Below are 111303 nucleotides of genomic sequence, written 5' to 3' on the forward strand. Positions count from 1 at the left end.
ACGGAGCCCGAACCGGAAGCCGCCGACCCCACCAAGGGCCGCCTGGTCAAAATCCCCCCGGCCGACTTCAACCCGTTCGGCGCCCCCGCCCCGGCAGCCCCCGCCGCCGCCCCGGAACCCGCCACCCCGACCGCCGACCCCTTCGGCGCACCCGACCCCTTCGCAGCGGCCGACCCCTTCGCCGCACCCGACCCGTTCGGCGCCCCCGCCGCACCCCCCGCACCGGTACCCGAGCCCGAACCGGAAGCCGCCGACCCCACCAAGGGCCGCCTGGTCAAGATCCCCCCGGCGGACTTCAACCCCTTCGGCGCCCCGGCCCCGGCCGCGCAGAGTACCGACGCCGCCGAGGAACCGGAGGAGGCCGACCCCACCAAGGGCCGCCTGGTCAAGATCCCCCCGGCCGACTACAACCCCTTCGGCGCCCCCGCCCCGGCAGCCCCCGCCGCTCCGGCACCCGCCCCGGCCGCCGCACCTGCGCCCGCGCCTGCCCGCGCGGCCTCCGCCGACCCGTTCGGCACGGTCCTGTCCTCCGAGCCCTCCGACCCGTTCGGCACCGTCACCGGACCGCCGACCAACATCCCGCCCCGGCCCACCGCCCCGCCGGCGGTCCCCGCCCCGGCCGACCCGCCGGAGGAGGCCGACCCGACCAAGGGCCGCCTGGTCAAGATCCCCCCGGCGGACTTCAACCCCTTCGGGGCCCCGGCCCCGGCCGCACAGAACACCGACGCCGCCGAGGAGACGGAGGAGGCCGACCCCACCAAGGGCCGCCTCGTCAAGGTCCCCCCGGCCGACTACAACCCGTTCGGTGGCCTCTCCGCACCCCCGGCCCCGGCGGCGGCCCCGCAGTCCCCGCCGCCCCCGCCGGCCTACAGCCCTTTCGGCTGATCCGCACCTGACGAACGGCGAGCCCACCCCGGGCTCGCCGTTCCGCATTCCCGGCCGCCAGCCCCGCCGGGCCCGCCGCGCCACCAAGCCCGCCGACCTGCATCGCTGGCCTCGCCCCCTCCGGACGACCGGAACGGCCCCTCGCCACACACGAATCGGCGACCCGGTGCTCCAATGACCGCCGCCCGGACCCTCCTCCGCCCACCGCACCCAACCGTCAACCACGACCGAAGACTTGATGCCCACCTACGCCCGCACCGAACTGCTGCACATCCCCATCCCGGACGGCCACGCCGACGCCCTCGTCGCCATGCCCACGGAAGGCGGCCCACACCCGGCGGTACTGATGTACCCGGACGGCTTCAGCATCCGCCCCGTCCAGCGCGAACCGGCCCGCGAGCCGACCGATCACGGGTCCTACGTGCTCGTCCCCAACCTGTTGCGCCGGTGCTCGAACTCCCCCCGTACATCGGGGAGGACGCCCGCGCCGAGCTCTTCGGCCGACTGATGCCGCTGATCACGGCGCACCCGCGCCGGCACGCTCTGCGCGACGCCGCCGCCCACCTCCGATTCCTCCCCGCCCGCCCCGAGGTCGCCGCCGGACCGACCGCCTCGACGGGCTACTGCATCGGCGGCCTCCAGGCCCTCCGCACCGCCGCCGCCCACCCGGACCGATCGCCTGCCTCGCCGCGTTCCACGCCCCGGCGGCCGCCGACGGGCCCGAGCTCTTCGCCGAACTCACCGCCGAGATCTGACCCGGCGCCGTCCACGGCTCCACCATGTCCGACACCGGCGCCTTCGACCCAGCCGCTCTCCAACTCCACTGGCCCGCCTCCTCCCCATCCTCTCCCGCACCCTGACCACCACCTGACACCCGCCCAGTCAGTACACCCCCTCCCTCCCACACCCTGACACCCGACCTGTCAGTACACCCTGCAACGATCTCCGCATCCCGAACCGAAGGAGATCACCATGGGCGCCTGGGACATCGGACCGTTCGACAACGACACCGCCGCCGACTTCGCGGGCGACCTCGACGACGCCACCCCGGAGCAGCGCGAAGACCTGATCCGCGCCGTCCTCGGCGGCGGTGCCGGCGGCGGTGTCGGCGGCGGTGCCGGCGAGCTCGACGACCTGGACGCCGACAGCGGCAGCCAGATCGTGGCCGCGGCCGCCCTGGTCGCCGCCCAATGCCCGGGCGGCACCCCGATCACCACCGCATACGGCCCGGCCCACCCGCTGCCAAGCTTCGACCCCGCCATACGCCGGCTCGCCCTGGACGCGCTGGCCGGCGTCCTCGGCGAGGGCTCCGAACTCGCCGAACTCTGGGACGAATCGGACGAGGGCCCGGCCTGGCGCGCCGTGGTGGAGCAACTCCGGGCCGTTCTGTCCGGGGCCTGACGCCGTCTCAGGCCCCTCCTCGCTCGGTGTCGATCTCCTCGGCCAGCACCGCCATCCGGTACAGCGCGACGAAGTACCGCGAGGCGTAGCCGTCAGCGGCGAAGGTCGGCAGCAGCTGGTCGAGCAGAACTATTCGACTGCGCAGGTGCTCGCGGTGCCGGGCGCCGAGCGGCGGGCCGTCGAGGACGTTGGCGGCGAAGCCGGCGAGGACGGTGTCCAGGGTTACCAGGCAGGTGCCTTCGGGGTTCTGGTCGTACCAGCCGCTGGGGAACCGCATGGCGTTGAACTCGGCCCAGAGGCACGCCAGCAGGTCGGTCTTCTCGTCCGCCATGTGGTGATCATGCCGCACGCGAGCCCTGCTGTGAACGCGTCACGGGCACGACTTCCGTGGGCCGCCCGAAACCCTCAGCCGGCCCGGCGAGCCAGGTGCACCACGTCGGGAACCCCGCGCTCGACGGCGATCTCCTCGGTGCGGACATCGATGAACCCGGCGTCCCGCAGCGCCTGTTCGAAGGCGGCGGACGGCTGGGCGCTCCACACCGCGAGGACGCCGCCGGGCCGGAGCCGGGCCGCGGCATTGGCCAGGCCGACGGGGCCGTACAGCGCGTCGTTCTCCTCGCCGACCGTCCAGTCGGGCCCGTTGTCGATGTCGAGACAGAGCGCGTCGTAGCGTTCCACGGCCGAGCCGAGATACGCCACCAGATCGGCGTGCACCACCTCGACCCGGGGATCGTCCAGCGCGCCGGCGGAGAACGCACCGAGCGGACCGCCCCGGTGCCAGTCGATGATCGCCCCCTCGCGCTCGACCACGGCGATCCGCCCCCACCGGGGCTCGGCAGCGGCGTACGCCAGCGAGAAGCCGACCCCCAGCCCGCCGATCAGCACACTCGGCCCGGCGGCCGCCCCCAGCGAGTCCAGCGCCGCCTGGATCAGCAGCCGTTCGGAACGCCCGTCGGCGGTGTCCATCAGGAAGCACCCGTTCGCGATGATCTCGTAATGCCCGCCGCGCCGCCGCAGCACCACCTCGCCGTACGGCCCGTCCCGCCGGTCGATCACTTCGGCGTCGGGCAGGCCCCGCCGGCTGGGCAGCACGGACATCCGGCAACTCCTGGTGTGCGCTCGGTCACAGACCATCCGACCCTAGCCGATCGCACCGCCCGGACCCATCGCATTTCCTACCCCTGCCCGTCCAGCACCGGCCCGGCCACGGCGACCGGCGTCTCCCCCTCGCGCGGGCTGCGCCGGCCGCGCCGCTCCAGCCACTTGGCCAGCCAGGACAGCAGCAGACACATGCCGATGTAGATCGGGGTGATCACCATCACCACGGGGATGAACGGCAGGTCGTAGTCCAGGTTGGTGGCGATCAGCTTCCCGGCGTGCAGGAACTCCTCGTAGGTGATCAGGAAGCCCAGCGAGGTGTCCTTCAGCGCCACCACCAGCTGGCTGACGATGGTCGGCGCCATCGCCCGGGTGGCCTGCGGCACCAGCACGTACGTCATCACCTGGGTCTTCCGCAGGCCGAGCGCGAACGCGGCCTCCTGCTGCCCCTTGGGAACGGCGAGCACGCCGGCCCGGAACACCTCGGCCAGCACCGAGCCGTTGTACAGCGTGAGGCCGGCCACCAGGGCCCACAGCGGTTCGACCTTGAGGGCGACGAAGATGAAGAAGATCATCACCAGCAGCGGCATGGCCCGGAAGAACTCCACCACCACGGTGGATGCCAGGCGCACCGGCCGGTGGTCGGAGAGCCGTCCGGCGGCGAACAGCGCGCCGAACGGGAGCGCGAACAGCACCGTCCAGCCGAACGCCTTCAGGGTGTTGCCGAGGCCGCGCAGCAGCAGCTCCTGCACGCCCTTGTACTGGAAGGCCGTCCACTTCTGGTAGGTGAACTGGTCGGTGTGGAACAGCATCCAGATCACCCAGCCGACCACTGCGGCGATCACCAGCAGCGCCAGGAGGCCGTACAGCCGGTGCCGGGCCAGCGCCTTCGGCCCGGGCACGTCGTACAGCGCGGAGGACTCCATCGTCATCGGGACACCGCCACCCGTCGCTCCAGTAGGTTGAACAGGGCGCTGATCGCCAGCGTGATGATCAGATAGCCGACCGCGATCCAGATGAAGGTCCAGACGATGCTGTAGCCCAGCTCGTTGATCGTCCGGTAGGTACCGAGCAGTTCGACCACGCTGAACGAACCGGCGATCGCCGTGTTCTTCGCCAGCGCGATCATCACACTGCCCAGCGGGGCGACCACCGAGCGGTACGCCTGCGGCAGCACCACCAGGTTCAGCGTCTGACCGAACGTCATGCCCAGGCTGCGGGCCGCCTCGCCCTGCCCGACCGGCACCGTGTTCACCCCGGAACGCAGCGCCTCGCAGACGAACGCCGAGGTGTAGCAGCCCAGTGCCAGCACGGCGAAGGTGAAGAACGGCAGCGTGATGTGGAACCGGGGCAGGCCCAGCACCACGATGAAGAACAGCAGGGTCAGCGGGGTGTTCCGGAGCACCGTCACCCACCCGGTGCCGACGGCCCGCAGCGGCTTCACCGGCGAGACCCGGAAGCCCGCCATGACCACCCCGAGCACCAGCGCCAGCGCGGCACTGGCCAGGGTCAGCCACAGGGTGCCGAGGAAGCCGTGCCAGTAGGTGGACCAGTTGCTGGTCAGCACGTTCATCCGCGCCCCCTGCTCACTTGTACCGGTCGATGGCCGGGGGCTGCGGCGCGGGCACCCCGGAGAGGCCGAGCGTCGCGTCGTACGCCTTCTTCCAGTTGCCGTTGTCCATGTTCAGCTGCAGCGCGTCGTTGATCGCCATCCGCAGCACGGTGTCGTTCTTGGGAACGCCGATGCCGTACGGCTCGGTGGAGAACGGCTCCCCGACCATCTTCAGCTCGTCGGGGACCTTGGCCACATAGCCCTGCAGGATCGCGTTGTCGGTGGTGACGGCGTCGACCTGATTGCTGATCAGGTTGTCCACGCAGGCCGAGTAGGTGTCGTAGCCGACCAGCTTGGCCTGCGGATAGTCGGTCTGGATCCGCTGGTACGGGGTGGACCCGGCGGCCGAGCAGACCTTCCGGCCCGCCAGGTCCTGCGGGCCGTTGATCTTCGTCTCGCTCTTGCGGACCATCAGCGCCTGCCCGGCGATGAAGTACGGGCCGGCGAAGCCGACCAGCTTCTTGCGGTTGGCGTTGATGGTGTAGGTGCCCACGTAGTAATCGACCTGACCGTTCTGCAGCGCGGTCTCCCGGTTTGCGGAGGCGATGGTGCGGAACTCGATCTGGTTCGGCGCGAAGCCCAGGTCGGCGGCGACCATCTTGGCGATCTCGATGTCGAAGCCGGAGTACTCGCCGGTGGCCGGGTTCTTCTGGCCCAAATACGGCTGGTCCTCCTTGGCGCCGATCACCAGGTGGCCGCGCGCCCGGGCCGCGTCCAAGGTCGGCGAACCGGTGACGGGGTTGCTGCGCACCTGGTAGCTGGGCAGCGCGCTCGGCTGCGGGCCCTTCGGCGGCGGGGTGCCCTCCTTGCCGCAGCCGGACAGGACGGCCAGCCCGGCCAGGCCGGGCAGCGCGGCGAGCAGCACGAGCGCCCGCAGTCTGTACCGCTGGTTCACCGCGCCGCCTCAGTGCTTCAGGATCTTGGACAGGAAGTCCCGGGCACGCTCGCTGCGCGGGTTCGCGAAGAACTCCTCGGGGACGCGGTCCTCGACGATCCTCCCGTCCGCCATGAAGACCACCCGGTTGGCGGCGGAGCGCGCGAACCCCATCTCGTGGGTGACCACCACCATGGTCATCCCCTCGGCGGCCAGCGAGCGCATCACCTCCAGCACCTCGTTGATCATCTCGGGGTCGAGCGCCGAGGTCGGCTCGTCGAACAGCAGCGCCTTCGGGTCCATCGCCAGCGCCCGGGCGATCGCCACCCGCTGCTGCTGCCCGCCCGAGAGCTGCGACGGGTACTTGTCGGCCTGCGAGGCCAGCCCGACCCGCTCCAGCAGCGCCCGCCCCTTGGACTCGGCCTCCGGCTTTCCGCGCTTGCGCACCTTGATCTGGGCCAGCGTGATGTTCTGCAGCACCGTCCGGTGCGCGAACAGGTTGAAGGACTGGAACACCATCCCGACCTCGGCACGCAGCTTCGCCAGGCCCTTGCCCTCGGCGGGCAGCGGCTGACCTTCGATCAGGATGTCGCCGCTCTCCACCGGCTCCAGCCGGTTGATCGCCCGGCACAGCGTGGACTTCCCCGATCCGGACGGGCCGATCACCACCACGACCTCGCCGCGGCCCACCGTCAGGTCGATGTCCTGCAGCACGTGCAGTTGCCCGTAGTGCTTGTTCACCCGGCGCAGCTCGATCAGCGGCTCTCCGGCCGGCCGCCCCACGATCTCCTGCGGGGCCGTCACCTGGTGCGCCGGCCCTTCAGCAACCAGCCGAGCGCCGTCCCCGCGAGCAGTGTCGCCAGCAGCGCGATCCAGAGCGGGCAGGTGACGGTGAAGACCCAGAACTGGATCTTCACCTTGTCCAGGTTGGCGAACAGGAACCAGATCGCCAGCACCACAATGACGCCGATACCGATGTACCGGGTCGGGACACCACCGATCTCACTGCGCTGGCCGGACGGAGAACCACCTGAAGTCTTTGTCACCCCGGCAGTCTGCGCCCGGCCCACCCGCCGACCGCCGCACCACCACCGCCGGGCCCGCCCATTCACCCGTCCGGGCCACCCTCTCCGGGCCCGGCGGAATCACCTGTGATGCACGCCACACGCATTTTCGCGGATCCACCCGATCCGAATGCCACCCCCGAAGCGTTTCCCTCATTGAGGGGAACTCTCGCCCATCGGGAATACTCCGCTGTTCACCCCGGTTGCCGCCCTCTTGGAAACACCCCACAGACTCCGCACAACCGAAGGGCACCCCTTCTCGTGACCAGCACTCCCGCAGTACCTCCGATCCCCTCGATCACGCTGAACAACGGCGTGCGGATCCCGCAGCTCGGTTTCGGCGTCTGGCAGGTGCCGGACGCGGAGGCCGTCCCGGCGGTGCGCACCGCGATCGAATCGGGCTACCGCTCGATCGACACCGCCGCGATCTACGAGAACGAGGCGGGCACCGGCCAGGCGATCGCCGAGTCCGGCGTGGCCCGTGACGAGCTGTTCGTCACCACCAAGCTGTGGAACTCCGGCACCCTCGACTGGTCCGGCGAGCAGGGCCACGACCGGGTGCTGCGCGCCTTCGACGAGTCGATGGCCAAGCTCGGCCTGGAGCAGCTGGACCTGTACCTGATCCACTGGCCGCGGCCGATGCACGGCACCTCGTTCCTGAACATCTGGCGCGCCTTCGAGCAGCTGCTCGCCGACGGCCGGGTCCGCGCGATCGGCGTCTCCAACTTCCGCATCCCGGACTTGGAGCTGCTGCTCAAGGAGACCTCGGTGGTCCCGGCGCTGAACCAGGTCGAGCTGCACCCGTACTTCCCGCAGGCCGAGCTGCGCGCCTTCCACGCCGAGCACGGCATCGCCACCGAGGCGTGGAGCCCGCTGGGCCAGGGCGGCGACCTGCTGGCCGAGCCCGCGCTGCTGAAGACCGCCGAGAAGCACGGCCGTTCGACGGCCCAGGTGGTGCTGCGCTGGCACCTGCAGAACGGCGTGATCGCCATCCCGAAGTCGGTCACCCCGGCCCGCATCCGGGAGAACCTGGACGTGACGGGCTTCGAGCTGGACGCCGAGGACCTCGCGGCGATCGCCGCCGTCGCCACCGGCAAGCGGATCGGCCCCGACCCGGCCGGCTTCGACTGGAACTGACGCCCCGTCGTTCGCTCGTTGAGCTGACGTCGAATCAGCTTCGGCTGACGCTCCGTCAGCACGGAGAGTGACGACCGGAACAACCCGGAAGGGGCCGACACCTGACGTGGTGTCGGCCCCTTCCGGAGCGTCCCGAGCGGTGCCGCATGCCCGCCGGAGCGCGATCGCCGCCCAAAAATTGGACGACGCTTTGCAGAATCGTTACAGCCGAGCCGCCTTGGCGAGCAGCGCCAGCGCCGACGCGTGCTCGTGCGGCTCCAGCGGAGCGAGCAGCGCCTCCTGGACCTCGCGGACCCCGGCGGTGGAGCGGTGCAGCAGCTCCTGGCCGGTCGGGGAGAGCGAGAGCAGGTTGCGGCGACCGTCCGAGGGGTCGCGGCGGCGCAGCACCAGGCCGCGTCGCACCAGCCGGCTGACCATCTCGGCCATCGTCGCCTTGTCCAGCGAGGCGAGCTCGCCGACCGTGCGCTGGTCGGCGCCCGGTTCGGTCTCCAGGGCGTCCAGCACGGCGTACTGAGGAGCCGTCAGCTCGGTGCCGACCTTCTCCGACCAGAGCTTGGTGTGCACCTGCTGGGCGACCCGGATCAGGTAGCCGACGGCCCGCTGGGCGTCCAGCGTGGGCCGGGCGTCGGCCATCACGGCGACGGCGGCCGGCTCCAGCCGGGCGATCCGTGCCATGGTCCGGACGAGTTCCAGCTGCTCGTCCGGGCTGAGCGGCTCGAACAGGGTCCGCTGGACCCTGACCACGCCACCGGTCGCCTCGCGCACGGCCTGAGCGCCGCTCTGCGAGAGGGCCAGCAGCTTGCGACGGCCGTCGGCCGGGTCCCTGCGGCGGAGCACCAGGCCCCGCCGGACCAGCCGGGCGACCATTTCGGCCATCGTCGCCTTGTCGAGCGAGGCCCGTTCGCCGACCGTTCGCTGGTCGGCTCCGGGCTCCAGTGCCAGTACCAGCAGCACCGCGAACTGCGGAGCCGTCAGCTCGGTACCGACGTATTCGGACCACAAGCGGGTGTGCACCTGCTGGGCCACGCGGATGAGGTGACCGGGCGACTGCTGCAGTCGACCGGGCACGCGGGTTGTCGGGATCTCCCCCAGCACCATGAAATCCGTCCCGGTGTCACGCTCGCGGTGTGTGTGGGACACCCGAGCGGGGCAGTAACGGCGAGTGAGCATCCCGCTGTGAGTAAGGACGCGCCGGCCGTGCAGCCGGTGGCTGCTGGCGCACACTATACAAACGGTCGGCCTGGACCGGCAGGTAGGGGCGCAGAGTAGTCGCAGGTTCGGCAAAGTTGGCATATTTCCCCCCTATGTCGGGGTCACGACCAATCCGGTTCACCCACTCGGCCGCCGCGCACCCTCACCCTCCGTCACCTGCGGCGCTGCCCCTGGCCGGAATTCCTACTCGCCGGTAGGGTTGCCGCGCTGCGCGCTGCGCACCTCATTCAAATCTCATCCGCGGGTCACCGGCCCGGGCCGGTCCCGTCGTCCGACTTCGAGAGAGACGAGTACGAAGATGACCGAGCAGAGCACCTCCGTGACCGCCGAAGCTCCGGTGCGGGTGGCCGTGGTGACGGGCGCGGCCCGTGGGATCGGCGCGGCCACCGCGCTCCGCCTGGCCGCCGACGGTTACGCGGTCGCGGTGGTCGACCTGGAGGAGTCCAACGCGAAGGGCACCGCCGAGGCCATCGTCGCCGCGGGCGGCCGGGCGCTGGCCGTCGGCGCCGACGTCTCGAACGCCGAGCAGGTCGAGGCGGCGGTCGACCGGATCGCCGCCGAACTGGGCACTCCCGTGGTGCTGGTGAACAACGCGGGCGTGCTGCGCGACAACCTGCTGTTCAAGATGTCCGAGTCCGACTGGGACACCGTGATGAACGTGCACCTCAAGGGCGCCTTCCTGATGACCCGCGCGGTGCAGAAGCACATGGTCGCCGCCGGCTTCGGACGGATCGTCAACCTGTCCTCCTCCTCCGCGCAGGGCAACCGCGGCCAGGCCAACTACTCGGCGGCCAAGGCCGGCCTGCAGGGCTTCACCAAGACCCTGGCGATCGAGCTCGGCAAGTTCGGCATCACCGCCAACGCGGTCGCCCCCGGCTTCATCGCCACCGACATGACGGCGGCCACCGCGGCCCGGGTCGGCATGGAGTTCGAGGCGTTCAAGCAGGCCGCCGCCTCGGCGATCCCGGTGCAGCGGGTCGGCGTGCCGGACGACATCGCGCACACCATCTCCTTCCTCGCCTCCGAGGGCGCCGGCTTCGTCTCCGGCCAGGTCATCTACGTGGCGGGCGGCCCGCTCGACTAGTTCGGGTCTCGTGGTGCGCCGTCCCCGGCGCGGGTCCAGACTCGACGTGCAGACCTCCCGCCGCCCCTCCGCGCGGCGGGCGCACCCACGGAGGATCTTGATGACCGACACCACGGACAGCGACTCCAAGCCGACCCCGGACAATCAGCTGCACACCGGGGCGGAGAAGCCGGTCGACCCCGAGGACCTGGTGATGGCCTCGGGGCGCGACCTCACGGCGAAGCGGATCGCGAAGGCGAAGAAGGACCTGGAGGAACAGGGCGCGGCAGCGGTCGAACGGCTGCTGCCCTGAGTCGCACCGCCGCTCGACGAGGCGGCCGATTTCCCGGAAGTGACCTGCGTCACGGGAAATCGGCCGCTTCTTTCGTTCTCGCACTACCCGCCCGGCAATTGGAGAAACCCGGCGGAAACGGCACTGGGGAGCCGCGGGGAGGGTGATTTCGCACACTCCGCTCCGTTTTACCGCCCCACCCCGCGCGTACTGAACTGCCCGTATGGGGAAAGTGCGGACAACCGATCACCGGCGGGTGACAGATCGGTCGTACAGCCCAAAGCGCCCGGGGCCAGCCGGTAATGTCGAAGGGTGCCAGCCAAGCCCGAATCCCCCGTGCCGCGGATATCGACCGCACCGCGCACGTTTCCGGTCCAGTCCGAGCGCGATTCCGTCACCGAGCCGACCGAATCCGCACCTCCGTCGATCAGCCGGCGGCACCTTCTGCTCTTCGGCATCACCGCCGTGCTCTACCTGGCGGTGGTGCTGGCCATCGTGTGCGACTCGCCGCTGGTCGACCTGGACTGGTCGCTGCAGCAGCTGCGCCCGTACAAGCTGTGGCCGCAAGCACTGCCGTACCTGGACATCTGGGTGATCGCCGGCCAGCGCGGCCCGACCGCGATCGCGGCCTGTCTGTGGCTGGGCTGGCGCTGCTACCGCACACACTCGTCCCGGCCGCTGCTGGTGATGGGCATGGCGCTGCTGCTGCTGAACGCCACGGTGGGCGGGGTGAAGATCCTGACCGGCCGGCTGGGTCCGCACTACGCGCACTACGTGGGCTCGCCCGAGCTGTTCTCCGGCGGCACCATCTTCCCGTCCGGGCACACCGCCAACGCCGTGGTCACCTGGGGCGTGCTGGCCTACCTGGCGGCGCGCTGGCGGCGCACCGGCGCGGTGCTGGCCGCGCTCACCGCGGCCTCGATCGGCCTGACCACCGTCTACCTGGGCACCCACTGGATCTCCGACGTGTTCGCCGGCTGGGCGGCGGGGGCACTGGTGCTGCTGTCGCTGCCGCTGGCCGAGCCGGCCATCGCCGCGCTGGACGAGCGGGTGCTGGCGGTCTGGCACCGGGAGGGCCGGTTCGCCCGGCCGGCCCCGGTGCCCCGCCCGCAGCCGGCCACCGCGCACTGGGCGGGCCGCCCGCTGCCGGTGCGCCCTCAGCCCGCCCAGGCACGCTCCACCACGCCGTCCCGGACGGTCAGGTTGAGCCGCTCCGAGCGGTACTCCATGGTCAGCAGCGCCTCCGGCTCCAGCACTCGCACGGTGCGCCAGCCGCGCTCGGCGGCCAGCGCCCGCGCGGGCTCCACCGGCAGCCCCAGATAGTCGTCCAGCCGGTCGTCCATCGCCCCGCCTCCCCGCACCCGACAGTCCTACGCTGGAAGGGTACGAGGGAGGCGGTTGCGTATGCGGCGGGCGAAGACCCCGAAGGTCTGGCGCAGCGGGACGGAGCCGGCCACCGCACGCACCGATCTGAAGCTGCGCTTCCTGCTGTCGATGCTGTTCCTGCCGTTCTTCGCCCTGTGCACGGCGGGCTTCGCGGTCTGGGCGGCCTTCGCCTCGCCGCACGGCGCGCCCAGCAGCGGGACGCTGACCGTGTTCGCGGTGGGCTGCGGGCTGCTGACGCTGGTGGCGGCGGCGGACCTATGGGTCGTGGTGCGCCGCCGCCGCACCGAGCTCTAACGTGAGCCGACGGCCTGCTTGACCAGGGTGCGGCCGAAGTCCCACATCAGGCCGCTGCCGCGGTGGGCGTCGTCCATCACCTCGGTGAAGGCGTCCAGGAAGCGGTCGACGTCCTGCTCGGTGATGATCAGCGGCGGGATCAGCTTGATCACTTCCAGGTGGTCGCCGGAGACCTGGGTGAGGATCCGGTGCCGTTGCAGCAGCGGGACGACCACCATCTGCGCGAACAGGCCCTTGCGGGCGGCCTGCAGCGCCGTCCAGCCGGTGCGCAGCTTGAGCGACTTGGGCCGGCCGAACTCGATGCCGATCATCAGCCCGCGTCCGCGCACCTCGGCGAGCAGTTCGTAGCGTTCGACCAGCGCGGCCAGCCGGGCCCGCAGCAGCTCGCCGACCCGGGCGGCGTTCTCCACCACCTTTTCCTGCCACATCACGTGCAGGGTGGCCAGTCCGGCGGCCATCGCCTGGGCGTTGGAGCCGAAGCTGGCGGAGTGCACCAGGACGCGGTCCATCGAGGAGTACACCTTCTCGAAGATCCACGACTTGCCGAGGGTGGCCCCGATCGGCACGTAGCCGCCGGACAGTGCCTTGGCGGCGCACACCAGGTCGGGCCGGACGCCGTCCTCGGCCTGGTGGGCGAAGAAGGTGCCGGTGCGGCCGATGCCGGTCTGCACCTCGTCGCAGATCAGCAGCGCCTTGTGCTCGTGCAGCAGTTGCTGGGCGGCGGCCAGCCAGCCGGGCGGCGGGGCGAGCACGCCCTTGCCCTGGATCGGCTCCACGATCAGCGCGGCGACGTCGCCCTTCTTCAATTCCCGCCGCAGCGCGTCGAGGTCTCCGAGCGGGATCGCGGTGTCCGGCAGCAGCGGGTCGAAGCCCTTGCGGAAGCCGCCCTCGCCGTTGACGGACAGCGAGCCGGCGGTGAGGCCGTGGAAGGCGTGCTCGCAGTACAGGACGCGGCGCCTGCCGGTGGCGTACCGGGCGAACTTGAGCGCCGTCTCGACCGCCTCGGTGCCGCTGTTGCCGAAGAACACCCGGTCCAGGCCGGGTGCCCGGGCGATCAGCTGTTCGGCGAGCAGGCCGGGCAGCGGGGAGCAGTCGAAGCGGGTGAGGTCGGCGCTCTCCAGGTCCATCACCTGCTGGACGGCGGCCCGCACGGCGGGGTGGTGCCGGCCGAGCGCGAAGATGCCGAATCCGGCGAGCATGTCGAGATATTCGTTGCCCTCGGCGTCGTAGAAGTACGGGCCTTTCGCACGCTCGTAGTACCGGTCGAAGCCGATGGTGTGCAGCATCCGCGGCAGTTGCGGGTTGAGGTAGCGGGCGTGCAGCTCGTAGCGTTCGCCGCCGCGGGCGTCGAGCAGGGCGGCGAGGTCGAGCGGTTCGGCCTGGGTCACGCTGGTTCGCTCCAATCGGTCAGCGGCATCCGGTGCCGGTACTCCTGGGCGCCGGTGCGGGTCCCGGGCAGCACCCGGCGGGCGTGGGCGGCGGTCTGGGCGGCGACGCCGGTGCCGGTGAGCCCGATCTCCTCGAGGAGCTCACCGCGCGAGGCGTGCGCCAGGAACTCCTGCGGGACGCCGAGGTCGCGCAGCGGGATGTCGACCTCGGCGTCCCGCATGGCCTGGGCGAGGGCGGCGCCGACGCCGCCAGTGCGGCCGTTGTCCTCGACGGTCACCACCATCCGGTGCGCGGCGGCCATCGTGACCAGCGCGGGATCGACGGGTTTGACCCAGCGCGGGTCGACGACGGTGGCGGTGATGCCGTCGGCGGCGAGCAGCGCGGCGGCGTCCAGGCAGGCGGGGGCCATCGGGCCGACGGCGACCAGCAGCACGTCGGGCGTGGGACCGGTGCGGGCGAGCACGTCGATGCCGCCGGTGCGTTCGATCGCGGGCACCTCGGGGCCGAGTTCGCCCTTGGGGAAGCGCACCACGGTGGGCGCGTCCTCGACTGCGACGGCTTCGCGCAGCTGTTCGCGCAGCCGGGCGGCGTCGCGCGGGGCGGCGATCCGCAGCCCGGGGACGACCTGCAGCACCGACAGGTCCCACACCCCGTTGTGCGAGGCCCCGTCGTTGCCGGTGACCCCGGCCCGGTCGAGCACGAAGGTGACGCCGAGCCGGTGCAGCGCGACGTCCATCAGTACCTGGTCGAAGGCCCGGTTCAGGAAGGTCGCGTACACCGCCACCACGGGGTGCAGCCCGCCGGTGGCCAGCCCGGCGGCGGAGGCGACGGCGTGCTGTTCGGCGATGCCGACGTCGAAGGTGCGCCCGGGGTAGGCCTTGGCGAACGGGCCGAGTCCGACGGGGTGCAGCATGGCGGCGGTGACGGCCACCAGGTCGGGTCGCTCGGCGCCGAGCGCGAGCATCTCCGCCCCGAACACGGAGGTCCAGGAGGTGCCGGCGGTCGGCGAGATCGGCAGGCAGGTGTACGGGTCGATCGGGTTCACGGCGTGGAACCGGTCGGCCTCGTCCTGTTCGGCGGGCCGGTAGCCGCGGCCCTTGACGGTGAGGCAGTGCACGATGACGGGGCCGCCGAAGTTGCGGGCCTGACGCAGCGCCTGTTCGACGGCGGCGATGTCGTGGCCGTCGATCGGGCCGAGGTACTTCAGGCCGAGGTCCTCGAACATGCCCTGCGGGGCGAAGGCGTCCTTGAAGCCTTTCTTGGCGCCGTGCAGGGCGTCGAACAGCGGCGGCCCGACCACGGGGGTGCGCTGCAGGGCGTCCTTGCCCCAGGCGAGGAAGCGCTCGTAGCCCTTGGTGGTGCGCAGCGTGGCGAGGTGGTGGGCGAGGCCGCCGATGGTGGGCGCGTAGGAGCGTTCGTTGTCGTTGACGACGATGATCAGCGGGCGATCCTCGGCCTCGGCAATGTTGTTGAGGGCTTCCCAGGCCATGCCGCCGGTGAGCGCGCCGTCGCCGATCACGGCGACGGTGCAGCGGTCGACGCCCAGCAGTTGGTTGGCCTTGGCGATGCCGTCGGCGTGGCCGAGTGCGGTGGAGGCGTGCGAGTTCTCGATCAGGTCGTGCGGGGATTCGGCGCGCGAGGGGTAGCCGGACAGTCCGTCCTTGGCGCGCAGCCGGCTGAAGTCCTGCCGGCCGGTGAGCAGTTTGTGCACGTAGGCCTGGTGGCCGGTGTCCCACAGGATGCGGTCGTGCGGGGAGTCGAAGACGCGGTGCAGGGCGATGCTGAGTTCGACCACGCCGAGGTTGGGTCCGAGGTGGCCGCCGGTGCGGGTGACGGCGTCGATCAGGAAGTGGCGGATCTCGGCGGCGAGCGGCGTGAGCTGTTCGGGGTGCAGCCGGCGGAGGTCGGCGGGCCCGGTGATCCGGCTCAGCAGTGGCATGGCGTACCCCTCACGGCTGGTGCGGGTGGGTGGACGGTCGGTGTCCAGCCTGCGGCCCCGCTGTCGCGGTCGCCTGTCGGCGTGGGCCGCCCGCGCCGTTCGCGCGGGCGGCCCGTGTGACGGCCGCTCAGCCGGCCTTGGGCGCGGCAAGGGTCTCCCGGGCGGCGCGGATCGACTCCTTGAGCGAGCCCATGGTGGCGAGCACGGCGGTGGGCTCGTACCCGCAGTGGGCCATGCAGTTGTCGCAGCGCGGGTCGCGGCCGCGGCCGTACTTGTCCCAGTCGGTCTTCTCGATGAGTTCCCGGTAGGTGGGGACGTAGCCGTCGGCCATCAGGTAGCAGGGGCGCTGCCAGCCGAACAGCGAGTAGTTGGGGATGCCCCAGGCGGTGCACTCGAAGTCGACCTTGCCTTCGAGGAAGTCCAGAAACAGCGGGCTGTGGTTGAGTCGCCAGCGCCGCCGGTTGCCGTCGGCGAAGGCCCTGCGGAACAGTTCGCGGGTCTGTTCGACGCCGAGGAAGTGCTCCTGGTCGGGGGCCTTCTCGTACGCATAGGCCGGGGAGATCATCATCTCGTCGACCTTGAGTTCGTCGTTCAGGAAATCCAGCACCTCGACCACGGTCTGCGGGGTGTCGGTGTTGAAGAACGTCGAGTTGGTGGTGACCCGGAAGCCCCGCCGCTTGGCCTCCTTGATCGCCTCGACGGCCTCCGCGAAGGTGCCCTCCTTGGCCACCGAGGCGTCGTGCCGCTCCTGCAGGCCGTCGATGTGCACGGCGAAGGTGAAGTACGGGGACGGGGTGAACAGGTCGAGCTTCTTGCGCATCAGCAGCGCGTTGGTGCACAGGAAGACGTACTTGCGGCGGGCCACCAACTGCCGGACGATCTCGTCGATCTGTGGGTGCATCAGCGGTTCGCCGCCGGCGATGGAGACCATCGGGGCGCCGCATTCCAGGACCGCGCCGACCGCCTGCGCGACCGGCATCCGCTGCTTGAGCACCCCGGCCGGGTGCTGGATCTTGCCGCAGCCCTCGCACTTCAGGTTGCAGGCGAACAGCGGCTCCAGCTCCACGATCAGCGGGAACTTGTCCCGGCGCTTCAGCTTCTGCTGCATGAGGTAGGTGGACACGCGGAGGGTCTGACGCAGCGGCATGGCCATGGCTTAGCTCGCCTCCTGAGGGAGCGTCGAGGGCGGTGTCGAGGGCTCGGTGGTCGTCGGCGGACGGGGCGCGGCGGCCAGCTGCCGGTGCCACGCGGTGAGGGCGGGGACGGCGGCACGCAGCGCCCGCCAGGCGCGGAAGCCGGCGGGCAGGGTGCCGGGGCGGATGAGCTCCCGCTCGGGGGTGTCGACCACCACCCGCAGCACGGCGGCGGGCAGCTCGGAAGCATGCTCGGCACGGGCGGCGAGCACCGCGGCGGCCTCCATGTCGACGGCGAGCGCGCCCTCGGCGTGCAGCCGGGCCCGTTCGGCGCCGCGCACCACGTGGTCGGCGGTGCGGTGGGTGCCCAGGTGGGCGCGGAGCCCGGCCTCCTCCAGGGCGGTGGCCAGCGCGGGCGCGGTGGCCAGCGGATGGACGCGGCCCTCGGCGTCGGTGACCCGGTCGGCGACGATCACCTCGCCGGGGCGCACCCCGGGGCCGACCGCGGCGCCGAACCCGGCGACCAGCAGCGCCCCGTAGCCGCCGACGTCCAGCAGCGCGCCGGCCCGCCGCCCGGCCGTCCGGCGGCCCATGCCGGTGCGGGCCAGCACCGGGGGGCCGCCGACCGCGCCGGACCAGTCGCCGCCGCGCAGCGCCCAGGCCTCGGGGCGCAGCGCGCAGAGCACCAGCAAGGGCGCGCTCATGCCCCCACCTCGCCGGCGCTCGGCAGGCGCTTCGCGCACGCGCACCTCTTGATGACGGCCTCACTTCGTTCGCTCATCGTCGGCCGCCCCGGCCGAGCGAGGCGTCGTGCACGTACCGGCCGAGGGCGGTGACCGGGAAGACCAGGCGGTACAGGTGGTAGTTGATGGAGAAGTCCCAGGGGAACCCGGTGCCGGTGAACTGCGGTTCGTCCCAGCTGCCGTCGGGGCGCTGGGTGCGGGTCAGCCAGGCGATGCCGCGTTCGACCGTCTCCGAGTCGCGTTCGCCGGCGGCGAGCAGCGCCATCAGGGCCCAGGCGGTCTGCGAGGCGGTGGAGTCGCCGCGTCCGGCCCAGGTGGCCGGGTCCTCGTAGGAGCGCATGTCCTCGCCCCAGCCGCCGTCGGTGTTCTGCCGGCCGGTCAGCCAGCCGACGGCGCGGCGGACGGAGGGGTGGCCGGGGGTGAGTCCGGCGGCGATCAGGGCGGGCACCACGGAGCCGGTGCCGTAGATGTAGTTGGTGCCCCAGCGGCCGAACCAGGAGCCGTCGGCCTCCTGGTGGCTCAGCAGCCAGGCGACGCCGCGCCGGGTGCGAGGGTCCCGGGTGCGGCCGGTCTCGGCGAGCATCTCCACCACGTGCGCGGTGACGTCGGCGGAGGGCGGGTCGATGACTTCACCGAAGTCGCAGAACGGCAGTTTGTTGGGGAGTTTGCTGGTGTTGTCGGCGTCGAAGGCGCCCCAGGCGCCGTCCTTGGACTGCATGCCGAGGTTCCAGCCGACGGCGCGTTCGACGGCGCCGTCCAGCCGGGCCCGGTCGGGGTGGTCGATCCGGCGCAGCGCGAGCACCACTTCGGCGGTGTCGTCGACGTCGGGGTAGGTGTCGTTCTGAAATTCGAACGCCCAGCCGCCGGGGGCGAGCCGGGGGCGTTTGACGGCCCAGTCGCCGCGGGTGGTGACTTCCTCGCCGAGCATCCAGTCACCGGCCCGCACCAGGGCGGGGTGGTCGCCGGGCAGTCCGGCGTCGCGCAGCGCGATGGCGGCCAGGCAGGTGTCCCAGACCGGGGACTGGCAGGCCTCCAGCCAGCGCTTGCCGTCCGCGGTGTGCACGGTGAAGCTGTCGAAGGCGGCCAGGCCGGCCTTCATCACGGGGTGGTCGAGGCGGTAGCCGAGCAGCCGCAGGGCGATCAGCGAGTACACGGCGGGCGGCTGGATGCCGCCCCAGCAGCCGTCGGCCTCCTGCCGCTCGACGATCCAGGCGGCGGCCTGTCGCAGCGCCAGGCGGCGCACCGGTTTGATGGCGTGCCGGTGGTAGCGGTGCATCAGCTGGTCGAGGCGCTGGAAGAGGCCGTCCCAGGTGTGCGCGGGGGCCAGCGGCCGCTTCGGGTACGGGTTCGCCGGGTCGGTGTGCAGTTCGGTGAGGTCGAACGGGGCCGGGCGGACCGGGCGGTGGGCGGAGACCACGGTCAGCGGGACGATGGTCTGCCGGGCCCACTGGCCGAAGGAGTAGATGTTCAGCGGCGCCCAGCTGGGCAGGAACAGCACTTCGGGGGGCAGTTCGGGGAGCTTCGCCCAGGGCCACCAGCCGAACAGGGCGAGCCAGATCCGGGTGAACACCCGGGTGGCGGCGATGCCGCCGTTCTCCCGGACGAAGGCGGCGGCGGCCCGCAGGTGCGGGGCGTCCGGGGGGTCCCCGGCGAGTCGGAGGGCGACGTACGCCTCGACGGTGGTGGACAGTTCGGGCGGGCCGCCGTGGAAGGTGGCCCAGGTGCCGTCCTCCCGCTGCCTGGAACGGATCCAGGCCGCGGTGGCCCGGGTCTGCTCCTCGGTGCGGATGCCGAGGAACTGGCGGAGCAGCAGGTCTTCGGCGTCCATGGTGACGTTGGTCTCCAGGTCGCCCTTCCACCAGCCGTCGGCGTGCTGGAGTGACAGCAGGTGTGCGGTGGCTCGGCTGAGCGCCGCCGCGGGTGAGGAATCGTCAGATCGTGTTACTGCAACTGAGGTTTGGGGTCCGAGCCTTCCACCCGCGGTTGCTGTCACTCTTACGTCACCTCTCTCTGACCACCACGAATTCGGCGAGTGCGACGAAGTGCTCGCGCACCTCGTCGGCCATGGGCACCTCGCCGAGCGCGGCGAGGGCGGTGTCGTACTGGCGGCGGGCCTCTTCCTGCGTCCAGGCCCGGCCGCCGGCCTTCTCGATCAGCGCGGCGCGGGCGGCGAGCTGCTGCTCGCTCTCCTCGCCGCGGCCGGTCGGGTCGGCCAGCTGTGCGGCCAGCTCGCGGGAGGCGGCGCCCCCCTCGGCCAGCGCGGCGCACACCGGCAGCGACTTCTTGCGCGACTGGAGGTCGCTCCAGTGCGGCTTGCCCGTCACTTCGGTGGCACCCCAGATGCCCAGCAGGTCGTCCACCGCCTGGAACGCCAGGCCCAGGTGGTAGCCGTACCGCTGGAGCGCGTCGGAGATCCGGTCGTCGGCGCCGGCCAGTACCGCGCCGATCGCCGCGGAGGCCGCCAGCAGGGCGCCGGTCTTGCCGCCCTCCATGGTCAGGCACTCCTCGACCGTCACCACGTCCCGCTGTTCGAACGAGACGTCCAGCGCCTGACCGTCGATCAGCCGCCGGGTCGCGGTGGTGATCAGACGGACGGCGCGGGCGGCGTCGGTCGGGGTGGCCCCGCCGGTCACCGCGGCGTCCAGCAGGACCTCGGTGCCGAGGGTGGACAGCGCGTCGCCGACCAGCACGGCCTGCGCCGGGCCGAACACCGTCCAGGCGGTGGCCCGGTGCCGACGTGTCTCGTCACCGTCCATCAGATCATCATGAAGAAGGGAGAAATTGTGCACCAGCTCGACCGACACGCCGCCCGGTACGCCCACCTGCGCGTCCGCGTCGACCGCCTCGGCCGACAGCAGCGCCAGCGCCGGACGCACCGCCTTGCCGCCGTCGCCCGCGGCGGGCTTGCCCTCGCGGTCGATCCAGCCGAAGTGGTACGCCGCGACGGTGTCCATCGGCGCGGCCAGACGGGCGACGGCCTCGCGCATCGGCGGCGTGCAGAGCGTGCGCCCGCGCGCCAGCAGGTCCAGGACCGTCAGGGTGTCCCCGACCGTCGAGCCGGTGCGTGCCTCCACGTGCGTTCCCTCTCGGTACGTCTGGTCGGCCGCGAACAGCGGCCGGCCGGGTGCGATGTCAGTGGTCGCGGACTGCCGGGTCGGCGTCATCGGGGCCACCGCCCGTCCGCGCGATCGACCGGGATCCGGCCGGAGCCGGCCAGCGCGGCATCGGCCGCGGCGTGCCCGCTGCGCACCGCGCCCTCCATGGTCGCGGGCCAGCCGGTGGCCGTCCAGGCGCCGGCCAGCAGGATGCCCGGCAGTTCGGTGCGCGCGCCGGGGCGCAGCCGGGCGGTGCCGGGCGCCGGGTCGAAGGTGGCGGTGCGCTCCCGGGTGACGAAGAAGTCCAGCACCCGGGCGTCGCGGGCGGCGGGCAGCAGGCGGGCCAGCTCGGGCAGGTAGCGCTCGCGCAGCTCGGCGACCGGCAGGTCGATCTCGTCCTCGGCGGCGGACTGCGACACCGCCAGGTACTGGGCGCCGGGTACGGCCAGGCCGGAGTGCGGGGTGCGGTCGAAGACGAACTGCACCGGGGAGCCGATCGCGGCGAAGAACGGACGGCGGATCAGCGGCCGGTCGTAGATCACGTGCACGTTGAGGATCGGCGCGGTGCCGAACCCGGCCAGCCGCTCCTGCCCGGGGATCGCGCCCGGCGGCAGCAGCGCGGCCGCGGCGTCCTGGGCGCCGGCCAGCACCACGGTGTCGGCGGTGAGCAGTTCGCCGCTCTCCAGCCGGACGGCGTTCGGCTCGGCGGCCTTGACCTCGGCGGCCTTGCTGCGCAGCAGCACCCGGACGCCCGCGCGTTCGAGTTCGGCGCGGGCCCGGTCGTGGTGGATCTCGCCGAGCGGGACGCGGGCGATGCCGATGTCGGCGGCGCCCGGGTCGGACAGCAGGCCGGTCTGGAACACCTTGGCGGCCAGCGCCAGCGAGGTGCGGTCGGCGGTGGCGTTCAGGGTGGCGACGCCCACCAAGTCCCACACCGCCTCGACGGTGGCCGGGGTCTGGCCGTGACGGCGCAGCCACTCGCCGAAGGAGATCTCGTCGAGCGCCGGGTCGTCCAGGCGCAGCCCCTTGAGGGCGAGGGCGCCGCGCACCACCCGCAGCCGGTCGGCCGGGCCGAGGTGGCGGTAGGTGGCGAGACTGCCGGCCAGGTGCAGCGGGACGGGCAGGGCGGCGCGGCGCAGCCGGCCGAGGCTGCGGGTGCCGTCGGCGGCCAGGCCGAGCACCGGGACGTCCAGCCGGTCCTGGAGGTCGACCAGGGCGTCTGCGCCGAGGCGGTCGATCAGGCCGCGGTAGGCGGTGCAGCAGCGCAGGTAGACATGCTGGCCGTTGTCGACCGTCAGGTCTCCGCGCTTGAAGGAGAAGGCCAGGCCGCCGAGCCGGGGGCGGGCCTCGACCAGGGTGGTGCGCACGCCTGCGTCGGCCAGTCGGAGCGCGGCGGTGATGCCGGCCAGGCCGCCGCCGATCACCACGGCGGTGCGCTGCCGCTGCGGCGTCGGCGTGCTCATCGGTCCTCCCTGGCAGCAGTGGACTGAGGACACAACAACGTGCGCATGCGTCGTGATTCCCTGTTGACACAGCGTGACAGAACTGGCGTGAGAATCAAGAACGCCCTCCGGCGAGCCCGGACAGTGCCACGTACGCCTTCTCCCAGCCGGGCAGCGAGACGCGGCCGCGGAGCACCGAGTGCGGGTCGGCGGCGATCCGGCCGAGCAGGCGGTGGTAGATGCCGGCCATCGCGGCGGTGGCGGCGCGGCTGCGGCGGTCGAGCATCGGCAGCAGTTGCAGGCCCTCGGTGAAGGCCTGCTGGGCGCGGTCGGCCTCGAAGGCGACCAGCCCGGTGAAGTCGGCGCCGACCGGGAGCTTCGGCAGGGCGAAGCCCTGCTGGCAGCCGAACCTGGCGAGGTCCTCGGCGGGCAGGTAGGTGCGGCCGTTCAGGGCGTCCTCGCGCAGGTCGCGCAGGATGTTGGTGAGCTGCAGGGCCAGCCCCAATGTGTCGGCGTAGGCGGCGCCGCGCTCCCAGTCCTCGCAGCCGTACACGCCGAGCGAGAGCCGGCCGATCGAGCCGGCCACGCAACGGCAGTACACCTTGAGCTCGTCGAAGGTCTGGTACTCGACGCCCTTGAGGTCCATCTCGACGCCGTCGATCAGCTCGTCGAAGCCGCCGAGCGGGATCGGGAAGCGGCGGGCGGCGTCGGCCAGCGCGACCTTGATCGGGTCGGTGTCGTCCTCGCCGACCGCGCCCGCCCGGATCTCGTCCAGCAGGACGCGGGTGCGGGCCAGCGCCTCGGTCTTCTGCTCGACCGGCAGTTCGCCGTCGCCGATGTCGTCGACCCGGCGGGCCAGCGCGTACAGCGCGGACATCGCCAGCCGCTTGGCCTCGGGCAGCAGCCGGATGCCGTAGCTGAAGTTGCGGGCCTGCAGGGCGGTGACCGCCTCGCAGTACCGGTAGGCCGCCATGACCGGCGCGGACGCCAGTGGTGATGCCCCCACGCGGGCGCTCACCTTCCCTTCGCGAAAAGTGCCGCCGCCCGGCCGGCCAGGCGGCGCTTGTCCGGCTTCGCCCGGTGCGCGAGCACGTCGTACCCGGCCGCCGCGATGGCGTCCAGGGCCGCGTACCCGCCGGCGGTGAATCCCGCCAGCAGCAGTCGAAGCCTCCCGTGAACCGTACCTACCAGCGGCGCGCCGTGATCGAGCAGGGTCCGGGCCCGGCTCGCCTCCCAGGCGATCAGCTGCCGCACCTCGCGCGAGGCGGCGGGGGCGGCGAGGTCCTGTTCGGTGACGCCGAAGGTGGCGAGGTCCTCCTGCGGGAGGTAGATCCGGCCGCGGTCGAGGTCCTCGGCGACGTCCTGCAGGTGTTCGACGATCTGCAGCGCGGTGCAGATCGCGTCGGAGAGTTCGATCCGCTCGGGGGTGGCGCGGCCGGCCAGGGCGAGCACCAGGCGGCCGACCGGGTCGGCGGAGAGCGTGCAGTAGTGCCGCAGGTCGTCCCAGGCCGGGTAGCGGGTGACGGTCTGGTCGGCCCGGTTGGCCTCGATCAGCCGGCGGAAGGGCTCCGGGGTGACGGCGTGCTGTTCGATCAGCGGGACCAGGCGGCGGACCAGCGGGTGCCGGGGCTCGTCGGCGGCGGTGCCGAGCACGGTGCCGCCCTGCGCCCGGTCGTCGCCGAGGGCGGTGGCGAAGGCCCGGTCGAGGTCGCGCTCCAGGCCGTCCAGCAGGGCGAGCCGGAAGCCTTCGTCCCCGGGTGCGCCGGGGACGTCCAGCAGGTGGGCGACGGAGGCCGGGTCGGCGAGGTCGCCGTCGCCGGCGTCGTCGATCAGCCGGGCGAAGCCGTAGACCGCCATCAGGTCGTCGCGCCAGGCGGCGGGCAGGAAGGCGGGGGCGACCGGGAAGTTCTCCAGGTCCGCCTTGTCCAGCGTCACCGCCGCTGTCTGGTTATCAGATTTGATTGAAGCCGACACTGCCGTCACTCCCCCGTTCTACACCGGGCCCGGCCGCCATCGCGCCTCGGACACGCTTCCGTCGTCACGCCTTCACCCGCCGCACGGCACAGGGCCGGTGCCGGGGAATGCTCCCCGCGCACCGGCCCTGCGACCGTCGGCCGCGCCCCGGTCAGGGGCGCTCGCCCTTCTCGTACCGCCGGACCACCTCGTCGGTGTGCCCGTCCATGATCAGCTCGCCGTGCTCGATCCAGATGGTGCGCTCACAGGTCTCGCGGATCGCGTTGTTGTCGTGGCTGACCAGGAAGACCGTGCCGGCCTCCTTGCGCAGCTCGTTGATCCGGGCCTTGGAGCGCTGCTGGAAGCCCTGGTCGCCGGTGGCGAGGGCCTCGTCGATCAGCAGCACGTCGTGGGTCTTCGCCGCGGCGATGGAGAACCGCAGGCGGGCGCCCATGCCGGAGGAGTAGGTGCGCATCGGGAGCGAGATGAAGTCGCCCTTCTCGTTGATGCCCGAGAAGTCGACGATGCTCTGGTAGCGCTCGCGCACCTGGGCCGGGGACATGCCCATCGCCAGGCAGCCCAGCACCACGTTGCGCTCGCCGGTCAGGTCGTTCATCAGCGCCGCGTTCACGCCCAGCAGCGAGGGCTGGCCGTTGGTGTAGATGGCGCCCTTGGCGGTCGGCAGCAGACCGGCGATGGCCGCCAGCATGGTCGACTTGCCGGAGCCGTTCGAGCCGATCAGGCCGACCGCCTCGCCCTTGTACGCGGTGAAGCTGATGCCGCGCACCGCGTGCACCTCGCGGATCGCGGGCGACTTCTTGCGGGTGATCATCCGGCTCAGCGCCGAGGTGGCGCTGCCCTTGCCGGCACCCGCGCCGTGCACCTTGTAGATGATGTGCACGTCGTCCACCACCACGGTGGGGACCCGGGCCTGGTTGTCCACCGCGGTGGTCTCCTTCATGGTGTCGATCGCTGCGTCAGCCACGGCCGTACTCCTCCTCGGACTTCCAGAAGAACACGAAGCCGATGACGAAGGCGACGACCGCCCAGGTGCCGGCCATGATCCAGATGTGGTGCGGGAGGTTCAGCGCCTCGGGGAGCTTGTGGCCCGCCGCGTCGAAGCCGCCCGGGTACTTGGTCTTGTCGAAGCTGTCCGGCATGAACGCGTAGCGCATCAGGTCCATGTAGACCGTCGCCGGGTTCCAGGAGTAGACGGTCTGCCAGATCGTCGGCCAGCTCTTGATGTAGCCGGAGACGCTGTACATGACGCCGGAGACGTACATCCAGGTGCGCAGCAGGAAGGGCATCAGCTGCGAGATGTCCGAGGTCTTGGCACCGATCCGGGCCATCACCATGGCCAGGCCGGTGTTGAACAGCGACTGCAGCAGCAGGGCGGGGATGATCAGCAGCCAGGTCATGCCCGGCTTGATGCCGTTGGCCAGCACGATGGCGACCAGCACCACCATCGAGATCAGCAGCTGCTGGAGCTGGATCACGGTGAAGGCGATCGGCAGTGCGGCGCGCGGGAAGTGCAGCGCCCGGATCAGGCCGAGGTTGTCGGAAATCGACCGGGTGCCGGACTGGATCGCGCTCTGCGAGAACTGGAAGACGAAGACGCCGACGCACAGCCAGGCGATGTAGACCGGGACGCCGTCCCGGCTCTGCATGATCACACCGAAGACCAGGTAGAACACCGCGCAGTTGAGCAGCGGGGTGAGCACCTGCCAGAGCTGGCCGAGCTTCGCGGTGGTGTACTGCGCGACCAGGCGGGCGGTCGCGAACGCGCTGATGAAAGCGCGACGGGCCCACAGCTGGCGGATGTACTTCGGCAGACTCGGCCGCTTGCCGCTGACGGACAGCCCGTACTTGTCCGCCAGTTGCTTCGGGGTCAGACCCGCGTCGGCGCCCCTCGGTGCGGAGAGGTTGACCGGGTCACTCAGTGTCGACACATTCGTCCTTCAGGGGGTCGAAATTCCGCGGCCCCGGGGGGACGGGGCGCGGAACCGGGGCGTACCACGAGGAGCTCAGGTTTGCGTCCGGCCGGCGGGGGTAACGCCGACCGGTTGCGATCAGATGATTGGCGGTCTGCCGAGCCTGGTCAAGCGCCAGACGGTGGACCACTTCATCGGCCGACGCGGGCCGCAGGGCTCGCTCCAGCCGGCCCGGAACCCGCCGAGCCACGCCTTGAGCGCCGAGCCGGAGGGCCGCCGGGCGACCGTCAGCAGGAACCAGGTCCCCAGGTAGAGAGGCACCAGAAGGGCCGGGAGGTTCCGTCGGGCCAGCCACACCCGGTTGCGGGCGACGTTGTGGAAGTAGGCCGCGTGCCGGGCCGGGGAGGTCGCCGGGTGGTGGAGCACCACGTCCGGGAGGTAGTCGATCGACCAGCCGGCGTCCAGCGCCCGCCAGGCCAGGTCGGTCTCCTCGTGGGCGTAGAAGAACTCCGCCGGCAGCTGCCCGGCCTGCGGGAAGACGGCGCTGCGCACGGCGCTGGCGCCGCCCAGGAAGGTGGTGACCCGGGAGCCGCGCATCGGGTCGCTGGCGCGCAGCCGGGGCACGTGCCGGCGCTGGGTGGTGCCGGTCTCCGGGTCGGCGATCCGGAACGAGACGATGCCCAGCGAGGGGTCGGCGGTGAACGCCTTCCGGAGCAGTTCGGCGGAGTCGGTCCTCGGCAGCGAGCCGTCGTCGTCCAGGAACAGCACCGCGTCGACGTCCCGGCCGTCCGGGCCGAACAGTTCGATGCCGACGTTGCGGCCGCCGGGGATGCCCAGGTTCTCGGGCAGTTCGACGGTGCGCACGCCCGCCGGGAGCGGGGGCAGCGGGGCGCCGTTGCCGACCACGGCGAGTTCGACCGGCGGGCCCTGCTGGGCGCGCACCGACTCGATCAGCGCGTTCAGTTCGGCGGGCCGGTTGCCCATGGTGATGATGACCGCGCCGAGGCGGAAGTCGTCGCTCATCGCAGCCTGCTGGAGAGCACGATGGACAGCAGGTGCAGGACGGTCTGGAGCATCGCGATGGCGGCGAGCACCACCACGGCGAGGCGGGTGAAGTACAGGCCGCCGTGGACCTGGTCGGCGATGCCGGCGGCCAGGATGAACAGCGAGGCCTCGACGGCGCCGACCAGGCGGTGGAACTTCAGCAGCGCGGCGGCCCGGCGGGCCTTGGCGACGGCGCTGGAACGCGGCACCGAGGCCTCGTCCTCGACGGCGGTCATCCCGGAGCGGGCCCGGGCGACGTCGACCAGGTCGGTCTCGGACTTGATCAGGATCGCGCCGAGCGCGGCCAGCGTGCCGAGGAAGGCCCACTGCCAGGCGGCGTGCGAGCCCTCGCGGTGCAGCAGGTCGGTGGCCCGCAGGCCGAGGCCGGTGAGCAGCGCGGCCTCGGACATGTAGTGGCCCACCCGGTCCAGGTAGACACCGGTGAGCGAGGTCTGCCGGCGCCAGCGGGCGACCTCGCCGTCCACGCAGTCCAGCAGCAGGTAGATCTGGATCAGCAGGGCGCCGAGGATCGCGCCGCCCAGGCCGGGGACCACCAGGGCGATGCCCGCCAGGATGCCGGTGAGCATCATCAGGTAGGTCAGGCCGTTGGGCGTGATCACGGTGGCGGTCGACAGGATGCGGGTGATCCGCAGCGAGATCTTCCGCATGTAGAGGCGGCCGGCCCAGTGCTCGGCGCTGCGTCGCTGGAGCATGCCCTCCGGGTGGATGACCGCCCGGAGCTCCTCGATCGACGGGCGGCGGGTGAGGTCAACCGGCGGGCGTTCAGCTGTTGACGGCTTGGACATAGTCGGCGTACGCGTCCCTGATGTCTGTGGCGGAGAGGTCGAGGTGTTCGAGGATGGTGAAGCGCCCCGGTCTGGTGTTCGGAGCGTAGTGCACCGCTTCGGTGAACTCCGCCTCGGTGAAGCCGAGCTGATCGGCCGTCACCGGCAGGCCGTGGAAACGCAGGCGCTCCACGATCAGTCCGGACAGGTCCCGCTCGCCCCGCAGGAAGCAGGCGAAGGCCGCGCCGAGGCCGACCTGCTCGCCATGCTGGGCGGACCGCTTGGGGTACAGCACGTCCAGGGCGTGCGAGATCTCGTGGCAGGCGCCCGAGCTGGGTCGGGTGCTGCCGGCGATGTTCATCGCGATGCCGGACAGTACCAGGGCTTCCGCGAGCGTTGTCAGCAGGTCCGGGTCCTCCAGGGTGCCCGGGTGCCGCAGCAGGTTCTCACCGGCCGCCCGGGCCATCGCCACGGCGAGGCCGTCGACCGGCTCTCCGGTGACGGTGTGCGAGAGCTCCCAGTCCGCGCAGGCCGAGATGTTGGAGACCGCGTCGCCGATCCCGGCCGCCACGAAGCGTTTCGGCGCCTTGGTGATGACGTCCAGGTCGACCACGATGCCGATCGGGCTGGGCACCCCGTAGGAGCCGCGGCCGGCGTCGTTGTCGAGGGTGGAGACCGGGGAGCAGATGCCGTCGTGGGCGAGGTTGGTGGCGACCGCGACCACCGGCAGGCCGACCCGGGCCGCGGCGTACTTGGCCACGTCGATGATCTTGCCGCCGCCGAGGCCCACCAGGGCGTCGTAGTGGCCGCGGCGGATCTCGTCGGTCAGCCGGACCGCGCTGTCCAGGGTGCCGTCGTCGACCTGGTACCAGTCGGCGCCGGGCAGCGCCGGCTCCAGGCGCTCGCGCAGCAGGATGCCCGAGCCGCCGCTGATCGCCACCGCGATCCGGCCGGACGCGGACAGCCGCTGGTCGGCGAGGATGCCGCCGAGCGAATCCAGTGCGCCGGCCCGCACCTCGACGAAGACCGGCGACGGCACCAGTCGGGTCAGTACCGGCACGCGATCTCCCGAGCCTTGGCCAGGTCGTCGTGGTTGTCGACCTCGACCCAGGAGACCTCGCCGATCGGCTGGACGTCGACGATCAGGCCGCGGTCGACCATCTCCTGGTAGCCGTCCTCGTAGTACAGCTGCGGGTCGCGCTCGAAGACCGCCTTGAGGGCGTCGGCCAGGGCCGGGCCGGCCGACGGGTTGATCACCGTGACGCCGATGTACTCGCCGGTGGCGTCCAGCGGGTCCATCAGCTTGGTGATCCGGCGCATCCCGAGCTCCGGGTCGACGACGACCTTCATCTCCTCGTCGGCGAGCTTCTTCACGGTGTCCAGCGCCAGCAGGATCCCGGGGGCCTTGCCCTCCTTGATCCGCCGGTCGTTGCCGTCCAGCATGGTCCGCTGCACCGACGCCGGGTGGACGGTGTCGCCGTTGGCGAGCAGCAGGCCCTCGCCGAACAGGTCGCGGGCGCACCACAGCGAGTAGGCGTTGTTCCACTCCTCGGCCTTGTCGTTCTCGACCAGGGTGAGCTTCACGCCGTACTTCTGCTCCAGCGCCTGCTTGCGGTCGTAGACCGCCTCCTTGCGGTAGCCCACGACGATCGCGGCCTCCCGCAGGCCGACCTCGGCGAAGTTCCCCAGGGTCAGGTCGAGCACCGTCCGCTCCCCGTCGACCGGCACCAGCGCCTTGGGCAGGGTGTCGGTGTACGGACGAAGCCGGCGGCCTGCGCCGGCGGCCAGGACGAGGCCGATCATGCGGGACTCCAGGGTCTCGGGTGCCGTCCGGTGCACCGGTGCGGGCCGGGCGCCGGGGCGCGGCCGCGGCTGCGGCGCGCCGTACGGGCGCGCCTTGCGGTCCGCCCGGTCTCACTGATGGTAGGCGACCCCGACCACCTGCCAGAACGCGGCCCGGGCAGGTCAGGTGATCAGCTGAGGGTACGACGTGAACCTTCGATGACGGTCTGCGGTCGCGGATCGAACAGTTCTGCCGAACAACCGATCCACCGCCCCGGCGGTGTGCGTCGCGGCCCCGGGCCCGCCTGGGCATGCGGCAGACTTGGGCCCCGACGCCGTCGGCGGACCGGGCCGGTCCGGTCCAGTCCGCCGCGCGCGCAGCCGACCTCAAGAACCGGGGTGGGCGGCCCGGCGGCCGCCCCCGGTCCACGTGCCGAAAGGGGCATTGTGCCCATGAGCCCTGCTGTCAGCCCGACCGACGACCTCTCCCCCGAGCTCGCCGTCCCGTCCGCGGCCGCGCCCGGCGAGATCATGCTGGAGCTGGTCGACGACCACGGCGTGACCATCGGGACCGGGGAGAAGCTCTGGGCCCACCAGCAGCCGGGCCGGCTCCACCGCGCCTTCTCGGTGTTCCTGTTCGACCGGCAGGGCCGGATGCTGCTGCAGCGTCGCGCGCTCAGCAAGTACCACTCGCCGGGTGTCTGGTCGAACACCTGCTGCGGCCACCCGTACCCCGGCGAGCAGCCGTTCGTGGCGGCCGCCCGCCGCACCACCGAGGAGCTGGGCGCGGCCCCCGCGCTGCTCTGCGAGGCCGGCACCGTCCGCTACGACCTGCCGGACGAGGCGACCGGGCTGATCGAGCGGGAGTGGAACCACCTGTTCGTCGGGCTGATCACCGCCGAGCCGGACCCGGACCCGGAGGAGGTCGAGGACACCCGTTTCGTCACCGCCGGCGAGCTGCGCGCGCTGCGGGCCGAGAAGCCCTTCTCGGTGTGGTTCGAGACGGTCTTCGAGGCCGCGCTGCCCGGGATCCGCGAGATCGCCGGCAACGACTGGTGACAGCTCAGTAGTCCGGGTCCCCGTCGGGACCGTCCTCCGTCCCGGCGGGCCCCGGTACGGGCAGCGGCAGGCCGGCCCAGATCACCTTGCCGCCGTCCGCGGTGCGCTCCACGTCGCACTCGCCGCCCGCCTGCAGGGTGATGCTCTTGACCAGCAGCAAACCGCGTCCGCCCGGACGGGCCGGGTCGTTCTCCTGCGCCCTGGGGCGGTACGGGTGCCCGTCGACCACCGAGATCCGCACCCGGTCCGGGCCGATCACCAGTTCGCAGTGCACCTGCGGGGAGAGCGCCGCGGCGTGCGTGACCGCGTTCGACACCAGCTCCGAGACGATCAGCAGCAGGTCGTCCACCAGTTCCTGGTAGCGCTCCCCCGCCATGCCCTGGGCCAGCAGCCGGTCCCGCACCGCGTGTCTGGTGCGCGGCACCGAGGACTCGTGCGGGGCGGCGGTGAACCTCCACACGCCCGGCTGCGGCCCCGGCCGGGGCTCCCACCAGGTGGCCGCGTCCGCCGCCACCATCTCCGTCTCTTCCACTGCACGCCGCCCTTCACGCGGTGACGGGAGCTCGGCGGCAGCTGTCGGGCATCGGGCGTTCCGCTCAGGGCTCCCTGGTCACCCGAGGCTAGGAGAGCAGCCCCCGCCGACCCGCACCCGGACAGGAATCACGCGTGTCGTGAAGCTTCCCGACCGAATCCGCGCACGATGTGCCCTGTCCTGGCCGCCCGCACCACCGGGTCTGCCGCCAGAACACCCGCCCGAACCCCCACCACCAGCAGTTTCACCCCTTTCTTCGCCCACCTTGCCCCCCTCTGACCGATTTGCCCCGGCGCTTCGCCCCTGCGCCTCGAAAACGCAGGTGAGAAGCACTCCGGAAGCCTGGTAATGTTCTCTTTGTCGCCAGGGGGCAGCCGAAAGGAAGCCCGAAGGCGAGACACCCGGTCCGGGTGGCGGAATGGCAGACGCGCTAGCTTGAGGTGCTAGTGCCCTTTATCGGGCGTGGGGGTTCAAGTCCCCCCTCGGACACCAACGAAGAGGCTCCAGTTATCTGGGGCCTCTTCTGGTTTTTCGCGGCCTGCCGCGCGGGGTCGGCGGCAGCGCTTTGGCGGCCTCGGCCGGGTAGTCGGAGGCGGCCACGGGCTACTCGCCCGGCGCCCAGAAGCCTTCGGCGCGGCCCGTGGCGAGGCGGGTGCGGTAGGTGTGGACCTTGTGGTCGATGCGGGTCAGGTGGGACTGGAGCTCGGCCAACCGGGCGGCCACCTCGGCGCGGTGGGATTCGAGGAGGGCGAGGCGGTCGGGTTCGTTTCCGGGGCCCGCGGTGACGAGTTCGGCGTAGTGGCGGATGGTGCGGATCGGCATGCCGGTGGCGCGCAGGCGGGTGCAGAGGTCGATCCATTCGAGGTCGCGGCGATGGTAGCGGCGGCGGCCGCCGGGGGTGCGGTCGATGGGGGTGACGACCAGGCCGGCGCGCTCGTAGTAGCGCAGGGTGTGGACGCTGACGCCGGTCCGTTCGGCGGCTTCGGCGATCGTCAACCCCTGGGCGGGAAGCGCGGGTTGGGGCTTGATTTCGAGCACGCTCGAAATCGTAGCGTCGGCGCGACAGGCCGGGCTGGGCGTCAACTGCCGGTCCGGGAACGGGCGGAGGGGATCTGGTGTCCGAACTTGGCGGTCGGCGGAAGCAGTTGGTGCTCGCGGTGTGCTGCGTGAGCATGGTGATGGTGGTGCTGGACATCACCGTGGTGAACGTGGCATTGCCGTCCGTGCGAAGGGAGTTGGGGGCGTCGGTGTCGGCGCTGCAGTGGACGGTGGACGCGTACACGCTGGTGCTGGCGGCGTTTCTGCTGCCGGCGGGGGCCGCGGCGGACCGGTGGGGGCGGCGGCGGGTGTTCATGGTGGGGCTGGCGCTGTTCGGGCTGGGGTCGGCGCTGTGCGCGCTGGCGCCGGGGGCGGGTGCGCTGGTGGGGGCGCGGGCGGTGCAGGCGGCGGGCGGGACGATGCTGAACCCGGTGGCGATGGCGATCGTGGCGACGACGTTCCCGGGGCGGGAGGAGCGGGCCCGCGCGGTCGGGGTGTTCGGGTCGGTGTCGGGGTTGTCGTTGGCGCTGGGCCCGGTGCTGGGCGGGGCGCTGGTGGACGCGCTGGGCTGGCGGGCGGTGTTCTGGGTGAACCTGCCGGTGGTGGCGGCGGGCCTGGCGGGGGCGGCGCGCTGGGTGCCCGAGTCGCGGGCGGCGCGGGTGCGGCGCTTCGATCCGGTGGGCCAGTTGCTGGTGGTGGTGCTGCTGGGCGGGGTGGTGTTCGGGCTGATCGGGGCGGGCCGGGACGGCTGGTCGGCGCCGGTGGTGTGGGGGCCGCTCGCGGCGGCGGCGGTGGTGGTGCCGGTGCTCGGACGGTGGGAGTCGCGGCGGGCGGATCCGCTGCTGGAGCTGGGCCTGCTGCGCAGCGTCCCGGTGGTGTCGGCGCTGGTGATGGCGTTCGCGGCGCTGTGCGCGTTCGGGGCGTTCCTGTTCGCGGTGACGCTCTACCTGCAGGGGGTGCGCGGGATGCCGGCGCTGCGGGCGGGGTTGTGCCTGGCGCCGGTGGGGGTGCTGATCGTGCTGCTGTCGCCGTGGACGGGCCGGGTGGTGGGGCGGCGGGGGACGCGGCTGCCGCTGCTGGTGTCCGGGGCGGCGCTGGCGGCGGCGGGCGGCCTGTTGCTGCTGATCGGCCCGGGGACGCCGGTGCCGGTGCTGTTGGCGTCGTTCGCGCTGGTGGGGGTGTTCCAGGGGACGGTGAATCCGCCGGTCACCACGACGGCGGTGGCGGGGCTGCCGGTGTCGATGGCGGCGCTGGCATCCGCGTTGGCCTCGGCGGCCCGGCAGACGGGTTCGACGGTGGGGGTGGCGGTGGCGGGCACGATGCTCGCGGGCGGGGTGGCGGCGGGCGGCGCGGCGGCGGGCAGTGCGGCGGCGAGCGGCGCGGCGTTCACCTCGGCGGCGCACGGGGTGTGGTGGCTGCTGGTGGCGGCGGGTGTGCTGATCGCACTGCTCGGCGGGGCGGGGCCGGGCCGCCGGTCGAGTGGGCCCGGGGGCGGACGTCAGGCGGAGGCGCGGGCGCAGTCGGCGCAGAGTCCGCGGTAGGTGACCTCGGCGGTGGTGATGGTGAAGCCGAAGCGCTCGGCGGCGGGGAGGGCGGCCAGCGGGTCGCCGGTGGGGTGGACGTCGCGGATGGTGCCGCAGGCGAAGCAGACCAGGTGCTGGTGCGGCTGGTGCGCGTTGGGGTCGTAGCGCTTGGCCCGGCCGTCGGTGGCGACTTCGAGGATCTCGCCGAGGGTGACGAGTTCGCCGAGGGTGTTGTACACGGTGGCGCGGGAGATCTCGGGGAGGCGTTCGGCGGCGCGCGCGTGGACCTCGTCCGCGGTCAGGTGGACGTGGTCGCCGTCGAGGACCTCGGCCACCACCCGGCGCTGGGAGGTCAGCCGCCAGCCCCGGTCACGCAGACGTTCGAGCAGGTCACTCATGTGTTCATCCATTCAGCTCAACAGACGCCCGAACTGTACAGGGGGCGCGGCCTGGCGCCGATTCGAGCGGAAACCACCACCCGATTGAGGGAGTTCTTGACTTAGACTGTGTCTATCTTAGGATCGACTCCGGCGAACAGCCAAGGTGCCCGCCAGAGCCAAGGCGCCCGTCAGAAGAGTGCGATCTGCCCGACCCGGAGGGACTCCCATGCCCGAGAACGACGACGCCATCGTCACCGACCCCAAGTCCGAGGGTGCGGGCGGCTGCCCGGTCGCGCACGGCCGCGCGCCCCATCCCACCCAGGGGGGCGGCAACCAGCAGTGGTGGCCGAACCGGCTGAACCTGAAGATCCTCGCGAAGAACCCGGCGGTGGCGAACCCGCTGGGCGCGGACTTCGACTACGCCGAGGCGTTCAACAGCCTCGACCTGCCCGCCGTGAAGCGGGACATCGAGCAGGCGCTCACCACCTCGCAGGAGTGGTGGCCGGCCGACTTCGGCCACTACGGCCCGCTGATCATCCGGATGGCCTGGCACAGCGCCGGCACCTACCGGATCTCCGACGGCCGCGGCGGCGCGGGCGCCGGCCAGCAGCGCTTCGCCCCGCTGAACTCGTGGCCGGACAACGCCAACCTGGACAAGGCCCGCCGGGTGCTGTGGCCGGTGAAGAAGAAGTACGGCAAGAGCCTGTCCTGGGCCGACCTGCTGATCCTGTCGGGCAACGTGGCGCTGGAGTCGATGGGCTTCCAGACCTTCGGCTTCGGCGGTGGCCGGCCGGACGTCTGGGAGGCCGACGAGGACGTCTACTGGGGCCCCGAGACCACCTGGCTGGGCGACGAGCGCTACACCGGGGACCGTGACCTGGAGGACCCGCTGGGCGCCGTCCAGATGGGCCTGATCTACGTCAACCCGGAGGGCCCCAACGGCAACCCGGACCCGATCGCGGCGGCCCGCGACATCCGCGAGACCTTCCGCCGGATGGCGATGGACGACGAGGAGACCGTCGCGCTGATCGCCGGCGGCCACACCTTCGGCAAGACCCACGGCGCCGGCCCGGCGGAGAACGTCGGCGAGGCCCCCGAGGGCGCGGGGCTGGAGGAGATGGGCCTCGGCTGGAAGAGCACCTACGGCTCCGGCAAGGCTGGCGACGCGATCACCTCCGGCATCGAGGTGATCTGGACGAACACGCCGACCACCTGGGACAACTCCTTCTTCGAGATCCTGTTCGGCCACGAGTGGGAGCTGACGAAGTCCCCGGCCGGCGCGCACCAGTGGAAGCCGAAGGGCGGCGCCGGCGAGGGCACCGTGCCGGACCCGTTCGACCCGGCGAAGAAGCACGCCCCGCAGATGCTCACCACCGACCTGTCGCTGCGCTTCGACCCGGTGTACGAACCGATCGCCCGCCGCTTCCTGAACGACCCGAAGGCGTTCGCGGACGCCTTCGCCCGCGCCTGGTTCAAGCTGACGCACCGCGACATGGGCCCGGTGGTCCGCTACCTCGGCCCCGAGGTGCCCACCGAGGAGCTGATCTGGCAGGACCCGCTGCCGAAGGCGCAGGGCGCGCCGATCGACGCGGCGGACATCGCCGCGCTGAAGGAGCGGGTGCTGGCCTCCGAGCTGACCACCGCCCAGCTGGTGTCCACCGCCTGGGCGGCGGCGGCCTCGTTCCGCGGCAGCGACAAGCGCGGTGGCGCGAACGGCGCCCGGCTGCGCCTGGAGCCGCAGCGCGGCTGGGAGGTCAACGACCCGGAGCAGCTGGCGCAGGTGCTGCGGGTGCTGGAGAGCATCCGGTCGGCGTTCAACGCGCAGGGCGGCCACCAGGTCTCGCTGGCCGACCTGATCGTGCTGGCCGGCACCGCCGCGGTCGAGCGGGCCGCGCGGGCGGGCGGCGTGGACGTCGAGGTCGCCTTCCACCCGGGCCGGGTGGACGCCACCCAGGAGAAGACCGACGTGGAGTCGTTCTCGGCGCTGGAGCCGAAGTCCGACGGCTTCCGCAACTACCTGGGCAAGGGCACCCGGCTCCCCGCCGAGTACCTGCTGGTGGACAAGGCGAACCTGCTGAACCTGTCCGCCCCCGAGCTGACGGTGCTGGTCGGCGGCCTGCGGGTGCTGGGCGCCAACCACGGCGGCTCGCAGCACGGCGTGTTCACCGACCGTCCGGGCACCCTGAGCAACGACTTCTTCGTCAACCTGCTCGACATGGGCACCACCTGGGCGCCGGTCGCCTCCGACAACACCCTCTTCGAGGGCCGGGACGCCTCCGGTGCGGTCAAGTGGACCGGCACCCGGGCCGACCTGGTGTTCGGCTCCAACTCGGAGCTTCGGGCGGTGGCCGAGGTGTACGCCTCGGACGACGCCGAGCGGAAGTTCGTCGAGGACTTCGCCGCCGCGTGGACGAAGGTGATGGACCTGGACCGCTACGACCTGGTCTGACGCCGACGCACTGACGAAGGCCCGGTTCCGCGCGAGCGGAGCCGGGCCTTCGCGGTGCGCGGGTCAGTGGCGCGGGTCAGTGGCGCAGTTCCAGGGTGCAGCACTTGACGGCGCCGCCGGCCCGGAGCAGTTCGGTGAGCTCGACGCCGATCGGGGTGAAGCCGCGCTCGCGCAGCTGCTCGGCGAGGCCGGTGGCGGCTTCGGGGAGAACGACGCGGGCGCCGTCGGAGACCGCGTTGAGGCCGAACACCCGGGCGGCGTCGGCGTCGGCCAGGATCGCGTCCGGATAGAGGCGTTCCAGGACGGCCCGGGAGTCGGCGTCGAAGGCCGGCGGGTGGTACATGATCTCGTTGTCGTCGAGGACGGCGAGCGCGGTGTCCAGGTGGTAGTAGCGCGGGTCGACCAGCCGCAGGGTGACCACCTCGCGGTCGAGGAAGGCCGCGGCCTCGGCGTGGGCGGCGGTCTCGGTGCGGAAGCCGGTGCCGGCCAGGATCCGGTCGCCGACGACCAGCAGGTCGCCTTCGCCCTCGTTGACGTACTCGGCGTCCCTGACCTGCCAGCCCCGGTCGCGGAACCAGTCCGCGTAGGCCGGGCCCTCGGCGGCGCGCTCCGGGTACCGGAAGCGGGCGCCGAGCACCTTGCCGTCGACCGCGGTGGCGCCGTTGGCGGCGAACACCATGTCGGGCAGGCCCGGTAGTGGGTCGATCAACTCCACGGTGTGGCCGAGGCGTTGGAACAGCGAGAAGAGCTCGTCCCACTGGGCGAGGGCGGTGCCGGTGTCGGTGGGTTTGGCCGGATCCATCCACGGGTTGATGGAGTAGTCGACGGTGAAGTGCGCGGGCCGGCACATCAGGTAGTGGCGCGGGCGGGCGATTCGCGGCGACACGGTGGTGTCTCCTTCCGGGCTTCCGGGCAGGGCAGCGGGACGTGATGGTCGATCAGTTCCGTTGCGTCGGGCGGGAGTTCGATGGTTTCAACTGCCGATGGACTGCGGGAAGGCGAACAGTCCGTCCGGGTCGTGGCGGCGCTTGGTGGCCACCAGCCGCGGATAGTTCGCACCGTAGTAGGCGGTTCGCCAGTCCCGCAGGTCCGGGTCGGTGAAGTTCAGGTAGGCGCCGCCGGTCGTGTGCGCGGCGATCAAGTGGTCGAGTCCGGCCAGCCAGTCCAGGTGGGGGGCCGGGTCCTCGCCGGGGAGCCAGGAGGTGTCCAGGCTGACCAGGTACTGGGCGTCGCGGTGGACGAAGGCGGTGGCCTGCGGGTCGACCCGGTTGATCGCGCCGCCCCAGCCGAACAGGGCCAGGCCGCAGCCGTCGGCGTTGCCGCTGCGGGGAGCCTCGGCGATCCGCGCCAGCGCGGCGTCGACCGCCTCGGCCGGCAGCGGGTCGGCGGCGAAGTGAGTGCGGACGGCGAACGCCCCTCCGCTGGTCTCGTGCTTGAGGTAGTCCATCGCGTCCCAGAAGTCCCGGTCGGCGATCTCGGCGCGCAGCGGCTGCCCGGCGGCGAGGGCGGGGGCGAGCAGGTCGCGCAGGTCGGCGGCCGGGCCGAGGTGCAGACCGACGGTGGAGACCAGGGTGCGGCCTCCGGAGGTGGCGACGCCCAGGCGCAGCGAGGTCTCCTCCGGGGCGGTGCGCATCAGGTGCTGGACGGCCACGAGGACGGCCGGGGCGTGGGCGACGTCCCAGAGCAGCAGGCAGGTGGCCGCGGCCGGGGCCTCGACGGCCTGGAAGGTGAGGTCGAGGTTGATGCCGAAGTTGCCTCCGCCGCCGCCCCGGCAGGCCCAGTACAGGTCCTCGTTCTGCTGGTCGTCGCAGGTCAGGACGGTGCCGGCGGCGGTGGCGAGAGTGGTGGCGCGCAGCGTGTCGGCGGTCAGGCCGAGCCGGCGTGAGGTGGCGGCCGAACCGCCGCCGAGAGCGAGCCCGGCGATGCCGACACCCGCGCCGTTGCCGAGTGGCAGGGCCAGCCCGTGCGGGCGCAGCGCGGCGTAGAGCGCGCCGGTGAGGACGCCGCCGCCGACGGTGACCTGGCCGCTCCCCGGGTCGACGGTGATGACGTCCAGCGCCCGCAGGTCGACCACCAGGCCGGAGTTGACGGAGTGCCCGGCGTACGAGTGCCCGCCACCGCGCGGGACGATCGGAACACCGTGGTCGCGGGCCCAGTCAATGGCGCGCAGCACGTCGGCGCGGTCGGCCGCCCGCAGCACGGCGGCGGGGCTGCGGTGGGCCCAGCGCTCGTTGAACGCGGCGGACGAGTCGTGGAACGCGGCGTCGCCGGGGTGCAGCAGGGGGCCGGTGGTGTGCTTGTCGAGCAGCACCCAGTCGGGGGTCATCGGGCGGCCTCCACCGTGACATCACCGCTGCGCGGGGCCGGCGGCACGCGGCCACCGACGAGGCCCGGGGAACCGCACCCCTCCGCCCGGGGGGCGATGCCGCCGCAGCGCAGGGCAACGGAGCGAAGGACGCCGCGCTCCCCCGCCCGGAGGGGGTCGGTGGGTGGGTGGAGGGTGGTGGGGGGCGGGCCGTCGCGGTGGGGTGCGGCGGGGGGCATCAGGTGAGCTCCTCGATGGTGGAGGTGCCGGTGGTGGGGTGGGGGCCGTAGCGTTCCCAGGTTTCGTGGAGGCGGATGCGGCCGTCGGGGGTGAGGGAGGGGGTGTTGTGGGTGCGGCCGCAGATGATTTCGCCGTCGGTGAGGACGAAGGTGTAGCCCATGGCGAGGGTGCCGTCGGGCCGGCGGGTGCCGGCGGTCCAGCCGCGTCGGATCGCGCCGCCGGCGATCTCGCCCCAGACCAGGTCGCCCTGCTGGTGGTAGACGGCGACGGTGCGGTGGTCGCCGTCGGGTGCGTGGAAGCGGCGGCCGTCGTAGTCGAGGTGGCGGGGGTTCATGCCTGCCACCAGATGGCGTAGTAGGCGAAGTCCTCGCTGTGCGGGTTGGCGACGGCGTGGTCGGTGTCGGCGGGCAGCAGGACGAGGTCGCCGGCGGCGATGGGGTGGCTGCTGTGGGCGGTGCGGACTTCGCCGCGGCCGCTCATGCAGATGAAGAGTTCGCGTTCGGTGTGCTGGTGGGTCTCGGTGAGGTCGCCGGGGCGCAGGACGCACCAGGCGCCGTGGAAGGGGGTGGTCAACTCGCCCCAGGGGTGGAGGAGTTTGAGGTCGAGGCCGTGGGCGCGTTCGAGCTGTCGGGGTTCCTGGCGGCGGATCACCAGGCCGGGTGGCAGGCCGGTTTCGGGCATGGCGGGCTCCGTTCGGGACGCGGTGGTGGTCAGCGGGCGGCGGCGTGGCCGAGTCCGGCGTCGCGGGCGAGGACCAGGGCCTGGGCGCGGTCGGCGACGCCGAGTTTGCCGAGGATGCCGGAGACCCGGTTGCTGACGGTTTTGGAGGCGAGGGCGAGTTCCCGGGCGATGGCGGTGTTGGAGCGGCCGGCGGCGAGGTGTTCGAGCACGTCTCGTTCGCGGTCGCTGAGTTGGGGGAACGGGTAGCTGCGCGGGCGCTGGCCGGTGCCGATCAGGGTGCCGAGGCGGGCCGCGATGGCGCGGTCGAAAATGGCCTCGCCGGCGCCGACGGCGAGGACGGCGCGGACGATCTGGTCGGCGGTGGCGCGTTTGACGAGGTAGCCGCGGGCGCCGGCGTGGAAAGCGGCGGCGACGGCCTTGTCGTCGTCGAGGGTGCTGAACACCAGGACGCCGGTGGCGGGGGTGAGGCGCACCACCTGGTTGATCATCCGCATGCCGGCGCTGTCGTCCATCTGCGGGTCGAGGACCAGGACGTCGGGCCGGTGCCGGGCGGTGGCGGCGAGCACCTCGCCGGTGGTGCCGGCCTCGCCGACCACCGCCGCGCCGTCGCAGGCCTCCACCATGGAACGGACGCCCTGCCGGACGGCGGGTTGCATGTCGGCGAGCAGCACGGTCAGCGGCCCGGAACTCCCGTGCTGGTTCATCGTCCCCTCGCGGCGTGTGGTGGTGCGGCGGTGGTGCGGCGCGCCGGCGGCGAGACGACCGGCAGTGACGGTTCCGTTACCTCATCATGATCTGATCAACTCAACACCTCAAGTGTTCTATGTCACATAGGAGTTGACAGATATGACGGTCGGTCGGTCGCCTCCCGGGCCTTGCGGGCGATCTCCTCGCGCTCGCGCCAGTGCGACCAGAACGCGCCGGTGTAGCCGAGCCCGCCGAGGCTGGTGAGGAACGGGTTGTCGGCGTAGTTGTTGTCGTGCTCGCTCATGCCCTCGACGGTGGGCAGCATGACCCGGTGGTGGTCGGCGGGGTCGACCAGCGCCCACAGGTCGGCGACCGCGCCGTGCCAGCGCTCCTCGGGGTCGGCGGCGCGGGCCGGGTCGGGCAGCAGGCCGGGCGAGAAGTAGCAGACCAGCCGGAAGTTGCCGTGCTCGTCGAACATGAACTGCCGCTCGTACTCGGCCGGGGAGGCGCACATCCGCAGCGGCTTGAGCACGATCGGGCCGTCGGCGGTGTTGGACTGCAGGCCGGGGGCGGTGCGCACGCCCGCGCACTGCTCGGCGAGGTCGATGCCCATCGGGGTGTACGGGAACAGCCGCAGGCCGAGCGAGAAGCCGGTGACGGTGGCGTCCAGCGCCATGAAGGCGTCCACGCAGGCGCGTACCGTCTCGGGGGTCTCCCCCGGCATGCCGAACAGCGCCTCGACCATGGTGAGGATGCCGCGTTCGTGGCACAGCCGCACCAGGCGCTCGGTGTCGGCGAAGGTGTAGTAGGTGCCGCCCTTCTCGGTGACCTTCCAGCCGCTGAGCACCTCGGGGCGGATGTGGTCGCTGCCGACGTTGACGCCCCGGCAGCCGGCCGCGGCCAGCAGGTCGGCGAACTCCTCGTCGAACGGGCTGGGTTGGCAGTAGACCCAGAGCCGCAGCCGGTTCAGCGGATTGTCGGGGTCGGCGTGCCGGCGGCGGACGATCTCCCGCAGCAGGTTCTTGGCGTGCGCGACGGAGAGGTTGAACTCGCTGTCGGTGGTGTGCTGGTCGAGGATGCCCTGCGCGGCCAGCGACTCCATCTCGTCGACCACGGAGGCGAGTTCGCGCTGCCCGTAGCGGGTGCCCTTGGCGTCGGGTTCGACGCAGTGCGCACAGCGGTAGGCGCAGCCGTTCTTGGTCAGGATGGAGCCGAGGCCGCCGCGCCGGTAGTACTCCAGGTTGTCCACCCGGCGCGGGACGCCGGAGCGCCGCCGGTACACCGAGAGCCGGTCGACCTGCCACACCCGGGGCTCGAACTGTCCGGTGGCGTCGGCCTGTTGGGTCTCGCCGTGGCGGATCGTCAGCACCGCGGGCGGGACCCGGACGGCACCGTGTTCGGTGTTGCGGATCAGGCCGGGGATGCCGGTGGTGTCGCGGCCCTCGGCGACGGCCCGGGCGAGTTCGCAGAGGATCTTCTCGCCGGGGCCCTTCACGCCGTAGTCGATGCCGAAGTACTCGACCAGGGCGAACGGCATGGTGGAGAAGCCGATGCCGCCGCCGACGATGGGCGCGTCGGTGAGCCGGCGGATCTCGGTGATGATCTCCCGGTGCTCGCCGACGAACGGGCGCTGCTCGAAGGCGTACACGGTGTCGGTGTTGCGGACGGTCACTCCGACCAGCATCGGGGAGCGCTCCGCGAAGTACTCGTGGAGGCAGATCTTCCAGTCGTCGCGACGGAAGGTCAGGTCGAGGACCTCCACTTCGAAGCCGGCGTCCTCCAGTGCGGTGGTGAGCACGTCGAGGGCGTAGGGCGCGATCGGTGGATGCACCTTGTTCGGGTTGACCAGCAGGACGGGTCTGCTCATCGGGGTTGCCTCCCTTGGGGGTTCGGGCCGGGTGGTCTCAGGCCAGGCCGAGGCTGATGCCGAACTCGGGCTCGGAGCCCAGCAGGTACGCGCCGGCGGACTGCAGGATGCGGTCCTGGGCGACCAGGTGCTGGGCGAGTACGGCGGTGTCGCGCAGCCAGCGGTCCATCGGCGAGGTGCGGTTGATCGACCAGGTCTGCAGCAGGTCGTAGAGCCGGGCCACCAGGTCGCGGGAGTTGCGGAAGGCGTGCAGCCAGGACAGCGGGGAGGCGGCGCGCTCGGTCGGGGTGAGGTCGTCCAGCGTGCCGCCGGCCGACAGCACCTCCCACTGGCGCCGCATCGCGCCGTACACGCCCTCCCGGGTGGCGTTGAACTCGGCCTCGCAGCGGGCGAGTTCGGTCTGCACCCGCCAGCTGTCGGCCCAACTGCGGCCGGCCATCCCGTCATAGCGGGTGGTCGCGATCTCACGGGCGTGGTCGAGCGCGGCCCGGGCCACGCCGAGCGGGACGCCGGACATGGCGCGCATGAAGGAGTCGGAGTAGGCCATCGGGTTGGGCGCGACGCACGGTTCGAAGAAGGTGAAAGTGTGGCCCTCGGGGACGAACACGTCGGTGAGGGTGTAGTCGCTGCTGCCGGTGCCGCACAGGCCGGTGGTGTCCCAGTTGTCGATCGGCTCGGCGGCGGAGGCCGGGACGAGGAACTGCATCGAGTCGTGCCGGTGCGCGCTGCCGGGGGCGGCCCAGGGCTCGCCGTCCTGGTAGACGAACGCGCCGGAGGTCAACAGGTCGGCGTGCCTGACGCCGGAGCCGAACGACCAGTGGCCGCTGATCCGGTAGCCGCCGGGGACGCGCTCGGCCCGGCCGGACGGGGCCAGCGAGCCCACGGTGATCAGGTCGGGGCTCGGGTAGAGGGCGCGGACCGCGTCCGGGGTGAGGAAGTTGGTGATCGCGCCGCCCATCGAGCCGATCCCGGCGCACCAGGCGGCGGAGGCGTCGCCGTGGGCGAGGGCCTCGATCACCTCGGTCTGCTCCATCGAGGTGAGGCCGGGGCCGCCCCACTCGGGGGCGTGACCGATCCGGAACACCCCGGTGGCGCGCAGCAGTTCGACCACCTCGGCGGGCAGGGTGCGGTTGGCCTCGATCTCCGGGGCCTTCTTGCGCAGGACGGGCGCCAACTCGCGGGCGCGGCGCAGGATTTCGGCGGCGTCGAGCGGGGCGTCGGACGGGGTGTCGGTGGTCATCGGTCCACATCCAGGAGTCCGGCGGGCATCGTGAAAGGGGCGTGCGGATCGGCGGGTCCGACCTCGGTGGTGACGGTCTCGACCAGGGCGGCGGCGGCGTCCAGCCGCTGTTCGCAGGCGGCGACGCTGCCGGCCTCGCAGACCACGAAGGAGTGCCGGGCCAGGTAGCCGCCGGGGGGCAGCCGCAGCACGGTGCCGGGCGGGGCCATCGGCGCGGCGTGCAGCAGGCCGGGCGCGTCGCCGGGCTTGGGGAGCGTCAACTCCTCCAGCCGGCAGTCCCGTTCGGGGCACCCGAAGCGGATGCCGGCCACTGCGGAACGGGTCGGGGCGATCTCCGGGCGGCGGCCGACCGCGATGTCGAACAGCACCTCGCCGGGCTCCAGGCCGGTGGCGATCCGGCCGAGCAGCGGGATCAGGTCGCCGCCGAGCCGGCCGTTGACCTCGACGATCAGCGGGCCGCGCGGGGTGAGCCGCAGCTCGGTGTGGGTGATGCCGTCCTCGACGCCGAGCGCCCGGTGCGCGTCGGCCAGGACGGCGAGCAGGGCGGGGTCGGCGAGCAACGGGTCGGCGGCGTCGACGATGTGGCCGACCTCCTCGAAGTACGGCTCGTCGCTGCTGTACTTGCGGGCCAGGAACAGCGGCAGGTACTCGCCCCGGTGGACGGCGCCGTCGACGCTGATCTCGGGGCCGCCCGCGTACTCCTCGACGATCACGCTGGCCCGGTACGGCCCGGGGTCGACCCGGCTGGCGGACAGCGCGGTGTCGAAGGCCGCGTCGAGCTCGGCCTCGTCGGCGGCGAAGACCACGCCGATGCTGGCACCCATGGCGCGCGGCTTGAGTACCACCGGGTAGCCGATTCGGGCGGCGGCGGCGCGGGCCTCGGCAAGGTCGGTGGTGAGCGCGAAGCCGGGCTGGCGCTGACCGGCGGCGGTGAGCACGGTGCGGGTGCGCTCCTTGTCGCGGACGCCGCGCACGCCGCGCTCGGACAGGCCGGGCACGCCGAGTTCGGCGGCCAGCAGGCCGGCGTCGAGCACCAGCGGCTCGTCCCAGCAGAGCAGGCCGACGACGCGCTTGCGGGCGGCGATCTCCCGGACGGTGGCGTTCATGGTGGCGGTGTCGAAGACGTCGGCGACCACGATCTCGTCGAAGTACTCGCGCTGCCAGGTCGGCCGCAGGTTGTTGACCAGCAGCAGTTCGAGGCCGGCGGCGCGGGCGCGGCGACTCATCGGGCCGACCAGGTACTCGCGGTACTCCTTCAGTCCGCTGCCGATCACCAGCAGCGTGCCGGGACCGGCCCCGGTCTTCTGATGTTCCGTCATGAGTCCTCCTGTGCACGGGAGTCGATGTCGAAGCGGACCAGCGCGGCGGCCTGGTCGGCGAGCCGGCGGGCCTCGGCGGGGGTGTCGGCGAGGGTGGTGACGATGCCGACCCGGTCCCAGGAGCTGCGCAGCCCGGCGGCGCGGTGGCCGGGGGCGATACCGACCACCGCGAGCTGCACGCCCTCGGCGGCCCGGGCGGCGTCCAGGCCGTGCACGGCGGTGACGGTGCCGGGCCGGTCGGGGGCAAGGAAGGCGGCGGCGGTGGCGCGTTCGGCCTTCGCGGGCAGCGGGCCGGGGTCCTCGCCGCGCATCACCGCGTAGTAGGCGCGGGTGAGGTCGACGGGGTAGGCGGCCTCGATCAGGTCGGTGATCGAGTCGCCGGGCAGCCGTCCGGCGCACTCGACCAGCACCGGGACGCCGTCGGCGAGGATCCACTCGCAGTGCAGCACGCCGGTGCCGAAGCCGACGGCGGCGGCCAGCCGTTCGGTCTCCTCCGCCAGCAACTCGTGGGTTTCGGAGGGCAGTTCGGCCGGGATGGTGTGCCCGTACTCGATCGGGTACGGGCCGGGGTAGAGCAGTTTGCCGGTGGTGTTGGCGAACACCGGGCGGCCGTCGACGACCAGCATCTCGACGCTGAACTCCGGCCCGCCGACGTACTGTTCGGCCAGCATGGCGGGCGTGATCGGCCGGTCGGGAACGAACACCCCCTCGTCCTGGGCCTGCCCGAACGCCCAGGCCGCCTCGGCCTCGGCGGGCGCGCGGACCACCAGGGTGCCGACCGAAGCCTGCCGGTTGGCGGGCTTGAGCACCACCGGGCCGGGGTGCCGGGCCATGAAGCCGGCCAGTTCGGCCGCGCTCGCGACCGGCTCGGAGGCCGGGTTGGCGATTCCGGCGGCAGCCGCGACCACCCGCAACTGGTGCTTGTCGCGCAGCAGTTGGGCCGCGCCAAGGCTCGCTCCGGGCAGTCCGTAGCGCTCGGCGAGCCGGGCCGCGAACGGCACCGCGTACTCGACTGCGGGGATCACCGCGACCGGGTCGAGCCCGGGGTGCGCGGCGTGGAAGGCGTCCGCCCGGCCCGGCAGGTGGTACTCGCACTCGATCAACTCGCGGGCGTAGTCGATGCGTTCGACCGCCTCGGCGAGGTGCCGCTTACGGGCGACGTCCGGCTCCTCGACGTAGACCACCGAGTCGGCGCCCTGAAAGGCGGCGAGCGCGGGCACCGCGAAGGCCACGTAGCCGACGACCAGCACGGGGCGGGCGCTCATGCCGTGCCCCCGACCGGCTCGGCGGCCTCGGGCAGCGCGGCCTCGGCGGCCCGCCGGTCCGCGTCGCGCTTGATGCCGTACACCGCGAACGCGCCCGCCAGTGCGGCCGTCAGGCCGGCCAGCGCCCAGAAGCCCTGGCCGAACCGGCTCCACAGGTAGACGCCGAACAGCGGGGCGACGGCCCCGGCCAGACCGGTGACGGCGTGCATGGCCGCCAGGTAGCGGGCCTTCAGCGCGGCCGGGAAGGTCGCCGGGTGGGCGAACATGCTGGGCGCGGCGGTCATCAGCCCGGCGACGTAGACCAGCATGCCGAGGATCACGAACGCCCCGGCGTGCGCCGCCAGCCCGTACAGCGCCAGCCCGAGCGCGTTCAGCGCGTGGCCCGCACCGACCGCCAGGTAGGTGGGGATCCGGGTGATGTACGCGGTGATCTTCAGCTCGCAGCTGATCAGGACGACCGAGGAGGTGGCCAGCACCACGCTGTACAGCCAGGTCGGGTAGCCGTCGTGGACGATCTCCAGCGGCAGCGAGACCGAGGACTGCACGTAGGTGAGCGTGCCGAGGGTGATCGCCACCAGGTACGCCAGGTAGGCCCGGTCGCGCAGCATCGCCGCGTACGCGGCTCGGCCGGTCGCCCGGCGCTCGTTGACGGACACGGCCGCCGGCTCGGGCACCACGTGCCGGGGCAGCAGCCGGTAGGCGAGGGCCGCGTAGACCACGGTGGTGGCGCCGTCGATCCAGAACAGCAGGTCCCAGTCGAGCAGGATCACCCCGGCGGCGATCAGGGGGGCGAGCGCGGCGCCGACGTTGAGGGCGATCCGCATCATCGAGAACGCCATCACGTGGTAGCGGTCCGGCATCAGGTCGCTGAGCAGCACCGACGCGGCAGGCCGGTACGCCTGGGCGAAGAGTCCGGCCCCGGCGACGGCGAGCAGCAGCGGCACCAGCAGCCCGGGCCGGGCCAGCAGCGGAAGCAGGGCGACCAGCGGCGCGGAGCCGGCCATCGCGGTCACGATGGTGGTGCGGGCGCCGAGCCGGTGGGTGGCCTCGCCGCCGAGCACGGTGCCGACGGCGGTGCCCAGGCTGTACGCGCCGAGCGCCAGGCCCGCGGCGCCGTCCGACATCTCCTTGTGCGTCAGGTAGAGCACCAGGAAGGTCTGGACGAACGCGCCGAGCTGGTTGACCAGCACGCCGCCGAGCAGGTACCGGACGGTGGCCGGGGTGGCCCTGAGCGTGTCGAGGACGCCGATCGGTGGCCTGTCGTCGTCGGTCATATCGCCTCCTTCACTGCTTCAGCGATGCGTTCCGCGACCAGCGGAGCGGTGGAGAACCCGCTGCCGCCGCAGGCGGCGCGGGTCCACAGGCCCGGGGAGACCCGGGCCAGCAGCGGGCCGCCGGTGGCGGCGTCCGCGGTGTAGTGGCAGACCCGCACGCCGGCCACGGGGTAGCGCTCCAGGTCGGGCAGGATGCCCTCGGCGGCGAGCCGGTCCAGGTACGGCTGCTGGTCCTCGCCCGCGGTGTCGGTGTTCGCGACGGGGCGGCACACCGTGTCGGAGCTGAGTTTGAGCAGGGTGCCGGCGCCCGGCGGCAGCACCCAGCCGCGGCCCTCGCGGCCGAGGCCGCCCGCGGCGGGTGCGCCGTCCCAGCGGTCGCCGCCGGCGGGCCGGCCCAGGTAGAGCATGGTCTGCCGGTACAGCACGACCTGGGCGTCGGTCAGTCTGCGCGTCCACGGGCCGCCGGCCAGCAGTGCCAGGTCGCCGCGGACCACCTCGCCGCCGGTCAGCACGATCCGTCCCGACCCGGCGAACACCGTCCGCACGGTGCTGTGCGGGCGCAGTGTCACGCCGGGTCGGGCGGTCAGCCAGCGGGCGGCGGCGTGCAGCACCCGGTCGGCGAGCAGCACGCCGCCGGTGCGTTCGCGCACCGCGACGGTGCCGGACGGCAGTCCCAGGGGCGGGAGTTGACCGTCCGCCGGCAGGTCGACCGGGATGCCGGCCTTGTCGGCCTCGGCGAGCAGGCCGTCGAGGCGGTGAGCGGGCCAGGCGGTGAGCGCCCCGACGCGGCGGTACAGCTCGGTGCCGAACAGGGTTTCCAGCTCGGCCCAGTGGCGGTGGGCGGCGAGCCGGCGGGCAGTGCCGTCGGGGTCGCCGGGGAGCAGGGTGCGGATCGCGCGGTGCTGGTCGTGGGAGGTGGCGTCCGGGTTGGGCACCGGGCCGCGTTCCAGCACGGTGACCAGGTACCCGGCCCGGGCGCAGGCGACGGCGGTGAGCAGCCCGGTGACGCCGGCGCCCACCACCACCACGTGCGCGGCGGTGCTGCTGTTCACCGTCCGCCGCCGTGCACGCGGGTGGCGAGTCTGGGCAGCGGGCGGGGGCTGATGGTGGTGGCGGACGGTTCGGCGGGGATGGCGGTGTCGGGCAGCGCCTCGGCGGCCAGGTCGACCAGCAGGGGGGCGGCGCAGCGCAGGAACAGGTCGAGTTCGTGCCAGAAGTCGCCCGCGTCGTCGTCGGTGACCTCCCAGCGGTCGAGCCGGCCGAGTTGTTCGGTGAGGGTGAAGGCGGCGGCGCCGAGGCTGAAGCGGCGCGGTCGCAGGGCGGCGGCGAAGCGTTCGGCGATCAGCGCGGCGGCGCGGTGGGAGCGGGCGCTGACGGGCAGCGGGCCGCGGTCGAGGTGGGCCTCGGCCTTGGCGGCGACCCGGTTCCACGGTTCGACCAGGCGCTGTCCGCAGACCCGGTCCATGGCGGCGCGGGTGAAGTTGGAGCGCTGGAAGTCGGGGCCGGTGGCGGCCAGGTAGTAGCGGACCAGGTCGCGCGGGACTTCGGCGGTGAGCTGACGGCCGGTTACCACGTGGCCGCGGCTGGTGGAGAACTTGTCGCTGTCGAGTTCGTAGAACTCGTTGGTGACGAAGTGCGCGGGCAGCGCGAGTCCGCCGAGGGCGAGCAGCATGGCGGTGCCGGCCAGCGCGAACGCGAAGCTGGCGTCGGAGCCGAAGAAGTAGACCACTTCGGGCCCGGACTCGACGGCCCAGTGCCGTTCCTCGTCGCCGGGCACCTCTCCCCTGGCCTCGGCGGCGAGCGCGATGGCGTGCAGGCTCCAGGCGACGGTCTCGGTGTCGGAGTACAGCACCTGCCCGGGGGTCTCCGGGAACGGGGCGGGGATGCCCCAGTCGATCGGCAGGGTGATCGGGTAGTCGGGCAGTCGGCGGGCCATCAACTCCTCGACCAGCTGGGCGAGTCGGGGCCGCATGGTGGGGGCGAGCCGGGCGAAGTAGGAGGCCAGGGCGGCCCGGTGCTCCTCCAGCGGCAGCACCAGGACTTCCCGTTCGCGCAGTTCGACGGGGAGTTCGGGGTACCGGGTGGAGCGCGGGTCGAGCAGGTCGCCGGAGGCGATCCAGTGGCCGCAGTTCTCGCAGAGTCCGGCGCAGCCCTCGGCCAGGCAGACCGGGCAGCCGCCGCGGACGTACGCGTCGGTGAGGTACTCGCCGGTCTCCGGGAGGTACGGGAACGTGACCTTGCGGAGCCTCAAGTGGCCTTCGCCGTGCAGTCGTTCGAAGAAGGTGCGGACGGTCTTCAGGTACCGCTCGTCGAACCGGACGAAGCCGTCGGGGACGATGCCGGCGGCGGCGAGGGTGGCCTCGACCTGTTCGGCGGCGCGCAGCCGGAGTTCCTCGGGCTGTTCGCCGAGGCGGCGGGCGGTGGTGACGATGTAGTTCTGGGTGAAGTGCACGCCGGTGCCGAACAGGGTGTCCCGGGCGGTGGCGCGGGCGTAGCGGGTGCACACGTCGGCGGAGAGGAACGGCCCGGCGAGGTGGCCCAGGTGCAGGTCGCCGTTGGCGGTGGGGCCGGGTGCGATCACCAGCAGCGCGGCCATCAGTGGGCACCCGCCGGGGCGAGGCCGTGGCGCTCCAGCAGGTCGTCGGTGATGTCGCGGGCGCGGTGGGCGAGCACGCTGATCAGCGAGTCGGCGATGCCATGGGTGGCCTCGTTGACGCCCTGGAGGTACAGCGCGGCGTCGGTGCCGGCCCCCAGGTCGACCCGGTAGTCGCGACTGACGGTGACCTCGGGCAGTCCGGCCTTCTCTGTCAACTCCCGTACCAGGGCGGGCATCCGGCTGTCGTAGCCGGTGCCGAGCAGCACCAGGTCGCAGCGGTGCTCGGTGACCTTGCCGGTGCGCAGGTCGCGCAGGTCGAGCACCACCTCGCCGTCCTCCTCACGGGCGGCGATCACCTCGGTCATCGCCCGGACCTCGGCGCGGCCGGTGCCGATCATCTTCTCCCGGTACAGCAGCATGTACAGCTCGTCGAGGAACGGCGGGGCGAGGCCCGCGTAGTTGGTCAGCCGCATCTGGTCGAGCACCTGGGCGCGCACCTCGGCCGGGGCGTCGTAGAACTCGTCCACGAAGGACGGGTAGAACAGCTCGTTGACGAACTTGCTGCTCTGGTAGTTCTGCAGGCCGATCGAGCGGACCAGCATGGTGACGGTGGAGTTCGGCAGGCTCTCGTACAGCGCCATGAACATCTCGGCGGCGCTCTGCGCCCCGCCGATCACCACGGCGCGCAGCGGCGCGTCCTTGTCGACGGCGGTGATCCGGCTGCGGAACCGGGCGCTGTGGATGACCTTCTCGGCGGGCAGGTCGGCGAAGACCGGCGGGATGTGCATGTCGCGGCCGGCGCCGACCACCAGGTCGCGGCAGCGGATGGTGTCGCCGTCGGCGAGGGTGACCTGCCAGCCGATCAGCCGGCCGTCCGCGTCGTAGCGCGGCTCGGTGGCGGTGGCCTTGGCGTCGTAGCGGATTCGCACCTTCTCCAGCGAGCGGGCCACCCACTGCAGGTAGTCGGAGAACTCCCAGCGGTGCGGGTGGAAGGTGCCCAGGTTGATGAACTGGTCCAGCCGGTCGTGCTGGTGCAGGAAGTTGAGGAATGAGAACCGGCTGCGCGGGTCGCGCAGCGTCACCAGGTCCTTGAGGAAGGAAACCTGGCTGCGGGCCCAGGGCATCAGCAGGTCGCGCTGCCACTTGATGTCCGGGGCCTGCTCCAACAGCAGCGTGCCTTCGGCCAGTTCGGCCGAGCCGCTCTCCTCGATCGCGGCCGCGAGGGCCAGATTCGCCGGGCCGGCGCCGATCGCCAGTACGCCCACCTCTAGGTCAGCCATACGTCCCCCTCGTGAACTCGGGTCTCTCCAGGGCCGGTTGTCGTGCACCGAGAAACCTAGGAAGCCGGCCTTCCCGCCAGGTAGGGACGGTTTCCCGGCCACGGGGGAATTTCCGGACGTACGGACGAGGGCCCCGGGACCCTTGCCTTCTGGTGGTCGCGCGAGGAAGACCGGGTCCACATGGCCGACCGGCTGCGCGAAGGCGCGGGCGTCCGTACGATCGCCGCCGAGCTGGGCCACGGCCCCGACGCGGCCCGCGCGATCGCCCGTGAACTCGTCGTCTTCATGCAACGCCCCGGCGGCCAGTCGCAGTTCTCCACCGCGCTCGCCACGCCGCCGGTGCGCCGCCCCACCCTGCGGGCCCTCGTCGAGGCCGTCACCGCCGGCCCGGCCGGCCCGCACGCCCTCAGCGCTTCGCCACCACGAGCCGGTAGCGGGGTCGTCCGGTTCCCGCGAGGTCGTCCGGTTCCCGGGGGGTCGTCCGGTTCCCGGGGGTCGTCCGGTTCCCGGGGGGTCGGGCCGGGCATGGCTGAGGGATACCGCTGTGGTGTTCGGGGCGAGAGGGGACGGGTGTGGGGACCGACTGGGTGCGGGGCGCGGTGCTGTACCAGATCTATCCGCAGAGTTTCGCGGACGGGAACGGGGACGGGATCGGGGACTTCGCAGGGCTGACGGAGCGGCTGGAGTACTTGCAGTGGCTGGGGGTGGACGCGGTGTGGCTCAACCCGTGCTTCGCCTCGCCGTTCGGGGACGCGGGGTACGACGTCGCGGACTTCCTGACCACCGCGCCGCGTTACGGCGCGCCGGAGGACCTGGCAAAGTTCACGGACGCGGCCCGCCGGGCGGGGATCCGGGTGCTGCTGGACCTGGTGGCGGGCCACACCTCGGACCAGCACCCGTGGTTCGTCCGCTCGGCGGGCGACCCGGACGATCACCGGTACATCTGGGCGGACCAGCCCGCGCCCGGGTACGTGGCCTCGCCGGGGAGCCGGTCGGGCTGGTACCGGCCGAACTTCTTCGACTTCCAGCCCGCCCTCAACTTCGGCTACGCGCAACGGGATTCGGCCGAGCCGTGGCGGCAGCCGGTGGACGCGCAGGGCCCGCGGGCGAACCGGGCGGCGCTGCGGGAGATCATGGCGCACTGGTTCGGCCTGGGCGTCTCGGGCTTCCGGGTGGACATGGCGTCCTCGCTGGTGAAGGACGACCCGGGGTTCGTGGAGACCGGCAAGCTGTGGCGGGAAACCCGGGCCTGGATGGACACCCACCACCCCGACCAGGTGATCCTCGCCGAGTGGGGCGACCCGGCGCGGTCGGTGCCGATGGGCTTCCACGGCGACTTCTTCCTCCAGTTCGGCGGCCCGGACGACGGCGCCGCGCTGCGTTCGCTGTGGGACAACGGCACGGGCACGGTGCACGAACACTGGCCGCAGCAGGCCTGCTACTTCGACGCCGAGGGCCAGGGCTCGATGCGGCCGTTCGTCGCCGAGTGGGAGCGCACCGCGCAGGCCATGGACGGCGGGGGCTTCGCCTCGCTGCCGACCGCGAACCACGACTACTCCCGGCTGGCGTGCGGCCCGCGCACCCGCGAGCAACTGGCGGCCGCGTTCACCTTCCAGCTGACCTGGCCGACCGTCCCGGCGATCTACTACGGCGACGAGATCGGCATGCGGTTCGTGCCGGGCCTGCCGGACACCGAGGGCAGCGTGCTGGGCCCGCGCTACAACCGGGCCGGCTGCCGGACGCCGATGCAGTGGGACGCGACGCCGGACGCCGGGTTCTCCTCCGCGCCCGCCGAGCGGTTCTACCTGCCGCTGGACCCGGCACCGGACCGTCCGGACGTGGCCTCCCAGCGCGCCGACCAGGCGTCGCTGCTGCACCAGGTACGGCAGTTGATCGCGCTGCGCCGCGCGCACCCGGCCCTCGGACCGGACGGGTCGGTCGAACTGCTGCACAGCGGCTACCCGTTGGCGTACGTGCGCGGCGGCCGCTACCTGGTGGTGGTCAATCCGCGCCGCACGCCCGCGCACCTGCCGGTGGAGCGGGACCTGCCGGGCAGGCTGCTGTTCGGGCGGGGCGTGTCGTTGACGCACTCGGCGCTGCACGCGGACGGCTTCGCGTACGGCGTGTTCGGCCTCTGAACCGGCGCCTCGGGATGCGCTCGCCTTCGCCGTCTGCGCGCTGCTGACCGGCGCGCCCGGCTGGCGCGGGCCCAGGTCCGGGAGTTCCTCGCGCCGGTCCGGGAGCGCTTTCCCGCACTGGTGATCCGCCACCGGGTGATCCTCGAGGACGGCGACCTGGACCGGAAGGCCGCAGCGTCCCGGCACCTGGCCGACGGCGGGCGGATCATCAGCATCGGCAGCAACGTCGCCGAACGGGCCCCGTTCCCCGGTCTCGCGCTGTACTCGATGAGCAAGACCGCCCTGATCGGCCTCACCAAGGGCCTGACCCGCGAACTCGGCCCGCGCGGCATCACCGTCAACCTCATCCACCCCGGCCCCACCGACACCGACGCCAACCCCGCCGACGGCCCGAACGCCGCGGCCATCGCCGGACTGACCGCGCTCGGCCGGTACGCCGACCCGGTGGAGATCGCCGCCACCGTCGCCCACGTGGCCAGCCCCGACGCCCGGTACGTCACCGGCGCGGTGATCTCCGTAGACGGCGGCTTCTCCGCCTGAGGGGGTACGCCGACGCCTTCTCCGCCCGGGGAGGTACGTCGCCCCTGACGGGCCATCAGGGTCGGTGTACCCCGGTGGAATCAGTCGCCCGGCTCCGCGCTGCGACCGCAGCAGGGGCCGGGTTCGTCCGGTGCGGCGACGACCGGGCGGCGGGGCGCGTGATGGTGTGGGTCGCACCGTAACCGCTGCCCTTGACCGGAGGATTTCCGCTCGTGAACTCGCCTTCTGTGCCCGGCCGTTGTCGTCGCAGGACCGTCACCGCCGGTGCCGCGGCGGCCGTCCTGGCGCTGCTCGCCGTCGCGTCGCCCGCCGTCGCCTCAGCCTCTGCGCCCGCGCCGCCGGGTGTCCAACAGTCGCTGGAAGCCCTGGTGTCGGAGCTCGGGGTTCCCGGCGCGCTGGTCACCGTCCGGGAGCCGGGCGGCCGGACGGTGAGCGGCGCCGCCGGCGTCGGCGACGTGGCGACCGGGGCGCCGGTGCCGCTCGACGGGGAGGTCAGGGCGGGCAGCAACACCAAGACCTTCGTGGCCGTCGTGGTGCTCCAACTGGTCGCCGAGGGCCGGGTGCGCCTGAACAGCAACATCGAGCACTACCTGCCCGGGCTGGTCCGTGGAAAGGGCATCGACGGACGGCACATCACCGTCCGTCAACTGCTCCAACAGACCAGCGGCCTGCCCAACTACAGCGACTACCTCGGCGAGGACGTCCGGCACTTCGAGCCCCGTGAACTCCTCGACCTCGCGCTGCGGCACCCCGCCGCGTTCCGCCCCGGCACGTCCTGGCAGTACAGCAACACCAACTACCTGTTGGCGGGCCTGCTGGTCGAACGGGTCACCGGCCACACCCTCGCCCAGGAGCTGGACACGCGCATCGTCCAGCGCCTCGGCCTGCGCCACACCTACTTCCCCGCCCCCGGCGAGACCGCCCTCCGGGGGCCGCACCCGCACGGCTACTACCGGGACGCGGGCCACCTGCTCGACGTCACCGAGTTCGACCCGTCCTGGGCCTGGGCAGCGGGCCAACTGGTCTCCACCAACGCCGACTTGGACACCTTCTTCACCGCCCTGCTCACCCCCGGCCGGCTGCTCCCCGCCGCCCAACTCGCCCAGATGCAGGCCGCCACCGCCCCCGCCGACGCCACCTTCGGCCCCGGCGCCCGCTACGGCCTCGGCCTGGTCAGCCGCCCCCTCTCCTGCGGCGGCCGGTACTGGGGCCACGGCGGCAGCTTCCCCGGCTACGAGACGCGCGGCGGCGCCACCGAGGACGGCCGCGCCGCGAGCGTCGCCGTGACGGAGCAGGTCACCGACTCCGCGAGGCGGCAGCACCTCGACGACCTGGTCGACGGCGCGCTGTGCGAGGCGGCTGCCGCCGCCCGCTGACTCTGCCTCCGGCCTGCCTCGGTCGGGCTTCTGTCGGCTCTTGTCGGCTTTTGTCAGCCGCACAGTGCCTCGGCGATCCGCGGGGTGGCCTGGGCGGCGACGCGCGGATTCGTGGCGGCGCAGTGGGTGCAGGCGTTCAGGCCGGCGGTCAACGCCCAGCCGCGACCCTTGGTCCAGGTCGCCTCACCAGTTCCTTCGCGGCCTGCCCGACCGTATCCGGGCGCCGGGGCAGCCGGACGGCCAACTCCCCGCCCCAGCCTGGCGATCAGGCGGGCGCGCCGCCGATCACCGGCCGGAACTCCGCGCCCACCGCGATCAACTCCCGGCCGGCCCGGCCCGCGACGTACGGCGGGCGGTCGGGGCCATCACCGGGCCCCGCTGCCGCGCCTGTCGAGCGGATCGCCCCCGCAGTCCGGACGCCGCTTCGCCATGCCGTAGGTGTCGCTGACGCGTCAACAGATCAGTTTGTCATACCGGAATTTGAGGAATGTGGAGCCCACTTGTGGATGGTGTGAAAGGATCACCGCCGGTACTGCGCCCACATCGCCGACGCCCTGGTGTGACCATCGGCGGCCGAGTGCGGCGCGTTCCCACCGACAACTACCGTCCAGCGGGCGGCCGCGCTCACGCGCCCCCGCTCGACCGCGCCGGACCGGCCTCGCCCGGCATGGCGCGGCCCGACACCTCATGAAGGGTGTTCATGTCTCGTTCCGTACTCGCCGCGACACCGGCCCGCCGCACCGCGGCGCTGCTCGCCACGGCGACCACCACGTTCGGCCTGCTGACCCTGGCCGCACCCGCGCACGCCGACTCCCCGGCCGCGGGCGGAACCGTCACCACTCTCGCCTCCGCGCGCGACATCCTCGACCGGCAGCTGGGAAGCGTCACCCTCGACACCCTGGCCCCGGCCCCCACGGTGACCGGCATCGAACCCGGCCACGGCCCCCTCGCGGGCGGCGCCACCGTCACCATCTCCGGCACCCACCTCACCGGGGCGACCGGAGTGTCCTTCGGCTCCGTCCCGGCCACCGGCTTCACCGTTGACAGCGACACCAGCATCACCGCCACCGCCCCCGCCGGCACCGCCCCCGGTGCCGTCGCCGTGGCCGTCACCACCCCTGGCGGCACCAGCAGCACCGGCCAGTTCACCTACGACGCACCCCCGGCCATGATGTACACCTTCACGGAGACCTCCGACCCGAAGTCCGGCTCTGTCGTTCACCCGGGCGACAAGGTGACCTACACCGTGACCGTCGTCCAGCACGGCAACCGCGCGGTCAAGGAACTCGGGATCCTCGACGACCTGTCGCAGGTGCTGGACGACGCCGACTACAACGGCGACGTCAAGGCCGACTCCGGCACCGCCGAGGTCAGGAACGGAAGGATGCTCTGGACCGGCGACCTCTCGGTCGGCGGCCGCGCGACGATCACGTACTCCGTGACCGTCAACGGCAAGGGCGACCGCCGGCTGTCCACCTCCGTCACCGCGCCGGACGACGCGCGCGGCGACTGCGAGACCCAGAAGGGCTGCGCGACCGACCTCACGGTCAAGGACGCCGTCACCCCGTCGCCGTCGCCGTCGTCCACCGGCGGCAGCCAGACGCCCGGCACCCACAGCCCCAGCGCGTCGGCCTCCTCCACCACGCCGAGCTCGCCCGACACGCAGACCCCGTCGGCCTCCGCGACCCCGCAGACCTCGGGCGTCCTCGCCAGCACCGGCGCCACCGTACTCGGCACGGCCGCGGCCGGCGGCGCCCTGCTGCTGGTCGGCGGTCTCACCGTCGTACTCAGCCGCCGCAAGGCCCGCCACAACTGATCCGACCCGCGCGGGCCGTGGGGCGGTCGTGACGTCCGGTCACGGCCGCCCTGCGGCCACCCCTCAGTTCGGCTGCCGTCCGACGGTCCGTGGCGTCGCCGACCAGCAGTCCCACTCCGCCCAGACCGTACCGGTGGCCACTGATGTGCCGAATCACCCGAGTGCGTTGCGCGCGGCCACAATCAAGGCCCGCGCGGCGTCGCCGTACACCGCGCTGGAAGCCAATCCGGAGAAGGCTCGCATGTAGTCGGCAAGCTCGCGGGGCTGCGTGACATTGACCTCAGCAGTGAGCGTTTCCACGAGGGCTTGGCGGTCGTCGTAGAGGTAAAAGGCCTCAAGCGGCCAGATCGTGCGGGCGGCACCCATTGGAATGATGCCCAAGGAGGCCGACGGCAGCCGCATCACGTCCAAGAGGTGGGACAGTTGGCCGACCGTCGCGCTGCGGTTGCCGACCCAGGACCGAAGGACCCACTCCTCCATCAGAACGACGAACCGATGGTTCCCCTCGTACAGGAATCGGCTTCGGGCGACACGTGCGACAACGGCCTCAGCAACGTCGTCCGGGGTGCCTTGGAACTCGGTGATGGCAGTCATGAGAGCGGTGGCGAAGGCCGGTGTTCGGAAGAACCCGGGAGGCACGTTCGAGGCATACACGCGGCAGAGGATCGTCCGCTCATGGAGCGCGTAGAAGTCCTCCTGCACCTTGCGCATCCCCATTCGATGGAGTCTGCGCCACTCCAGGTACATCGAGTCCACTGAGCGTGCGGTGGCGATCAGGTCCTCTGCTTGGTCTTCCGCCCCGGATGCTGAGCACCACGCCCGAATGTCCGAGTCGGACGGGGCGGCCTTGGCGCTCAGAATGCGGGACGTCTTGGCAGCATGCCACCCGCACCGGGCAGAGAGCAAGCGGGATCTGCGGGACGTGACCCACGCCGTCCAGGTCCACGACGACGGCGCCCACACCCTGTGGCTGTACTCCCTCACCGCCCCGGCGTGGGCTGCCGCGACCTTCCGCGACGGCGAGGACGTCCACCACGTCCGCCAGTGCGGCGACCGCCGCCTGTGGGACGACTTCGAGCGGACCGTCGCCTGGTGGCAGCGGGCGGGCGAGCCCGGCGTCGAGCGGCTCGGACTTGCCGTCACCCCGACCGGTTGGCACGCCTGGCTGGACGGCCCTGATCGCCCGATCTGAGCCGAGCGGCTGGGGAAGCTCTCCGGATTTCGCAGGTCATCGGCCAACTCCGTTGGTGGCGCCCAGAATTGTCAGTGCCGGGTGGTGGAATCGCCGCGTGCGGGGGAGCATGTCCACAACCCTCTCTGGAGTGTCGATGACCAAGACCGTCCCGGTTCGCGGCCACTACCGAAACGACGGAACCTATGTCAGGCCCCACATCCGGACGATCAAGGGCGCGAACAACGCCGCCCGCAGCTCCACCTACACCGGCTACCGCGGCGGGTCCGGCGGTGGAAAGGCGGCCGCTGGGGGTGGTGGGCTGCTGCTGGCCCTGCTGTTCCTGGTCGGCATCACCTCCGGCGGCGGCGACAACGCCGGTACCACCAGTCCGTCTCCGACGTCCACCGTCATTCAGCATGCCGGAGTCACTCCCTGATCCCGTCATGAGCACTCGGCTCAGGCCGTCCGCACGGCCTGAGCCTTGCTGCGCGCGCACAGATCGCCAGGGCTAAGGGCCGGTACGCAGGCCGCCGTTGAGCAGGAGGAGGGCCAGTGCGAGGGCGGCCGCTGCGATGACGGACAGGAACGGGAGGCGGCCGTGCGGGGCGAGGAGGGTGGCGAGCACGGGTAGGGCGGCGATGGCGAGGACGGGCCAGCCCGGGGCGAGGAGGAGGGCGGCGGCGGTTGCGGCGAGGACGGCGGCCAGGGCCGAGGTGCGGGCGCCGGCGCGTTGGGGGAGGCCGCGGATTCCGGCGGCGCGGTCGGCGGCCAAGTCCGGTAGGACGTTGGTGAAGTGGGCGGCGACGCCGAGCAGCGCGCCGGCGCCGAGGACGGGGGCGGCGGGCCATGGCCGGCCCGGCAGCGCGAGGGTCGCGAAGGCGGGGAGAAGGGCGAACGCGACCGCGTACGGCAGCCAGGACCACCAGGTGGCCTTCAGTCGCAGGTTGTAGGCCCACCCGGCGGCCACTGCCACCAGGTGCACCGTGGCTGCCGCGAACCCGCACGCCGCCGACAGCAGCACACAGCAGGCGATCGCCCAGCCGATGGCGGCGGTGATCCGGCGGACAGTCACTTCGCCCGAGGCGAGCGGCTTGTCGGGACGCCGGGCGGCCCCGTCCCGCTGCCGGTCGATCAGGTCGTTGCTCCAACCGATCGAGAGCTGCCCGGCCGCGACCGCGCCGCCGGTGAGCAGCGTCCCGACCAGTCCGCGCCCGGCACCGACGGCCATCGCCCCGGCCAGTCCGGTCACGGCCGCGGCGGGCACGGGGTGGCAGGCTCGCATCAGGCTCCCGACCCGGGCCCGGGGCACCACCGCTGCGCCGCTCATGTCCGCCACGCTAGCCGTCCGCGCGCCGGCGGGGCGGGATCACCGCGCCGACCGTTCGGCGCAGCACAATGAGGTGGGATGTCAAGAATGCTGTGGGGTACCGGAGTTGTCGCGCCGCGAGCAACGCGCCGCACATATACTCCCGGTGCCCGTTCACCGGCCGACCAGGGGGAGTCCGACGGTGCTGAACACCGATCTCACCGTTGACCTGTCGCTCGTGCTGCTGCTTGCACTGGTCACGCGCCTGCTGTCGCTGCCGCTGCTGTGGCGCTCCCAGCGCACGCTCCGGGCCCGGGCCGTGGCCACCGCGGCCGGGGCCGCGCCGCCCGGTGTCGGGCCGGTGGTGGGCGACTTGGCGGTGTGCGTGGTGGTCGCGACTGCGCTCGAAGTCCTGATGAACGTCTTCCTGAACGCCGGCTTCGACGTGCTGCGCAGCCCGGCGGCGTTCGCCGACGAGCACCCGCTCGGGGTCGCAATCCGGCTGCACACCGCCAGCCTGCGGATCTGGCTGTGGCTCGTCTCGGCGCTGCTGGTGGGCGCGTTGCTGCTGCTCACTCATCGGGTGGGGCGGGCGCTGTTGACGGTCGGTATGCCGCCCGAGGTGGCGTCGGACGGGCGGTTTCGCCGGCGCGGCCGGATCGTGCTCGGGGTGCTCGCGGTCCTGGCGGTGCTGGTGCTGCCGCTGGGTGTGGTGATCGGTGCGCTGGTGTTTCAGACGGTGGCGCTGATCACCGCCCGCCGTCACCCCGCACCGCTGCCCGCCGCACCGATCGGCCAGCCCTACGCGCAGCCCTACGGCCAACCGTACGGCCAGGCCTACGCGCAGCCCCAGGGCCAACCCTGGGGCCAGCCGTATGTACAGCCGCATGCCCAGCCCGCCGCACAGCCGTTCGCGCCGCCCGCCACCGCGGTCACCGCCCCGGCGACCGCTCTCCCCGCCCCGCCCCCGCCCGCCGCTCCCCCCGTGCCCGTTCGGGCGGCCGCCCAGGTGCCGCATCAGCCGTTGAGCGGGCACGAGCCGCGCAGTATCGGCGGGTACCAGTTGCTCGGCCGGATCGGGTCGGGTGGCATGGGGACGGTGTACCTGGCGCGGCGCGAGGGGGCGGCCACCCAGGTCGCGTTGAAGACGATCAACCTCGAACTGCTGGACGATCCTGACCTGTTGCGACGCTTCCAGCGCGAGTCCGAGGTCCTCGCGATGGTGCCGGGGGCGTACACCGCGCGGGTGCTGGACACCGGCGTGGACGCGGGCCGGCCGTTCCTCGCGATGGAGTTGCTGGACGGGCGCCCGCTCGACACCCACCTGCGGGAGAACGGGCCGGTCCGGTCCCCGGAGGCGCTGCGGGCGCTCGGCCTGGCGTTGGCGGTGGCGCTCTCGGGTGTTCACCGGCTCGGTCTGGTGCACCGCGACCTCAAGCCGGCGAACATCATGCTGACTTCGGCCGGGCCCCGGCTGCTCGACTTCGGCATCGCCGCTCTGGTGGACGGCACCCGGCTGACCATGACGGGCGCGGGGCCGGGCACGCTCACCTACATGGCTCCGGAGCAGTTCGGCGAGGAGCGGGTGGGCACGGCCGCCGACATCTGGGCGTGGGCGTGCTGTGTGGTGTGCGCCGCCCACGGGGCCAGCCCGTTCGCGGCCACCAGCACCGGCGGGGTGATCCGCCGCATCATCGACACCGGCCCGGACCAGACCGCCCTCGCCACCGTCCGTTCCCTGGACCCGGCGCTCGCCGACGTGGTCGCCCGCGCCCTCACCCCCGACCCGGCCGCCCGCCCGGCCGACGGCACCGCGCTGCTCGCGCTGCTGACGTCCGCGCAACCCGACGGCACCACGGACGTCCGCGAGGAGATCACGCGCGGCTGGAGCACCCTCCGCCTCTGACCATCCGCCTCCGGCGCCGGGCCCGGCTGTCGGAGTGCGCGCGTATGGTCCGGCCCGAAGTGGGGTCCGATGGCAGGAAGATCGGATCTTCGTAGTGCAGGAGGACGGGCGGCTGGTCCGTTCGCCGAGCCTTTCCCCGGACAGTGGGATCGTCGGGAACCTCGGCGCGCCACAGCCGTACTGGGCGCCCCGTGTCGCCCGCCGCGGACTGACGCACCGCCGCCAGGCGTCGGACGCGCCCGACGCGGGCGGATTGCCTGGTTCGGGTGGGTTCGGTCCCTATCCTGGGCCGGTGACGCGGATCGCTGGAGTGTCCGGGGTTCTTCCGCCCCATCGGTACCGGCAGGGCGAGTTGGCCGCTGGGCTGGCGGCGCTGCGCGGTGGGGCGGGGGACGAACGGGCGCTGGCGGAGCGGTTCTTCACGGGGGCGGGGGTGGAGTTCCGGCATCTGGCGTTCCCGTTGGAGCGGTACGGCGAGTTCGACGGTTTCGGGGAGGCCAACGACGCCTGGTTGGAGGCCGCGTCCGAACTCGCCTTTCAGGCAGCCGAGTCGGCGCTGGGTGCGGCCGGGATGGATGCCGAGCAGATCGATGTGGTCGTCTCCACCACCGTCACCGGCATCGCCGTGCCCTCGCTGGAGGCGCGGGTCGCGGCCCGGCTCGGCCTGCGTCAGGACGTGCGGCGGGTACCGCTGTTCGGCCTGGGGTGCGCCGGCGGGGCGGGCGGGTTGGCGGTGGTGGACGAGGTGCTGGCGGGGCGTCCGGACGGGGTGGCGCTGTTGCTGGCCACCGAGTTGTGTTCGCTGACCTTGCAGCGGACGGACACCTCGCCGCCGAACCTGCTGGCCACCTCACTGTTCGGGGACGGCGCGGGTGCGCTGCTGGCGGTCGGTGACAAGCATCCGGCAGCAGGCGGCGGGCCGGTGGTGGTGGCGACCCGGAGCCGGCTGTATCCGGGGACGGAGCGGCTGCTCGGCTGGCAGGTCGGCGAGTTCGGCTTCAGCATCCTGCTGGGGCCCGACCTGCCCGAGCTGGTCCGACTGCACGTCGGCGAGGAGGTGGCGTCGTTCCTGGCCGCGCACGACCTGAAGCCGGGGGACGTGGGCAGTTGGGTGTGCCATCCGGGCGGCCCCAAGGTGTTGGACGTGCTGGGTGAGGAACTCGGCCTGCCGGAAGCCGCGTTGGGGCCGAGCCGGCAGTCGCTGGCGCGCTGCGGCAACCTGTCCTCGGCGTCGGTGCTGCACATTCTGCGCGCGGTGATCGACCAAGGTCCGCCGCCACCGGGCTCGTTCGGGCTGATGCTCGCGCTCGGCCCGGGATTCTCCTCCGAACTCGTGCTGCTGCGCTGGTGATTGAGTGGTGGGACAGATGATCGCCTGGACCGTGCTGGTCGCGCTGGTCGCCGTGGAACGGCTTGCGGAGCTGCAGGTCGCCCGCCGGAACGCCACCTGGAGCCTGGCCCGGGGCGGGGTGGAGTACGGTCGGCGGCACTATCCGCCGATGGTCGCCCTGCACACCGGGCTACTGGCGGGCTGCCTGTTGGAGACCTGGTGGGCGGGCCGCCCGTTCCTGCCGCTGCTGGGCTGGCCGATGGCGGCGCTGGCACTCGCCGCGCAGGGGCTGCGCTGGTGGTGCATCGCGACGCTCGGGCCGCGCTGGAACACCCGGGTGATCGTGGTGCCGGGCCTGCCGCTGGTCACCGGCGGGCCGTACCGGTGGCTGCGGCATCCCAACTACCTGGCGGTGGTGGTGGAAGGGTTCGCGCTGCCGCTGGTGCACACGGCGTGGGTGACGGCGCTGGCCTTCACCGTGCTCAACTCCCTTCTGCTGGCCACCCGTTTGCGCTGCGAGGACGCCGCGCTGACGCTGTGCCGGGCCGCCGCGTGATCGACCTGCTGGTGATCGGCGGCGGCCCGGCCGGGCTGGCCACCGCGATCCACGCCGCCCGCGCCGGGCTGTCCACCACCGTGCTGGAACCGCGTCCGACGCCGGTCGACAAGGCCTGCGGCGAGGGCCTGATGCCCGGCGCGGTACGGGCGCTGGCGCGACTCGGCGTCACCGTCGAGGGGCGCCCGTTCCACGGCATCCGCTACCTGGAGGCCGACGGCCCGTGCGCCGCCGAGGCCCGCTTCCGCACCGGCCACGGCCTGGGCGTGCGCCGCACCGTGCTGCACGCCGCCCTCGCGGCCCGCGCGGACCAGCTGGGGGTCCAGCGCGCCACCGGCCGTGCGGAGAGCCTGCACGTCAGTGAACGAGCGGTGGTGGTGGGCGACTTGACCGCACAGAGCGTGGTCGCTGCGGACGGGCTGCACTCCCCCGTCCGCCGCGCGCTCGGACTCCACCGGCCGCCCGGCGCCCGCCGGTCGGCACGCTACGGGCAGCGGCGCCACTTCGCGGTGCGGCCGTGGAGCGACCTGGTGGAGGTGTACTGGTCGCGGCACGCGGAGGCGTACGTCACGCCGGTGTCGGACGAGGCGGTCGGGGTGGCGGTGCTCGGCTCGCAGCGCCTGCCTTTCGATCGCCAACTCGCGGCGTTTCCCGCCCTGTTGGAGCGAATGGGCGAGGCGGAGGCCGGACCGGTCCGGGGCGCGGGGCCGCTGCGACAACGCGCGGCAGCGCGGGTGTGCGGGCGGGTGCTGCTGGTCGGGGACGCCGCCGGGTACCTGGACGCCCTGACCGGCGAGGGCATCGCGATCGCTCTGGCCTCCGCCGAGGCCGCCGTCCACTGCCTGACCGCCGGCCGCCCCGCCGCGTACGAACGCGCCTGGCGCCGCGCCACCCGGCCCTACCGCCTGCTCACCAGCACGCTGTTGGCCGCCCGGCACCACCCGCTGATCGGCCCCCGGATCGTCCCGCTGGCCGCCGCGGCCCCGCCGCTGTTCCGCGCGGCCGTCAACCTGCTGGCCCGCTGATCCGCTCAACCTGCCACCCCGCCGGTCCGCTCAACCTGCCACCCCGCCGGTCTGGTCAACCTGCCACCCCGCCGGTCCGCTCCGTCAGACGCATCGGCTGCGGGCCGGGCGAGAGCACCAGCCTGGGCAGTGGCCGCACCGGTTCGGCGACCGCCGGGCGCAGCCGCCAGCGGCCCGCGACGGTGGCCAGGGCGAGGGTGGCTTCGACGGTGCCGAAGCGGTCGCCCGGACAGCGGGTGGCGCCGAGTCCGAACGGCAGGTAGGCGTCCCGGTGGACGGCGCCGGGGGCGAAGCGGTCGGGGTCGAAGCGGGTGGGGTCGGGGAACAGCTCTGGGCGGCGCTGGAGCAGGTAGAGGCAGCAGATCACCGGCGCGCCGGCGGGCAGTTGGACGCCGCCGAGTTCGAGCGGGCGGGTGGTGCTGCGGCTGATCGCCCAGGCGGGCGGGTAGAGCCGCAGCGCCTCGCTCACCACCTGTGCGGTGTACGGGAGTTGGGCGAGATGCTGCCAGCGGGCGGGGTCGCCGGCCGGTCCGGCGTCCAGCTCGGTGTGCAACTTCCGTTCCACCTCGGGGTGTTCGGCGACCAGGCGGAGTGACCAGGCCAGCGCGGAGGAGGTGGTCTCGGCCCCGGCGAGCACCAAGGTCGCGACCTGGTCGGCGAGTTCGCGCTCGCCCAGCGGCCGTCCGTCCTCGTCGCGGGCGGCCAGCAGCAGCGACAGCACGTCGCCGTGGTCGCGGCCGCGCGCCCGGTAGTCGGCGATGATGGCGGCCACCCCGGCGTGCCAGGTGCGCAGCGCGCGGCGGTACTCGCGGCGGGCGGGCGTGGGCAGCAGGTCGGCGGCGGGCAGCACGACGCGCAGGTAGAGGCCGCGCAGCAGCACGTCCAGGGCGTGGCGCAGCTGTTCGGCGGCTTCGGCGGTCAGGCCGGCCGAGAACAGGGTGCGGACGGCGACGGCGGTGGTGAGGGTGAACGCCTCGCGGGTGACGTCAATGGTCTGTCCGGCCCGCCAACTCGCGGTGAGAGCGGCCGTTTCGGCCGTCATCGCCTCGGCGTAGCGCGGCAACAGGGCACGCTGGAAGGCGGGTTGAACGATGCGGCGGAGCCGCTGGTGGTCGGCGTGCGGGCAGGAGGCGAGGCCGTTGCCGAGGAAGGTGCGGATCTTCGCGTAGAGCGGGCCGGTGCGGTCGAAATCGGCCCGGTCGGTGAGCACCCGCCGGATCAACTCCGGTGCACCGACCAGGTACAGCTCGCGCGGACCGACCCGGATGCGGACCACGTCGCCGTACGCGGGCAGGGTGTCGAGGAAGGCGAGCGGGCGGGTGATCATGGCGGGCAGGTGGCCCAGCAGCGGGAGGCCGCCGGGGACGGTGGCGGGGTGCACGGGCCCTCGATTCGATGACGGGACGCGGGTGGCACACGCGAACGCCACGATGCGTTACGACGCGTACACAGTGTGCAACAATCGTGCCGCATTCGGGTGGTGATGATGCGTCAGGCGCGGCCGTCGCCTCCCCGGCCCGGCGGCCGGCGCGGCCCCGGTCCAGCGACAGACGGGACGACCGTGCCTTCCACTCCCGCACCGACGGATGCCCGCACCGCCGAACTGCCCGGCCCCCAGCCGCCGTTGCTGCGGCGCCTGGTCGCCACGGTGCACGTGGACCCGGCCGGGCGGGTGCTGCTGTACCGGCGCGCGGCCGGGGCGGCATCCTACCCGGGGCACTACGACCTGCTGGCGCAACGAAGGCCGCCGGATGGGCAGTTGGCGTCCGGCTTCCTGGTGGTGCGCCGGGTGCTGACCGACCGCCCGCCGGTGCCGCTGCCGGGCCCGGGAGCGGGCGAGGTCGACTGGTGCGGCTTCGTCCCGCCCGCCGAGTTGCTGGCCGGCCGCCGCCTCCCGCTGGTGCCGGACGGGTTGCGCGTCCTGCGCCGCCTGAACGCCGCCTGAACGCCCTCGGCGGGCGCGCTCCGCGACCGGCCGCACACGCCCCGCGTCCACTCGCCGACCTGCACCGATGCCGGACCGTCCGGGGCGCGCGACACTGGGGGTATGAGCGAGTCCGGAGACATATTCCACCCGCCGGTCGTGGTCCGCCCACCGACCCGCGGGGCCCGACCGTACCGGCGGGTGGAGATCTACGGGCGGACGGTGGGGCGGGCCACCTCGGCGGAGGACGTGGCGGAGTTCATCCGCCGCGCGGGCGTGGACGAGCCGGACCTGGACGACGCCGAGCTGGTCGCCTGGCGCGGCGGCGACCGCACCGTCTGGTCCCAGCCCGAACAGCCCCAACAGCCCCAACAGCCCGAACAGCCGGAGCGGCCACAACAGCCCCAGCCGCCCCAGCCGCCCAAGCAACCCGAGCAGCCGGAACGGCCGGAACAGCCCGAGGACGCCTCGTCCTAGGCCGGGAGTTCACACGGCCTTGCGGTAGAGCCAGACCCCCAGCGGCGCGAAAGCCGCGACGATGCCGACGTCCCAGGCGAGGGCCTGCCAGACCTGCGAGCCGACCGGTGTGCCCAGCATCAGGGCCCGCACCGCGCCGGCCGTGATGGTCACGGGCTGGTGGTTGGCGAACACCTGGAGCCACCCGGGCATGGTCACGGTCGGGACGAACGCGGAGGACGCGAACACCAGCGGGGCCAGCACCGGGAAGGCGGCGGCGGTCGCGGTCTCCGGGTCGCCGACCGCGAGTCCGACCACGGCGAACACCCAGGACATCGCGAAGCCGAACGCCAGCACCAGCAGCGCCCCGGCCAGGAACCCCCAGACGTTGCTGTGCACCCGGAAGCCGACCAGGAAGCCAACGCCGCTGATCAGTGCCACCACGAACACGTTCCGGGTCAGGTCGGCGGTGGTCCGCCCGGAGAGCACGGCGGAGCGGGCCATCGGCAGCGACCGGAACCGTTCCATCAGGCCGGTCTGCAGGTCGGTGGCCAGGCCGATCGCGGTGTTGACCGCGCCGAAGGTGACCACCTGCACGAACACGCCGGGCATCAGGTAGTCGACGTAACTCACCCCGTGCAGGGCCGCGCCGACCACCCCGCCGAACACGTAGCGGAACATCAGCACGAACACGATCGGCTGCACCGTGGAGAAGATCAGCAGCCGGGGCACCCGGCGCAGCGCGATCAGGTTACGCCCGCAGACCGCCAGGCCGTCCCGGACGGGGGCCAGCAGGCGTCCGGACAGGCCGGGCGTGGGGGCGAGGTCGATGGCTGGGGCGGTGGCGGTCATGACGGGCCTCCGGAGGTGCGGTGGCCGGTGAGGGCGAGGTAGACGTCGTCCAGGCTGGATTCGCGGACGGCGATGGTGTGCGGGGTGAGCCGTTCGGCCTCCAGCGCGTGCAGGACGTCCATCAGCAGCAGTGACCCGTCCGGACTGGGCAGGCGCAGCAAGGCACCCTCGCGCTCGGGGGTGCGTTCGAGACGGTCGGTGAGCAGGGCGGCGGCGCGGACGGCGCGCGGGTCCTCGCCCATGCCGAGTTCCAGCACGGTCATACCGAGGCGGGCCTTGAGGGCGTGCGGGCTGTCGTCGGCGACCACCCGGCCCTCGGCGAGGACGGCGATGCGCTGGGCGAGGCGGTCGGCCTCCTCCAGGTACTGGGTGGTGAGCAGGACGGTGGTGCCGTCGGCGACGAGTTCCCGGATCAGCTCCCAGAGTGCTGTGCGGCTCTGCGGGTCGAGTCCGGTGGTGGGCTCGTCGAGGAACAGCACGGGTGGTTCGGGGACCAGCGCGGCGGCCACGTCGAGTCGGCGGCGCATGCCGCCGGAGAAGGTGCGCACGGGCCGGTCGGCGGCCGGGGTGAGGTCGAACCGGGCGAGCAGGTCGGCGGCGCGCGGGGACCTTCGGTGGCGGGGCAGTTGGGTGAGTTTTCCGATCAGGCGGAGGTTCTCACGGGCCGTCAGGTTGGGATCGACGGCGGCGTACTGGCCGGCCAGGCCGATCATTCGGCGCACGGCGCCCGGGTGGGCGACCACGTCGGTGCCGAGCACTTCGGCGCGGCCGCTGGTGGGCTGGATGATGGTGGTGAGGATGCGGATGGCGGTGGTCTTGCCCGCCCCGTTCGGCCCGAGCAGTCCGAACACGCTGCCGGGTGGCACCTCGAAGTCGACGTCGTCGAGTGCGACGAGGTCCTTGAAGCGTTTGCCGAGCCCTTGGACCCGGATCGCGGGTGTGGTGCTGTGCTGGGTGGTCATGGGCGCCCCCTCGGGCGAGGTGGTTCCCCTCCAGTGTCCGCCCGTCCGGGTGGGGCGCGCAGGACGGCCGTCCGGCGGCCGGGGCTGATGGGTTGCCAGGTGGGGCGGTGGGCCGTCCAGGGCAATGGGGTACCTCCTGGTGCGGACCGGGCCCGCTCTGGAGTGGCCGGGCGGCGGGCGGCGGGGGTGGATGGTGACCAGCCCGAAGCTGGTGACCAGCCCCCTCCGCTCCGTCTCCTGGAGTCGTGATGCCCCGTTCCCGTTGTCTGACCGCCGCCGCGGTGCTGTCCCTGTCCGTCCTCGCGGCCGCGGGCTGCGGCGCGGACCTCGCTCCGAGCGCCCCACCGGCCACCGGGTCCGGGTCGCCGGCGCCGGCCGCCGAGGCGAGTCCGTCGGCCGGGTCGGCGTTCGCGACCTCGGCGGGCACCCGGGTTGCGCTGAAGAGCGTGGGCAACCTCGGCCCGGTCCTGGTGGACGCGCAGGGCCGCACGCTGTACCTGTACGGCGCGGACACCTCGGTGCACGGCACCTGCGTGGGCGAGTGCGCGAAGTCCTGGCCGCCGGTGACCACGCCGGGCTTCCCGCTGGCCGATCCGGGCGTGGACGACGGGCTGCTGGGCGCGGCGGCGCTCCCGGACGGGACGGCGCAGGTGCTGTACAAGGGCCACCCGCTGTACCGGTACACGGGCGACCACGGACCGGGCGAGGCCACCGGGCACACGGTGGCGGACCCGCACGGCACGTTCTACGCGGTGACCTCGCTGGGCGACCCGGTGGGCGTGGACGTCTCGACGCTGCACGGGGCCGGGGGCGTGCCGTCGGGGGCGGCTACGGCGAGCCCGGGGGCCACCGCCACCGCCACGGCTACCGCCAGTGCCACCGCCACGGCTACTGCCGCTGCCACCGCCACCGCCACCGCCACCGCCACCGCCGGTCCAACTGCTGGGGCCACGGCAGGTGCCACCACGGGCACGACGGCTGGGGCCGACACCCCGGTGGCGCCCGCCAACCCGGCGGACCCGTACGTGCCGGTGGCGCCCTCCGCGCCCGCCGTGGTGCAGCCGCCCGACACCTCCGGAACGGATCCGGGCACGGACGCGGGTACCGACTCGGGCGCGGGTACCAGCACCAGCACCAGCCTGGGCGCGGGCGCGGACGCGGGTACCAGCACAGGCGCGGGCACCAGCACGGACGCGGACCCGGGCACCAACACAGGCGCGGGCACCAGCACGGACGCGGACGCGGGTACCAGCTCGGACGCGGACGCGAGCACCGGACCGGACGCAGGCGCGGGCACCAGCACCAGCACGGACACGAACGCGGGTACCAGCTCGGACGCGGACGCGAGCACCGACACCAGCACCAGCACCGACACGCCCCCGGACACCAGCGCAGGCACCGGCGCGAACACCGACAACGGCCTCGACAACGGCACCCCGGACAACTGAGGTGCAGCGCCCGACCATGTCCCGGCAGACCGCCCTCACCGCACTCGCGGTGCTGGCGCCGCTAGCCGTCACTGCGGGGCTGGTGTGGTTCGGCCGCGCGCACACGTCGGACCCGGGCCGGAGCCTGTTCGGCCAGTCCGGGGTGGACGCGCTGCGGCTGAAGTCGCAGCTCGGTTCGGCGCTGCTCGGTCTGGCACTGGTGCAGGTGCTGCTGGCGCTGTGGATGTACCGGGGCGGCGCCCGGGCCCCACGGGTGCGGATCTGGCACCGGGCGGGCGGGGTGGCGGCGTTCGCGCTGTCGTTGCCGATCGCCCAGCACTGTCTGCTGGCGTACGGGGTGCGGTTCACCGACGCGCGGGTGGGGGTGCACTCGGTGACGGGCTGCTTCCTGTACGGGGCGTTCGCGGCGAAGGTGCTGCTGGTGCAGCATGGGAAGTTGCCGGGCTGGGCGCTGCCGGTGGCGGGCGGCGCGCTGTTCTGCGCGATCGGGCTGCTGTGGTGGACGGCGGCGCTGTGGTTCCTGAACGGGTACGCCACGCCCGGATTCTGACGGTGCGTCAGATAACGGTCTGCGGTTGTGGGCGGCCCGGGCCGGTGTTCGAGTGGTAGGCAGTCGCGGTGGACGACCCTCGCCGCCGCGCGGTCACGGCGCCCGGCGGGGTGCCCGAGGAGGAGTTGCCCCGATGTCCCAGCACGTCCCGTTCACCACGAACAACGCGGGTGTCCCGGTCGAGAGCGACGAGCATTCGCTGACGGCGGGCCCGGTCGGCCCGGTCCTGCTGCACGACCACTACCTGATCGAGAAGATGGCCCAGTTCAACCGGGAGCGGGTGCCGGAGCGGGTGGTGCACGCGAAGGGCAGCGGTGCGTACGGCACCTTCGAGGTGACGCAGGACGTCAGCCGGTTCACCAGGGCGGACCTGTTCCAGCCGGGCAAGCAGTGCGACATGCTGGCCCGGTTCTCCACGGTGGCGGGCGAGTTGGGGTCGCCGGACACCTGGCGCGACCCGCGCGGTTTCGCGCTGAAGTTCTACACCGAGCAGGGCAATTACGACCTGGTCGGCAACAACACGCCGGTGTTCTTCGTCCGCGACCCGATGAAGTTCCAGGATTTCATCCGCTCGCAGAAGCGCCGCCCGGACAACGGCCTGCGCGACCACGACATGCAGTGGGACTTCTGGACGCTCTCCCCGGAGTCCGCGCACCAGGTGACCTGGCTGATGGGCGACCGGGGCATCCCGAAGAACTGGCGGCACATGGACGGCTTCTCCTCGCACGCCTACAGCTGGGTGAACGCGGTCGGCGAGCGGTTCTGGGTGAAGTACCACTTCAGGACCGACCAGGGCAACGACTTCCTGACCCAGGCGGAGGCGGACCGGCTGGCGGGCGCGGACGGCGACTGCCACCGGCGCGACCTGTTCGAGGCGATCGAGGGCGGCGACTTTCCGTCGTGGACGCTGCACGTCCAGGTGATGCCGTTCGACGAGGCGTGGAACTACCGGTTCAACCCGTTCGACCTGACCAAGGTGTGGCCGCACGGCGACTATCCGCTGATCGAGGTCGGCCGGTTCACCCTGAACCGCAACCCGGAGGACCACTTCGTCCACATCGAGCAGGCCGCGTTCGAGCCGTCCAACCTGGTGCCGGGCATCGGGGTCTCTCCGGACAAGATGCTGCTCGGCCGGATGTTCTCCTACCCGGACACCCATCGGCACCGGATCGGCCCGAACTACGCGCAGCTGCCGCCGAACCGCTCGCACGTGCCGGTGCACTCGTACGCCAAGGACGGCCCGATGCGTTTCGACGCGGCCCGCACCGCCCGCCCGTACGCGCCGAACTCGTACGGCGGGCCGGCCGCCGAGCCGGAGCTGTGGGGTGCACCGCTGGGGTGGGACGTCGCCGGGCAGATGGTCCGCGAGGGGTACCCGCCGCACCGGGAGGACGACGACTGGGGGCAGGCCGGCACGCTGGTGCGCGAGGTGCTGGACGACGCGGCCCGGGACCGGCTGGTCGCGAACATCGCCGGGCACCTGCAGGACGGCGTGTCCGCGCCGGTGCTGGAACGCGCTTTCCAGTACTGGCGCAATGTCGATCAGGCGCTCGGGGACCGGGTCGTCGCCGCCGTCGCCCGCTGAATCCCGCTCTCGCCGCCCGCCCGGATCGCGCTTCCTGGCGGGCGGTGCTCGTTGACAACTCGGGCCCCCGGGGCAATCCTAAGCAAGCGCTTAGTCAGCCCACGTTTCTCTGCGAGGTGCCCCCGATGACCACCGCCGCTCCGCCCGGACTCGACCTGGAGAGGCTGCGCGCCCACCTGGACGTCGCCCTGCCCGCACCCACCGCCGGACCGCTGACGGCCCGCCGGTTCGAGGGCGGCCGGTCGAACCTGACCTACCTGGTCGAGGACGGTGTCTCCCGCTGGGTGCTGCGCCGGCCCCCGCTCGGACACGTGCTGGCCACCGCGCACGACATGGCCCGCGAGTACCGGGTACTGGGCGCACTGGCGCCGACCGCCGTGCCGGTGCCGAACCCGGTGCTGCTGGTCGAGGACGACACGGTGCTCGGCGCGCCGTTCTACCTGATGGAGTACGTCGAGGGCACCGCGCACCGGGACGCCAAGGCGCTGGCCGCACTCGGCGAACAGCGGGTGCACGACCTCGGCGAGCGGCTGGTGGACACCCTGGTCGCCCTGCACGCAGTGGATCCGACCGCGGTCGGCCTGGCCGGGTTCGGCCGCCCGGAGGGCTTCCTGGAGCGCCAACTGCGCCGCTGGGGCAAGCAGTTGGACGCCTCCCGGAGCCGCGAGGTGCCGGGCATCGACGAGTTGCACCAGCGCCTCGCCGACACCCTGCCCGGCTCCCCCGCCCCGGCGCTGGTGCACGGCGACTACCGGCTCGACAACGTGCTGGTCGGCCCGGACGACCGGATCACCGCGGTGCTGGACTGGGAGATGTCCACGATCGGCGACCCGCTCACCGACCTGGGCCTGCTGGTGATGTACACCGAACTGGCCCGCCGCTTCGACGGCGTCCTGCCCGGCGCGGCGCTCGCCCCCGGCTTCCCCGACACCGACGAACTGGTGCGCCGCTACGCCGAGTTGTCCGGTAGGGACGTCTCCGGACTCGGCTGGTACGTGGGCTTCGCCTCGTTCAAGCTGGCGGTGGTGCTGGAGGGCATCCACTACCGGTTCACCCAGGGCGGCACGGTCGGCGCCGGGTTCGACCGGGTCGGCGAACTGGTGCCCCTGTTCGTGGAGTTCGGACGCACGTCGGTGGAGGGCTGAGAAGATGGATTTCGCGTACGACGCCAGGACGGTCCACCTGCTGGGTGAACTCGGCGCGTTCATGGACGAGTTCGTGTACCCGGCCGAGCCGGTGCTGGCCGGGCAGCTGGAGGACCCGAAGCGCGAGCCCTGGGCGATCCCGCCGGTGATCGGCGAACTCCGGGCGGCGGCGAAGGCCCGCGGCCTGTGGAACCTCTTCTTGCCGGGTGAGCTGGGCGCCGGGCTGACCAACCTCCAGTACGCGCCGCTCGCCGAACTCACCGGCCGCTCCGTCCTGTTGGCCCCGGCGGCGGTCAACTGCGCGGCCCCCGACACCGGCAACATGGAGCTGCTCGCCCAGTTCGGCTCCGCCGAGCAGCGCGAACGCTGGCTGCGCCCACTGCTGGACGGCGAGATCCGCTCGGCGTTCGCGATGACCGAGCCGGACGTCGCCTCCTCGGACGCCACCAACATCACCACCCGGATCGAGCGGGACGGCGAGGAGTACGTCGTCACCGGCCGCAAGTGGTACATCACCGGGGCGATGAACCCGAACTGCCAACTCCTCATCGTGATGGGCAAGACCGACCCGGACGCCGAGGTGCACCGCCAGCAGTCGATGATCCTGGTGCCGCGCGACGCCCCGGGTGTCCAAGTCCTGCGCGGCATGCGGGTGTTCGGCTACGAGGACGCCGACCACGGTGGGCACGCCGAGATCGTCTTCGACCACGTCCGGGTCCCGGCCTCGAACCTGCTCGGCGAGGAGGGCTCCGGCTTCGCGATCGCCCAGGCCCGACTCGGGCCGGGCCGGATCCACCACTGCATGCGGGCCATCGGCATCGCCGAGCGGGCCCTGGAACTGACCTGCCACCGGGTCAACTCCCGGGTGGCGTTCGGCCGTCCGCTGGCCGAGCAGGGCGTGGTGCAGGACTGGATCGCCGAGGCCCGGGTGCGGATCGAGCAGGCCCGGCTGCTGGTCCTGAAGACCGCCTGGCTGATGGACACCGTCGGCAACCGGGGCGCCCACACCGAGATCCAGGCCATCAAGATCGTCGTGCCGTCCACCGTGGAGTGGATCCTCGACAAGGCCGTCCAGGCGCACGGCGCGGCCGGCGTCAGCCAGGACACCGTCCTCGCCCAACTCTGGTCCGGCAACCGCACCTTGCGCCTGGCCGACGGCCCGGACGAGGTCCACCGGCGCTCGCTGGCGCGGCGGGAGCTGAAGAAGTACCGCTGAGCACGCGCCAGGGGGCGGCCCGAACGGGCCGCCCCCTCTTGGCAGTTACGGCAGGACGACGATCCGGCCGGTGCTGGCGCCGGTGGCGACCCGGTGGACGGCCTCGGCGACGCCGGCCAGCGGGACGCGCTCGGAGATCAGCGGGCGGACCACCCCGGTGGCGGCAAGGGCGGTCAGGGCGTCATGGCAGTCCCGGACGGCCTGCCGGTCCTTCGCCACGTACAGGCCCCAATGCAGGCCCAGCACCGAGTAGTTCTTCACCAGGGCATGGCCGAGCGGCGGGGCAGGGATCTCGCCGGAGGCGAAGCCGACCACCACGATCCGGCCCTCGAAGGCCACGCACTTGGTGGAGCCGGTGTAGGCGCTGCCGCCGACCGGGTCGAAGACCACGTCGGCGCCCCGGCCCGAGGTTGCGGCCCGGACGGCTCCGACGAAGTCCTCGGACTTCCGGTCGATCACCAAGTCAGCGCCCAACTCCCTGGCCACGTCCGCCTTTTCGGCCCCGCCGACGACAGCGATGACGAACGCCCCGGCGGCCTTGCCGAGTTGCACGGCGGCGCTGCCGACGCCACCGGCCGCCGCGTGCACCAGCAGCGTCTCGCCGGGCGCGAGGCGGGCCCGGCGGTGCAGCGCGAACCAGGCGGTCTGGTAGGCGATCAGCAGGGCGGCCGCCTCGGCGTCGTCCAGGCTGTCGGGCGCGGGCAGCGCGGTGGCGGCGTCCATCAGCGCGTACTCGGCGAAGGCCCCGGCGGGCAACTCGGCGGTGCCGATGAGGCGTTCACCCGCGCGCGGGCCCTCGATCAGCTCGCCGCAGAGCTCCACCCCGGGGGTGTAGGGCAGCGGCGGGCGCACCTGGTACCGCCCGGCCGCCATCAGCGCGTCCGGGAAGTTGACGGCCGCGGCCCGGACCCGGACCAGCAGCTGCCCCTCGCCCGGAACGGGGCGGTCGGCGTCCTCCGCGAGCTTCATCACGTCCAGCGGGGCGCCGAGTTCGGCGATCTGCCAGGCTCTCATCGGGTCTCCCCTCGGTTCTCGATCTGCTGCTGGAGCCGGTTCATGCCGTGCAGCCAGCGGTCGGGAGTGGTGGCGCGGGCCGCGTAGTAGTCGGCGACCTCGGGATGCGGCAGGATCAGGAACTCGCCCGCCGCCATGCCCCGCAGGGCGGCCCCGGCCACCTCGGCGGGCTCGATCGCGGTGGGCGCGAGCAGCACCTGCCCGTGCTCACCGGTGCCGTCCAGCATCCTGGTCCGCACCCCCTGCGGGCACAGCGCGTGCACCTGGACGCCGCGGTGCCGGTACGTCGCGGACAGCCACTCGGCGAAGGCGAGGGCGCCGTGCTTGGTGACGGCGTACGGGGCGGAGCCGAGCATGGTGAGCAGCCCGGCGGCAGAGACGGTGGCCAGGAAGCGGCCGCGGCCGCGCTCCAGCCAGTCGGGGAGCAGCAGTTGGCTGGCGCGGACGTGGCTGAGCACGTTGACCTGCCAGGCCTGTTCCCAGGCTTCGGGCGGGGCGTCGGGGCCGCCGGTGGTGGCGACGCCGGCGTTGGCGCAGTACAGGTCGATGGCGCCGAGGTGGGCGCGGGCGGCGCCGATCAGTGCGGCGACGCCCTCGGCGCTCGCGGCGTCGCCGGGGGCGGCGTGGGCGCCGAGTTCGGCGGCGACGGCGTGGGCGGCGTCCGCGTCGAGGTCGTTGACCACCACCCTGGCGCCGGCCTCGGTCAGCGCGCGGGCGAGGGCCGCGCCGATGCCGTGGCCGGCGCCGGTGACGACGGCGCCGATCCCGGTGGCGTCGAAGGCGGGTCGGCCGCCTGTCACAGCCCGCCGCCGAGGGTGACGCCGCCGTCCACCACCAGGGTCTGGCCGGTGATCCAGCCGGCGTCCTCGGAGAGCAGGAAGGCGACCGCGCCGGACACGTCCTCGGGCAGGCCGAGGCGGCCGAGCGGGTAGGCGCGGGCGACCTTCTCCTCGCGGCCCTCGAACAGGGCTTCGGCGAAGCGGGTCTTGACCACGCCGGGCGCGACCGCGTTGACCCGGATGCCGGGGCCGAGTTCGGAGGCGAGTTCCATGGTGAGGCGGATCAGCGCGGCCTTGGAGACGCCGTACATGCCGATGCCGTTGGAGGCGCGGATGCCCGCGATCGAGGCGACGTTGACCACCGCGCCGCCGTGCTCGGCCATCCAGGCGGCGTGCGCGCGGCGGGTCCAGGCCAGCGGGGAGAGCACGTTGACGGCGAGGATCTTGGCGGCGGCGACCGGGTCGGTGTCCAGGATCGGGCCGTAGACCGGGTTGATGCCGGTGTTGTTGACCAGCAGGTCGAACCGGCCGAAGGTCTCCATCACCCGGGTGACGGTCTCCTCCTGGTGCGCGGCGTCGTCGGACTTGCCGGCCACCGCCAACGCGTTGTCGGGGCCGCCGAGTTCGCGCACCGCCTCGTCCAGGGTCTGCTGGGTGCGGGCGGTGATGCAGACCTTGGCGCCGCGCTGCACCAGTTCGCGCGCGATGCCGAGGCCGATGCCACGGCTCGCTCCGGTGACCACCGCCACCTTGCCCTTGAACGACACTGTCATCGCCGTACCTCTCGGATCTGCTGCCAGGGATGGTTCCGCCTCGCGCCGACGCCCTGTCTCGGCGACGGCTTGACTAAGCGCTTGCTTAGCATCTTGGCGGCGGGCGACACTGTCAACAGCCCACCCCGCCCGGCGCCGCCCGGACCGGCCGAACCCATCTGCGAGGATTGCCCCCATGAACGACCCAGCGACCGCCGCACTGTGGCCCGGGGAGCGCACCGAGGCGGCACGGCGGCTGCTGCTGGCCGCCGTGGACTCCTTCGCCCGCCGCGGCTACCACGCCACCACCACCCGGGACATCGCCACCGCCGCCGGCATGAGCCCCGCCGCGCTGTACATCCACTACCCCTCCAAGGCGGCCCTGCTCGCCGAGATCTCCCGCACCGGCCACCGGGCGACGCTGGACCTGGTGGAGCAGGCCGAGGCCTCCGCCGCCGAGCCCGTCGCACAGATGCGCACCCTCGCCGAGTCCTTCACCACCTGGCACGCCCGCGGCCACACGGTCGGACGGATCGTCAACCACGAACTGCACGCGCTGCCCGAGGAGGACTTCGCGGCCGTCGCCGAACTGCGCATCCGGATCGAGGAGACGGTGCTGCGGATCATCGCGCGCGGCGTGGCGGACGGCGTCTTCCAGGTGCCCGACCAGCGGACGGCGGCCCGCGCCGTCACCTCGCTGGGCATCGACGTCTCCCGCTGGTACACCGAGCGCAGCAGCGAGTCGCCGGAGGAACTGGGCCGCCGCTACGGGCAGTTGGTGCTGCGCATGCTGGGTGCACCGGCTGCGGAGATCGACGGCTGACGACGGCCGAGCCACCATCGCCGCGCGCTCCGCTGGACGCCCCGGCTCCCGTTGACTTAGGTTAGCCTCACCTAATCAACAGGAGGCTCCCTGTGCTGCCCCAGCCCGCCCGCCGCAAGCCTTCGGCCGCCGAACGCGCCCGCACCCTGCTGGAGTTCGCCTCCTCCGCCGTCCTGGACATCCGCGGCGCCGACCTGGCCGCCCGCCCCGGCCTGCCCCCGCAGGTGCGCTGCACCCTGCGGCCGGACGGCGCGGTGGCCGTCCTGGTCGGCCGTGAGTCCGCCCTGCACCGGATCACCGCCCTCGCCCGCGGCCCCCTCACCGCCGAACTCGAATGCGTGGATGTCGCTCCCGTCGCCCTGCCGCACCGCATCCGCGGCCGGCTCCACGCGCAGGGCCTGCTCACCCGCTCCCCCGGCGAGACGCCGCCCGCCGGCGAGACGCCGCCCGCCGGCGAAACGTCGCCCGTCGGCGGGGGCGTCCTGCTGCGCCTGGACATCGACCACCTGGCGCTGAACGACCTGTGGGGCGACGAATGCTGCCTCGACCCCGCCGACCTGGCCGCCGCCGCCCCCGACCCGGTCGCCGCCGAGGAGGCCCGCCTGCTCCAACACCTGGCCGCCGCCCACGCCGACCAGCTCCTGCTGCTCGGCACCCGGGCCCTGACCCGCCCCGACACCCCGCCGCTCCGGGCCGAGCACCTCCACGAAGTCCGCCCCGTCGCCCTCGACCGCCACGGCCTGCGCGTCCGCCTCCTCACCACCGACCCGGCCACCACGCTGGACGCCCGCTTCGACTTCCCCCACCCGGTGACGCACCCCGACGACCTCCCGGAGGCCATGCACCGCCTGTTCGCCCACACCACCACCGCGGTGCGACCCGACTGAGCGTCAGCGGGGCGCGGCCAGAATGGAGAAGCGGCCGCCCTCGGGGTCGGCGAGGCGGGCGACGCGGCCGTAGCGGGAGTCGGCGGGGCCGTCGAGGACACGGCCGCCGAGGGTGGTGGCGCGGTGGGCCGTGGCGTCGGTGTCGGAGACCGAGAAGAAGACCTCCCAGTGCGGGGCGAGGTCGTGGGCGAGGCGGAGTGCGGCCACGCTGCGGCCCTCGGAGCGCAGCACGACGCGCTCGTCCTCGTAGCGGACCTCGAACTGGGCCGGGTCGCGGCCGTCCCAGCGGAACACCTCGCCGTAGAAGAGCGCGGCGGCGAACGGGTCGGCGGTGCGCAGTTCGATCCAGGCGGGTGCGCCGGGGGCGGCCATCCAGGTGTCCTCGCCGGGCTCGCCCTCCCAGATGCCGAAGGTCGCACCGAACGGGTCGGCGGCCAGCGCCACCCGGCCCGCGTCGAACGCCAGCGGGCCGACGGCGAGCGTGCCGCCGCGTTCGCGGACGCCGTCGGCGGCGCGGTCGGCGCTCTCGATGCCGAAGTAGGTGGTCCAGGCGACCGGGCGCTCCCACGCGGCGTCCAACTGGCTGAGCCCGGCGACCTCGACGCCGTCCACGGTGGCACGCACGTACGGGCCCCAGCGGTCCGGGCCGGGGACGAACTCCCAACCCAGCAGCGGCCCGTAGAACCGCTGCGCGGCGTCCATGTCATGGACCGTCAGGCCCGCCCAGCACGGCACCGCGGGTACACAGCGCACCGTGGCCGTTCGCTCCGCCACCATCCCTCGGGCTCCCTTCGCCGCCACCCCGGCCGCCCGGCCGGACCCGCGACCCAGCCTAGGCCGCCGCCCCGGCCCGATCGCGCTCCGCCTCGCGGGCGAATCCGCCCCGTGTCCCCACCCGGCACGGCAGTGCAAGCCGGACGGCAGACCCCCCTCCTCAACCCATCCCCCACACCCACCGCCCGAACCATCCGACAGCCGAAGGCAGATCCCCACCCCCACCCGGCGCGGGTCCCCCGGGCCGGGGGCGTGGCGGTGCACGCCAGATAGCCGACCCCCTCAACCCCTCCTCCACGCCCGCCGCCCGGCCTCCCCCGACCACTCCGAACACAGCAGGCCCATCCGCCGAACCGTCCGACAGCCGAAGGCAGATCCCCACCCCCACCCGGCGCGGGTCCCCCGGCCGGGGGCACGGCAGTGCAAGCCGGACGGCAGACCCCCTCAACCCCTCCTCCACGCCCGCCGCCCGGCCTCCCCCGACCACTCCGAACACCGCAGGCCCACCGCCCGAACCACCCGACAGCCGAAGGCAGATCCCCACCCCCCACCCGGCGCGGGTCCCCCGGCCGGGGGCGTGGCGGTGCCATGGTCGGGGAAGTCGGATGGCGGGAAGGAGATTGGGCATGGACACCGGAATCGTGATCGTCGGGGCGAGCCTGGCCGGGGCGAAGGCGGCCGAGGCGCTGCGCACGGAGGGCTACGGGGGGCCGATCACGCTGGTCGGCGACGAGAACGAGCGGCCGTACGAGCGGCCGCCGCTCTCCAAGGGGTACCTGCTCGGCAAGGAGGAGCGGGAGAAGATCTACGTGCACCCCGCCGACTGGTACCGGCAGCACGACGTCACTCTGCGGCTGGGCGTCGCGGCGACCGCGATCGACCCGGCCGCGCACACCGTCACCGTCGAGGGCGGCGACCGGCTGCCGTACTCCAAGCTGCTGCTGACCACCGGTTCGTCGCCGCGCCGGCTGCCCGTGCCGGGCGGCGACGGGGAGTTCGTGCAGACGCTGCGGCGGGTCGGTGACAGCGAGCGGTTGAAGGCGGCGTTCCGGCCCGGCGCCCGGGTGGTGATCGTCGGCGCGGGCTGGATCGGCCTGGAGACAGCGGCCGCGGCCCGCGCCGCGGGGTCGGAGGTCACCGTGCTGGAGGCCGCCGAACTGCCGCTGCTGCGCGTCCTCGGCCGGGAGGTCGCCCAGGTCTTCGCCGACCTGCACCGCGCGCACGGCGTGGACCTGCGGTTCGGTGTCAAGGTCGAGGAGTTGCGGGCGGACGGTGTGCGGCTGGGCGACGGCAGCACGGTGCCGGCGGACGTCCTGCTGGTCGGCGTCGGTGTCAGCCCCAACACGGCGCTCGCCGAGCGGGCCGGGCTGACCGTCGACAACGGCGTCCGCACCGACCAGCACCTGGCCGCCTCGCACCCCGACATCTATGCGGCGGGCGACGTGGCAAACGCTTTCCATCCGCTGTTCGGCAAGCCGATCCGGGTCGAGCACTGGGCGAACGCGCTCAACCAGCCGGCCGTCGCCGCGGCGGCGATGCTCGGCAAGGACGCCGTGTACGACCGGGTGCCGTACTTCTTCACCGACCAGTACGACCTGGGCATGGAGTACACGGGGTTCGCGGAGCCCGGCGGCTACGACCGGGTGGTGTTCCGCGGCGATGTCGCCGGGCGGGAGTTCATCGCGTTCTGGCTGTCCGGCGGCAGGGTGCTGGCCGGCATGAACGTCAATGTGTGGGACGTGACCGACCCGATCCGTGAACTGGTCCGCTCCGGGCGCGGCGTGGACCCGGAGCGGTTGGCGGACCCGGACGTGCCACTGACCGGTGTCTGACGGGCCTGTCGGGTCAGTTGGGCTGTCTGACTTCCTCGTGGGCCTTGGTGAGCAGCTGCATGGCGAGGTCGTTCAGGGCGCGGGCCCCGGCGACCTCCTCGCCGACCCGCAGCTGTGGGCGGTCGGCGTGGTGACGGGTGGAGTAGCCGTGTGCGCGGACCTCCGTTCCGTCGGCGAGGCGGACCATCGCGGCAGCCTTGGTGCGGTTGCCGTCCTCCTCGAACTCCATTTCGATGTGCCATCCGACCAGCGTCCGCATGGCCGCCACCTCCCGGGTGGGTACAGGGTGTTCAGCTTTCCGGCTGGTTCGCCGTGCTGGGCTCCTCGGAGGCCGGTTCGCAGTCCTCGCGGCCGGTCTCCGTGTGCACCACCCGGATGGGGTGGTGCGGGTCGTCGATGTGGATGACCTGCTGGGGCTGGCCGCAGCGCGGGCAGAGCAGGGGGATCGGGTGCATCTCGGCCGTCCACGCGCCCCGCGGCGGGCGGCTCCCGGGCCCGCGTGGCCTCCTCATCCACCAGTGTGCCGCGCCCGGGTGCTCAGCGCTGGGCGGGCGGTGCGGGGTGCACGGGAACGGCGACCAGGACGGCCGAGCCGGAGTGCACCTCGAAGCGGGCGATCGCCGACGGGGCCAGTCCGGTGCCGCCGCCGGTGCGCAGTTCGGTGCGGCCGCCGTAGCCGGTGGCGGGGACGGCCCAGCTGGTGACGGTCTGCCGCGATCCGTCCGTACCGACGGCGACCAGGCTGCAACTCTGCGGGCCCGACACGTGGCCGAGGTCGAGGCTGATCCGGCTGCCCCAGGCGGCCGGGTCGACGCCGACCGTGGCGGACACTCCGGTGTTCGCGTCGGTGGCACTGAACTGCTGGGCCGCGACGGCGACTTGGGGCCCTTCGGTGAGCGCCCAGGTGACCGCGGGCCCGCCCAGCGCGAGGATCGCCGCCACCGCGGCCAGCACCAGCCGCCGTACCTTGGCGCGCCGCCGCTCGGTCACCACCTGCCCGACCAGCCGGTCCAGCAGCTCGGGCGGCGGCCCGTCCGGCTCCGCGACGGCCGGGGCGTTCTCCGGGCTTGCGGCGGGCGCGAGTTCGGCCAGCAGCTCGGTGACGGGGCCGAGCCGGGCGGCCTCGGCGATGCAGCGCGGGCAGTGCGCGAGGTGGGCGGCGAACCGGGCCTCCTGTTCGGGTTCGAGCACGCCGAGCAGGTGGGCGGCGAGGTCCTGATGCGGATCCCCGGCCGGACCGAGGTGCTCGTGGGGGGTGGTCATGGTGTCACTCCCCGTTCCTCCAGGGCGAGCCGGAGGGCTCGCAGGGCGTAGTAGAGCCGGGACCGGACGGTGCCGGGCGGGACGCCCAGGACGGCGGCGGCCTCGGTGGCGGTGCGTCCGCGCAGATACGTCTCGGTGATCGCGCTGCGGTGCGCCTCGGACAGCGAGTCGAGCGCGTCGGTGAGGGTCATCAGCCGCAGCACGCGGTCGAGTTCGTCCTCGGCGGGGATCCGTTCCAGTTCGCCGTCGGGGACTTCGCGGGGCCGGGCGCTCTGGCCGCGCCGGCTGTCGATGACGATCCGCCGGGCGACGGTGGCCAGCCAGGGCCGCAGGCTGCGGCGGTCGGTGTCGAGCCGGTCCAGGTGCCGCCAGGCGCGGACCAGGGTCTCCTGGACGACGTCCTCGGCGCGTTGGCGGTCGCCGCCGACCAGGTGCAGCACCATCCCGTACAGCGGGCGCGCGTGCTCGCGGTACAGGAGGCGCATCAGCCGGTCCTCGGCGGCGGGACCGGTGGGGCCCGCGGGACGGGTCCGGCCGGTCGCGGCGCCGTCGTGACCGGTGGTGCGGGGGTGCTCGGCCACGGCGCCATCCTCGCGCGGGTGCCGGTGCGGGTCGATCCGGGACGGCGGGTGCGGGGCGCGCGGCTGCCGGTGCGGGGCGCGCGGCGGGCCGGGGTTCTCAAGTCCGGCCCGGCCGGTGTCGATAACCGTGCCAGGGGTGCGGCGCGGGCGCCCGCGCCGCACTCCCTCGGCTCCGGCCGCCATTCCCGGGCCCGATCAGTACCCGCCGCCGGACGGCATGCTCGGCCCGGAGCCGGACATCGGCATCGCCTTGTCGCCGGTCGGGGTGGTCGCCCACCAGGTGCCGCCAACGCCCTGGCCGTTGGTCTGGCCGGGCTTGGTGTCGGGGGTGTAGCGGTACAACGGCCAGCCGTTCAGGGTGACTTGATGGGTGCCGTCGGGGCGGGTGACGGTGGAGACCAGCTTGGCGTCGATGCCCTTGAGCGCGGGCGCGCCGCTGCCGGTGGTGAGTTCGGGCGGCCAGAGGGTGGCACAGTCGCCGGTGCAGTGCGAGGCCGACGGGTTGTTGGTGTCCTGGTCGAAGCGGTACAGGGTGAATCCCTGCCCGTCGGTGACCAGGGTGCCGAGGGTGCTGTTGTGCTCGGTCATCAGCGTGGTCTGGGCCTGGCTGCCGCTGTGCATGGTGGAGGAGGAGCTGCTGCCGCCACTGCTGCCGCAGCCGGCGATCAGTGCGGCGGCGGCCAGGGCACCGGCGGCGAGCATGGTGACGCGGCGGGCGCTGGGGGCCGTTCGGCCGGTGGTGGTCATGGGCTTTCTCCCGTCCGGGAGGGGGCGGTCGGCCGGGCCGCCGGATTGCCGGGCCCGGGGTTCGACCGGTTCGCCCGGGGGTACGTACGGCAGGTCCTGAACGTTCAGCAGAAGTCGGGCGCCCGGAATAGTTCCGCAGGTGGCGGGGTTGTGGCGGGCGTGGGTCCGAGACCGGGCCCGCTTCGGAGAGACCCGGCTGTGGAAGGCAGGTGGCGGCGATGAGCACGGTGGAACTGACCAAGGACAACTTCGACGAGGTGGTCCAGGGTGAGGACGGCAAGGGGTTCGTCCTGATCGACTTCTGGGCGGCCTGGTGCGGTCCCTGCCGCCAGTTCGCGCCGGTCTTCGAGCGGGCCGCCGAGAAGCACACGGACATCACCTTCGCGAAGGTGGACACCGAGGCGCAGCAGGAGCTCGCGGCGGCGTTCGAGATCCGGTCGATCCCGACGCTGGCGATCATCCGCGAGGGTGTCCTGGTCTTCGCCCAGCCGGGCGCGCTCCCCGAGGCGGCCCTGGAAGATCTGATCGGCCAGGCCCGCAAGCTCGACATGGCCGAGGTGCACGCGGGCGTGGCGGCGCAGAACGCCGCGAAGAACTGACGCGCACCGCAGGCCGGTTGACGGCTTGACGCCACGGAAGGGGCGCCGGGAATCTCCCGGCGCCCCTTCGTCGTGCCCGCATCCGTCGCGCTTCCGCCGTATCCGCCGCGTTTCGCGTGGTGTGCTTCGCGTGGTGTGCTTCGCGTGGCGTGCTTCGCGTGGGCAGCGCAAAGGCCCGCCGGGCGGCTCGGAAGCCGCTCGGCGGGCCGTGCGGGTGGGCTCAGCCGAGGGTGGGCTCAGTTGAGCGTGGGCTCAGTCGAGCGTGGCGTTCATCTCCCACTGGAGCAGCTCGGCCCCGTCCGGCCCGGCGGTGACCCGCTGGCCCTCGGCGCCGGTGATGCGCAGGGCGTCGCCCTCGTGCAGCAGTCCGGCGCCTTCGACGGCGGCCTCGCCGCGTGCCACGTAGAGGTGGACGAACGGGGCGGTGGCGAGTTCCAGCGTCTCGTTCGGGCGGACCCGGGCGACGTGCAGCGCGGCATGCTTCTGCCGGATGCCGATCGCCCGCTGGTTGGCGTGCTTGCCCATGCCGGACGCGAGGGTGGTCCAACCGCCCTGGGCGAGCTGGTCGTTGATGTCGAGCTGCTCGTAGCCGGGGACGATTCCGGCGGTGTCCGGGATGGTCCACATCTGGATGAAGCGGACCGGGTTCTGGTGCTGCGGCTCGCCGGTGATCGTCCAGGAGTCGTTCTTCTCGCTGTGCAGGATGCCGGTGCCGGCGCTCATCCGCTGGGCGAGGCCCGGGTAGATGACGCCGTTGTGGCCTTCGGAGTCCTGGTGGACCAGGCCGCCGTCGAGCACCCAGGTGATGATCTCCATGTCCCGGTGCGGGTGGGTGTCGAAGCCGGTGCCGGGGGCGACGATGTCGTCGTTGGAGACCAGCAGCAGGCCGAAGTGGGTGTTGGCCGGGTCCCAGTGGCGGGAGAACGAGAAGGAGTGCTTGGAGTCCAGCCAGCCGGCGCGGGTGTGGAAGCGCTGGTCGGCGCGGCGCAGGTCGATCGTGGATGCCATCGGGTCCTCCTCCGTCGGGGTGTTGTTGAATCGTAAACCATTCTCCGGCTCGGTGCATTCCGCCACGCCCCGGCCGCCGGTCGCGGCGCGCTGCCGTGCGACTGTCGGACCCCCGGAGGAGACTGCTGCGGGACCGTGCACAACCGAGTTCCGGATGGTTCACGATGAGCGACGTACGGGATGTCCTGCTGGCCGTCGGCACGCAGAAGGGCCTTTTCCTGGGCCGCAGTTCGGGCCGCGAGAAGTGGGAGTTCAGCGGCCCGCACTTCCAGATGAACGCGATCTACTCGGTGGGCATCGACCGCCGGGGCGGGCGCACCCGGCTGCTGGTGGGGGCGGACAGCAGCCACTGGGGCCCGTCGGTGTGGTGGTCGGACGATCTCGGCGTCACCTGGCAGGAGCCGTCCAAGCCGGCGGTGCGCTTCCCCGAGCGGACGGGCGCCTCGCTGGAGCGGGTGTGGCAGTTGCAGCCGGCCGGCGAGGAGGCGCCGGGGGTGGTGTACGCGGGCACCGAGCCGGCCGCGCTGTTCCGCTCCACCGACGGCGGCGAGTCCTTCTCCCTGGTCGACGCGCTGTGGGACCACCCCCAGCGCGAGCACTGGGGCGCCGGTTTCGGCGGCCAGGGCATGCACACCGTGGTCACCGATCCCCGCGACGCGGACGTGCTGGCGGTCGCGGTCTCCTCCGGCGGCGTCTACCGCACCACCGACGGCGGGCGCAGCTGGGAGCCGTCCAACACCGGGATCCGGGCGGACTTCCTGCCGGACCGCTTCCCCGAGTACGGCCAGTGCGTGCACAAGATGGCCCGGGACGCGGGCGATCCCGACCGGCTGTACCTGCAGAACCACGGCGGGGTGTACCGCAGCGACGACACCGGCCGGACCTGGGAGTCGATCTCCGGCGGCCTGCCCGCCGACTTCGGTTTCAGCGTGGCCGCCCACCCGCACACCCCGGGCACCGCGTACCTGTTCCCGCTGGACGCCGACTACGCCCGCCTGCCGGTGGAGCGCCGCTGCCGGGTCTTCCGCACCACCGACGCGGGCGAGACCTGGCAGCCGCTGGAGACCGGCCTGCCGCACGAGAACCACTACGGCGTCGTCCTGCGCGACGCCCTGTGCACCGACGACGCCGAGCCGGCGGGCGTCTACTTCGGCAACCGCAACGGCGAGGTGTACGGCTCGGCGGACGGCGGCGAGAGCTGGTCGCTGCTCACCGCGCACCTGCCGGACGTGCTCTGCGTGCGCGCCGCGACCATCTGACCGATCGATCAGGCGTCGGCGGCGCGCAGGCGGTCGGCGACGGTGCCGAGGCTGTCGGCCAGTGCGGCCAGCTGCTGCGGGGTGAGCACGTCGATCAGCGTGTCGCGGACAGCCGCGACATGCCCCGGCGCGGCGGCCCGGAGCGTCCGCCAGCCCTGCTCGGTGAGTTCGGCGAACACGCCGCGCACGTCGCTGGGGCAGGAGCGGCGGCCGACCAGTCCGGCCTTCTCCAGCTGGGTGACCTGATAGGTCAGGCCGCTCTTGGAGGTGACCAGCCGGTCGGCCAGGTCGGTCATCCGCAACGAGCCGCCGGGGGCGGCGGACAGCTGCACCAGGATCTCGTACTGGGTGTGCGACAGCCCCGCGTCGTCCTTGAGCTGACGCTCCAGCCGGCGGGCGACCAGGTTGGTGGCCTCGACGAATCCGCGCCAGGCGGCCATCTCGGTCTCGTCGAGCCAGCGGGGTTCGTCCATGCCTCGCATCCTACTCCGGTTGTTCAAATTTGAACTCAGGTGTACTGTCGAAATCGTGGTTCAAATTTGAACCACGCCCGGACGGCACGCACCAAGCCAGGAGGACGGACCCATGAGCACCGCCACCACCGAGCGCATGCCCGCTCTCTACCTCTCGCACGGCGCGCCCCCGCTCGCCGACGACCCGATCTGGCCCGGCCAGCTCGCCGCCTGGTCCGCCGACCTGCCCCGACCCAAGGCGATCCTGATGGTCTCCGCGCACTGGGAGGAGGCACCGCTGGCGATCGGCGCGGTGCGGACCATCCCCCTGGTGTACGACTTCTGGGGCTTCCCCGAGCACTACTACCAGGTCCGGTACGCCGCCCCCGGCGCGCCCGAACTCGCCGACTCCGTCCGCAAGTTGCTGCGCACCGCCGGCACCCCCGTGCAGGACGTGCCGGACCGGGGCCTCGACCACGGCGCGTACGTCCCACTGGTCGAGATGTACCCCGGCGCCGACATCCCCGTCCTGCAGATCTCGCTGCCCACCCTCGACCCGCAGGAACTGCTGGCGATCGGCCGCAAGCTCGCCCCGCTGCGCGACGAGGGCGTCCTGATCGTCGGCTCCGGCTTCTTCACCCACAACCTGCGCGCCCTCTCCCCCGAGGGCCGGATCAGCTCCGTGATGGCCGAGTTCGACGACTGGGGCCGCCGCGCCCTGGAGGCCCGCGACCTCGACGCCCTGCTCGACTTCGAACACAAGGCCCCCGCCGGACGCCTCGCCCACCCCCGCACCGAACACTTCGCCCCGCTCTTCGTCACCCTCGGCGCGGGCGAGGCCGACCTCGGCGAACAGCGCAGCGTCATCGACGGCTTCTGGATGGGCCTGGCCAAGCGCTCGATCCAACTCGGCTGACATACCCACAGGAACATCCACCCGTCGCCCCCCTCTGGCAGGATGACCCGCCGGAGGGGGGTGCACTGTGATCGAGAACCGGGCGCCGCGGTGGTTCCGGGCGCGGTACTGCCTGCTGCTCACCGTCCTGTCCTGGACGGCAAGCGCACTGGCCCTCGTCCCCGCCGACGCGGCCGAGCGCCGGCTCGCCCGCTGCCTGGACAGCCCGGGCGTGCCGATGTGGGCGATGGTGCTCGCGGTCGCCGGGATCGCGCTGAACATCGCCACGATCGGCTGGGCGGCCGCACAACTCGTCGTGGTGCTGCGCCGCGAGCACCGGCGGGTCAGCACCGGGCACGCCGTACTGGCGGTGGTGCTGCCGCTGTCGCTGCTGGCCGTGGTGCTGCAACTGCTGGTACTGGCTGCCGTCCACGACGGGCTGGGACCGCACCCGAGCCCCTGCTTCGGCTCCGCCCCGCTGCTGCCCGGCGCTCAGTAGCCGCAGGTGAAGCGCTCGCCGTGGTGGCGGGGCGTCTCCAGTTCGTCCACCAGGGCGGTCGCGAAGTCCGGCAGGGAGATGGTGGACAGGCCGTCCGGGGTGGCGACCAGTTCGTCGGTGGCGGTGCGGTAGGCGCCGGTGCGCTCGCCCGGCAGCAGGCTCTGCGGCGGGCTGAGCACCGTCCAGTCCAGGTCGCTGACGGTGCGCAGGTACTCCAGCGCGCGACCGTGCGCCCGCATCACCTCCAGCTGGCGCGGCGTCACCGACGGATCGTCCCACAGCCGGGTGCCGGCCGGGGTGGTCAGGCTGCCGGCGCTGCCGACAACCAGCAACCTCGGTGCCCGATCGGCGAGTTGACGCAGCCCCGCGACCAGCGCGTGCGCGGCCGGTTCGATCAGCCGCCCCCGGCCCGGACCGTCCCCGCCGCCGACCGCGCTCACCAGTACCTCGGCCGCCGCCGCGACCCGCGCCACATCCGCCGGGTCCAGCACGTCCCCGCGCTCCACGCTGATCGCCAGCCCCTGGTACTCCTCCGGCCGCCGCACCACCGCCGTCACCTGATGCCCCCGCGCCAGCGCCTCGGTCACCACGCACCGACCGATCTCCCCGTTGGCCCCGACCACCACCACCCGCATACCCGACCAGCCTCCCGCTCCACCAGCCCGACCCCCCATCAGACCACGACGCCGGCCACCCGACCGGCAACGAAACCCGCTGCGCAAACCGCTGCGCAAACCGCTGCGCGGGGCCGGGAGCGGGGGCAGGAGCGGGGCCGGGAGCGGGGCGGGGCGGGGGCGCAAACCGCTGCCCGGGGCTGGGAACGGGAGCAGGGGCAGCAGCGGGGGCGGGAGCGGGAGTGGGGACGCAAACCGCTGCCCGGGGCCGGAAACGGGGGCGGGAGCGGGGACGCAAACCGCTGCCCCGGGCCGGAAACCGGGGCGGGAGCGGGGGTGCCGACCGCTCCGCCGGGCAGCAGCGGGAATCCGTCGCGCCCGCAGGGCCCGCGGGGCCACGGGCGGCGCGCATGGGGGATGGCGCGCCGAGTTGCACGCGGGCCCCGCCGAGGAGCCGCCCCGCCTGCGCCCGGCTGTCGGCGCCGAAGCCCACTCGCTGCGCGGGCCGGTGCGGTCGGGGGTGGCGGGGTAGGAGTGTGGGCACCGGACGGCGAGAGGGGTGGCGGGTGGACGGGCTGGTGGCGGATCTGGTGGCCGAGGGGGCGGAACTGGACTCCCTGGTGGCGGAGTTGGGGGCGGCAGGGTGGGAAGTGGGGACACCGGCGGCGGGGTGGACGGTGGCGCACCAGGTGTCGCATCTGGCGTGGACGGACCGGTGGACGCTGCTCGCGGCGCGGGACCCGGAGGGGTTCGCGGCCGCGCTGGAGCGGGAGTTCGCGGACGGGATGGCGGCGGTGGACCAGGGGGCGGCGGAGGGGGTCGGCGAGGAGCCGGCCGCGTTGCTGGAGCGCTGGCGCGCGGGCCGGGCCGAGGTGGCCCGGGTGCTGGCGAAGGTGCCGGAGGACGTGCGGTTGCCGTGGTTCGGGCCGCCGATGAAGGCCCGGTCGATGCTGACGGCCCGGTTGATGGAGACCTGGGCGCACGGGCAGGACGTCGCGGACGCGCTCGGCGTGGACCGCACCCCCACCGACCGTCTGCGGCACATCGCCCATCTGGGCGTCCGCACCGTCGGCTTCGCGTTCGCCGCGCACGGCCTGCCCGCCCCCACCGACCCGATCCGCTTCGAACTCCGCTCCCCCGGGGGCCAGTTGTGGACGTGGGGCGAGGAGGACGCCGACGACCGGGTGTCCGGCCCGGCGCTGGACTTCTGCCTGCTGGTCACCCAACGCCGTCACCGCGACGACCTCGCCCTGACCGTCGAGGGCGACATCGCCCGTGCCTGGCTGCCGTACGCCCAGGCGTTCGCGGGGCCGCCCGGCGAGGGGCGCGAACCGCTGCGGTGAGGCCGACTCGACGGCTGGTCAGTTCCCTTCGAGGCAGGCCGGCCCACCGGGCGTCGATGTGTAACTGCCCGAACCGCTGACCGTGAGCAGATCGATGTTGTGCGAGCCGCCGGGGCCGTAACCGAGCTCGGTGATGCGCCGGCACAGGGCCCGAGCCTGGTCCCGGGTGGTGTCGTCCGCGACGTGGACCTGGACGGTGTACGAAGCGCGGCCGGTGACGGACGTCTCGGCCGGCATGGAGGAGTAGGTGCCGTCGGCAACGTGCGGCAGGCAACGAATCTCGTCCGGGAGCGGGCCCGACCAGCCGCCCATCCAGCTCTCGGTGGGGCTGGGCGCCACGCTGCAGGCGGGCCCGGGCCCGATCGGGCACACACCGTACCGGTGCCGGCAAACGCTTTCCGAAGCCGGTCCGGAGATCGCTGCCGGACCGTCAGACACCGCCGGGGCCCGACGCGGCAACCGGTCAGGGCCGGCAGGCGGGCAGGCCGGGCAGCGACCTGTAGGTGGCGGGTCCTCTGACGGTGAGCACGTCGATGTGGTGCTCGCCGCCGGGGGTGTACCCGAGTGCGGTGATGCGCAGGCACAGGGCCCGGGTCTGGTCGCGGGTGGTGCCGTCCGTGACGTCGACCGTCAGGGTGGTCGCGCCTGGGCGGGTTGAGGAGATGCCGGTCGGCAGGTAGGAGTAGATGCCCCCGAGCACGTGCGGCAGGCAGCGGATCTCGTCCGGGAGCGGGCCCGACCAGCCGCCCTCCGCGCTCATGGTGGGGCTGGGTTCGGCGCCGCAGGCGGGCCCGGGAGCGGCAGTGCCGACGGGGGCGGCCTGCTGCTTGTCGGCGGTGCAGCCGGTGACGGCGAGAGCGGCTGCGGCGAGGGTGACGGCGAGACGCCCGGACATGGCCTCTCCTCCTCAGTCGGGGTACACACCGTACCGGCGTCGATGAGCGCGCACAGCAGGTCGAGAAGACCTGACGTGGCGTCAAATGCCAAGCCGCAGTGGCGAGATGCGCGTCGCGACCAGATTCGTCGCGCCCTGGGTGCGTTCGACGGTGCCGTGGATGAGCAGGCCGGCGCGTTCCAGGACGGTGCGGCGGTGGGCCTCCCACACGGGGCGGTTGCAGATGACGTTGATCAGGCCGGTCTCGTCCTCCAGGCTGAGGAAGAGGACGCCGCCGGCGGTGGGTGGGCGTTGGCGGTGGGTGACCAGGGCGCCGATCACCACGGGGGTGCCGGGCGGGACGTGCTGGAGCTGGGCGGCGGTGACGGCGCCGGAGCGGTGCAGGGCCTCGCGCAGGTGTTGGACGGGGTGGCTGGTGGCGGAGCTGCCGGTGGCCCACAGGTCGGCGATGGTCTCCTCGACGGGGGTCATCGCGGGCAGTGGCGGGGCGTCGGCGCCGGGGAGGGTGCCGGGCAGTGAGTCGGGGTCGGTGGCGGCGTACAGGCCGGCCGACCAGAGGGCCTGGCGGCGGCTCAGTCCGAAGCAGGAGAACGCGCCGGCGGTGGCGAGGGCCTCCATGATCGGCCTGGGCAGGGCGGTGCGGCGGGCGAAGTCCTCCAGGTCGGTGTAGGGGCGCCCGGCGGCGATGGTCTCGGCCTGGGCCTGGCCGAGGCCGCGGACCGAGGTGAGGCCGAGCCGGATCGCGGCCTGCGGGGTCCCGGCCGTGAGGGGATGCGGGTAGGACGGGTGCCGCCCGGGTTCCAGGGTGGGGCCGGGGGCGCTGACCGCGACGTCCACCGCGCGCACCCGTACGCCGTGCCGGCGGACGTCGGTGATCAGGCTGAGCGGGGAGTAGAAGCCCATCGGCTGGTTGGCGAGCAGCGCGCAGGTGAACGCCGCCGGGTGGTGGTACTTGAGCCAGGCGCTGGCCCACACCAGGTAGGCGAAGCTGATCGCGTGCGACTCGGGGAAGCCGTAGCTGGAGAAGGCCTCGATCTTGGTGTAGACGTCCTCGGCGGTCTCCGGCGGGATGCCGCGTGCGGCCATGCCTTCCAGCAGGCGGCCGCGCAGCACGGCGACGCGTTCCAGGGAGCGTTTGGCGCCCATCGCCTGCCGGAGCCGGTCGGCCTCGTCGGGGCTGAATCCGGCGCAGTCGATGGCGAGTTGCATCATCTGTTCCTGGAACAGCGGGACGCCGAGGGTCTTGGCGAGGGCGCGTTCCATGCTGGGGTGCGGGATCTCGACGGGTTCGACGCCGTCGCGGCGGCGCAGGTAGGGGTGGACGGAGCCGCCCTGGATCGGGCCGGGGCGGATCAGTGCGACCTCGACCACCAGGTCGTAGAAGTGCTGGGGTTTGAGCCGGGGCAGGGTGGCCATCTGGGCGCGCGACTCGACCTGGAACACGCCGACGGTGTCGGCCCGGCAGAGCATCTCGTAGACCTTGGGGTCGTGTTTGGGGATGGTGGCGAGGTCGAGCCGCTCGCTGTAGTGCTGTTCGATCAGGTCGCAGGCGTCGTGCAGGGCGGCGAGCATGCCGAGGCCGAGCAGGTCGATCTTGACGAGTCCGGCGCCGGCGGTGGAGTCCTTGTCCCACTGGAGGACGGAGCGGCCGGGCATCCGGGCCCATTCGGTGGGGCAGATCTCGCCGACGGGTTCCCGGGTGAGCACCATGCCGCCGGAGTGGATGCCCAAGTGGCGTGGCAGGCCGTGGAGTTGGCTGCCGAGGTCGAGGACGTCGGCGGGGATCACGGCGTCGTCCTGGACGGTGCCGTGGAACTCGACCTGCCGGGTGAAGGCGTCCACCTGCTCGGACGGGTAGCCGAGCGCCCGCGCGGCGTCGCGCAGCGCGAGCCGGGGCCGGTAGGTGATGACGTTGGCGACCTGGGCGGCGTGGGCGCGGCCGTAGCGCCCGTACACGTACTGGATGACCTCCTCGCGGCGACGGTTCTCGATGTCGAGGTCGATGTCGGGCGGCCCGTCGCGGGCCACGCTGAGGAAGCGTTCGAACAGCAGGCCGTAGTGGACGGGATCGACGGCGGTGATGCCGAGGGCGTAGCAGACGGCGGAGTTGGCGGCGGAGCCGCGGCCCTGGCACCAGATGTTCTCGCGGCGGCAGAAGTCGACGATGTCGTGGACGATCAGGAAGTACCCGGCGAGGTCGCGGGTCTCGATCACGTCGAGTTCGCGGGCGAGTTGGCGGCGGGCCTTGTCGTTGCCGGGGCCGAAGCGCCGCGGTCCGGCCTCGGCGACCAGGGCGCGCAGATGGCTGCTCTCGGTGCGGCCGTCGGGGACGGGGTAGCCGGGCAGTCGCGGGTCGAGGGTGGAGAAGTCGAAGGCGCAGGCCCGGGCGAGGTCGACGGTGGCCTGCTGGACGCCGGGGAACCTGCGCAGCCGGTTCGCCATCTCCCGCCCGGAGCGCAGGTGCGCGGTGCCGGCGGCCATGGTGTACGGGGCGGCCTGCTCCAGGGTGCGGCGTTCGTGCAGGGCGGCCAGGGTCTGGGCGAGCCGGCCCTGCGCGGGCGCGGCGTGGTGGACGTTGTTGGTGGCGACCAGCGGCAGCGCGGTGCGGGCGGCGAGGGCGGCGAGGCGGTCGTTGCGCAGGTCGTCGCCGGGCAGCCGGTGGTCGGTCAGTTCGACGTACACGTTCTGCGGCCCGAACGCCTCGGTGAGGGTGCGGAGTTGCTGTTCGGCGGCGTCCTCGCCGGCGGTCTCCAGGGCGTGCCGGACCCGGCCGCGACGGCAGCCGGAGAGCACCGCCCAGTGGCCGTGGTGGGCGTCGGCGAGCTCCTCGAACGCGTAGCGCGGGTTGTTCTTGGCGCCGCCGCGCAGTTGGGCAGCGCTGATCGCGGCGGACAGCCGCCGGTAGCCCTCCGGGTCGCGGGCCAGCACCAGCAGGTGGTCCTCCGGGCCGAGGGTGAGTTCGGCGCCGAACACGGTGCGGATGCCGGTGCCCTTGGCGGCCTCGGCCAGCCGGACCGCCCCGTAGAACCCGTCGTGGTCGGTGATCGCCACCGTCTCGATTCCCAACGCGACTGCCTCGTCGAGCAGTTGCTCCGGGTCGCTGGCGCCGTCGAGGAAGCTGAACGCCGAATGGACGTGCAGCTCGGCCCACGGGACGGTGCCCTTCGGCGGCGCGGGCCGGAGGCGTTCGGGCTCCTCGGGGGCGTGCGGGACGGGGGTGCCCGCGCCGGACATCCGGCGCTGCAGCTCCGTCCAGGGGAGCGAGGGGTGGCTGGTGAATCCCATCGCGGGTGGTGCTCCGGTCTCGGGGTGGTCGGTGCGGGCGCTCCCCCCGAGCGCGCATGATCTGATGCCTCGTCAACTTCGTTCAGTCGTATGCTCCTTCGACGTACCAGCGGCCGCCCTCCACGGTGAGCAGCAGGGCGCGGCCGCCCTCCACCGCGACCTGGAACCTGGCCCGGCGGCGGGCGGTGCGCGGGTCCCACCAGCGTTCGACGGCCGGCCACGGGCCGGTCCAGCCGAGCACTTCGAGGGTGCGTCCGTGCAGCTCGACCCGGTCCGGCGGGGCGGACACCTCGGCGCGGCCGTCCACCGCGACGGGCTGCCCGTCGCGGTCCAGCACCAGCACCGGCACCGGGTCGGGCGGCACCACGGACGGCGACGGGTCGGCGAGCCGGCCCGGCCAGGGCGCGTCCGCTTTTGTGCTCTCGCGGAGTTCGGCGCTCTCGCGGAGTTCCGCCTCGTCCCACGGCAGTCGCGCCTGCTGCTCGCCGGGGGCCCGGCCGCCCTCGGGGGCGCCGCGCCGCAGCCCGGCGTAGCCCAGCAGCGACTGCACCCGGGCCACCGCCCGCTCCACCCGGTCCTCCGCGACCGCCTCGCCCCACAGCGCCAACTGCCGTCCCCGGTCCGGGAACAGGCCGTCCGGGACGAGACGCAGCGCGGTGAACGCGCCGTCCGCATCGGTGAAGGTGCCGGTGGACTGCCAGGCGTTCAACTGCCAGCGGATCCGCTCGGCGAGAGCTGCCGCCGTCAGCCGTCCCTCGTGCTGCCACAGCCGGGCGACGGTACGGCCGCCCTCGCAGGACACCTCGACCGCCACGCGCTGGCAGGCCAGGCCGACCTCGGCCAGCCGGGCATGCAGACGCTCCGCGAGGGTGCGGCCGACGAACACCAGGGGCTCCGCCAACTCCTCGGGCGGGTCGAAGAGTTGCTCGACCGCGAGGTCCAGGCCCTGGTCCTTGGGGGCCAGCGGGCGCGGGTCCAGCCCACGGGCCTGCCGGTGCGCGGCGCTCCCGGTCGGGCCGAACCGGTTCGCCACCACGTCCGCGGCCAACTCCGCGAACGCCCCCACCGTCTCCACGCCCAGCCGGTGCAACAGCTCCGCCAACTCCGGCTCGCCCAGCGTCGACACCGGGTACGGCGCGAGGAACTCCGGCGTCCGCCCGGCCGGCACCAGCAGCTCCGCGCGGGCCGCCAGCACGGCGGCGAACAGGCCGTCGGCGACACCGAGAAGGCCGCGAGGGGGTTCCGGCTGCGGTTGTGGCTGCGGCTGCGGCTGTGGCTGCGATGGTGGTTCCGGCGCGGGCTTCGGGGCGGGCTTCGGGGCGGGCTTCGGGGCGGCGGGGGTGACCAGGGCGAGCGGGGCGGGGGCGTGCGGCGGGGTGGGCTCGGCGGAGCCGCCATCGATCACCGTGAGCGGGGGACGCGAAGCCTCCTGCTCGGTGAACACCTCGTTCACCCAAGCGGGTTCGGTCTCGTCGGTCAGCTCGTCGGTGGGCTCCTCCGGCACGGTGACCGGCCAGGTCAGGGCCAGGACGGCGGCAACCGCGTCCCGGATCCCGACCGTGAGCGCCTCCTCGCCGCCGAAGTACCGGGCCGGGCCCTTCACCGGGATCGCACACAGCCCCGGCCGGAGCACCTCCACCCGCGGCGTGAACGCCTCCACCGCCGCGACCACCGGCTCGAACCGGCGCGCCTCCGCCTCCTCGTCCCGCTCACGCAGCCGCAACTCCGGGCAGAACCGCTGCGCCAACCGCAACGACTGCCCACGGCGAACCCCCGCCGCCCGGGCCGTCTCCGAGGACGCCAGCACCCGGCCGCCCTCCACCACCGCCACCGCCCCCGCATCCCCGCCCACCGGCGCGGTCGCGACCAACGGCCAGTCCGGACACCACACCACCAGCACCCGCTGCGCCGCCGGCCCCCACCCCGCACCCCCCTCCCGCGCGGTACCCCACAACGGCCCGCCGCCACCACGGCTCACGGACGACGCCGGCTTACGAATCGGATTGGGGTGCTTCATGGCTGGTCACTCGGAGAGAATCGGCGGAACGGAGAACGGGATCAGCGAACGGTCAGGAACACCCCCAAAGCCGGGGGCACCCGCCTGCACCACAGTCCGGACCCGAGGGACCGCAACGGCGGAGACGGCGGCCCAAGACGGCGAAAACGCCGCCGGCACCCCACCCAGCCCACCGCACGGCGACCGCCGGGCCCGCAGGCAAGGGACAGGGCGACGCAACGAGGACCGCAGGCCGGGGCTGCAAGCGCGTGCGCGCGGCGGCGGGCCGAAACGGCGAAGCGCCCGGACCGTCGGGTGACCGACCACCACAACCCACCCAGCTCGCCGTACGACGATCGCCAGGCCGACAGGCAAAGGCCAGGGGGACGCAACAGGCACCGCAGGCCGGAGCCGAAAGCGCGTGCCCGCGACGGCGGGCCGGGACGGCGAAGCGCCATCGGCGACCCGCCCGGACCGCCCGGCGACCAACCACCACAACCCACCCAGCCCCCGGCACCGCCCAACTCGCCGCACGACGACCGCCGGACCGGCAGGCAAGAGACGGGGCGTCGCAGCCGGGCCGAAAGCGCATGCCTGCGGCGGCGAAGCGCCGTCGGCGACGTGGTGACCACCCAGGCTCGTTCGCCGCGAACCCGCTCGCCCGTGGCACCCGGCGGAGCCGCCCGCGTGACCACCGGGTCGGCGAACCGGGGCCGAACGGCAGCGACGGAAAAGACAGGTCGGCGCCGGGTGAAACCGTTGACACCGTGGGCCGTCGTTGCCGAAACCGAACAGCCACGGCAGGCCGGGAGGGTGCGGGCCGGACCGGCTGGGTGTCGGTGGAGGGAGCGGAGCCGAAGGGAGGCGCATCTCAGACCGCCTCCAGGGCGGGCCGGGTGAGTGCGGGTTCGGCGGGGGCGAGGGGGCGGGCGGTGCCGGTGGCGTCGGGGAGCCAGAGGTGGGCGGTGCGGGGGCGGGTGGCGGTGCCGCGGCCTTCGGCGACGGCTTCGACCTGGCGGCCGGTGAGTTGGCCGTGGCCGTCGCCGAGGCCGAACCAGCGGCCGGTGCGGATGCTGAGGCGTTGGGTGGCGCCGGGCCAGGGGCCGGCGACCAGCAGGGCGCAGCGGGTGCGGCGCAGGACGGCGGTGAGGCGGGCGGCGAGGGTGGGGGCGACCGGGCCGGTGGGGCGCAGCAGGATCAGGCCGACGGCGCCGGCGAGGGCGGCGACCACGTCGGGCCAGTGCGGTCCGGGGTGGTCGGCGAGCAGCAGGCGGCGCAGGTCGTAGCCGTAGCCGACGGCGGCGGCCAGTCCGAGTTCGGGGAGTCCGACGGCGGCGGCCCAGGCGGCGTCGCCGGTCTGTTCGGTGAAGGCGCCGGCGCCGAGGGCGAGCAGCAGTCCGGTGTCGCCGGTGACGGAGACGGCGGTGCCGGGGCGCAGTCCGCCGCCGGGGAGCAGTGGGGCGAGGGCGGGGAGGACGGGCAGCAGTTCGGGTTCGGCGATGGTCGGCGTCGGCAGGGCGGGGGCCGGAATGCCGGGCCGCAGCGGGACGACGACCGTTCGATCGCGTTCGAGCGTTCGAGCACGGTCGGCCGCCCGAGCGGGGGCAAAGTGGGCGAAATCGCCCGTCCCGGACGGGTCGATCGATTCTGGTTCGAACGTGTGCACGACTCCAGCATCGAACACTCGTTCGTAAATATTCAAGTCCGGGAATCTGACTGAGCTGCAGAAACACCCGCCCGGCAACCCTCGGTGACCACCCACGCCAAGGTCCGGCCGGGGTTCAGCGGACGCCGCTCGGGCGGAACTGGATGCTGATCCGCGGGCCGACCGCGCCGGTGCTCTTCGGGATGGCGTGCTCCCAGGTGCGCTGGCAGGAGCCGCCCATCACCAGCAGGTCGCCGTGTCCGAGCGAGCGGCGCACCGTCGGGCCGCCGCCGGCCAGGGGGCGCAGCAGCAGGGGGCGGGCCTGGCCGACCGAGAGGATGGCGACCATGGTGTCCTCGCGGTCGCCGCGGCCGATCCGGTCGCCGTGCCAGGCGACGCTGTCCCGGCCGTCGCGGTAGAGGCAGAGCCCGGCGGTGGCGAACGGTTCGCCGAGCTCCGTCCGGTAGTGGGCGCCGAGCGCGTCCCGGGCCTCGGCGAGGACGGGGTCGGGCAGCGTGGCGCCCTCACGGTAGAAGGCCAGCAGCCGGGGCACGTCCACCACCCGCTCGTACATCTCGCGTCGTTCCGCCCGCCACGGCACCCCGTCCACCAGGCGTTCGAACAGCGCGTCGGCGCCGCTCAGCCAGCCGGGCAGTACGTCGATCCACGCCCCGTGGCTCAGCACCGTCCGTTCGATCCCGGCGAGTGGGCCGAGGGCGGGTTCCGCCTCCGGGCCGCCGGTGTCGAACAGCGAACCCTGCAGCTGGTACGTCATGCCGTCCAGCGTACGCTCCGTTCGAACGTTCGTACGATAGTCGGAGAAGGCGAGGCCGCTGACCGGTTCGGTGCGCCGTCGGAGCGATTTTGACCGTTTGACCTAAATTGCCCGTTTATGAGAGAGAATCGCGGGATCAGTCGTCGTCTGATCCTCAAAACTGTCGCCGGTCTCGCGGCGGCGTCCCACGGGATCCTGACCGCCCAGCGCGCCACGGCTGCGGCCTCGACGTGCTTTCCGCAGCCGGAGGTGTCGGCCCGGGCGGCCGACCCGGCGCCGCAGATCGTCGAACAGACCCTGGACGTCCGCTTCACGGAGCTCTCCGTACCGGGCTACGGCCAGGTCACCACCCGCACCTACAACGGGACGATCCCGGGCCCGACCCTGCGCGTGCGCGGCGGGGACACCCTGCGGCTCACACACATCAACGGCCTGCCGCCCAACCGGCCCTTCCACGGCGACCACAACACGCCGCACCACGCCAACAGCTTCAACCTGCACACCCACGGGATGCACGTCTCCCCGTCCGGGCCCGCCGACAACATCCAGCGGGTGTTCGCGCCGCGCACCGCCACCGAAGTGGCCCTCGGCGCAGCGGAACCGCGGTACACGAGCACCATCCACATCCCGGCCGACCACCCCGCCGGCACCTACTGGTACCACCCGCACCTGCACGGAGCCACCGCCGAACAGATCGTCGGAGGAATGGCCGGGGTGATCATCGTCGAGGGCGACATCGACGAGGTGCCGGAGATCGAGGCGGCCGAGGACATCGTCGTCTGCATCAGCGAGCTCAAGTTCGACGACGGCGAAGTCCCCGCCTTCACCTCGGGCAACTGGGTGACCGACATTCCGTCCACCTTCGCCGTCAACGGCGCCGTCAACCCGACCATCACGCTGCGCCAGGGCGAGGTCCAGCGCTGGCGGCTGGTCGCCGCGACCGCCTTCACCGGCCTGCACCTGCGGATCTCCGGGGAGTGCGAAGACCTGACGATGCACCAGATCGCCCAGGACGGCATCAGCTTCGCCGCGCCGGTCGCCCACGACGTGGTGCACCTGGCCATGGGCAACCGCGCCGACGTCCTGGTCCGCGGCGACAGGCCCGGCCAGTACCGGCTGCTGGCCGACGGAGTGCCCGAGCCGCTGATGACGGTCGAGGTCGCGGATGAGCCCGTCGAACCGCCGATGGAACTGCCGACCTCCCTACCCCTCGGCAGGCCGTTCCTCGACGAGAACGACATCACCGACCCCGACGCCGACCGCGAGGTGATCTTCCACGTGGACCCGCGGGTCCTCCCCGGCGCCTTCCCCAACGCCTACCGCATGCTGGGCAGCAACCCCACACCCCCGGCCGACCCCGACGGCGACCTCCGCCGCGACCCCGCCTACGGCCGCTTCGACCCCCACTACGTCAACCACACCCTGCGCCTGGGCACCGTCGAACGCTGGACCGTCCGCACCGACGAAACCCTGCCCGCTCACGCCCACCCCTTCCACCTGCACACCAACCAGATCCTCGTCACCCACCGCAACGGCGAACAACTCGACCCCCCGGTCTGGCACGACACCGTCGCCCTGGCCGGCGGCACCCCCGGCGACTCCGTCACCTTCCTGGTCAAGTACGCCGACTTCACCGGCCACGCCGTCGCCCACTGCCACCAGCTCCACCACGAGGACCTCGGCATGATGCAGACCGTCCACTACGTCGAGGCGTGAGCCGCCGGTCCAACAGGACGCGCACCGGCAGTTGATCGGCCGTCAGCAGGCCTGGCCCCGGCGTCAGAGCTGTTCGAAGTAGAAGCTGCGGATGAAGCAGTCCCGGGGCTGGCCGATCGCGAACAGCACGCAGTCGGTGACGGACTGGGCGGTGAGTACGTCGTCGGCGGTGCGGGAGGCGGTGTCCCAGGCGGGGGCGAGGGGGTCGGCGTCGTCGAAGTCCGGAGGGTAGAGGGCGATCACCCGGATGCCCTCGGGGCGCAGGCGGGCGGAGAGGACGTCGGAGAAACCGGACTGGGCGGCCTTGGCGGCGTAGTAGGCGGGGTGCGAGGCAGAACGGTGGTTGCGCAGTTCGCCGACCGAGGAGACCAGGTTGACCACGTCGGCGGCGGACGAGGCGCGCAGCAGGGGCAGCAGATGACGGGTGATCAGGACGGTGCCGGTGGCGCCGGAGGCGATGGTGTCGGCGATCGCGTCGTCGTCGGCGTCCAGCAGGTCGGCGCCGTGCAGGTAGCGGGCCCCGTTGTTGACCAGGACGTCGACCCGGTCGGTGCGGGACGCGACCTCGGCGGCGAAGGCCCGCACCGAGGCGGGGTCGGAGATGTCGCAGGCCAGGCCCTCCGCCTTCGCCCCGCTGTCGGCGGCGATCTCCTCGGCCGTCCGCTCGGCCGCGTCCAGCCCGCGTGCCGACACCAGGACCCGCGCCCCCAGTCGCCCGGCCCGGATGGCGAGTGCCCGGCCGGTGCCGCGGCCCGCGCCGGTGATGACCACGGTGCGGCCGGTGAGATCCATGAGCTGACCCTTCGTCCACTTCCCAGTACTGAAGGAAGAATAGGACTGTTGATCGAGAAGGGGGGCGCAATGGCCGGGCGGGGTGCGACAGTCGCGGCGGGGTGCGAGTGCGGGGCCGAGGCGCGGCAGGACGTCGGGCAGGCGGTGATGGGTCCAGGTCCGGTCGCGGGGGCGCCAACTCCCCTGCGGGGCTCACCTCTTGGGACGAATGGCGGCGACCCGGGCGGTCAGGGTGGCGGCGGGGCCTGAGGGCAGCGAGCCGTTGTCGGCAATCCCCCGGCGCAGGGCCGGCCGGATGGTTGGATCAAGGCGGCGGTGTCGCCACGGGCGCCGCCGGACGGAGGGACGAGGACGATGAGCGGCACCGAGCGGGCGGGCAAGCAGGCGGAGGGGCGGCACCTGGCGGACAGTCACGATCTGATCCGGGTGCACGGGGCGCGGGTGAACAATCTGAAGGACGTCAGCGTCGAACTGCCCAAGCGCAGGCTGACGGTGTTCACCGGGGTGTCCGGTTCGGGAAAGAGTTCGCTGGTGTTCGGCACTGTCGCGGCGGAGTCGCAGCGGCTGATCAACGAGACGTACAGCGCGTTCGTGCAGGGGTTCATGCCGACGCTGTCCCGTCCCGAGGTGGATGTGCTGGACGGCCTGACCACGGCGATCATCGTGGACCAGCAGCGGATGGGCGCCGCCCCGCGCTCGACCGTCGGCACCGCGACGGACGCCAACGCGATGCTGCGCATTCTGTTCAGCCGGCTCGGCGACCCGTTCATCGGGCCGCCGCCCGCGTTCTCCTTCAACGTGCCGACGGTGCACGGCTCCGGGGCGATCACGGTGGAGCGCGGCAAGGGCGCGAAGGCCGAGAAGCGGACGTACTCGCGGGCGGGCGGGATGTGCCCGCGCTGCGAGGGGCGGGGCAGCGTCTCGGACATCGACCTGGGGCAGCTGTACGACGACGGGTTGTCGCTGAACGAGGGCGCGCTGACCATCCCCGGGTACAAGCCGGGCGGCTGGAACTACCGGCTGTACACCGAGTCCGGGCTGATCGATCCGGACAAGCCGATCCGCACGTACACCGAGAAGGAGCTGCACGACTTCCTGTACCTGGAGCCGACCAGGATGAAGATCGCGGGCATCAACATGACCTACGAGGGTCTGGTGCTGCGGATCCAGAAGTCGATGCTCAGCAAGGACCGGGCCGCCCTCCAGCCGCACATCCGGGAGTTCGTGGACCGGGCCGTCACCTTCACCACCTGCCCGGACTGCGAGGGCACCCGGCTGAGCGCCGCCGCCCGGTCCTCGAAGATCAAGGGCCTCTCGATCGCCGACGCGTGCGCACTTCAGATCAGTGATCTCGCCGGCTGGGTACGGGAGTTGGACGAGCCGTCGGTGGGGCCGCTGCTGGCCTCGCTGCGGCAGGTGCTGGACTCGTTCACCGAGATCGGCCTCGGCTACCTCTCGCTCGACCGCCCGGCCGGCACGCTCTCGGGCGGCGAGGCGCAGCGGGTGAAGATGATCCGGCACCTGGGATCCTCGCTGACCGACGTCACGTACGTCTTCGACGAGCCGACCACCGGCCTGCACCCGCACGACATCCGGCGGATGAACGACCTGCTGCTGCGGCTGCGCGACAAGGGCAACACGGTGCTGGTGGTGGAGCACAAGCCGGAGACCATCGCGATCGCCGACCACGTGGTGGACCTCGGCCCGGGCGCGGGTTCGGCGGGCGGCACGGTCTGCTTCGAGGGCAGCGTGGACGGGCTGCGCACCAGCGACACCATCACCGGTCGGCACTTCGACGACCGGGCCGCGCTCAAGCCCGAAGTCCGCACCCCCACCGGCGTGTTGGAGATCCGCGGGGCGAGCGCGCACAACCTGCGCGAGGTGGACGTGGACGTACCGCTGGGCGTGCTGACGGTGGTCACCGGCGTGGCGGGCTCCGGAAAGAGCTCGCTGGTGCACGGCTCGCTGGTCAGCGGCGCGGCGCTGAAGGGCGGCGTACCGGAGGGCGTGGTGGCGATCGACCAGAGCCCGATCCGCGGGTCGCGGCGATCGAACCCGGCGACCTACTCCGGCCTGCTGGAGCCGATCCGCAAGGCCTTCGCCAAGGCGAACGGGGTGAAGCCGGCCCTGTTCAGCGCCAACTCCGAAGGCGCCTGCCCGACGTGCAACGGCGCCGGGGTGGTGTACACCGACCTGGCGATGATGGCCACGGTGGCGACGGTCTGCGAGGAGTGCGAGGGCAAGCGCTTCCAGGCCGCGGTGCTGAAGTACCACCTCGGCGGCCGCGACATCGCCGAGGTACTGGCCATGTCCGTCGACGAGGCGGAGTCCTTCTTCTCCACCGGCGAGGCCCGCACCCCCGCCGCACACGCCGTCCTGAAGCGCCTCTTCGACGTCGGCCTCGGCTACCTGACGCTCGGCCAGCCGCTCACCACCCTCTCCGGCGGCGAACGCCAGCGCCTGAAGCTGGCCGCGCAGATGGCCGAGAAGGGCGGCATCTACGTCCTGGACGAACCCACCGCCGGCCTGCACCTCGCCGACGTGGAGCAACTCCTCGGCCTGCTCGACCGGTTGGTCGACTCCGGCAAGTCCGTCATCGTGGTCGAGCACCACCAGGCCGTGATGGCCCACGCCGACTGGATCATCGACCTCGGCCCCGGCGCCGGCCACGACGGCGGCCGCATCGTCTTCCAGGGCACCCCCGCCGCCCTGATCGCCGACCGCACCACCCTCACCGGCCGGCACCTCGCGGAGTACGTCGGCGTCGGCGCGTAGCAGCGCGATATCCGCACGACACGGCGCCCGCTCCGATCAATCCACCTGGTGTTCGCGGGCCCAGGCGCAGGCTGTGTCCAGGACGCCGATCAGCGAGCGGCCCACCTCGGTCAGGGCGTACTCGACGTGCGGCGGGTTGCCGCCGTGGTCGGTGCGGGTCAGCCAGTGGTCGCGTTCCATCGCGCGCAGCGTCTCGGTGAGCACCTTCGGGTTGACGCCGCGCAGTCGGGCCTTGAGTTCGGTGAAGCGGTGCGGCCCGCCTTGAAGGCAACGCAGCACCGCGCCGGACCACTTGTCGCCGACCTGGATCGGCGAGCGGTGCGCGCACTCCCGGAGGTCGAACACGCCTGCCTCGTCAGGGATGGTCATGCGTACGACCATAGCCGCACCTCGGACCCGGTTCCGTTGCGGTAACCGGGGGTGCCCGTCCTACCGTCGGCGACGACACCGAACGCAGCAGGGCACCGAGGAGCAGCCATGAGCAGGATCGTGATTTTCGGCGCGGGCGGACGGGTCGGCCGGGCGGCGGTCGCGGAGGCCGTCCGACGCGGTCACGCCGTGACGGCGGTGGTCCGCGACCCGGCCAAGTACCCGGAACTGGAAGGGAGTTCGGGTGTGATGCTGGTGCGCGGCGACGCGACGGACGCGGACGCCGTCGCCCGGGTGGCCGCCGGCCACGACGCGGCGATCAACGCCTCGGTGCGGCTGGACGTCCCCTCCGAGAGCTACTTCACCGCCGCCGCACGGGCTCTGACGGCAGGTCTGAGGCGGGCGGGCGTCGGCCGACTGCTGGTGCTGGGCATCGCCACCACCTTGGAGACCGCGCCCGGGGTGCGCGTCATGGACGACCCTCAATTCCCCGAGCAGTACCGGACGTTCTCGCAGGGCCACGTCGCCGAGTTCGACCTCCTCACCGCCGAGGCCGGCGCCCTCGACTGGCTGATGGTCGTCCCGCCCATGGACCTCGCCGCCGACGCCCCCACCACCGGCCAGTACGTCACCGCCGTCGGCACCGTCACCGGCACCGGCCGCATCTCGCACGCCGACCTGGCCCTGGCCCTGCTGGACGAGATCGACACCCCGAAGCACCACGCCGCCCAACTCGCCGTCTCCCACTGACGATCCGCCACCCGGGTCGGGACTCTCACTGCGTTCACGTCGTCCGGAGGACCTGCTCGAACTCGGACCGGCGGCGCTCCTCGTGCCGGAACTCGCGCGGCGCACACCCGTAGGCTTCCCGGAAGGCCCGGCTGAAGTGGGCCTGGTGCCGGAATCCCCAGCGCGTGGCGATGTCGCGGATCGACAGTGCGGCGCTGACCCGCTCGGCGAGATCCCGCCGGGCGTGTTCCAGCCGACGGCTTCGGATCCAGCCGGCCACGCTGGTGCCGTCCTGCTGGAAGAGCCGGTGCAGGTAGCTGAGCGAGATGTGGTGTGCGGAGGCGACCGCTGCCGGGGCCAGGTCGACGTCGTGCAGGTTGCGGGTGATGAAGTCCTTGATCCTCAGCAGCAGGATCTCCGGTCCGCTGCCGGCCTCCGGGTCGTTCTCGAAGGCCGCGCAGAACAGGGCGGAGGCCACCCCGGTGATGATGGCCGAGAGGCGGGGGCCGTCCGCGGGCCGGTAGGTGTCCGCCTCGTGCGCCAGTTGACGCAGTATCTGGGCGAGCAGGGCCCCGTAGCCGCGATCGGCGGGCAGCAGGCGGACCGCCGGCCTGGCGACGCCACCGCGCGGCAGGGGCAGGCGGGCTCTGGGGATCTCCAGGGCGACGCAGGCGTGGAGTTCGCTGTCGCGGCCGGCCGCCCGCACGCCGACCGGGTGCGATGTGCTCAGCACGTACAGGCTGTTCGCGGGGCAGGTCGTCTCGGAGCCGGCATGGCTGACGTCCACGGATCCCGACAGTGGCAGGAAGATCCGCACGGCTTCCGGGTTCGCGGTGCGGAGGAGGCCAGGGGTGTGACGGCGCCGCCCCGAGGTGAAGGCCATGAACCGCACGACGAGCCCGTCCAGCCGGACGATCCGGTGTGTCTCCTCGAAGGTCCCCGCTTCGGTTCCCTGCGGCCGCACAGCAGCGGCGACGCATGGTCGTAAGAGCACGTACCCTCCTGCGGAAGCCGAATTTGGGCGTACACGACAAGCCTGTCCGTGACCCTATCGACCGTCAACAAAGGACGCTCCAAGGATGTGCGCCGGTCCGGACGCTCCAGAAAACTCAGTGGACTGTGCGCCAAAGACAGCGGACGGAGCGGAGCGGGAGGCTGATCCCCTCGATCCGCCGTGGACCGTTCGAGCGGGTCGGGACCCGTGAACCTTCCGTCCCAGGAGGAACCCATGTCCCTCAGCAGGACTCTCAAGGCACTCACCCTCTCTGCCGCGGCCGGTGCGGCACTACTGATGGTCCCCGCCAACGCCCACGCCGCCGGCTACACCCCGCAGTCGGTGTGCGGTTCCAGCTATGCCACGCTGGACAGCTTCAATCTGCCGGGCGGCACGTCGACGGTGTACCTGACGTACAGCAGCGCGACCGGCAACAACTGCGTCGCCACCATCAAGAACACCTACGTGGGCACCGCGACCCTGACCGGCGCCTTCCTGACCATCGGCACCAGCCCCAACTGGAAGGTGGACTCGGGCAATTACAAGTACTACGCCGCGACCTACCTGTACGCCCCCGGGCAGTGCGTCTCCTACGGCGGCCAGGACTACAACTCCAACGGCTGGTGGACCAAGGGTCCGTCCTGGTGCCACTGAGCACCTGTCCGGCCCGGTGCGACTGAGCACCCCGGCCCGTCCGGCCGGTTGATCCGGCCGACTGCCGGTACCGGTCTCCGGTACCCGCTCGTGCGGTTCGGTCCGGCTCCCGATCGGCGAGCCGGACCGGCCCGTCCGCCCCGCCGCCCTGACGCCGCTTCTCCGGCGCGGCAACCCCTCCGACCTGCGGATACCACCTAGGGTGGGCGCACCGTCGCAGCCGGAGAGCCCAGGAGGCCGGAGATGCCCGAAGCCGCCGTTCCCCCGCCGCCGCAGGTGTGGCCGACGCTGCGGGCGCGTGATGCCCGGGCGCTGATCGCGTTCCTGGTCGAGGCGTTCGGTTTCGAGGCGACCACGGTGTACGCGGACGGCGACCTGGTGGAGCACGCCGAACTGGCATGGCCGCTCGGCGGCGGCATCATGCTCGGCTCGGCGAAGGAGCCCACCGACGGCGGGGAGGACCCCTGGCCGCTGCGGCCCGGCACCTTCGGCGCGTACGTGGTCACCGACGATCCGGACGGCCTGTACCGGCGGGCGGTCGGCGCGGGTGCCGAGGTGACCGCCCCCCTGCACGACACCGACTACGGTTCACGGGACTTCACGGTGCGCGACCCGGAGGGCAACCGCTGGTCGTTCGGCACCTACCGGGGCGAGGCCCGCCACCACTGACGGCGTCGGCGCCCCCCGGCTCGACCGGCCGCTGAGCGACCGGACCCGGGGTTGGCCGGATCCTGTCATATTCCCGGAACCGTCCGGGCAGGGGTTGTAGCCTGGTGGGGTGCTTCTTCTTGTCAGCCGTCGCCACGTGGACCTGGTCCGCGTCACGAGCATGTCCTGTCGACGCTCCGGCTGATCAGCCCCCTCCGCATCCCCTGCCCGTAGCGGCCCACCGACTGCGCCGGGCACCGCCACCCCGGCACGTCCCGGCGCGACCCGCCGCAGCGGCCGGGCCGTTCCCCGTGGACGCGCACCCATGACGATGCAGCACCCCAGGCAGCACCCCACAACAACCCTCCCGGTCATCGACCTCTCGCTCGCCGACGGCGACGCCACCGCGCGGGCCCGGCTCCACCGGGAGCTGCGGGAGGCCGCGACCGGAGTCGGCTTCTTCCAGCTCGTCGGCCACGGCGTGACCGCCGCCGAGACCGCCGGCCTCGGCTCCGCGATGCGCGCCTTCTTCGCCCTCCCCGAGGCCGACCGGCTGGCCGTCAGCAACCTCAACTCCCCGCATTTCCGCGGCTACACCCGCACCGGGGACGAACGCACCGGCGGCAGCCGCGACTGGCGCGACCAGCTCGACATCGGCCCCGAACTGCCGCCGCACGTACCGGCGCCCGGCGAGCCCGCGTACTGGTGGCTGGAGGGGCCCAACCAGTGGCCCGCCGCGCTCCCGGAGCTGCGCACCGCCGCCCTGCACTGGATCGCCCGCCTCGACGGCGTCGCCCGCCGGCTGCTGCACGAGCTCCTCGCCTCGATCGGCGCCCGCCCGGACTTCTACGACGACGCCTTCGCCCCGCATCCCCACCTGCACCTGAAGCTGGTCCGCTACCCGGGCACCGCCCCCGACGGCGCCGCACAGGGCGTCGGCACGCACAAGGACTACGGCTTCATCACCCTGCTCCTGCAGGACACCGTCGGCGGCCTCCAGGTCGAACGCGCCGACGGCACCTTCCTCGACGTCCCCCCGCTGGACGGCGCCTTCGTGGTCAACCTCGGCGAACTCCTCGAAGTCGCCACCGACGGCTACCTCAAGGCCACCAGCCACCGCGTCCTGTCTCCCGCGGGCGCCCGTGAGCGCTTCTCCGTCCCGTTCTTCTACAACCCCCGCCTGGACGCCCACATCGCGCCACTCGACTTCCCGCACGCCCACCACGCCCCGGGCATCACCCAGGACCCGTCGAATCCCCTGCATGCAGACTTCGGCGAGAACGAATTGAAGGGATTCAGCCGCGCCCACCCGGAGGTCACCCGCCGCCACCACGCCGAACTCCTCCCCCTGGGCTGACCGGGGCACCGGCCCGTCCGCCCGGCGGGGCCATGGACCGCCGGGCGAGACCGGTGTCACACTGCTGGTGTCACAGTGGTACTGGTGCGAGGGCTGGGTTGCGATGGGTGGCGGGGAGCCGCGGTTCACGGTGGACGAGCTGGCTGCCCGGGCGGGGGTGACGGTCCGGACGCTGCGGTTCTACGGGGCGAAGGGGCTGCTGCCGCCGCCGGAGCTGGGGCCGCGGCGGGTGGGCCTGTACGGGGCTGAGCACCTGGGGCGGCTGGAGTTGATCGAGGAGTTGCAGCGGCAGGGTCTGACGCTGGCCGCGATCGACCGCTATCTCGCGCAACTGCCCTCGGACATCGGCGAGTTGGACCTAGCGATCCACCGGGCGCTGGTGGCGTCGTGGACGCCGGAGTCGGCCGAGGAGGCCAGCCGGGCGCAGTTGGAGCGCCGGACGGGGCGGGCGCTGTCGGACGCGGATCTGGATTCGCTCGCGGCGATGGGCGCGCTGCACCGCACCGGGGACCCGGACGTGTTCAAGGTGGAGCCGGGGCTGCTGCCGCTGGGCGTGCGGGTGCTGGACGTGCCGATCCCGCTGGAGACGCTGGTGGCGGCCCGGGCGGTGGTGCGGCTGCACAGCCAGGCGACGGCGCACGATCTGCACCGGCTGTTCCGGGACACCGTGTGGCGCCCGTACCGGGAGAGCGGCCCGGATCCCGAAGAGCTGGAGCGGATGCGGGAGTTGACGGACCGGATCCAGCCGATGGTGGTGCAGGCGCTGGTGACGGCCTTCCAGCGCTCGCTCGCGGAGGAGCTGGCCCGCCCGGCGGAGCGGGCGGGCCAGGAGGAGCAGGGTCAGTCGCGGTAGTGGCCGCCGCTCTCGGCGAGGGCGACCAGCGAGGCCGGCGGGGTGAAGCGCTCGCCGTACGCGGCGGCGAGTTCGCGGGCGCGGGCGGTGAAGCCCGCCGGGCCGCCCGGGTAGCCGTTGATGTACTGCAGGACGCCGCCGGTCCAGGCGGGGAAGCCGATGCCGAGGATGGAACCGATGTTGGCGTCGGCGACCGAGGTCAGCACGTTCTCGTCCAGGCAGCGGACCGAGTCGAGGGCCTCGGAGAAGAGCAGCCGTTCCTTCATGTCCTCGAACGGGATCTCCGCGCCGGGCCGCGCGAAGTGTTCACGAAGGCCGGGCCACAACCGGGTGCGCTTGCCGTCGACGTACTCGTAGAAGCCGGCGCCGCCGCTGCGGCCGGGGCGCTGGAACTCGTCGAGCATCCGGTCCATGACGATCTCGCCGGGGTGCTCGGTCCAGGTGCCGCCGGCCTCCTCGACGGCGCGGCGGGACTCGTTGCGGATCTTGCGCGGCAGGGTGAGGGTCAGCTCGTCCAGCAGCGACAGCACCTTCGCGGGGTACCCGGCCTGGGCGGCGGCCTGCTCGACGGAGGACGGGTCGAGGCCCTCGCCGATCATCGCGACGCCCTCGTTGATGAACTGGCCGATCACCCGGGAGGTGAAGAAGCCGCGCGAGTCGTTGACCACGATCGGGGTCTTGCGGATCTGCCGGACCAGGTCGAAGGCGCGGCCGAGCGCCTCGTCGCCGGTCTGCGGGCCGCGGATGATCTCCACCAGCGGCATCTTGTCGACCGGCGAGAAGAAGTGCAGGCCGATGAAGTCGGCGCTCCGCTCGACACCCTCGGCGAGCAGGCCGATCGGCAGGGTGGAGGTGTTGGAGCAGAGCAGCGCGTCGGGGGCGACCACGTGCTGGATCTCCTGGAACACCTTGTGCTTGAGCTCGGGGTTCTCGAAGACCGCCTCGATGACGGTGTCGCAGCCGGCCAGGTCGGCCGCGTCCGCGGTGGGGGTGATCCGGGCGAGGAACTCGTCGCGCTCCTCGGCGGACAGCCGTCCGCGCTGCACCTGCTTGTCCAACAGGCCCGCGGAGTAGGCCTTTCCGCGTTCGGCGGCCTCCAGCGTGA

107 protein-coding genes, 1 tRNA gene and 4 pseudogenes (1 of these 112 only partly in view) are annotated in these 111303 nt (G+C 72.9%); 45 read left to right on the forward strand and 67 right to left on the reverse strand.

Features of this window, described 5'->3' with window-relative positions:
- The 3 genes and pseudogenes from ACZ6R9_RS26760 to ACZ6R9_RS26770 all read left to right on the forward strand — a co-directional run.
- Nucleotides 1-885: pseudogene (locus ACZ6R9_RS26760) on the forward strand (hypothetical protein); the annotation flags it as partial.
- A 238-nt stretch (nt 886-1123) separates the two neighbouring features.
- Nucleotides 1124-1756, forward strand: a pseudogene (locus tag ACZ6R9_RS26765) (dienelactone hydrolase family protein).
- Nucleotides 1757-1857: 101 nt separating this feature from the next.
- The gene (locus tag ACZ6R9_RS26770; RefSeq protein WP_465540783.1) at nt 1858-2286 is read left to right on the forward strand and encodes a DUF4259 domain-containing protein; all 429 of its coding nucleotides are present in this window, start codon (nt 1858-1860) and stop codon (nt 2284-2286) included.
- A gap of 7 nt (nt 2287-2293) precedes the next feature.
- On the opposite strand, the gene ACZ6R9_RS26775 is transcribed toward ACZ6R9_RS26770, so the two are convergent.
- The 7 genes from ACZ6R9_RS26775 to ACZ6R9_RS26805 form a co-directional block, all read right to left on the reverse strand.
- Nucleotides 2294-2617 carry a hypothetical protein gene (locus tag ACZ6R9_RS26775; protein ID WP_380481610.1) on the reverse strand — a complete coding sequence of 108 codons (324 nt, stop codon included), beginning with the start codon at nt 2615-2617 and terminating at the stop codon, nt 2294-2296.
- Between the two features lie 74 nt (nt 2618-2691).
- Nucleotides 2692-3384: a spermidine synthase family protein gene (locus ACZ6R9_RS26780; RefSeq protein WP_380481612.1), complete on the reverse strand. Its 693-nt coding sequence runs from the start codon at nt 3382-3384 to the stop codon at nt 2692-2694.
- Nucleotides 3385-3461: 77 nt separating this feature from the next.
- Complete coding sequence (locus ACZ6R9_RS26785) at nt 3462-4316, reverse strand: amino acid ABC transporter permease (protein ID WP_465540785.1); 855 nt, start codon at nt 4314-4316, stop codon at nt 3462-3464.
- A complete protein-coding gene (locus tag ACZ6R9_RS26790; RefSeq protein ID WP_380481616.1) occupies nt 4313-4957 on the reverse strand; it encodes an amino acid ABC transporter permease in 645 nt (214 codons plus the stop codon). The genes ACZ6R9_RS26785 and ACZ6R9_RS26790 overlap by 4 nt, the downstream gene beginning before the upstream one ends.
- Before the next feature lie 13 nt (nt 4958-4970).
- On the reverse strand, nt 4971-5891 hold the full coding sequence (locus ACZ6R9_RS26795; protein ID WP_465540787.1) for a glutamate ABC transporter substrate-binding protein: 921 nt from the start codon (nt 5889-5891) through the stop codon (nt 4971-4973).
- Nucleotides 5892-5900: 9 nt separating this feature from the next.
- A complete protein-coding gene (locus ACZ6R9_RS26800) occupies nt 5901-6629 on the reverse strand; it encodes an amino acid ABC transporter ATP-binding protein (protein WP_380481978.1) in 729 nt (242 codons plus the stop codon).
- Nucleotides 6630-6670: 41 nt separating this feature from the next.
- Nucleotides 6671-6916 (reverse strand): LapA family protein, encoded by a 246-nt coding sequence (locus tag ACZ6R9_RS26805; RefSeq protein WP_380481619.1) that lies wholly within the window; start codon nt 6914-6916, stop codon nt 6671-6673.
- 279 nt (nt 6917-7195) lie between these two features.
- Here ACZ6R9_RS26805 and ACZ6R9_RS26810 point away from each other — a divergent pair, with 279 nt between their 5' ends.
- Nucleotides 7196-8071 carry an aldo/keto reductase gene (locus ACZ6R9_RS26810; RefSeq protein WP_465540789.1) on the forward strand — a complete coding sequence of 292 codons (876 nt, stop codon included), beginning with the start codon at nt 7196-7198 and terminating at the stop codon, nt 8069-8071.
- A gap of 201 nt (nt 8072-8272) precedes the next feature.
- Here ACZ6R9_RS26810 and ACZ6R9_RS26815 read toward each other — a convergent pair whose 3' ends face one another.
- Nucleotides 8273-9097 (reverse strand): MarR family winged helix-turn-helix transcriptional regulator, encoded by an 825-nt coding sequence (locus tag ACZ6R9_RS26815; RefSeq protein WP_380481623.1) that lies wholly within the window; start codon nt 9095-9097, stop codon nt 8273-8275.
- A 484-nt stretch (nt 9098-9581) separates the two neighbouring features.
- On the opposite strand from ACZ6R9_RS26815, the gene fabG reads away from it, so the two are divergent.
- The 3 genes and pseudogenes from fabG to ACZ6R9_RS26830 form a co-directional block, all read left to right on the forward strand.
- The gene (gene fabG / locus ACZ6R9_RS26820) at nt 9582-10367 is read left to right on the forward strand and encodes a 3-oxoacyl-ACP reductase FabG (RefSeq protein ID WP_465540791.1); all 786 of its coding nucleotides are present in this window, start codon (nt 9582-9584) and stop codon (nt 10365-10367) included.
- A gap of 100 nt (nt 10368-10467) precedes the next feature.
- Nucleotides 10468-10659 carry a hypothetical protein gene (locus ACZ6R9_RS26825; protein WP_380481626.1) on the forward strand — a complete coding sequence of 64 codons (192 nt, stop codon included), beginning with the start codon at nt 10468-10470 and terminating at the stop codon, nt 10657-10659.
- A 672-nt stretch (nt 10660-11331) separates the two neighbouring features.
- Nucleotides 11332-11586, forward strand: a pseudogene (locus ACZ6R9_RS26830) (phosphatase PAP2 family protein); the annotation flags it as partial.
- A gap of 209 nt (nt 11587-11795) precedes the next feature.
- Here ACZ6R9_RS26830 and ACZ6R9_RS26835 read toward each other — a convergent pair.
- Complete coding sequence (locus ACZ6R9_RS26835) at nt 11796-11981, reverse strand: I78 family peptidase inhibitor (RefSeq protein ID WP_380481980.1); 186 nt, start codon at nt 11979-11981, stop codon at nt 11796-11798.
- Between the two features lie 61 nt (nt 11982-12042).
- On the opposite strand from ACZ6R9_RS26835, the gene ACZ6R9_RS26840 reads away from it, so the two are divergent.
- Complete coding sequence (locus ACZ6R9_RS26840; RefSeq protein ID WP_380481627.1) at nt 12043-12318, forward strand: DUF6343 family protein; 276 nt, start codon at nt 12043-12045, stop codon at nt 12316-12318.
- Here the strand turns inward: ACZ6R9_RS26840 and ACZ6R9_RS26845 are convergent.
- From ACZ6R9_RS26845 to ACZ6R9_RS26915, 15 genes are all read right to left on the reverse strand, one after another.
- Nucleotides 12315-13706 carry an aspartate aminotransferase family protein gene (locus tag ACZ6R9_RS26845; protein ID WP_465540793.1) on the reverse strand — a complete coding sequence of 464 codons (1392 nt, stop codon included), beginning with the start codon at nt 13704-13706 and terminating at the stop codon, nt 12315-12317. The two genes, ACZ6R9_RS26840 and ACZ6R9_RS26845, sit on opposite strands and share 4 nt — an antisense overlap.
- Nucleotides 13703-15646, reverse strand: a complete 1944-nt coding sequence (gene dxs / locus ACZ6R9_RS26850) for a 1-deoxy-D-xylulose-5-phosphate synthase (RefSeq protein ID WP_465540794.1) — start codon at nt 15644-15646, stop codon at nt 13703-13705. Before dxs ends, ACZ6R9_RS26845 begins: the two co-directional genes overlap by 4 nt.
- A gap of 127 nt (nt 15647-15773) precedes the next feature.
- Nucleotides 15774-16799 carry an adenosyl-hopene transferase HpnH gene (gene hpnH / locus ACZ6R9_RS26855; RefSeq protein ID WP_380481633.1) on the reverse strand — a complete coding sequence of 342 codons (1026 nt, stop codon included), beginning with the start codon at nt 16797-16799 and terminating at the stop codon, nt 15774-15776.
- Between the two features lie 3 nt (nt 16800-16802).
- Nucleotides 16803-17483, reverse strand: a complete 681-nt coding sequence (locus ACZ6R9_RS26860) for a phosphorylase family protein (protein ID WP_465540797.1) — start codon at nt 17481-17483, stop codon at nt 16803-16805.
- 73 nt (nt 17484-17556) lie between these two features.
- Nucleotides 17557-19515 (reverse strand): squalene--hopene cyclase, encoded by a 1959-nt coding sequence (shc, locus tag ACZ6R9_RS26865; RefSeq protein WP_380481636.1) that lies wholly within the window; start codon nt 19513-19515, stop codon nt 17557-17559.
- A gap of 7 nt (nt 19516-19522) precedes the next feature.
- Entirely contained in the window at nt 19523-20596 is a 1074-nt protein-coding gene (locus ACZ6R9_RS26870; protein WP_465540799.1) for a polyprenyl synthetase family protein, read from the reverse strand.
- Nucleotides 20597-20682: 86 nt separating this feature from the next.
- Nucleotides 20683-22080, reverse strand: a complete 1398-nt coding sequence (hpnE, locus tag ACZ6R9_RS26875) for a hydroxysqualene dehydroxylase HpnE (protein WP_380481640.1) — start codon at nt 22078-22080, stop codon at nt 20683-20685.
- A gap of 94 nt (nt 22081-22174) precedes the next feature.
- On the reverse strand, nt 22175-23032 hold the full coding sequence (hpnD, locus tag ACZ6R9_RS26880; RefSeq protein ID WP_465540979.1) for a presqualene diphosphate synthase HpnD: 858 nt from the start codon (nt 23030-23032) through the stop codon (nt 22175-22177).
- A gap of 41 nt (nt 23033-23073) precedes the next feature.
- Nucleotides 23074-23994: a squalene synthase HpnC gene (hpnC, locus tag ACZ6R9_RS26885; RefSeq protein WP_465540801.1), complete on the reverse strand. Its 921-nt coding sequence runs from the start codon at nt 23992-23994 to the stop codon at nt 23074-23076.
- A gap of 190 nt (nt 23995-24184) precedes the next feature.
- Nucleotides 24185-24973 carry an ABC transporter ATP-binding protein gene (locus ACZ6R9_RS26890; RefSeq protein ID WP_380481984.1) on the reverse strand — a complete coding sequence of 263 codons (789 nt, stop codon included), beginning with the start codon at nt 24971-24973 and terminating at the stop codon, nt 24185-24187.
- A 16-nt stretch (nt 24974-24989) separates the two neighbouring features.
- Entirely contained in the window at nt 24990-25961 is a 972-nt protein-coding gene (locus ACZ6R9_RS26895) for an ABC transporter permease (protein ID WP_465540803.1), read from the reverse strand.
- A 120-nt stretch (nt 25962-26081) separates the two neighbouring features.
- Nucleotides 26082-26966, reverse strand: a complete 885-nt coding sequence (locus ACZ6R9_RS26900; protein WP_380481646.1) for a glycosyltransferase family 2 protein — start codon at nt 26964-26966, stop codon at nt 26082-26084.
- Nucleotides 26963-27793 carry a CDP-alcohol phosphatidyltransferase family protein gene (locus ACZ6R9_RS26905; RefSeq protein WP_380481648.1) on the reverse strand — a complete coding sequence of 277 codons (831 nt, stop codon included), beginning with the start codon at nt 27791-27793 and terminating at the stop codon, nt 26963-26965. The genes ACZ6R9_RS26900 and ACZ6R9_RS26905 overlap by 4 nt, the downstream gene beginning before the upstream one ends.
- Complete coding sequence (locus ACZ6R9_RS26910; RefSeq protein WP_380481650.1) at nt 27771-28832, reverse strand: iron-containing alcohol dehydrogenase family protein; 1062 nt, start codon at nt 28830-28832, stop codon at nt 27771-27773. Before ACZ6R9_RS26910 ends, ACZ6R9_RS26905 begins: the two co-directional genes overlap by 23 nt.
- On the reverse strand, nt 28820-29575 hold the full coding sequence (locus tag ACZ6R9_RS26915; RefSeq protein ID WP_380481652.1) for a phosphocholine cytidylyltransferase family protein: 756 nt from the start codon (nt 29573-29575) through the stop codon (nt 28820-28822). Before ACZ6R9_RS26915 ends, ACZ6R9_RS26910 begins: the two co-directional genes overlap by 13 nt.
- A 432-nt stretch (nt 29576-30007) precedes the next feature.
- Here ACZ6R9_RS26915 and idi point away from each other — a divergent pair, with 432 nt between their 5' ends.
- Entirely contained in the window at nt 30008-30613 is a 606-nt protein-coding gene (gene idi / locus ACZ6R9_RS26920) for an isopentenyl-diphosphate Delta-isomerase (RefSeq protein WP_380481654.1), read from the forward strand.
- 4 nt (nt 30614-30617) lie between these two features.
- On the opposite strand, the gene ACZ6R9_RS26925 is transcribed toward idi, so the two are convergent.
- A complete protein-coding gene (locus ACZ6R9_RS26925) occupies nt 30618-31130 on the reverse strand; it encodes an ATP-binding protein (RefSeq protein ID WP_380481986.1) in 513 nt (170 codons plus the stop codon).
- Between the two features lie 419 nt (nt 31131-31549).
- On the opposite strand from ACZ6R9_RS26925, the gene ACZ6R9_RS26930 reads away from it, so the two are divergent.
- Nucleotides 31550-31637, forward strand: a tRNA-Leu gene (locus ACZ6R9_RS26930).
- Nucleotides 31638-31748: 111 nt separating this feature from the next.
- On the opposite strand, the gene ACZ6R9_RS26935 is transcribed toward ACZ6R9_RS26930, so the two are convergent.
- Complete coding sequence (locus ACZ6R9_RS26935) at nt 31749-32183, reverse strand: MerR family transcriptional regulator (RefSeq protein WP_465540806.1); 435 nt, start codon at nt 32181-32183, stop codon at nt 31749-31751.
- Nucleotides 32184-32260: 77 nt separating this feature from the next.
- Here ACZ6R9_RS26935 and ACZ6R9_RS26940 point away from each other — a divergent pair, with 77 nt between their 5' ends.
- Entirely contained in the window at nt 32261-33724 is a 1464-nt protein-coding gene (locus ACZ6R9_RS26940) for an MFS transporter (RefSeq protein WP_465540808.1), read from the forward strand.
- On the opposite strand, the gene ACZ6R9_RS26945 is transcribed toward ACZ6R9_RS26940, so the two are convergent.
- The gene (locus tag ACZ6R9_RS26945; RefSeq protein WP_380481658.1) at nt 33682-34104 is read right to left on the reverse strand and encodes a Fur family transcriptional regulator; all 423 of its coding nucleotides are present in this window, start codon (nt 34102-34104) and stop codon (nt 33682-33684) included. The genes ACZ6R9_RS26940 and ACZ6R9_RS26945 overlap by 43 nt on opposite strands.
- A gap of 208 nt (nt 34105-34312) precedes the next feature.
- Here ACZ6R9_RS26945 and katG point away from each other — a divergent pair, with 208 nt between their 5' ends.
- A complete protein-coding gene (katG, locus tag ACZ6R9_RS26950) occupies nt 34313-36535 on the forward strand; it encodes a catalase/peroxidase HPI (protein WP_465540810.1) in 2223 nt (740 codons plus the stop codon).
- Between the two features lie 76 nt (nt 36536-36611).
- On the opposite strand, the gene ddaH is transcribed toward katG, so the two are convergent.
- The 13 genes from ddaH to ACZ6R9_RS27015 all read right to left on the reverse strand — a co-directional run bounded on the left by ddaH (nt 36612) and on the right by ACZ6R9_RS27015 (nt 51289).
- A complete protein-coding gene (ddaH, locus tag ACZ6R9_RS26955) occupies nt 36612-37421 on the reverse strand; it encodes a dimethylargininase (protein ID WP_380481662.1) in 810 nt (269 codons plus the stop codon).
- Nucleotides 37422-37508: 87 nt separating this feature from the next.
- Complete coding sequence (locus tag ACZ6R9_RS26960; protein WP_465540812.1) at nt 37509-38861, reverse strand: FAD-binding oxidoreductase; 1353 nt, start codon at nt 38859-38861, stop codon at nt 37509-37511.
- Nucleotides 38862-39078: 217 nt separating this feature from the next.
- The gene (locus ACZ6R9_RS26965) at nt 39079-39414 is read right to left on the reverse strand and encodes an avidin-fold protein (RefSeq protein ID WP_380481665.1); all 336 of its coding nucleotides are present in this window, start codon (nt 39412-39414) and stop codon (nt 39079-39081) included.
- Complete coding sequence (locus tag ACZ6R9_RS26970) at nt 39411-39761, reverse strand: cupin domain-containing protein (RefSeq protein ID WP_380481667.1); 351 nt, start codon at nt 39759-39761, stop codon at nt 39411-39413. The genes ACZ6R9_RS26965 and ACZ6R9_RS26970 overlap by 4 nt, the downstream gene beginning before the upstream one ends.
- Before the next feature lie 29 nt (nt 39762-39790).
- The gene (locus ACZ6R9_RS26975) at nt 39791-40465 is read right to left on the reverse strand and encodes a response regulator (protein ID WP_380481669.1); all 675 of its coding nucleotides are present in this window, start codon (nt 40463-40465) and stop codon (nt 39791-39793) included.
- A 122-nt stretch (nt 40466-40587) separates the two neighbouring features.
- Entirely contained in the window at nt 40588-42315 is a 1728-nt protein-coding gene (gene tsrT, locus ACZ6R9_RS26980; protein WP_465540815.1) for a tryptophan 2-C-methyltransferase, read from the reverse strand.
- Nucleotides 42316-42352: 37 nt separating this feature from the next.
- A complete protein-coding gene (locus ACZ6R9_RS26985; protein ID WP_465540817.1) occupies nt 42353-43555 on the reverse strand; it encodes an acyl-CoA dehydrogenase family protein in 1203 nt (400 codons plus the stop codon).
- Nucleotides 43552-44874, reverse strand: coding sequence for an ATP-grasp domain-containing protein (locus ACZ6R9_RS26990; protein ID WP_465540819.1), 1323 nt, complete (start codon nt 44872-44874; stop codon nt 43552-43554). The genes ACZ6R9_RS26985 and ACZ6R9_RS26990 overlap by 4 nt, the downstream gene beginning before the upstream one ends.
- Nucleotides 44871-46139, reverse strand: a complete 1269-nt coding sequence (locus tag ACZ6R9_RS26995; protein WP_380481677.1) for an ATP-grasp domain-containing protein — start codon at nt 46137-46139, stop codon at nt 44871-44873. The genes ACZ6R9_RS26990 and ACZ6R9_RS26995 overlap by 4 nt, the downstream gene beginning before the upstream one ends.
- A complete protein-coding gene (locus ACZ6R9_RS27000) occupies nt 46136-47413 on the reverse strand; it encodes an MFS transporter (protein WP_465540821.1) in 1278 nt (425 codons plus the stop codon). Before ACZ6R9_RS27000 ends, ACZ6R9_RS26995 begins: the two co-directional genes overlap by 4 nt.
- A complete protein-coding gene (locus ACZ6R9_RS27005; protein WP_465540823.1) occupies nt 47410-48465 on the reverse strand; it encodes an NAD(P)/FAD-dependent oxidoreductase in 1056 nt (351 codons plus the stop codon). The genes ACZ6R9_RS27000 and ACZ6R9_RS27005 overlap by 4 nt, the downstream gene beginning before the upstream one ends.
- A complete protein-coding gene (locus ACZ6R9_RS27010; protein ID WP_380481683.1) occupies nt 48462-50009 on the reverse strand; it encodes a class I tRNA ligase family protein in 1548 nt (515 codons plus the stop codon). Before ACZ6R9_RS27010 ends, ACZ6R9_RS27005 begins: the two co-directional genes overlap by 4 nt.
- A complete protein-coding gene (locus tag ACZ6R9_RS27015) occupies nt 50009-51289 on the reverse strand; it encodes a lysine N(6)-hydroxylase/L-ornithine N(5)-oxygenase family protein (RefSeq protein ID WP_465540825.1) in 1281 nt (426 codons plus the stop codon). Before ACZ6R9_RS27015 ends, ACZ6R9_RS27010 begins: the two co-directional genes overlap by 1 nt.
- Before the next feature lie 572 nt (nt 51290-51861).
- On the opposite strand from ACZ6R9_RS27015, the gene ACZ6R9_RS27020 reads away from it, so the two are divergent.
- The 4 genes and pseudogenes from ACZ6R9_RS27020 (at nt 51862) to ACZ6R9_RS27035 (ending at nt 57159) form a co-directional block, all read left to right on the forward strand.
- A complete protein-coding gene (locus ACZ6R9_RS27020) occupies nt 51862-53427 on the forward strand; it encodes an alpha-amylase family glycosyl hydrolase (RefSeq protein WP_465540827.1) in 1566 nt (521 codons plus the stop codon).
- Nucleotides 53428-53598: 171 nt separating this feature from the next.
- A pseudogene (locus ACZ6R9_RS27025) lies at nt 53599-53967 on the forward strand (SDR family oxidoreductase); the annotation flags it as partial.
- A gap of 212 nt (nt 53968-54179) precedes the next feature.
- Nucleotides 54180-55343 carry a serine hydrolase domain-containing protein gene (locus tag ACZ6R9_RS27030; protein ID WP_465540829.1) on the forward strand — a complete coding sequence of 388 codons (1164 nt, stop codon included), beginning with the start codon at nt 54180-54182 and terminating at the stop codon, nt 55341-55343.
- Between the two features lie 700 nt (nt 55344-56043).
- Nucleotides 56044-57159, forward strand: coding sequence for a DUF7927 domain-containing protein (locus ACZ6R9_RS27035; RefSeq protein ID WP_465540831.1), 1116 nt, complete (start codon nt 56044-56046; stop codon nt 57157-57159).
- 153 nt (nt 57160-57312) lie between these two features.
- Here ACZ6R9_RS27035 and ACZ6R9_RS27040 read toward each other — a convergent pair whose 3' ends face one another.
- Nucleotides 57313-58122 carry a Scr1 family TA system antitoxin-like transcriptional regulator gene (locus ACZ6R9_RS27040; protein WP_465540833.1) on the reverse strand — a complete coding sequence of 270 codons (810 nt, stop codon included), beginning with the start codon at nt 58120-58122 and terminating at the stop codon, nt 57313-57315.
- Between ACZ6R9_RS27040 and ACZ6R9_RS27045 the strand changes: the two genes are divergently transcribed.
- Both ACZ6R9_RS27045 and ACZ6R9_RS27050 read left to right on the forward strand, forming a co-directional pair.
- Nucleotides 58082-58351, forward strand: coding sequence for a methyltransferase domain-containing protein (locus ACZ6R9_RS27045; RefSeq protein ID WP_380481695.1), 270 nt, complete (start codon nt 58082-58084; stop codon nt 58349-58351). The two genes, ACZ6R9_RS27040 and ACZ6R9_RS27045, sit on opposite strands and share 41 nt — an antisense overlap.
- Nucleotides 58352-58487: 136 nt before the next feature.
- Nucleotides 58488-58769, forward strand: coding sequence for a hypothetical protein (locus ACZ6R9_RS27050; RefSeq protein ID WP_465540835.1), 282 nt, complete (start codon nt 58488-58490; stop codon nt 58767-58769).
- Nucleotides 58770-58841: 72 nt separating this feature from the next.
- On the opposite strand, the gene ACZ6R9_RS27055 is transcribed toward ACZ6R9_RS27050, so the two are convergent.
- Complete coding sequence (locus ACZ6R9_RS27055; RefSeq protein ID WP_380481699.1) at nt 58842-59660, reverse strand: UbiA family prenyltransferase; 819 nt, start codon at nt 59658-59660, stop codon at nt 58842-58844.
- Between the two features lie 181 nt (nt 59661-59841).
- Here ACZ6R9_RS27055 and ACZ6R9_RS27060 point away from each other — a divergent pair, with 181 nt between their 5' ends.
- From ACZ6R9_RS27060 to ACZ6R9_RS27075, 4 genes are all read left to right on the forward strand, one after another.
- Nucleotides 59842-61545 carry a protein kinase domain-containing protein gene (locus ACZ6R9_RS27060; RefSeq protein ID WP_465540837.1) on the forward strand — a complete coding sequence of 568 codons (1704 nt, stop codon included), beginning with the start codon at nt 59842-59844 and terminating at the stop codon, nt 61543-61545.
- Between the two features lie 292 nt (nt 61546-61837).
- A complete protein-coding gene (locus ACZ6R9_RS27065; RefSeq protein WP_465540838.1) occupies nt 61838-62896 on the forward strand; it encodes a type III polyketide synthase in 1059 nt (352 codons plus the stop codon).
- Between the two features lie 16 nt (nt 62897-62912).
- Nucleotides 62913-63431, forward strand: coding sequence for an isoprenylcysteine carboxyl methyltransferase family protein (locus ACZ6R9_RS27070; RefSeq protein WP_380481705.1), 519 nt, complete (start codon nt 62913-62915; stop codon nt 63429-63431).
- Nucleotides 63428-64456: an NAD(P)/FAD-dependent oxidoreductase gene (locus ACZ6R9_RS27075; RefSeq protein WP_465540982.1), complete on the forward strand. Its 1029-nt coding sequence runs from the start codon at nt 63428-63430 to the stop codon at nt 64454-64456. The genes ACZ6R9_RS27070 and ACZ6R9_RS27075 overlap by 4 nt, the downstream gene beginning before the upstream one ends.
- A gap of 55 nt (nt 64457-64511) precedes the next feature.
- On the opposite strand, the gene ACZ6R9_RS27080 is transcribed toward ACZ6R9_RS27075, so the two are convergent.
- The gene (locus ACZ6R9_RS27080) at nt 64512-65837 is read right to left on the reverse strand and encodes a cytochrome P450 (RefSeq protein WP_465540840.1); all 1326 of its coding nucleotides are present in this window, start codon (nt 65835-65837) and stop codon (nt 64512-64514) included.
- A 180-nt stretch (nt 65838-66017) separates the two neighbouring features.
- Here ACZ6R9_RS27080 and ACZ6R9_RS27085 point away from each other — a divergent pair, with 180 nt between their 5' ends.
- Both ACZ6R9_RS27085 and ACZ6R9_RS27090 read left to right on the forward strand, forming a co-directional pair.
- Entirely contained in the window at nt 66018-66401 is a 384-nt protein-coding gene (locus ACZ6R9_RS27085) for an NUDIX hydrolase (protein ID WP_465540842.1), read from the forward strand.
- Between the two features lie 102 nt (nt 66402-66503).
- Complete coding sequence (locus ACZ6R9_RS27090) at nt 66504-66857, forward strand: hypothetical protein (RefSeq protein ID WP_465540844.1); 354 nt, start codon at nt 66504-66506, stop codon at nt 66855-66857.
- A 9-nt stretch (nt 66858-66866) separates the two neighbouring features.
- On the opposite strand, the gene ACZ6R9_RS27095 is transcribed toward ACZ6R9_RS27090, so the two are convergent.
- Both ACZ6R9_RS27095 and ACZ6R9_RS27100 read right to left on the reverse strand, forming a co-directional pair.
- Nucleotides 66867-67688 carry an ABC transporter permease gene (locus ACZ6R9_RS27095; RefSeq protein ID WP_380481713.1) on the reverse strand — a complete coding sequence of 274 codons (822 nt, stop codon included), beginning with the start codon at nt 67686-67688 and terminating at the stop codon, nt 66867-66869.
- Entirely contained in the window at nt 67685-68650 is a 966-nt protein-coding gene (locus ACZ6R9_RS27100) for an ATP-binding cassette domain-containing protein (RefSeq protein ID WP_380481714.1), read from the reverse strand. Before ACZ6R9_RS27100 ends, ACZ6R9_RS27095 begins: the two co-directional genes overlap by 4 nt.
- Nucleotides 68651-68898: 248 nt before the next feature.
- On the opposite strand from ACZ6R9_RS27100, the gene ACZ6R9_RS27105 reads away from it, so the two are divergent.
- The 5 genes from ACZ6R9_RS27105 (at nt 68899) to ACZ6R9_RS27125 (ending at nt 74594) form a co-directional block, all read left to right on the forward strand.
- On the forward strand, nt 68899-70098 hold the full coding sequence (locus ACZ6R9_RS27105) for a COG4315 family predicted lipoprotein (RefSeq protein WP_465540846.1): 1200 nt from the start codon (nt 68899-68901) through the stop codon (nt 70096-70098).
- A 16-nt stretch (nt 70099-70114) separates the two neighbouring features.
- A complete protein-coding gene (locus tag ACZ6R9_RS27110) occupies nt 70115-70648 on the forward strand; it encodes a DUF6529 family protein (RefSeq protein WP_380481718.1) in 534 nt (177 codons plus the stop codon).
- Nucleotides 70649-70781: 133 nt separating this feature from the next.
- On the forward strand, nt 70782-72233 hold the full coding sequence (locus tag ACZ6R9_RS27115; RefSeq protein ID WP_465540848.1) for a catalase: 1452 nt from the start codon (nt 70782-70784) through the stop codon (nt 72231-72233).
- Nucleotides 72234-72358: 125 nt separating this feature from the next.
- The gene (locus tag ACZ6R9_RS27120; protein WP_465540850.1) at nt 72359-73378 is read left to right on the forward strand and encodes a phosphotransferase family protein; all 1020 of its coding nucleotides are present in this window, start codon (nt 72359-72361) and stop codon (nt 73376-73378) included.
- Between the two features lie 4 nt (nt 73379-73382).
- Nucleotides 73383-74594 carry an acyl-CoA dehydrogenase family protein gene (locus ACZ6R9_RS27125; RefSeq protein WP_380481723.1) on the forward strand — a complete coding sequence of 404 codons (1212 nt, stop codon included), beginning with the start codon at nt 73383-73385 and terminating at the stop codon, nt 74592-74594.
- A gap of 45 nt (nt 74595-74639) precedes the next feature.
- On the opposite strand, the gene ACZ6R9_RS27130 is transcribed toward ACZ6R9_RS27125, so the two are convergent.
- The 3 genes from ACZ6R9_RS27130 to ACZ6R9_RS27140 are packed head-to-tail and all read right to left on the reverse strand — an operon-like array spanning nt 74640 to nt 77160.
- Nucleotides 74640-75608, reverse strand: a complete 969-nt coding sequence (locus tag ACZ6R9_RS27130; RefSeq protein WP_465540852.1) for an NADPH:quinone oxidoreductase family protein — start codon at nt 75606-75608, stop codon at nt 74640-74642.
- Nucleotides 75605-76408 (reverse strand): SDR family oxidoreductase, encoded by an 804-nt coding sequence (locus tag ACZ6R9_RS27135; protein ID WP_465540854.1) that lies wholly within the window; start codon nt 76406-76408, stop codon nt 75605-75607. The genes ACZ6R9_RS27130 and ACZ6R9_RS27135 overlap by 4 nt, the downstream gene beginning before the upstream one ends.
- Nucleotides 76405-77160, reverse strand: coding sequence for an SDR family oxidoreductase (locus ACZ6R9_RS27140; RefSeq protein ID WP_465540856.1), 756 nt, complete (start codon nt 77158-77160; stop codon nt 76405-76407). Before ACZ6R9_RS27140 ends, ACZ6R9_RS27135 begins: the two co-directional genes overlap by 4 nt.
- Nucleotides 77161-77335: 175 nt before the next feature.
- Between ACZ6R9_RS27140 and ACZ6R9_RS27145 the strand changes: the two genes are divergently transcribed.
- Both ACZ6R9_RS27145 and ACZ6R9_RS27150 read left to right on the forward strand, forming a co-directional pair.
- Nucleotides 77336-77962: a TetR/AcrR family transcriptional regulator gene (locus tag ACZ6R9_RS27145; protein ID WP_465540858.1), complete on the forward strand. Its 627-nt coding sequence runs from the start codon at nt 77336-77338 to the stop codon at nt 77960-77962.
- A gap of 92 nt (nt 77963-78054) precedes the next feature.
- On the forward strand, nt 78055-78849 hold the full coding sequence (locus tag ACZ6R9_RS27150; RefSeq protein ID WP_465540860.1) for a DUF2470 domain-containing protein: 795 nt from the start codon (nt 78055-78057) through the stop codon (nt 78847-78849).
- Nucleotides 78850-78852: 3 nt separating this feature from the next.
- Here the strand turns inward: ACZ6R9_RS27150 and ACZ6R9_RS27155 are convergent, their stop codons facing one another.
- Nucleotides 78853-79551: a VOC family protein gene (locus ACZ6R9_RS27155; RefSeq protein ID WP_380481732.1), complete on the reverse strand. Its 699-nt coding sequence runs from the start codon at nt 79549-79551 to the stop codon at nt 78853-78855.
- Nucleotides 79552-80249: 698 nt separating this feature from the next.
- Here ACZ6R9_RS27155 and ACZ6R9_RS27160 point away from each other — a divergent pair.
- Nucleotides 80250-81455 carry an NAD(P)/FAD-dependent oxidoreductase gene (locus tag ACZ6R9_RS27160; RefSeq protein WP_465540862.1) on the forward strand — a complete coding sequence of 402 codons (1206 nt, stop codon included), beginning with the start codon at nt 80250-80252 and terminating at the stop codon, nt 81453-81455.
- Between the two features lie 13 nt (nt 81456-81468).
- On the opposite strand, the gene ACZ6R9_RS27165 is transcribed toward ACZ6R9_RS27160, so the two are convergent.
- The 5 genes from ACZ6R9_RS27165 to ACZ6R9_RS27185 form a co-directional block, all read right to left on the reverse strand.
- On the reverse strand, nt 81469-81714 hold the full coding sequence (locus ACZ6R9_RS27165) for a DUF1876 domain-containing protein (RefSeq protein ID WP_380481736.1): 246 nt from the start codon (nt 81712-81714) through the stop codon (nt 81469-81471).
- Between the two features lie 31 nt (nt 81715-81745).
- Nucleotides 81746-81910, reverse strand: coding sequence for a hypothetical protein (locus ACZ6R9_RS27170; protein ID WP_380481738.1), 165 nt, complete (start codon nt 81908-81910; stop codon nt 81746-81748).
- A gap of 82 nt (nt 81911-81992) precedes the next feature.
- Nucleotides 81993-82718, reverse strand: coding sequence for an anti-sigma factor family protein (locus ACZ6R9_RS27175; RefSeq protein WP_380481739.1), 726 nt, complete (start codon nt 82716-82718; stop codon nt 81993-81995).
- A complete protein-coding gene (locus ACZ6R9_RS27180) occupies nt 82715-83299 on the reverse strand; it encodes a sigma-70 family RNA polymerase sigma factor (protein WP_380481740.1) in 585 nt (194 codons plus the stop codon). The genes ACZ6R9_RS27175 and ACZ6R9_RS27180 overlap by 4 nt, the downstream gene beginning before the upstream one ends.
- 195 nt (nt 83300-83494) lie before the next feature.
- Nucleotides 83495-84046, reverse strand: coding sequence for a hypothetical protein (locus tag ACZ6R9_RS27185; protein WP_465540865.1), 552 nt, complete (start codon nt 84044-84046; stop codon nt 83495-83497).
- A gap of 218 nt (nt 84047-84264) precedes the next feature.
- On the opposite strand from ACZ6R9_RS27185, the gene trxA reads away from it, so the two are divergent.
- The gene (gene trxA / locus ACZ6R9_RS27190; RefSeq protein WP_380481744.1) at nt 84265-84645 is read left to right on the forward strand and encodes a thioredoxin; all 381 of its coding nucleotides are present in this window, start codon (nt 84265-84267) and stop codon (nt 84643-84645) included.
- A 252-nt stretch (nt 84646-84897) separates the two neighbouring features.
- On the opposite strand, the gene ACZ6R9_RS27195 is transcribed toward trxA, so the two are convergent.
- Nucleotides 84898-85653: a pirin family protein gene (locus ACZ6R9_RS27195; RefSeq protein WP_465540867.1), complete on the reverse strand. Its 756-nt coding sequence runs from the start codon at nt 85651-85653 to the stop codon at nt 84898-84900.
- A 164-nt stretch (nt 85654-85817) separates the two neighbouring features.
- Here ACZ6R9_RS27195 and ACZ6R9_RS27200 point away from each other — a divergent pair, with 164 nt between their 5' ends.
- Nucleotides 85818-86912, forward strand: coding sequence for a WD40/YVTN/BNR-like repeat-containing protein (locus tag ACZ6R9_RS27200; RefSeq protein ID WP_465540869.1), 1095 nt, complete (start codon nt 85818-85820; stop codon nt 86910-86912).
- Between the two features lie 8 nt (nt 86913-86920).
- Here the strand turns inward: ACZ6R9_RS27200 and ACZ6R9_RS27205 are convergent, their stop codons facing one another.
- Nucleotides 86921-87385, reverse strand: a complete 465-nt coding sequence (locus tag ACZ6R9_RS27205; protein ID WP_380481750.1) for a MarR family winged helix-turn-helix transcriptional regulator — start codon at nt 87383-87385, stop codon at nt 86921-86923.
- Between the two features lie 112 nt (nt 87386-87497).
- Here ACZ6R9_RS27205 and ACZ6R9_RS27210 point away from each other — a divergent pair, with 112 nt between their 5' ends.
- Nucleotides 87498-88280 (forward strand): dioxygenase family protein, encoded by a 783-nt coding sequence (locus ACZ6R9_RS27210; RefSeq protein WP_380481752.1) that lies wholly within the window; start codon nt 87498-87500, stop codon nt 88278-88280.
- A gap of 67 nt (nt 88281-88347) precedes the next feature.
- Entirely contained in the window at nt 88348-88758 is a 411-nt protein-coding gene (locus ACZ6R9_RS27215; RefSeq protein ID WP_465540872.1) for a hypothetical protein, read from the forward strand.
- On the opposite strand, the gene ACZ6R9_RS27220 is transcribed toward ACZ6R9_RS27215, so the two are convergent.
- Entirely contained in the window at nt 88752-89393 is a 642-nt protein-coding gene (locus ACZ6R9_RS27220; RefSeq protein WP_465540874.1) for an NAD(P)-dependent oxidoreductase, read from the reverse strand. The two genes, ACZ6R9_RS27215 and ACZ6R9_RS27220, sit on opposite strands and share 7 nt — an antisense overlap.
- A gap of 545 nt (nt 89394-89938) precedes the next feature.
- Here ACZ6R9_RS27220 and ACZ6R9_RS27225 point away from each other — a divergent pair.
- On the forward strand, nt 89939-90715 hold the full coding sequence (locus ACZ6R9_RS27225; protein ID WP_465540875.1) for a TIGR03084 family metal-binding protein: 777 nt from the start codon (nt 89939-89941) through the stop codon (nt 90713-90715).
- Between the two features lie 18 nt (nt 90716-90733).
- Here the strand turns inward: ACZ6R9_RS27225 and ACZ6R9_RS27230 are convergent, their stop codons facing one another.
- The 6 genes from ACZ6R9_RS27230 to ACZ6R9_RS27255 form a co-directional block, all read right to left on the reverse strand.
- The gene (locus tag ACZ6R9_RS27230) at nt 90734-91027 is read right to left on the reverse strand and encodes a hypothetical protein (protein ID WP_465540877.1); all 294 of its coding nucleotides are present in this window, start codon (nt 91025-91027) and stop codon (nt 90734-90736) included.
- 151 nt (nt 91028-91178) lie between these two features.
- Nucleotides 91179-91610 carry a hypothetical protein gene (locus ACZ6R9_RS27235; RefSeq protein ID WP_465540879.1) on the reverse strand — a complete coding sequence of 144 codons (432 nt, stop codon included), beginning with the start codon at nt 91608-91610 and terminating at the stop codon, nt 91179-91181.
- 81 nt (nt 91611-91691) lie between these two features.
- A complete protein-coding gene (locus ACZ6R9_RS27240; protein ID WP_465540881.1) occupies nt 91692-94895 on the reverse strand; it encodes an error-prone DNA polymerase in 3204 nt (1067 codons plus the stop codon).
- A gap of 82 nt (nt 94896-94977) precedes the next feature.
- Nucleotides 94978-96765 (reverse strand): DNA polymerase Y family protein, encoded by a 1788-nt coding sequence (locus tag ACZ6R9_RS27245; protein ID WP_465540883.1) that lies wholly within the window; start codon nt 96763-96765, stop codon nt 94978-94980.
- A 997-nt stretch (nt 96766-97762) separates the two neighbouring features.
- Nucleotides 97763-98557 (reverse strand): hypothetical protein, encoded by a 795-nt coding sequence (locus ACZ6R9_RS27250; RefSeq protein ID WP_465540885.1) that lies wholly within the window; start codon nt 98555-98557, stop codon nt 97763-97765.
- A gap of 115 nt (nt 98558-98672) precedes the next feature.
- Nucleotides 98673-99311 (reverse strand): alpha-ketoglutarate-dependent dioxygenase AlkB, encoded by a 639-nt coding sequence (locus ACZ6R9_RS27255; protein ID WP_380481769.1) that lies wholly within the window; start codon nt 99309-99311, stop codon nt 98673-98675.
- Nucleotides 99312-99428: 117 nt separating this feature from the next.
- On the opposite strand from ACZ6R9_RS27255, the gene ACZ6R9_RS27260 reads away from it, so the two are divergent.
- Nucleotides 99429-101027: a multicopper oxidase family protein gene (locus ACZ6R9_RS27260; protein WP_465540887.1), complete on the forward strand. Its 1599-nt coding sequence runs from the start codon at nt 99429-99431 to the stop codon at nt 101025-101027.
- Nucleotides 101028-101090: 63 nt separating this feature from the next.
- Here the strand turns inward: ACZ6R9_RS27260 and ACZ6R9_RS27265 are convergent, their stop codons facing one another.
- The gene (locus ACZ6R9_RS27265) at nt 101091-101819 is read right to left on the reverse strand and encodes an SDR family oxidoreductase (protein WP_465540889.1); all 729 of its coding nucleotides are present in this window, start codon (nt 101817-101819) and stop codon (nt 101091-101093) included.
- Between the two features lie 354 nt (nt 101820-102173).
- On the opposite strand from ACZ6R9_RS27265, the gene ACZ6R9_RS27270 reads away from it, so the two are divergent.
- Nucleotides 102174-104594: an ATP-binding cassette domain-containing protein gene (locus tag ACZ6R9_RS27270; protein ID WP_465540891.1), complete on the forward strand. Its 2421-nt coding sequence runs from the start codon at nt 102174-102176 to the stop codon at nt 104592-104594.
- 36 nt (nt 104595-104630) lie between these two features.
- On the opposite strand, the gene ACZ6R9_RS27275 is transcribed toward ACZ6R9_RS27270, so the two are convergent.
- Nucleotides 104631-104963, reverse strand: coding sequence for a winged helix-turn-helix transcriptional regulator (locus tag ACZ6R9_RS27275; protein WP_380481777.1), 333 nt, complete (start codon nt 104961-104963; stop codon nt 104631-104633).
- A gap of 108 nt (nt 104964-105071) precedes the next feature.
- On the opposite strand from ACZ6R9_RS27275, the gene ACZ6R9_RS27280 reads away from it, so the two are divergent.
- Nucleotides 105072-105713: an NAD(P)-dependent oxidoreductase gene (locus ACZ6R9_RS27280; protein WP_465540893.1), complete on the forward strand. Its 642-nt coding sequence runs from the start codon at nt 105072-105074 to the stop codon at nt 105711-105713.
- A gap of 34 nt (nt 105714-105747) precedes the next feature.
- On the opposite strand, the gene ACZ6R9_RS27285 is transcribed toward ACZ6R9_RS27280, so the two are convergent.
- A complete protein-coding gene (locus ACZ6R9_RS27285) occupies nt 105748-106686 on the reverse strand; it encodes an AraC family transcriptional regulator (protein ID WP_465540895.1) in 939 nt (312 codons plus the stop codon).
- 234 nt (nt 106687-106920) lie between these two features.
- On the opposite strand from ACZ6R9_RS27285, the gene ACZ6R9_RS27290 reads away from it, so the two are divergent.
- The 5 genes from ACZ6R9_RS27290 (at nt 106921) to ACZ6R9_RS27310 (ending at nt 110198) form a co-directional block, all read left to right on the forward strand.
- Complete coding sequence (locus ACZ6R9_RS27290) at nt 106921-107340, forward strand: spore-associated protein A (protein ID WP_380481783.1); 420 nt, start codon at nt 106921-106923, stop codon at nt 107338-107340.
- A 243-nt stretch (nt 107341-107583) separates the two neighbouring features.
- Nucleotides 107584-108009 (forward strand): VOC family protein, encoded by a 426-nt coding sequence (locus ACZ6R9_RS27295; RefSeq protein WP_465540897.1) that lies wholly within the window; start codon nt 107584-107586, stop codon nt 108007-108009.
- 109 nt (nt 108010-108118) lie between these two features.
- The gene (locus tag ACZ6R9_RS27300; RefSeq protein WP_465540984.1) at nt 108119-108193 is read left to right on the forward strand and encodes a putative leader peptide; all 75 of its coding nucleotides are present in this window, start codon (nt 108119-108121) and stop codon (nt 108191-108193) included.
- Nucleotides 108194-108313: 120 nt separating this feature from the next.
- Entirely contained in the window at nt 108314-109345 is a 1032-nt protein-coding gene (locus ACZ6R9_RS27305) for an isopenicillin N synthase family dioxygenase (RefSeq protein ID WP_380481787.1), read from the forward strand.
- 103 nt (nt 109346-109448) lie between these two features.
- Entirely contained in the window at nt 109449-110198 is a 750-nt protein-coding gene (locus ACZ6R9_RS27310; protein WP_380481789.1) for a MerR family transcriptional regulator, read from the forward strand.
- Here ACZ6R9_RS27310 and ACZ6R9_RS27315 read toward each other — a convergent pair.
- A protein-coding gene (locus ACZ6R9_RS27315; protein WP_380481791.1) for a 3-hydroxyacyl-CoA dehydrogenase NAD-binding domain-containing protein crosses the window boundary here: on the reverse strand, nt 110186-111303 show its 3' portion. 1048 nt of this gene lie beyond the right edge of the window; the window shows 1118 of its 2166 coding nt (coding positions 1049-2166); its start codon lies off the right edge, out of view; the stop codon is at nt 110186-110188. The two genes, ACZ6R9_RS27310 and ACZ6R9_RS27315, sit on opposite strands and share 13 nt — an antisense overlap.

The sequence above is a fragment of the Kitasatospora sp. NPDC048662 genome (genome assembly GCF_055587065.1).

Bases quoted from the DNA above. Each gene is read 5' to 3' on its own strand.
- ACZ6R9_RS26770 (WP_465540783.1), top strand. From the start codon at position 1,858: ATGGGCGCCTGGGACATCGGACCGTTCGACAACGACACCGCCGCCGAC.
- ACZ6R9_RS26775 (WP_380481610.1), bottom strand. From the start codon at position 2,617: ATGGCGGACGAGAAGACCGACCTGCTGGCGTGCCTCTGGGCCGAGTTC.
- ACZ6R9_RS26780 (WP_380481612.1), bottom strand. From the start codon at position 3,384: ATGTCCGTGCTGCCCAGCCGGCGGGGCCTGCCCGACGCCGAAGTGATC.
- ACZ6R9_RS26785 (WP_465540785.1), bottom strand. From the start codon at position 4,316: ATGACGATGGAGTCCTCCGCGCTGTACGACGTGCCCGGGCCGAAGGCG.
- ACZ6R9_RS26790 (WP_380481616.1), bottom strand. From the start codon at position 4,957: ATGAACGTGCTGACCAGCAACTGGTCCACCTACTGGCACGGCTTCCTC.
- fabG (WP_465540791.1), top strand. From the start codon at position 9,582: ATGACCGAGCAGAGCACCTCCGTGACCGCCGAAGCTCCGGTGCGGGTG.
- ACZ6R9_RS26825 (WP_380481626.1), top strand. From the start codon at position 10,468: ATGACCGACACCACGGACAGCGACTCCAAGCCGACCCCGGACAATCAG.
- ACZ6R9_RS26835 (WP_380481980.1), bottom strand. From the start codon at position 11,981: ATGGACGACCGGCTGGACGACTATCTGGGGCTGCCGGTGGAGCCCGCG.
- ACZ6R9_RS26840 (WP_380481627.1), top strand. From the start codon at position 12,043: ATGCGGCGGGCGAAGACCCCGAAGGTCTGGCGCAGCGGGACGGAGCCG.
- dxs (WP_465540794.1), bottom strand. From the start codon at position 15,646: ATGCCACTGCTGAGCCGGATCACCGGGCCCGCCGACCTCCGCCGGCTG.
- hpnH (WP_380481633.1), bottom strand. From the start codon at position 16,799: ATGGCCATGCCGCTGCGTCAGACCCTCCGCGTGTCCACCTACCTCATG.
- ACZ6R9_RS26860 (WP_465540797.1), bottom strand. From the start codon at position 17,483: ATGAGCGCGCCCTTGCTGGTGCTCTGCGCGCTGCGCCCCGAGGCCTGG.
- hpnE (WP_380481640.1), bottom strand. From the start codon at position 22,080: ATGAGCACGCCGACGCCGCAGCGGCAGCGCACCGCCGTGGTGATCGGC.
- hpnD (WP_465540979.1), bottom strand. From the start codon at position 23,032: ATGGCGGCCTACCGGTACTGCGAGGCGGTCACCGCCCTGCAGGCCCGC.
- ACZ6R9_RS26890 (WP_380481984.1), bottom strand. From the start codon at position 24,973: ATGAAGGAGACCACCGCGGTGGACAACCAGGCCCGGGTCCCCACCGTG.
- ACZ6R9_RS26900 (WP_380481646.1), bottom strand. From the start codon at position 26,966: ATGAGCGACGACTTCCGCCTCGGCGCGGTCATCATCACCATGGGCAAC.
- ACZ6R9_RS26905 (WP_380481648.1), bottom strand. From the start codon at position 27,793: ATGTCCAAGCCGTCAACAGCTGAACGCCCGCCGGTTGACCTCACCCGC.
- ACZ6R9_RS26915 (WP_380481652.1), bottom strand. From the start codon at position 29,575: ATGATCGGCCTCGTCCTGGCCGCCGGCGCAGGCCGCCGGCTTCGTCCG.
- idi (WP_380481654.1), top strand. From the start codon at position 30,008: ATGAGCCCTGCTGTCAGCCCGACCGACGACCTCTCCCCCGAGCTCGCC.
- ACZ6R9_RS26925 (WP_380481986.1), bottom strand. From the start codon at position 31,130: ATGGTGGCGGCGGACGCGGCCACCTGGTGGGAGCCCCGGCCGGGGCCG.
- ACZ6R9_RS26945 (WP_380481658.1), bottom strand. From the start codon at position 34,104: ATGAGTGACCTGCTCGAACGTCTGCGTGACCGGGGCTGGCGGCTGACC.
- katG (WP_465540810.1), top strand. From the start codon at position 34,313: ATGCCCGAGAACGACGACGCCATCGTCACCGACCCCAAGTCCGAGGGT.
- ACZ6R9_RS26960 (WP_465540812.1), bottom strand. From the start codon at position 38,861: ATGACCCCCGACTGGGTGCTGCTCGACAAGCACACCACCGGCCCCCTG.
- ACZ6R9_RS26965 (WP_380481665.1), bottom strand. From the start codon at position 39,414: ATGAACCCCCGCCACCTCGACTACGACGGCCGCCGCTTCCACGCACCC.
- ACZ6R9_RS26970 (WP_380481667.1), bottom strand. From the start codon at position 39,761: ATGCCCGAAACCGGCCTGCCACCCGGCCTGGTGATCCGCCGCCAGGAA.
- ACZ6R9_RS26975 (WP_380481669.1), bottom strand. From the start codon at position 40,465: ATGAACCAGCACGGGAGTTCCGGGCCGCTGACCGTGCTGCTCGCCGAC.
- tsrT (WP_465540815.1), bottom strand. From the start codon at position 42,315: ATGAGCAGACCCGTCCTGCTGGTCAACCCGAACAAGGTGCATCCACCG.
- ACZ6R9_RS26985 (WP_465540817.1), bottom strand. From the start codon at position 43,555: ATGACCACCGACACCCCGTCCGACGCCCCGCTCGACGCCGCCGAAATC.
- ACZ6R9_RS26990 (WP_465540819.1), bottom strand. From the start codon at position 44,874: ATGACGGAACATCAGAAGACCGGGGCCGGTCCCGGCACGCTGCTGGTG.
- ACZ6R9_RS26995 (WP_380481677.1), bottom strand. From the start codon at position 46,139: ATGAGCGCCCGCCCCGTGCTGGTCGTCGGCTACGTGGCCTTCGCGGTG.
- ACZ6R9_RS27000 (WP_465540821.1), bottom strand. From the start codon at position 47,413: ATGACCGACGACGACAGGCCACCGATCGGCGTCCTCGACACGCTCAGG.
- ACZ6R9_RS27010 (WP_380481683.1), bottom strand. From the start codon at position 50,009: ATGGCCGCGCTGCTGGTGATCGCACCCGGCCCCACCGCCAACGGCGAC.
- ACZ6R9_RS27015 (WP_465540825.1), bottom strand. From the start codon at position 51,289: ATGGCTGACCTAGAGGTGGGCGTACTGGCGATCGGCGCCGGCCCGGCG.
- ACZ6R9_RS27035 (WP_465540831.1), top strand. From the start codon at position 56,044: ATGTCTCGTTCCGTACTCGCCGCGACACCGGCCCGCCGCACCGCGGCG.
- ACZ6R9_RS27050 (WP_465540835.1), top strand. From the start codon at position 58,488: ATGACCAAGACCGTCCCGGTTCGCGGCCACTACCGAAACGACGGAACC.
- ACZ6R9_RS27055 (WP_380481699.1), bottom strand. From the start codon at position 59,660: ATGAGCGGCGCAGCGGTGGTGCCCCGGGCCCGGGTCGGGAGCCTGATG.
- ACZ6R9_RS27070 (WP_380481705.1), top strand. From the start codon at position 62,913: ATGATCGCCTGGACCGTGCTGGTCGCGCTGGTCGCCGTGGAACGGCTT.
- ACZ6R9_RS27090 (WP_465540844.1), top strand. From the start codon at position 66,504: ATGAGCGAGTCCGGAGACATATTCCACCCGCCGGTCGTGGTCCGCCCA.
- ACZ6R9_RS27095 (WP_380481713.1), bottom strand. From the start codon at position 67,688: ATGACCGCCACCGCCCCAGCCATCGACCTCGCCCCCACGCCCGGCCTG.
- ACZ6R9_RS27100 (WP_380481714.1), bottom strand. From the start codon at position 68,650: ATGACCACCCAGCACAGCACCACACCCGCGATCCGGGTCCAAGGGCTC.
- ACZ6R9_RS27105 (WP_465540846.1), top strand. From the start codon at position 68,899: ATGCCCCGTTCCCGTTGTCTGACCGCCGCCGCGGTGCTGTCCCTGTCC.
- ACZ6R9_RS27110 (WP_380481718.1), top strand. From the start codon at position 70,115: ATGTCCCGGCAGACCGCCCTCACCGCACTCGCGGTGCTGGCGCCGCTA.
- ACZ6R9_RS27115 (WP_465540848.1), top strand. From the start codon at position 70,782: ATGTCCCAGCACGTCCCGTTCACCACGAACAACGCGGGTGTCCCGGTC.
- ACZ6R9_RS27120 (WP_465540850.1), top strand. From the start codon at position 72,359: ATGACCACCGCCGCTCCGCCCGGACTCGACCTGGAGAGGCTGCGCGCC.
- ACZ6R9_RS27125 (WP_380481723.1), top strand. From the start codon at position 73,383: ATGGATTTCGCGTACGACGCCAGGACGGTCCACCTGCTGGGTGAACTC.
- ACZ6R9_RS27130 (WP_465540852.1), bottom strand. From the start codon at position 75,608: ATGAGAGCCTGGCAGATCGCCGAACTCGGCGCCCCGCTGGACGTGATG.
- ACZ6R9_RS27140 (WP_465540856.1), bottom strand. From the start codon at position 77,160: ATGACAGTGTCGTTCAAGGGCAAGGTGGCGGTGGTCACCGGAGCGAGC.
- ACZ6R9_RS27145 (WP_465540858.1), top strand. From the start codon at position 77,336: ATGAACGACCCAGCGACCGCCGCACTGTGGCCCGGGGAGCGCACCGAG.
- ACZ6R9_RS27155 (WP_380481732.1), bottom strand. From the start codon at position 79,551: ATGGACGCCGCGCAGCGGTTCTACGGGCCGCTGCTGGGTTGGGAGTTC.
- ACZ6R9_RS27160 (WP_465540862.1), top strand. From the start codon at position 80,250: ATGGACACCGGAATCGTGATCGTCGGGGCGAGCCTGGCCGGGGCGAAG.
- ACZ6R9_RS27165 (WP_380481736.1), bottom strand. From the start codon at position 81,714: ATGCGGACGCTGGTCGGATGGCACATCGAAATGGAGTTCGAGGAGGAC.
- ACZ6R9_RS27170 (WP_380481738.1), bottom strand. From the start codon at position 81,910: ATGCACCCGATCCCCCTGCTCTGCCCGCGCTGCGGCCAGCCCCAGCAG.
- ACZ6R9_RS27175 (WP_380481739.1), bottom strand. From the start codon at position 82,718: ATGACCACCCCCCACGAGCACCTCGGTCCGGCCGGGGATCCGCATCAG.
- ACZ6R9_RS27185 (WP_465540865.1), bottom strand. From the start codon at position 84,046: ATGACCACCACCGGCCGAACGGCCCCCAGCGCCCGCCGCGTCACCATG.
- trxA (WP_380481744.1), top strand. From the start codon at position 84,265: ATGAGCACGGTGGAACTGACCAAGGACAACTTCGACGAGGTGGTCCAG.
- ACZ6R9_RS27195 (WP_465540867.1), bottom strand. From the start codon at position 85,653: ATGGCATCCACGATCGACCTGCGCCGCGCCGACCAGCGCTTCCACACC.
- ACZ6R9_RS27200 (WP_465540869.1), top strand. From the start codon at position 85,818: ATGAGCGACGTACGGGATGTCCTGCTGGCCGTCGGCACGCAGAAGGGC.
- ACZ6R9_RS27205 (WP_380481750.1), bottom strand. From the start codon at position 87,385: ATGGACGAACCCCGCTGGCTCGACGAGACCGAGATGGCCGCCTGGCGC.
- ACZ6R9_RS27210 (WP_380481752.1), top strand. From the start codon at position 87,498: ATGAGCACCGCCACCACCGAGCGCATGCCCGCTCTCTACCTCTCGCAC.
- ACZ6R9_RS27220 (WP_465540874.1), bottom strand. From the start codon at position 89,393: ATGCGGGTGGTGGTGGTCGGGGCCAACGGGGAGATCGGTCGGTGCGTG.
- ACZ6R9_RS27230 (WP_465540877.1), bottom strand. From the start codon at position 91,027: ATGGGCGGCTGGTCGGGCCCGCTCCCGGACGAGATTCGTTGCCTGCCG.
- ACZ6R9_RS27235 (WP_465540879.1), bottom strand. From the start codon at position 91,610: ATGTCCGGGCGTCTCGCCGTCACCCTCGCCGCAGCCGCTCTCGCCGTC.
- ACZ6R9_RS27240 (WP_465540881.1), bottom strand. From the start codon at position 94,895: ATGGGATTCACCAGCCACCCCTCGCTCCCCTGGACGGAGCTGCAGCGC.
- ACZ6R9_RS27255 (WP_380481769.1), bottom strand. From the start codon at position 99,311: ATGACGTACCAGCTGCAGGGTTCGCTGTTCGACACCGGCGGCCCGGAG.
- ACZ6R9_RS27260 (WP_465540887.1), top strand. From the start codon at position 99,429: ATGAGAGAGAATCGCGGGATCAGTCGTCGTCTGATCCTCAAAACTGTC.
- ACZ6R9_RS27265 (WP_465540889.1), bottom strand. From the start codon at position 101,819: ATGGATCTCACCGGCCGCACCGTGGTCATCACCGGCGCGGGCCGCGGC.
- ACZ6R9_RS27270 (WP_465540891.1), top strand. From the start codon at position 102,174: ATGAGCGGCACCGAGCGGGCGGGCAAGCAGGCGGAGGGGCGGCACCTG.
- ACZ6R9_RS27275 (WP_380481777.1), bottom strand. From the start codon at position 104,963: ATGACCATCCCTGACGAGGCAGGCGTGTTCGACCTCCGGGAGTGCGCG.
- ACZ6R9_RS27280 (WP_465540893.1), top strand. From the start codon at position 105,072: ATGAGCAGGATCGTGATTTTCGGCGCGGGCGGACGGGTCGGCCGGGCG.
- ACZ6R9_RS27290 (WP_380481783.1), top strand. From the start codon at position 106,921: ATGTCCCTCAGCAGGACTCTCAAGGCACTCACCCTCTCTGCCGCGGCC.
- ACZ6R9_RS27295 (WP_465540897.1), top strand. From the start codon at position 107,584: ATGCCCGAAGCCGCCGTTCCCCCGCCGCCGCAGGTGTGGCCGACGCTG.
- ACZ6R9_RS27305 (WP_380481787.1), top strand. From the start codon at position 108,314: ATGACGATGCAGCACCCCAGGCAGCACCCCACAACAACCCTCCCGGTC.
- ACZ6R9_RS27310 (WP_380481789.1), top strand. From the start codon at position 109,449: ATGGGTGGCGGGGAGCCGCGGTTCACGGTGGACGAGCTGGCTGCCCGG.